A 111,901-nucleotide genomic window follows, 5' to 3' on the forward strand; every position below is an offset into this window, starting at 1 on the left:
CATGCGCCGGAACGTGAACATGCCCGACGAGTTCATCCGGTTCGAGGTCAATCGCTACCTGGGATGGCCCGGTCAGGCGCCGTCCTACAAGGTCGGCCAGCGACTGTGGGAGCAGGTGCGGGACGAGTACCGCCGCGTGCGGGGCGCCGAGTTCTCGATGAAGGAGTTCCACAAGCGGGCGCTCGACCTCGGCGGCGTCGGCCTCGACACGCTGCGCACGGCGCTCGTCGGCTGACGGGAATACGCCGCACCCCCTCCGGTTACATGCGAGTGAATAGAGAGCGGGGAGCCTCATGGACATCGAACTCGGCCTGGACACCTTCGGCGACGTCACGCGCGGGACGGATGGCGAGCGCCTCAGCGACGCGGAGACCATCCGGAACATCGTCGCGCAGGCGAAGCTCGCCGACGAGGTGGGTCTGAAGTTCTTCGGCATCGGCGAGCACCATCGGCACGAGTTCGCCGTGTCGAGCCCGGAGATCGTGCTCGCGGCGATCGCCTCGGTCACGAAGGACATCCGCCTGGGTACGGCCGTGACGGTGCTCTCCAGCGACGACCCCGTGCGGGTCTATGAGCGGTTCGCGACTCTCGACGCGGTGTCGAATGGCCGCGCGGAGGTCATCCTGGGCCGCGGCTCGTTCATCGAGTCGTTCCCGCTCTTCGGCTACGACCTGCGCGACTACGAGGCGCTGTTCGAGGAGAAGCTCGATCTGTTCGTGCGCCTGATGACCGAGCAGCCGGTCACCTGGCAGGGCGCGATGCGGCCGCCCCTGCAGGAGGCGGACGTCTTCCCGAAGACGGCGAACGGCCTCACCGCCTGGGTCGGGGTCGGAGGATCGCCCGAATCGGTCGTGCGCACCGCGCGTCACGGGCTGGGCCTCATGCTCGCCATCATCGGCGGCGCTCCCGCACGGTTCCGCCCGTACGTCGACCTGTTCCACCGCTCCCTCGCGTCATACGAGAAGCCCGCCGCTCCGGTCGGGGTGCACTCGCCGGGCCACGTCGCCGACACGGACGAGGAGGCCTGGGACGAGCTGTACCCCGAGATGGCGGCCATGCGCGAGAAGATCGGGCGCGAGCGCGGCTGGGCCGGCGGTTACAACCGCGTCCAGTTCCAGAACGAGATCGGCATGGGCGGCGCCGTATACGCGGGCTCGCCCGAGCGCGTCGCGCAGAAGATCGCCGAGACCGTGCGCACGCTCGGCCTGACGAGGTTCGACCTGAAGTTCGCGAACGGCGGTCTCGAGCACGACAAGCTCATGAAGAGCATCGAGCTGTACGGCACGAAGGTCGCGCCGCGCGTGCGCGAGCTGCTGGCGGAGGAGCCGGCCTCCCGCTGAATGGTCGCTTCGACCATTAGGCTGGCGCCATGACGTCACCGTCCGCGCGCCTCGACTCGCTGCCGTTCACCCGCAAGCACCTGCGGCTGCTCACCGGATCCGGCATCGGGTGGGCCCTCGACGCCATGGACGTCGGCCTGATCTCGTTCATCCTCGCGGCGCTCGTGGCGGAGTGGCAGCTGACGCCGGCCGAGACCTCCTGGATCGCGTCGGTCGGCTTCATCGGCATGGCGGTCGGCGCCAGCGTCGGCGGCCTCCTCGCCGACCGCCTCGGCCGCCGGCAGGTGTTCGCGCTGACGCTGCTCGTCTACGGGCTCGCGACCGGAGCGAGCGCCCTGGTCGGGGGAGTGGCCGCGCTGCTCGTGCTGCGCTTCTTCGTGGGCCTGGGCCTCGGCTCCGAGCTGCCGGTCGCATCCACCTACGTCGCCGAGTTCGCGCCCGCGCGCATCCGCGGCCGGCTCGTCGTGATCCTCGAGGCGTTCTGGGCCGTCGGATGGACGGCGGCCGCGCTGATCGGGTACTTCGTCGTGCCGCTCGAGAACGGCTGGCGCTGGGCATTCGCGCTCGGCGCGATCCCCGCCGTGTACGCGCTGGTGGTGCGCTGGGCTCTGCCCGAATCGCCGCGCTTCCTCGAGAGCCGCGGGCGCGTTTCGGAGGCCGATGCGATCGTGCGGGACTTCGAGGCCTCCGCCGGCCGCGCGGTCACGCGCAGCGAGTCGCCCGTTGCACCGCCGGCCGGCGCGGGCGAGGCGGCTCCGCGCGGTCTCGCCGCTGTCGCCGCGCTGTGGTCGCCGGCGCTCCGGATGCGCACCGCCGCCATCTGGCTGGTCTGGTTCTGCGTGAACTTCTCGTACTACGGGGCGTTCATCTGGATCCCGACCATCCTCTTCAACCAGGGCTTCGACCTCGTGCGGTCGTTCGGGTTCACGCTGATCATCACGCTCGCGCAGCTGCCGGGCTATGCCGTCGCGGCCTGGCTGATCGAGGTGTGGGGCCGTCGCGCGACGCTCGCGACGTTCCTGGTCGGCTCCGCGGTCGCCGCCGTGCTGTTCGGGTCCTCGACGGAGCCCTGGCAGATCATCGCGAGCGGCATGGCGCTGTCGTTCTTCAACCTGGGTGCCTGGGGCGCCCTGTACGCCGTGACGCCGGAGCTGTACCCGACGACACTGCGCGCGACCGGCGCCGGCTGGGCCGCCGCGGTCGGCCGCATCGCGTCGATCGCGGCGCCGCTGTTCGTGCCGTGGGCGATGGAGCTCGGCGGGGCCCCGCTGCTGTTCGTGGTGTTCTCGATCTTCTTCGCGATCGCCGCGGTCGGTGTGATCCCGCTCGCCGACCGCCGCGGCCAGGCCCTCGACGAGCGCCTCACGGTCGCCTGATCCGGCCGCCGCCCCCTGAGCGGGCGGCATAGACTTGCGCCGTGACTGACGTGCGCTACGTCGCGATCGGCGACTCCTTCACCGAGGGCGTCGGCGACGAGCTCCCGGACGGCACGCCCCGCGGCTGGGCCGACCTGGTCGCCCAGGGCTGGGCCGACGCGACAGGCGCGCCGATCCGGTACGCCAACCTCGCCATCCGCGGACGGCTGGCATGGCCCATCGTCGAGGAGCAGCTCGAGGCGGCGCTGGCGCTCAAGCCGACGCACCTGTCGTTCAACGGCGGGGGCAACGACATGCTGCGGCCGCGCACCACGATCGCGCACATCGCCGACGCCTTCAGCCAGGTGCTGCGGCGCTGCGACGAGGAGGGCGTGCGGCTCATCCTGCTGTCGGGTGCCGACCCGACCCGCGGTCTGCCGCTCGGCGGACTGGTGCGCCGCCGAGGGGATCAGCTCTCGGCGGCCGTGATGGCGCGCGTCGCGGGACGGGACGACGTCATCCGCGCCCTCAACTGGCCCGACAAGGTGCTGGCGACCGGACCCTTCTGGTCGGAGGACCGCCTGCACATGAACACCCGCGGTCACCACCGGGTGGCGGCGCGCGTCCTCACCGCCCTGGGCTTCGAACCCGATCCGACCTGGTGGGACCTCCCGGTGGAGGACTCGGGCGTGCGGCTCCGCGGCGCGCACTACTACCGCACGCATGTGGGCCCGTGGCTGAAGCGCCGTCTCACGCGCACGTCCTCCGGCGACGGCCGGATCGCCAAGTTCGGCGAGTGGCAGACGATCCAGCCTTCATTCAGTGGAATGGAATCGGCCGGCGAGGGGTTGGCGTCATCGTGAAGAAGATCGGATTCCTCTCGTTCGGCCACTGGACGCCGCATCCGGAGTCGGGCACCCGCAGCGCGGGCGACATGCTCCTGCAGGCGATCGACCTCGCGCAGGCCGTCGAGGACATCGGCGCCGACGGCGCGTACTTCCGCGTGCACCACTTCGCGCGGCAGATGAGCTCGCCGTTCCCGCTGCTGGCGGCGATCGGCGCGCGGACGTCCCGCATCGAGCTCGGCACCGGCGTGATCGACATGCGGTACGAGAACCCGATGTACATGGTCGAGGACGCCGGCTCGGCGGACCTGATCTCGGGCGGGCGCCTGCAGCTCGGCGTTTCGCGTGGCTCACCCGAGCAGGTCATCGACGGCTGGAAGTACTTCGGGTACTCGGGCGCCGAGGACGACCCGGACGGCGCCGAGCTGGCGCGGCGCAAGACCGAGATCTTCCTGCAGCTGCTCGAGGGTCAGGGCTTCGCCGAGCCGAACCCGCGCCCGATGTTCCCGAACCCGCCGGGACTGCTCCGGCTCGAGCCCCACTCCGACGGTCTCCGCGAGCGGATCTGGTGGGGCGCCGGCTCCAATGCGACCGCGCGCTGGGCCGCCGAGAAGGGCATGAACCTCATGAGCTCGACCCTGAAGTGGGATGAGACCGGCGCGCCCTTCCACGTGCAGCAGGCCGAGCAGATCCGCGAGTTCCGCGACGAGTGGACCAAGCACGACTGGGGCTTCGAGCCGCGCGTGTCCGTGTCGCGCTCGATCGTCGCGATCACGAACGACATGGACCGCCGCTACTTCCTCGGGGGCGGCGACCGCGAGGACCAGGTCGGCTACATCGAGCCCGGCACGCGCGCGATCTTCGGCCGCTCCTACACCGCTGAGCCGGACGAGCTGATCGAGGAGCTCCGCCGCGACGAGGCGATCGCCGAGGCCGACACGCTGCTGATCACGATCCCGAGCCAGCTCGGCGTCGACTACAACACCCATCTGATCGAGTCGATCCTCACGCACGTGGCACCCGCGCTCGGCTGGCGCTGAGCGACGCGTCCGCTACCGGGGGCGGCCCCGCGCGGTGCGATACTGACGCGGATGAGATCACACGACGTCGTGATGCGCTGGTTCACCGACGAGCTGACCAGCGGGCGCCTGCACGTGGGCGACCAGCTGCCGGGGGAGCGCGCGCTGGCCGAGCAGCTCGGTCTGTCGCGCGGCACGCTGCGGGAGGCCCTGCGGGTGCTCGAGGTGCTCGGCGCGATCGAGTCCGGCACGGGTTCGGGCCCGCGGGCCGGGACGTTCGTGACGGCATCCCACGGGCCGGCGATCAGCACGGTGTTCCGGCTGCAGATGGCCACCCGGCAGGTGTCGCCCGAGGACGTGTTCCGGGTGCGGCTCGCGCTCGAGACGCAGGCCGCCTCCCAGTCGCGGCCCGAGCAGGGGGACTGGGGCGCGGCAGCCGCCCTGCTCGGACGGATGGACGATCCCGAGCTGCCCATGGCGGAGTTCCTTCGGCTCGACGCGGAGTTCCACGTGCTGTGCTCGCGCACCGCCGGGAACACGCTGCTCAGCGTGCTCATGGACGCGCTGCGGCTCGTGATCTCGGACCACACGCTCGAGCGCGCGGCCGCTCTGAGCGACTGGCGCGGCACCGTGGACCGGCTCCAGCGCGAGCATCGGGCGATCCTCGACGCCCTGCGCTCGGGCCGCGGAGACCTCGCGGCAGAGCACCTCGAGCGCCACATCACCGGGTACTACGGGCTGACCGCGGCAGCAGCGCGCTAGGGCGGCACCCGAATCCGCTTTGACGTGGAGCGGCGTCGAGCGCTATGGTTCATGTGGTCCAACCACATAGCCCGTGGTCGGACGAAGTGCGGATCTCGAAGAGGAGCTGTCCCCGTGACCATCACAGACAAGGCCCGAGCCACGGGCACGCCGCCCGCCGAGCGGCTCAACTACAAGGTGCTGCTCGGGAGCCTCTCCGGCAGCGTGATCGAGTGGTTCGACTTCCTCGTCTACGGGACGGTCGCCGCACTGGTCTTCAGCAAGACCTATTTCGTGACCGACAGCGAGTTCGTCTCGATGATGTTCTCGATGGCGTCCTTCGCCCTCACGTTCTTCTTCCGTCCCGTGGGCGGCGTGATCTTCGCGCACATCGGCGACCGCATCGGCCGCAAGAAGACGCTGTTCATCACGCTGATGCTGATGGGTGGCGGAACGGTCCTGATCGGACTTCTGCCCGACTACGGCACGATCGGCATCGCGGCGCCCATCCTGCTGATCCTGATGCGCATCCTGCAGGGCATCGGCATCGGCGGCGAGTGGGGCGGCGCGCTGCTGCTCGCGTACGAGTACGCGCCGCGCAACCGCCGCGGCCTCTACGGCGCCGTGCCGCAGATGGGCATCAGCATCGGTCTGGCGCTCGCATCCGGGGTCGTGGCGCTGCTCACGCTGATGCCCCCGGACCAGTTCCTGTCCTGGGGCTGGCGCATCCCGTTCGTGGGCAGCGTCGTGCTGCTGGCGATCGGCGTCTGGATCCGCTCGAGCCTCGACGAGACCCCCGAGTTCAAGCGGGTGCAGCAGTCGGGCGCGGTCGTGAAGCTCCCGATCGCCGAGGTCTTCCGCAAGCACTGGCGGGCCGTCCTGGTCTCGATCGGCGCGAAGGCGACCGAGACCGGCCCGTTCTACATCTTCGGCACGTACGTGATCGCCTATGCGGCCGGCCTGGGCGTCGAGAACAACATCGTGCTCACGGCCGTCACGGCGGCCGCCGTGGTCGCGACCGTGTGGATGCCGCTGTTCGGCCGGATCTCCGACTCGATTCCCCGCGCCCTGCTGTACCGCGTGGTCGCGATCGCGACGATCGTGTACGCGTTCCCGTACTACTGGATCCTCAACGTGGGGGAGACGTGGGCGGTGTTCCTCGCCACGATGATCGGCTTCGGCCTGCTGTGGGGCAGCGTGAACGCGATCCTCGGCACCCTGATCGCCGAGAACTTCAGCCCGGAGATCCGCTACTCGGGCGCGACGCTCGGCTACCAGGTGGGCGCCGCGATCTTCGGCGGCACCGCGCCGCTCATCGCGACCGCGCTCAAGGAGGCGACCGGGGGCGCGTGGTGGCCCATCTCGATCTACGTGATCGTGTGCGCGCTGCTCGGTCTCGTCGCGTCGTTCTTCGTCAAGCACGTCGCGCACCGCGAGATCTGATCCCGCTCAAGAGGCCCCGCGCGCATCGCGCCCGGGGCCTCTTGCGTGCCGCGACGGCTCAGCCGGCGTCCGCGCCCCGGTACCCGACGAACCAGGTCGGCTCGATCCGGTACATCCGGATGTCGTCGCCCCACGTGGTGGGATCAGACCCGTAGTGCGCGGCCCAGTGCGCGATCGTCTCGTCCCAGGCGGGATCCGCCGGCGTCAGCTCGACCGCGGTGCCGTGGCAGAAGACGCCGATCCGCTCGCCGTCGACGTGCGCCGCGCTGACCGCCGGGCGTGCGGCCAGGTGACGCGCCTTGGCTGCACGTCCGTCGGTGCCGAAGGTCCAGCGGCCGTGCAGGAAGTGCCCGTCCACCGCGCTCACGCGCGGCTCGCCCTTCGCGGTCACGGTCGCGAGGCTCAGCACCTTCATGCCGGTGAGCGCGTCGACGATCTGCGGCGCGGTCATCACGTGGTTGCCGGAGATGATCGCGCGCAGGTGGGGCGTGGCGCCGGCGCGCGAGGAGTCGATCAGCCGCTGCAGCGACTCCACTTCTTCGGGGGTCTCGTACATGGCGCCGACGCTAGTCGCGGGTGCCGACATCCGCACCGGCATCGCCTGCGGGCAGCGGGGTGCCCTGATGGTGCAGCAGGCGCCACGCACCGTCCCCGCGTCGCCAGATCGAGGTGCGGCGGGCGCGGCGCCCTCCGCGCGTGCTGATCCATTCGGCGAGCACGAGCCCGGGGGCGATCATCCGCCCCTGGAGGTCATCGACGCGGATCGGGCCGTCGCCGTCCGTCTGGCTCGCCAGCAGCTCCAGGATCTCGTCGCGCCCCCACCGGCGTCGGATGCGCCGATCTCGGCGAAGTCGGCGGACAGAAGACCCTGGACGCGGGTGGCGTCGCGGCGCACCTCCGGGGACTGCAGCTCGCGCTCGAGCCCCAGCACCTCGTCGACCGCCCCGTTCTCGAAGCCCTCGCGTCGTCGGCGCTCCTCGAGCGTCTCCAGCTCCTGGAACAGGGTGAGCTGGAGCCCGTCCGGCGCCCGGAGGCGTGAGTTGAGCGAGCGCCAGGGCGTCTCGCGGGGCGAGGCCTCGACCGCCGCGCCGCCCTGCTCGAGGCGCCGGGTCATGCCGTCGGCGTCGTCGACCTCGAACGCGATGCGGAGCGGGTCGCTGACGCCGCCGTCGGTCTCCACGCGGTCGATCAGGGCGACCTGCGCGCGATTCGAGATCTCGAGCGTCGCCTCGCCGGCGAGCAGGATCGCGACGCGGGCGTCGCCCTCGCCGTTGAACGCGGCCTGCTCGGTCATGCCGCCGACGTCGCGATAGAAGCCGACGGCCTGATCGAAATCGTCCACGGCCACGACGAGGCGCATCTGGCGGACGGGGGACGGTGCGTCTTCGCTCATGGCGTCCACGCTAGGAGCCGCCGAGGGGGAGTGGGCCCGGATCAGCGACATCGGCCGCACCTCGGTCGACACGGGGGAGGATGGACGGATGCAGGACATCGAGCTGGCGCGGATCCCGTCGGGCACGGTGATGCTTTACGACGCGCGCCGGAAACTGAGGCGGATGGTGAGTCTCGAGCCGTTCGAGATCGGGGTGTTCGCGGTCACGCAGGAGCAGATATCCGAGCTGCTCGGCGAGGGGGAGGAGCACCCGCACCCCCGTCGCCCGGCGGTCGATGTCAGCTGGCAGCGTGCCATCCGGTTCTGCAACGCGGCCTCGGAGTGGGAGGGGCTCGACCCCGCGTACACGTTCGACGGCGAGGACGTCACCTGGCACGTGGACTCGGACGGCTATCGCCTGCCCACCGAGGCGGAGTGGGAGTACGCCTGCCGCGCAGGGTCCACGGGGCCCCACTACGGCCTGTTGCGCGACGTCGCGTGGACGGCGGCGGATGGGGCCTCCTCGCCCCGGGACGTCGGCGGCAAGATGCCGAACCTGTTCGGCCTGTTCGACACGCTCGGCAACGTGTGGGAGTGGTGCTGGGACCTGCTCGATCCGGCGCGCTACGGCGACTACCGGGTGTTCCGTGGCGGAGGGTTCGCCGACGAGTCGTACAACGTGCGCGCCTCGGTGCGCCGCGGCGGCGGACCCCGCATGCACCACGACGACCTCGGCTTCCGGGTCGCGCGAGGCGGCTTCGACGCGCGCGACGAGGCCCAGGGCTGGTCGGCGGCAGCCGACCGCGAGCGCGCACTGCAGGACGGGCCGCTCCCGACCGGGTGGACGCCGCTGCGCTGATCTGCGTGGGCCCTGCCGTCGGCGGCGGCGGTTCAGAACGGCGCGGTCTCTTCGATCTCGACCGGGGGCGGATCGGGGTCTGTCGCATCGAGTTCGGCCATGAAGCGCACCGCCGGCGCGGGGCGGTCGGTGATGCGGCGTCCGGTGGGGCTCGTCCAGATCATGACTCCGCCGCGTCCGTGCTCGAGACCCCATGCGCCGTGGTGCTTGAGCATGTGGTGCGCACGACAGAGCGCCGAGAGGTTGCACACCGCGGTCTGGCCGCCCTCGCTGTGAGCATGGGAGTGGTCGAGGTCGCACCGGTGGATCGGCTGCCGGCAACCCGGGAACCTGCAGTGCTCGTCGCGCGCGGCGAGGAAGCGGCGCTGGGCGGCGGTCGGCGTGTATGCGTCGACTGTGCGGAGGCACCCGGTGTCGGGATCCATGAACAGTCGCGCCCAGGTGGGGGTGTCAGCGGCGAGGCGGCGGGCGATGTCGGGGGAGACGGGCCCGTGCCCGGCCAGGAACGCGGCGTCGTCGCCGAGGCCTGTGAGCGTCTCGGCGGGGATCGTGATCTGCACGGAGCCGCGGATCGCCGCCAGCGCGTTGCCGCCGGTCGCATCGGACACCTGCGCGGTGGGGTGCCCGGTGAGCGCGAGGTCGGCGAACACGTCGGCCCTGATCTGCGCGAGCGTGCGCTCATCGACCGGGTCGCCGTCCTCGACGGCGAGGTCGTCGACGACGGGCCCGTACGCGCGACGCGCCTCGTCGCGTGCGGCGCGCCGGATCGTGAGCCCCATCTGGGTGAGCCGGTCCTGGATCGCGTGCGCCCGCACCGACTCGACGACCGCGTGGAACTCGCTCATCCCATCGCCGAGGTCGTCCACCCAGGTGCACCGCCGCGCGCGGGCGGTCTCGTGCCGCTCGACGACCGACGTGGGCTCCACCCGCTCGGCAACGGCGTGCGCGACCGGTCGCAGCCGGCCCGGCGTCAGCGACTCGGCGCGATCGAGCACGACCTGCTCGTACCGGGCCCGCGCGCGCTCATCGTCGAGCCGCAGCCCGGCATCCACGATCACGTCGGCGTGCGCGCGGGAGATCCGCCCCTCCGACAGGGCGGCGTACGTCGCGGGGAAGTCGGTCGTGAGGATCGCGGCACCGTTCATCCGGCTGCGGATCGTGCCGTCGGCCGCGTTGGTCGCGGTGGCGATGTCGGCCGCGATCGCCCGCAGCGGCAGCGCATACGACGACGACGGATCGAGCTCGGCCATGATCTCCACCGCGATCGCCTGCCCCGCCGCAAGGAAGTGCGCCTTCATCGCCTCGAGCTGCGCGATCATCCGATCCGCGGTCGCCACCCCCGTGATGACCGCCTGCAGCGCCTCACGCCGGGCGGGATCCAGGTCCCATCGCTCCGCGAAACTCTGCTTGACCATGGACCCAGTCTCCCACGAGGGTCGGACATCCGTTCGAATGTCCCCGCATTGTGGAGAACTCGACGGGATCCGGTTGAGGCGTTCGGCTTCCGCGTCCGGGCCGCCGGCACGGTCCGATACGATCGCGAGCAGGCCTCCGATCGCTGACCCGCTCGCGGCCTCGGTGGCGCGCGCTCAGTTCGCCGGGATGTCTGCGAGCACTCGATCGATCCATGCGTGGCGGCGGAGGTCGCGCACCTCAGCGAACGTGAACCAGCGCGTCTCGATCAGTTCCTGCTCTTCAAGCACGATGGCGGTCGTGTCGAGGCGGCATTCGTACGCGGTCGTCACGTAGGCGACCTCATCGCCGTTCGGATAGACGTTGGTGAGCTCCGGACCGCCGTAGGCGCCGATCACCCGCACGATGGACGGAGCCACACCGAGCTCTTCGCGGACTTCGCGCTCCAGCGCTGCTCGGGGATCCTCTCCAGGCTCGACTCCTCCACCGACGAAGCTCCACAACCCGGAGTCGCGGTGGCGCGCCAGCAGCAGCTGATCCCCGTGTCGGATGACCGCGGTGACTGCGGGAAGAAGAAGCAGGTCCCGTCCGATCCGATCGCGGATCGCGCGGACGTAGGGCGACATCGGCATTCATCGACCATATGCGCCGCAGGGCGCCCGACGACCACGCCTGGATCGGGACGCGCCGAGGTCCTAGCGTGGCGGCATGCTCATCGTGGGGTCGATCGTCATCCGGGTGAGGGACATCGCCGTGCAGACGGAGTTCTGGACCCGGGTCCTCGACTACGAGGTGTGCGACCCATCCGACGACGACTTCGTCGTGCTCATCCCTCGCCGCGGTGCGGGGCCCAACGTCTCGCTCGACGCCGCGCCGTCGGAGCGGGTGCTTGCGCCGCGCACGCATCTGGATCTCTATGCCGAGGACCAGTCGGCCGAGGTGCGCCGGCTGATCGGCCTCGGCGCGTCGGAGGTGCGATGGTCGAAGCGCCCCGCCGACGCCGACTACGTCATCCTCGAGGCCCCCGAGGGCAATCGCTTCTGCGTGATCGACGCCGCGGGCTGGCACGGCTGGGCCGCCCACCGCGAGCGGTGAGCAGAGCGCAGGTGACAACCGGCGCGGGAGCCGCGACACTCGACTCATGGGTGCCAGCGCGTGGGTGCTGCATGTCGACATGGACCAGTTCATCGCCGCCGTCGAGGTGCTGCGTCACCCGGAGCTCGCGGGCCGGCCCGTGATCGTCGGCGGGCGCGGCGATCCGACCGAGCGAGCCGTCGTGTCGACGGCGTCGTACGAAGCACGCGCATACGGCATCGGCTCCGGGATGCCGCTGAAGATCGCGGCGCGCAAGGCGCCGCCGGACGCCGTGTTCCTCCCGGTCGATCACGAAGCCTACGAACGCGCGTCGACCGAGGTGATGGACACGCTGCGCGCGCTGCCCGGCGTCGTGCTCGAGGTGCTCGGATGGGACGAGTGCTTCCTCGGCGTGACGACCGCCGATCCCGAGTCCGTCGCGCATGACGCGCAGCGGGTCGTGCTCGCGGCGACGCGGCTGCACTGCTCCGTGGGCATCGGCGACAACAAGGTCCGCGCGAAGATCGCGACGGGCTTCGGCAAGCCGAGAGGGATGTTCCGCCTCACCGAGGAGAACTGGTTCGACGTGATGGGCGAACGGCCCACGCGCGAGCTCTGGGGAGTCGGCGCCAAGGTGCACAAGCGCCTCGCGGCTCACGGCATCGACACCGTGCGGCAGCTCGCGGACGCCGACCCCGCCGTGCTCGTCGCGGAGTTCGGCCCGCGGATGGGCGTCTGGTACCGCGAGCTCGGCCACGGAATCGGACCGCGCGTGGTGGACGACTCGCCGTGGATCGCGCGCAGCCACAGCCGGGAGACGACCTACCAGCAGAATCTCACGGGGCCGGATGCGGTGCACACGGCGGTCGCCGAGCTGGCCCATCAGGTCTGGGATGACTGCGCGACGGACGGACGAGCGGTGGTGCGCGTGCACCTGAAGGTCCGGTACGCGCCGTTCGAGACGAAGACCATCGGGCGAAAGCTCGCGGAGCCCGCGCGCAGCGAGCACGTCCTGGTGGACGCCGCGCTCGCGCTCGCGCAACGGATCGACTCCGAGCGCGAGATCCGCCTGCTCGGAGTGCGCGCGGAGATGGCGATGCCGGCGGGTGACCAGATCGAGCGCACACCGGTGCGCGGGCGGATCTGACCCCGCGGCAGGTCAGGGCGCGGCGTGCCCGTGCGCGTGCTCGGCCATCGCAGCGACCTCGCCGATCACCCTCGGATGGGCCAGCACGCGGAAATGCCCGCCGGTCTCCAGGCGCACGTTCTTCGCGCCTGCGAGCTCGCTTCCCCCGGGGATGTGCGGGTCGAAGGCCGCGTACACCGATGTGATGCGGGCGTTGATCGCGGTCTCCCTCGCGAGCGCGAGGATCGTGGCGTTGCGAGGGGAGAAGCTGCGCAGAGTGGCCGACACCATGAGCGCCGCGTATCGCGAGCCGCCGAACGGAGAGGCCACCGCGACCATTCCCCGCACGCGAGCCGCTCCGGCGCCGAACGCCATGAGGTGCTTGCCGATCAGTCCGCCCTTGCTGTGCGCCACGAGGATGACGTCATACAGCTCGTGCGCGACCAGGTGCTGCTCGACGAGGCGCGCCGCACGGTCCACCGGGATGCGGTTGTTCTGAAGCGGATCGACCACATGCACCGGATGTCCGCGCTCGTGCAGCGCGACGATGAGCGGCTGCAGGAACTTCCACGTCTCATAGACGCCCGGGATCACGACGATCGGCACGCCGCCGCCCGTCCAGAAGGCCGACGGCCGCGTGCGGTTCAGGAACGCCCGCGCCTGCCAGGCTCCCGCGTACGCGTAGTCGAGCGTCCACCAGACCCACCGCCGGAGGAGGCTCATCACGGCTCGCCGACCCCCAGGAACCAGTCCAGCGCCGACGCGACCGCGCGGGGCGCGGTGTGCTGCACCAGGTGCGGATGGCCCGGGACCGTGACCGAGCGGGACCGCTGTGCGCGGCGCGTCAGCTTCGCGCACCAGTCCGCACCGGCGATCGGATCGCGGCCGCCGCGCAGCACGAGCAGCGGCTGCGTGAGATCCCCGACGCGCTCCTCCATCGGGTATTCCAGCATGTGCGGCAGCTGACAGAGGTACCACCGGGGGCCGCAGCGCAGATACTCGGTGAGCACTCGGGCGTTGGCGGACGGGGTCTCGCGGGTGCTGTCCACGCCGAGCGCGAGGGCCTGCGCGAACGCGGTGCGGTGTCGGTCGTCGACCACCGGGCCGATCGTGGCCACGTGCGAGACGAGATCGGGGCGCTGCGCGCCGAGCTCGACCACCCACTGCGTCCCCATCGAGTCACCTACCGCGACCGCCGCCTCCTCGCCGAGGTCGCCGACCACCTCGCCCAGCATCTCGGCCATGCGGGCGACGTCCGGCGACGAGGCCGGCTTGGGCAGCCCTCCGAAGCCGGGCAGGTCGACCGTGTGCACGGAGTGGTGCCGCGCCAGGACGCCGTGCAGGCGCGAGAACAGGCGGTGCGAGATCCCGATCCCGTGCACCAGGAGGAACGCGCGTCCGCTGCCCGGCCGTTCGGTCGAGAACACCCGGAAGACGTGCCCATCCAGGTCGACGACGCGCGTGATCGGCATGCCCCCATTGTGCTTGACCGCTCCGTCGCGCACCCGGGGCTTGACGTTGCCGGGGCGATAGCGTGACGGGATGGGCTTCTCGATACGAACGGTCCGCGCCTCCGACTGGCAGGCGTTCCGCGACCTGCGTCTGCGGATGCTGCGCGACACCCCCATCGCGTACAACGAGACCTATGCGCACGCCGCCGCGCTGCCCGAGTCGGAGTGGCGCGAGCGTGCAGGCCGCGGCCAGGAGCCCGGCAACATCTCCCTCGTCGCCGTCGCCGACGACGGCACCTGGATCGGCATCATGCGGGGGTTGGTCTCGGCCCGCCGCGGTGCGATGCTCGTGGGCGTGTACGTCGACCCGGCATGGCGGGGCGGTGAGGGCGGGGTCGCGGATGCCCTGCTCGAGGGGATCGTCGACTGGGCCCGCACGCGCGGCGACGCGCTCGTCCTCGAGGTGCACGAGGACAACCCGCGCGCGATCGCGTTCTACCGGCGCCACGGCTTCGAGCCCACCGGGAACGTGACGCCCTACAACCTCGAGCCGTATGGCGACGAGATCGAGATGCGACTCGATCTGACGCGCTGAGGGAGGGGATCGTGGATCGCAGACGCTCACGGGTCGGCGCGGTCCTCGTGTCGCTCCTGGCCTGCGGCGCTCTCCCGGCGTGCGCGGCATCGGCCATCGAGGTCGGCGGGATCGAGGTCGAGGTGAGCCAGTCCCGTACCCAGTACGCCGACCGCGTCGTCTCGCTGGTCGTGCGCGCGGCGGGGGAGGCCCTCACGGTCGCGCTCGACCCTGCGACGCGCACGTGCTGGCCGAGGACAATCGCGGCATGTTCGTCCCGGTGCACGCGAGCGTCGACGGCGTCCGCCAGGCGCCGATGTACGTCCCGGTGCCGGATGCCGCACGCCGCGCGCTGATCGAGTTCATCACGCGGACGTGCGGGCTGGGGGAGTGACGGCTCAGCCGCGCTCGACCGGCGGCCAGCGGTCGCAGGTCGCCGTGGAGCGGTCCTCGTCGCGCTCGATCACCGCGACGATCGAGGGCCCCGGACGCAGACGCCACGGATTGGAGGGGAACCACTCCGTGGCCGTGGCCGCCCAGGTGTCCTGCAGCGCCTCGGGGTGTGCGCCGGTCGTGCGGAAGACCGCCCACGCGCCGGCGGGGACCTCGATGCACTCGAGGTCGTGGGGCACCGCGGTGGCCTCATCGACCGCCACGCCGTGGAGATAGGTGAGCTCGCTGCCCTCCGCGTCGTCCGGGTCGAGGTCGGCGCTCACCTGGAGAAGGCCGGCGGGTTCGGTGTCGCTCAGCTCCTTCAGGCGAGCGTGCTCGGCGATCGGCAACGCCCGGCCGAACGCCTCGGTGGACCCGTAGCCGTATCGAACGGCGACACCGAGCAGATCGCGGCCCGCGATGACGTCGGCTGCCGCCATGGTCATCCGGCGGCGACGAACGTATTCCGACAGCGGCATGCCCGCGAGCGACGAGAACATCCGCCGCAGGTGGTACTCGGTGGTGCCGAGGCGCGCGGCGAACAGCTCCAGATCCATGTCCTGCGTCAGGTGACGCTCGACATGGTCGACCAGCTGGTTGAGTGCACCGATCACGAGGATCTCCCTTCCTCGATGAGCCTCCCGGAAAGCGGGTCGCATGGCCGATGATCCCGGACCGATTCAATCGGATGAGCGCAGCGCGAGCACCGGACGCCTATGACCTCGCTGGCAGGTCCCTGAGTGCACTGTTACCTTTTCGTGATCTTGACGTAGCGTGGCACGTCGACCGTGGAGGACCGCCGTCGAACCCGCCCGAGTCCTCCGCACCCGAAACGAGACGACCTTCCGGTCGGCGGGCGAGTGCGCGGCCATGGCCGCGCACAGAGACGGGGCCGTGGAGCTCCTTGTGATCCTGAACACGCATTCCCGACAGAACACCGAAGCGCGCCGACCTGGACGGTTCGCGCGAGGGGGACTGGTCGCCGCCGGTCTCGTCGCGGCGGCAGCCGGGGCGCTCGTGCCCACGGCGGCGAACGCGGCCGACGACGCCACCTGGGACGCACTGGCCCAGTGCGAGTCGGGCGGCAACTGGGCGATCGACACCGGCAACGGCTACTACGGAGGCCTGCAGTTCTCGCAGTCCACGTGGGAGGCCAACGGCGGCACCGGCAACCCGGCGGACGCCTCGCGCGAGGAGCAGATCCGCGTGGCGGAGAACGTCCTCGCGACGCAGGGCTGGGGCGCCTGGCCGACGTGCTCGGCGAAGATCGGCGCGTCGGGATCGGCCGAGCCGCGCGCGGCCGCACCGGTCGAGTCTCCGTCCGCGCCGGCGGCGGGGGAGTCCACTCAGGCGCCCGCCGCCGCACCGGCTCCCGCACCGGCGCCGGTCGAGGAGACGTATCAGCTTCCGGATGTGGAGCCGTCGGACGAGACCTACACGGTCGAGTCGGGTGACACGCTCTTCGACATCGCCACGAAGCTCGAGGTCGAGACCGGCTGGCTCGGCATCTTCGCGGTGAACCAGGAGACGATCTCCGACCCCGACCTCATCGAGGTCGGCGACGAGCTGATCCTGCCCGCGGAGTAACCGCGAGCGACCCTGTGGGCGGGGTGCCGGCGACGGCCCCCGCCCACGAGGTCAGCCGGCCAGTCCCTCCACGGAGTAGCGCCGCTCGATCCCGGCCGTGCGGCGACCCCATTCGCTCGCCGCGACGCGCGCCTGGTGCGCGCGGAAGGCGTGCTCGTCGGCGAATCGCTCGGCCACCGTCCAGACCAGGGGATCGGCAGTCGGTGCCACCTCGAACGAGAGGCAGCCGGGCTCGGCGCGAGTCAGCGCGACGTGGGTCGGCAGGTGCTCCGCGACCAGTCGCGCCTCGTCAGCATCCGCACACCGCAGTTCACCCGTCAATCGCACCTCGACCATGAACCTCACAGTAGAACGCGTCGGGCTGCCGGGCGGCAGGCGGTCGATACCCGGCGCAATGGGGGACGGCGACGAAGGGCGCGCCTCAGCGAACTGACATAATGTGCATTATCGGCGTGTGGTCGATCCGGCGAGACAGCCCCTCTCAGGGGCCGAACGACGCGGACACCAGGAAGCGCTCCACGTCGATCCGCAGCGCGACGCGCTCCGGATTCGGCCTCGGCGTCCGGTAGCGCGCCGCGTACTGCTCCTCAGCGCGTCGCACGGACTCGGCGTCGCTCAGCACGTGCGCCGTTCCCTCGAGCGTCGACCAGTGACGTCCGTCGACCTGGCAGGCCGCGACGCGCGGGTCCGCCGCCGCGAGACGCGCCTTCAGGGACGATCCGGAGGTGATCACCCACGCGCAGCGCTGCTCCAGGTCCAGCGCGACGCCGACCGGCGTGACGTGCGGCCGTCCGTCTCGACGCAGCGTCGTGAGCGTGCACAGGTGCCGCTCGGTCCAGAACTCGAGAAGATCCGGCGGGAACTCGGTCCAGCCCGGGCGCCAGGATGCCATTCGGTCATCCTCGCACCGTGCGCGGCGTGACGCGGCCTGATTCTCCCCCGAGGACCAATATATCGTTACGCGCGGCCCACGCGCCCACGTACTGCGCCAGGTGCTCGCCCGTCAGGGTCGTACGGGCGGCGACCAGATCCGCGGGTGTGCCCTCGAACACGATCCGCCCGCCGTCGTGGCCGGCGCCAGGGCCGAGGTCGATGATCCAGTCCGCGTGGGCCATGACGGCCTGGTGGTGCTCGATCACGATCACCGTCTTGCCCGAGTCGACGAGGCGGTCGAGCAGTCCGAGGAGGTTCTCGACATCGGCGAGGTGGAGCCCGGTCGTGGGCTCGTCCAGCACGTAGACGTCGCCCTTCTCCCCCATCTGGTTCGCGAGCTTGATCCGCTGCCGCTCGCCGCCCGACAGGGTCGACAGCGGCTGGCCCAGGGTGAGGTAACCGAGACCGACGTCCTCGAGACGACCCAGGATGGCGGCGGCCGCCGGGATCTTCGCCTCGCCCTCGGAGAAGAACGGCCGGGCCTCGGCGACGGGAAGGTCGAGGACCTCGGTGATGTCCCTGCCGCCGAGCTTGTACTCGAGCACCCCGGCCTGGAAGCGCTTGCCGCCGCAGTCCTCGCACGGCGTCTCGACCGTGTCCATGAAGCCCAGCTCCGTGATGATGACGCCGGCGCCCTTGCAGGTCGGGCAGGCACCCTCCGAGTTCGCGCTGAAGATCGCCGGCTTGACGCCGTTCGCCTTCGCGAACGCCTTGCGGATGGGCTCCAGCAGCCCCGTGTAGGTCGCCGGATTGCTGCGGCGCGAGCCCTTGATGGCGCCCTGGTCGATCGCCACCACATCCGGGCGGCGCGACACCGAGCCGTGGATCAGCGAGCTCTTGCCCGAGCCGGCGACGCCGGTCACGACCGTGAGCACGCCGAGCGGGATGTCCACATCCACGTCCTGCAGGTTGTTGTCCGCGGCGCCGCGGATCTCGATCGCGCCCGCGGCGGCCCGCACCTCGGGCTTCAGCTGAGCGCGGTAGTCGAGGTGCCGCCCGGTGAGCGTGCCGCTGGCCTTCAGGCCCTCGACGGTGCCCTCGAAGCAGATCGTGCCGCCTTCGCTGCCGGCCTTCGGCCCGAGGTCGACGACGTGATCGGCGATCGCGATCGCCTCGGGCTTGTGCTCGACGACCAGAACGGTGTTGCCCTTGTCGCGCAGCTGCAGCAGCAGCTCGTTCATCCGCTGGATGTCGTGCGGGTGCAGACCGATGGTCGGCTCGTCGAACACGTAGGTGACGTCGGTGAGCGACGACCCCAGGTGGCGCAGCATCTTGATCCGCTGCGCCTCTCCCCCGCTCAGCGTGCTGGACGGCCGGTTCAGGCTGAGGTACCCGAGTCCGAGGGTCACGAACGCCTCGAGGTTCGCCCGGAGGGCGTTCAGCAGCGGCCCCGCTCCCGGCTTGTCGAGCGCGCGCACCCAGTCGGCGAGATCCGTGACCTGCATCGCGCACGCGTCCGCGATGCTGATCCCGTCGATCTTCGACGAGCGCGCCGCCTCGGTGAGCCGCGTGCCTTCGCACTCCGGGCACGTCGCGAAGGTCGCGATCCGCTCCACGAAGGCCCGGATGTGCGGCTGCAGCGATTCGATGTCCTTCGAGAGCATCGACTTCGTGATCTTCGGGATCAGGCCCTCGTACGTCATGTTCATGTCGAACGCGCGCACCTTCGTGGGCTCCTTGTAGAGGAAGTCCTTGCGCTGTCGCTCGGTGAACGTCGAGATCGGCTTGTCGGCGGGGAAGAACCCGGATCCGGCGAAGCCCTTCACCATCCATCCGTCGGGCGTGTATCCCGGCACCAGGATCGCCCCCTCGAGCAGGGACTTCGACTCGTCGATCACCTGCGACAGGTCGATGTCCGACACCGAGCCGCGGCCCTCGCACCGCGGGCACATGCCACCCAGGTAGACGACGTCCTTGACGATCTTCTTCTCGCCGCTGGCCGACGTCGTCACGCCGCTGGCCTTCTGCGTCGGGATGTTGAACGAGAAGGCCGTGGGACCACCGATGTAGGGCTCCCCCAGCTTGCTGAACAGGATGCGCAGCATCACGTTCGCGTCCGTGACGGTGCCGACCGTGGAGCGCGGGTTGGCGCCCAGCCGCTCCTGGTCGACGATGATCGCGGTCGTGAGGCCCTCGAGCACGTCCACGTCGGGACGCGGCACGGAGGGCATGAACCCCTGCACGAACGCGCTGTAGGTCTCGTCGATCAGCCTCCGCGACTCGGCCGCGATCGTGTCGAACACCAGTGAGCTCTTGCCCGATCCCGAGACGCCCGTGAACACCGAGAGCCGTCGCTTGGGGATGTCCACGCTGACGTCCTTGAGGTTGTTCTCGCGCGCGCCCTGCACGCGGATCAGGACATGGGTGTCGGCGGGATGCACCGGCGCTCCTTCGATTCGGGGATGTGGCGGGTCTGAGATGCGGGACGGATGAGAGCGCTCAGCGCTGCTGGACGCGGATGGCGTTCCCGGCGGGATCGCGGAGGGCGAAGTCGCGCACGCCGTAGTCCTGGTCGATCGGCTCCTGGATGATGTCGACGTCCGGGGCGGCCTGCACCCTCTCGAACAGTGCGTCCACGTCGGGCGTGGCGAGCACGATCCCGGCGTACGTGCCCTTCGCCATCATCTCGGCGATGGTCTGGCGCTCGGTGTCGGTCAGGCCGGGATCGATCGCGGGCGGCGTGAGCACGATCGACGTGTCGGGCTGCCCGGCGGGGCCGACGGTGATCCAGCGCATGGCGCCCTGGCCCACGTCGAGGCGCACCTCGAAGCCGAGCACATCGCGGTAGAACGCGAGCGACGCCTCGGGGTCGGTGTGCGGCAGGAAGCTGGCGTTGATGGTGAGCCGGTTGTCCATGTCCGTCACGCTATCCGCGCACCCGCACGGGTCGCTTCTCGATTCCTGACCGGTCTGGTGACGGTCTTCACCACCAGCGACGGCAGTCCCTCCAGCCCGCTCCGCGCGGCCCGGCGGTAGACGCTCGGGGGCATGCCGACCAGCTCGGTGAACCGGCTACTGAACGTGCCGAGCGACGCGCAGCCGACCGCGAAGCAGACCTCCGTGACCGACAGGTCGCCGCGGCGCAGCAGGGTCATCGCCAGCTCGATGCGCCGCGTCATCAGGTACTGGTAAGGCGACTCGCCGTACGCCGCCTTGAACTGGCGGCTGAGGTGCCCGGCCAACAGGTGCACGCCACGCGCGAGCGCCTCGACGTCGAGCGGCTTGGCGTACTCGCGGTCCATCCGGTCGCGCACGCGGCGCAGCAGCGCGAGCTCGCGCAGCCGCGCGTCCTGCGCGGTCGAGTCGACGGAGGGGCCGGTCACAGGGGATATCGTGCCACGCCCTCCCGACGATCTCAGCCCTCGACGCCGGTGTCGCTCACCCACTTCGGCGCGGGCGGCTCCCACTCCTCCAGACCGCGGATGAGGTCGCGCGGGGTCGAGGCGACCAGGAGCGACTCGCGGAACGCGGATGCGACGAATCCCTCCTCGACCATCCGGTCGACCATGGTCAGCATCGGGCGCCAGAACCCCCGCACGTCGTACACCGCGACCGGCTTGCGGTGGATCCCGAGCTGCAGCCACGTCCACACCTCGAAGAACTCCTCGAGCGTGCCGATGCCGCCGGGCAGGGCCACGAACGCGTCGCCGAGCTCCGCCATCCGGAGCTTGCGCGCGTGCATGTCGGGCACGACCTCGAACGTGGTGAGGTCCGGGTGCGCGATCTCCTTGTCGACCAGCGCCTGCGGCATGACGCCGTGCACCGGCGCCCCCGCCTCGCGCGCCGCGGTCGACACCGCTCCCATGAGACCGACGTTCCCGCCGCCGTAGACCACGCCGATCCCCCGGGCGGCGAACGCCTGCCCGATGTCCACCGCAGCGCGGAGGTAGGCGGGGTCGTGACCGGGCGAGGAACCCGTGAAGACGGTGACGCGGCGGATGTGCGCCGGCCCGTCGCTCGGAGGCGTTGCGTGCATGCCTCCACCCTACGGACGTGGCTAGGTTGAAGAGGTGAGCTCGACAGAGGACGCCTATCTGCGCTACCCCCACCTCCACGGCGAGCTCGTGACGTTCACGGCGGCGGACGACGTCTGGGTCGCTCCGGTCACCGGCGGGCGCGCATGGCGCGTGACGAGCGACATCGCTCCGGTGCGCCAGCCCCGCTTCTCTCCGGACGGCAGCGTGATCGCCTACGTGTCGCACCGGGACGGGCATCCCGAGGTCATGGTGGCGGAGGTCTCCGGCGGCGGGGTGCGCCGGCTCACATACTGGGGCGCGCAGAGCACGATCCTGCTCGGCTGGACGCAGGACGGCCGCATCCTCGTCGCGTCGAGCGGCGGCGAGTCCAACACACGCCACACGGTCGTGAAGGCCGTCGCCCTGGACGGCTCGTGGGAGCGCCTGGACCTCGGGATGGCCTCGGGCGTCGCGCTGCACGCGGACGGGCGCGTCGCCCTGGCGACGCCCGGCAGCCGCCCGCCCGCTCATTGGAAGCGCTACCGCGGCGGCACCGCTCCTCGCCTGTGGCTGCGCGAGGCCGGCGGCGACTGGAGCCGGCTGCTGCCGGACGAGACCGCCGGGATCACCGACCCGCTCTGGGTCGGCGACGCGCTGGTGTTCGCGTCCGACCGGGCGGCCGCGTTCCCCGACCGTGCCGACGAGCAGGCGAACCTGTGGATCTGGGACGTCCCGGGCGAGGGAGAGCCGCGCCGGCTCACACATCAGGGTCCCGACGAGGGCTATGTCCGCGACCCGAGCACCGACGGGTCGCGGATCGTGTGGCACAGCCGGGGTCGGCTGCGGATCCTCGATGCGCTGGACGCCCGGCCCCGCACGATCGAGGTCACTCTGCCCGGCACGGCGCCGGAGCCCCTGGTCCTGGGCGGGAACCGCCGCCTCGACGCCTTCGCGCCCGACCACGACGCCTCGGGCAGCCTGGTCGCGTGGCGCGGCAAGGCCTTCTGGGTCGCACACCGCGAGGGCCCGGCCCGCGCGCTGCTCGCCGACTCCGGCATCCGCGCGCGTGAGCCGATCGTGCTGGGCCGCACCGGCCTCGGCGCGGTCGTGAGCGACGCGACCGGTGAGGATGGCATCGACGTGCTCGCGCTCGACGGATCGGAGCCGCCGCGGCGCATCCTGTCCGGGGAGCTCGGCCGGGTGCTGCACCTCGCGGCCTCGCCCGCGGGTGACAGGATCGCGGCCATCTCGCACGACGGCGCGATCCGCGTGATCGACCCCGTGGCAGGCACGGCCCGGCAGATCGGCCGGTCCGGACGCGGCGAGGCGCTCACGCCCCGCTTCTCCCCCGACGGCCGGTACCTGGCGTGGTCGCAGCCGGTCGACGCGGGCGGCGACCTGCACGCGATCTGGATCGCCGAGGCCGATGGATCGGCGCCCGCGGTGCGCCTGACCACCGGTCAGTACAACGACCGCTCCCCCGACTTCACGCACGACGGCAGGCACCTCGTGTTCCTGTCCGACCGCACGTTCGATCCGCACTACAACAAGCACGCGTTCGACCTCGCGTTCATCGGCGCGACCCGGCCCTGGCTGATCCCCCTGTCCGCGACCGAGCCGGCCCCGTTCGGCCCGAGCGTCGACGGCTGGCCGCTCTCCGCGCCGAGGAAGGCGGAGGACGGCGCCGTGGCGTGTCCCGACCTGGACGCCGAGGCCGCCGAGGAGCGGATCGTGCCGTTCCCGGTGCCGTCCGCGGAGTACCGCGACCTCACGTGCGCCGATGGCGGCGTGCTGTGGGTCGCCGTGCACCCCGAGCAGGGTGTGCTCGGCTCGCGGCGCGCGGGCGTGCGGGACGAGGCCACGCCCGACAGCCTCGAGCGCTGGTCCTTCGCCGATCGCAAGGTCGAGACCCTGGTCGACGCCGTCGACGCATACGCGGTCTCGGGCGACGGAGAGCGCGTCGTGGTGCGCCACCGCGACGCGGTCACGGTCGTCCCCGCCACCCGGCCCGCCAAGGACGACGCGGTGCGCGTGGACCTGTCCCGGCTGCGTTTCAGCGTCGACCCGCGCGCCGAATGGCGCCAGATGTTCGACGAGAACGCGCGCATCATGCGCGATCACTTCTGGCGCGCCGACATGGACGGCGTCGACTGGGCCGCCGTGACCGACCGCTGGCGCCCCGTCCTCGAGCGCGCCCTCACGCACGACGACGTCGTGGACATCCTGTGGGAGACGGTGGGCGAGCTGAACACCTCGCACGCGTACGTGACTCCCCCGTCGCCGCTCGGGAACCAGGGCCGGCGTCTGGGCTTCCTGGGCGCGGACCTCTCCCCCGCAGCGGACGGCTGGCGCATCGACCGGATCCTGCCGGGCGAGTCCAGCGACCCGCACGCCCGCTCCCCGCTGCGGCAGGCGGGCGTCGGGGCGCGTGCGGGCGACGTGATCGTCGCGGTCGACGGGGCCCCGGTGGACCCGGTGGCGGGCCCGTCGGCGCTGCTGATCGGGGCGGCCGAGCGCCCGGTCGAGCTCACGCTCCGCCGTGATGGCGAGGACCGCCGGGTGGTGGTGGTCCCGCTGGCGGACGAGGAGGTGCTGCGGTACCAGGACTGGGTGCGCTCCCGCCGTGCATACGTCGCCGAGCGCAGCGGCGGACGCCTGGGCTACGTCCACGTCCCCGACATGCAGAGCTACGGATGGGCGCAGCTGCACCGCGACCTGCGCATCGCGACGGACGCCGAGGGCGTCATCGCGGATGTGCGCTATAACCGCGGCGGCCACACGAGCCAGCTCGTCGTGGAGCGGCTCGCGTCCCGCGTGATCGCGTGGACGGCCGCGCGGCAGTTCGACGACATGATGCCGGATCCGGATCGCGCCCCGCGCGGCCCCGTCGTGCTGGTCGCCAACGAGTTCTCCGGTTCCGACGGCGACATCGTCAACGCGCGCGCCCAGGCGCTCGGCGTGGGACCTGTCGTCGGCGTGCGGACGTGGGGCGGCGTGGTGGGCATCGACAGCCGCTTCGCCCTCGTCGACGGCACGAAGATCACCCAGCCCCGGTACGCCTACTGGCTGCAGGGCAAGGGCTGGGGCGTCGAGAACCACGGCGTCGACCCCGACATCGAGGTCGTGCACAGCCCGGCGCAGATCCTCCGCGCGGACGATCCGCAGCTCGACCGCGCGATCGACGAGGCGCTCGCCCGGCTGGCCGCGACCCCCGCCGCCGCACCGCCCGAGCTCCCGGCGCCCAGGGTGCGCCCGCGCCGGTGATCGGGGTCCTGACCGGCTTCGCGGTCGTCGGCCTCGCCATCGTCACCGGTTACATCGTCGCGCGCATCGACCTGCTGGGCGAGCACGCGCGGTACGTCCTGAGCCGGCTGACGTTCTTCGTCCTCAACCCGTTCCTGCTGTTCGCGGTGCTGTCGGACGCCGACCTCACGCTGCTCTTCTCCGCGCTGCTGCCGGTGTCCATGCTCGCCGCGTTCGCGATCTTCCTCGTGTACGCGCTCGTCGCGCGCCTGGTCTGGAGGCGCTCGACGGGCGAGATCGTGCTCGGCGCGCTCGGCGCGGGCTACGTCAACGCGAACAACATCGGGATCCCGATCTCCACCTACCTGCTCGGCAACGGCGCGTACTCCGCGCCGATCATCCTGGTGCAGCTGCTGGTCATCACGCCGATCGTGCTCGCGATCCTCGACGCGGTGTCGTCGGGCGGCGTCGCGGGGCCCCGCGAGCTCGGGCGCGTGATGCGCCGCACGCTGCGCAACCCCATGATCATCGGCGCGGCACTCGGGGTTCTCGTGGCGGTCACGGGTGTCGACCTCCCGCCGCTCGTCATGGAGCCCGTGGGCCTGCTCGCCGGCGCCGCGGTCCCGGTCCTGCTGCTCAGCTTCGGGATGTCCCTGCACGGCCAGCGCGTGCTGACCACCCGAGCGTCGCGCCCCGACGTGCTGCTCGCCACCGCCATGAAGCTGCTGGTGATGCCCGTGGTCGCGTGGGCGTTCGGGCTGCTGTTCCAGCTCGACGGCCACGCCATGCTGGTCGTGGTGGTGCTGGCCGCCCTGCCCAGCGCGCAGAACGTGTTCAACTACGCGCAGCGCTACGGCGTGGGCGAGGTGCTCGCGCGCGACGTCGTCTTCCTCACCACGTTCTGCTGCGTCCCCGTCGTCTTCGCCGCCGCGATGATCTTCGGCACCTGACCTCGGCGGGTCACACGCGCAGGGCGCGCAGGAGGCGTTCCGCCTTCCAGCGGGACTCGGCGTACTCGTCGTCGGCGTCCGACTGCACGGTGATCCCGCCGCCGGTTCCGAGCACGTACTCGCCGCCGCCGTCGGTCAGGAGCGTCCGGATGATCACGCCGAGGTCCGCGCGCCCGTCGGCGGCGATCCAGCCCATGGCGCCGGCGTACGCACCCCGCGGGGTGGGCTCGACCTCGTCGATGATCTGCATCGTGCGGAGCTTGGGCGCGCCGGTCATGGACCCGGCCGGGAACAGCGCCCGCAGCGCGTCGACCGTCCCGACGTCACCGCGGAGCGTGCCGCGCACCGTCGAGACCAGCTGGTGCACCGACGCGTACGACTCGACCGCCATCAGGGAGGGCACCTCGACCGTGCCGACCTCGCACACCTGCGACAGGTCGTGCCGCAGCAGGTCGACGATCATGAGGTTCTCCGATCGGAACTTCGGATCCGTGGCGAGGCGCCGGGCTGCCGCCGCGTCGTCGGCCGGCGTCGCGGCGCGCGGCGTGGTCCCCTTGATGGGCTTCGCCTCGATCGTGCGCGCTCCCCCGTCCGCATCGATCCGCGCGTAGCGCTCGGGCGAGGATCCCAGGACGAACGCCCGCGCGCCCGGGACGTCGTGCTGCAGATACGCCGCGTAGGGCGCGGGGTTGAGGGCGCGCAGGCGCTCGAACGCCTCGGCGGGCGCGAGCACGCTCCGCACGCTCGCCCGGTGGGTGAGGTTCACCTCGTAGGAGTTGCCGGCGTGGAGGTGCTCCTGCACGGCGTCGAACGCGTCCCGGTACCAGCCGGGGGTCCGCTCGGGCGGGAGCGAGCCGAGCACGTCCGCGGCGGGAGCGGCGGGAAACTCGAGCGGCTCGACGCGCGAGGGCCGCATCCACACGGCATCCGGAAGCCGTGTGTCGGAGCGCGCGGGCAGGTCGGGGCGCGACGCGTAGCCGAAGTAGCCGTACCAGCGGTCATCCGCCGCGCCCTCGGCCAGCTCCGCTGCGAGCACCGCGAACACGTCGTCGCCGACGACCTCGGCGCGCCCGTCGACGTGGCGGGTGACCTCGCGGCGGGCCGCGGAGTACGTCAGGGAGACGTCGGACGGCTCCAGCCACGCCAGCTGCGGCCCGCCGTCGCCCGCCTGCAGCCACACGCACCGGGCGGCCGTCGTCGCGGCCGGGAACCCGCCCATCACGCGGCGCCGAGGAAGTTGCGCACGATGTCCTCGCCGTGCTCGGTCAGGATGGACTCCGGATGGAACTGCACGCCTGCGATCGGCAGCGTGCGGTGCGCAACGCCCATCACGAGGCCCGTGCGCGCGTCCGTCGCGGTCACCCGCACGTCGTCCGGCAGCTCGAGCGCCGCGAGCGAGTGGTAGCGGATGGCGCGGAAGCCGTCGGGAAGTCCCGCGAACAGTCCTGATCCGTCGTGCCGCACGGTTGCGTCGACGCCGTGACCGGGGTCGACCCGCTCCACCACTCCCCCGAAGGCCGTGACGATGCCCTGCATGCCCAGGCACACCCCGAGCACCGGCCGCTCCCCCGCGCGCAGGATCTCCCGCCCGACCGCGAAGTCGTGCGGATCCGCCGGATGTCCCGGCCCCGGCGAGAGCACCACGAAGTCGTGGCTCAGCACATCCGCCGCGGTGCATTCGTCGTGCTCGACGACGCGCGGCAGCCCACCGGTGACCCGTGCGATCAGATGCACGAGGTTCCCGGTGTAGCTGTCGTGGTGGTCCACGACCACGACGTCATGCGAGGGCATGGATCTATTGTGCGGGCCGCGGACCTCGCCGCGGCCGCGACCGCCGCCCGTTACTCGCCCGCGAAGGCGCTCACGTCGCCGACGAGGCGCGTGTTGTCGGCGGGCACGGGGTCCACGGCCGCGCGGGCCACCTCGGCCGCGAACTCCGACACGTTGTACAGCTTGCCGGCCGACTCGCGGCGCTGGGCGATCGCGCCGGGGTTGGCGCGCTCGAGCAGGGTCGCCGTGATGGTGCCCTCGATCATGTCGCCCGAGACCACGGTGAAGCCGATGCCCTTCTCCTCGAGCGACGGGATGAGCTCGCGCAGCGCGTCCTCGCCGGCCCGCTTGGAGAGCGCGACCGGCTCGTACTCCGGCATGGTCGGCGTGGTGCGGATGAAGTGCGCCTGGTGGCTCGTGACGAAGACCACGCGCGAACCCTCGCGCAGCAGCGGCAGCGCCGCCTGCAGCGCGCCCACCTGCGCGTCGCGGTTGAGCTTCAGGGCGTAGTCCTCCTCCATGCCGGACTCCATGCCGCCCGAGGCGTTCAGCACGAGGATGTCGAGGCCGCCGAACTCCTCCTGGACCGCCTCGAACATCGCCTGCACGGTGGACGTGTCCGTGAGGTCGGCGCCGACCACGAGCGCCTTCACGCCCAGCTCGCGCACCTCGTTCGCCAGCTTCTCGGCGCGAGGGGCCTTGTTGCGGTAGTTGATGACGACGTCCGCACCGGCCTGGGCGAAGTAGCGCACGGTGTCGGCGCCGATGCCGCGGGACGAGCCGGTCACGAGCGCGACCTTGCCGGTCAGGGTGCCGGGGGCGATGGGCTGCGACGGGGCGTCGGTCACGGGGACTCCTGGGGGTTCGAGCGGGATCCGGATGGGCGCGGCGATGCGCGCCCGGGTCTGTTCGACAGTACCAACGCGGTCGCGCGCGCCTGTGTGCCGAGCCTCCAATGTCGTGGGCGCGCCGTTGTCCATGCCCGCGTCGCACGGCGCTGGTATGGTGCGGAAAAGGAGGGCCGCATGGAGTTCATCGAGCAGTGGGCCTGGGTCGGCTGGGTGGCGCTGATCGCCCTGTTCCTGGCGATCGAGATCATGTCGGGCGAGCTGACGTTCCTCATGCTGGGCCTCGGATCCACGGCCGGCATGATCGCGGCGTTCGCCGATGCTCCGCTGTGGCTGCAGGTGATCATCGCGGCCGTAGCCGCGGTCGCCTTCCTCCTCCTGCTGCGGCCCCCGCTCCTGCGCCGCCTGCGCAAGGGCTCCGACCCGCAGAAGTTCAACGTCGACGCGCTGGTCGGTCGCCGCGGCGTGGTGACCGAGACCGTCACGGCGCTCTCCGGCCGCGTGAAGCTCGTCAACGGCGACTCGTGGTCGGCGCGGGTGCGCGACGGAGCCGACCTGCCGCCGCAGACCCCGATCGTCGTCGAGTCGATCCAGGGCGCCACCGCGATCGTCGCGCCCGCGCCCACCCCCGCACAGGAGGCCTGAATCATGGAGCTCATCGGAACGGTCCTGCTGTGGATCCTTGCCGCCGCGGTGGTGGTCGTCGTGATCACGATCCTCGTGCAGGCGATCCGCATCGTGCCGCAGAGCGAGGCGTTCATCATCGAGCGGCTCGGCCGCTACCACCGGACGCTGTTCGGCGGCCCTCACCTGCTCTTCCCGATCATCGACCGGCCGCGGGCCCGGGTCGACCTGCGCGAGCAGGTCGTGTCGTTCCCGCCGCAGCAGGTCATCACCGAGGACAACCTGTCGGTCGCGGTCGACGTGGTCGTGTACTTCCGCGTCACGGATCCGCGCGCCGCGACCTACGAGATCGCCAACTACCTGGGGGCGGTCGAGCAGCTCTCGATCACGACGCTGCGCAACGTGGTCGGCGGCCTGAACCTCGAGGAGGCGCTGGTCAGCCGCGACGTCATCAACGCCAAGCTCAGCGCGACGCTCGACGAGGCGACCGGGCAGTGGGGCATCAAGGTCGGCCGCGTGGAGCTCAAGGCGATCGATCCGCCCGCGACGCTCCAGGATGCGATGGAGAAGCAGATGCGCGCCGAGCGCGACCGCCGCGCCGCGATCCTGACCGCCGAGGGGCACAAGCAGTCGCAGATCCTCGTCGCCGAGGGCGCCCGGCAGGCGGAGATCCTCAAGGCCGAGGGCGACAAGCAGGCCCAGGTCCTGCGCGCCGAGGGCGAGTCGCAGGCGATCCAGACCGTGTTCCACGCCATCCACGCCGGAGCGCCGGACGACAAGCTGCTCGCCTACCAGTACCTGCAGGCGCTGCCGAAGATCGCCGAGGGCGAGGCGAGCAAGCTGTGGCTCATCCCCAGCGAGCTCACCGAGGCGCTCAAGGGCATCGCGGGCGGCTTCGCGCGCCCCGCCGACAGGGCGTGACGCACCCGTACCTGGTGGGCACGGCCCACCCGCGCGTCCTCGCCCATCGGGGCCTGGTCCACCGCGGACCGCTGCACGACGACGAGTTCGTGGTCGAGAACTCCTTCGCGGCGATCGCCGCCGCGCACGCCGCAGGGGCCGACTACGTCGAGTCCGACTGCCACCTCACGGCCGACGGCCATGTCGTGCTCTTCCACGACGACACGCTCGAACGCGTGACCGGCGACCCGCGGCCGCTCGCGGCCGTGACGCTGCGCGAGCTCGAGCTGCTGATGGCCGACCGAGGCGGGCTCGCGACCCTCGCGCAGACGCTCGAGGCGTTCCCGACGACGCGCTTCAACCTCGACGTGAAGGCGCCGGCGGCGGCCGTGCCGCTCGGACGGATGATCGCCGAGCACGCCGACCGGGTGCTCGTCACGAGCTTCTCGGATGCGCGCCGCCGTGCGGCCCTCGCCGCGGCGGCGCCCGCGCTGCCCGCCACCTCCCCCGGCACGGGCACGGTCGCCCTCCTTGTGGCGGCGGTCGCCCTGCACCTCAAGCCCCTCGCGACCCGGCTGCTGCGCGGGCTCGACGCCCTGCAGATCCCGGAGCGCCGCGGCGCGGTCCGCGTCCTGTCGCCGCGCCTGCTCGCCTGGGCGCACGAGAGCGGCGTGGAGGTCCACGTGTGGACCGTGAACGACGCCGAGCGCATGCGCGAGCTGGTCGCGATGGGCGTGGACGGGATCGTCACGGACGTCGCCGACGTGGCCCTCGAGACGCTCGCGCGCTGATCGCGCCATCCCGCTGGGATTCCGCTGGGAAAGGCGGATGGCGGCGTCCGCTTCGGATGATGTGCACAGGCGGGGACGTTATACCTGTCACCGACGAGAGGACCACACAATGGCAGATCGCAGCCTTCGCGGAATCCGACTCGGCGCCCAGAGCCTCCAGAGCGAAGAGGGCGTCGTTTTCATGGAGCGGACCCAGTACACGTACCACTGTGCTGCCTGCGACCGCGACACCACCCTGACGTTCGCGGCCGACGCCGAGGCCCCCGAGACGTGGGAGTGCCGCGGCTGCGGCGGCGAGGCGCTTCTGAAGGTCGACGGCAGCACGGTCGAGGTCGACCACAGCGGCGACAAGGCGCCGCGCACGCACTGGGACATGCTCCTGGAGCGCCGCACCATCCCGGAGCTCGAGGAGATCCTGGCGGAGCGTCTGGAGTTCATCCGCGCGCGCCGCGGCGCGGGCGAGGACCCTACGCGCGCCAAGTCGGCCTGACCGACTCCCCCACGACGACGCCGGCCCGCGTGGCCGGCGTCTTTCGTGTGCCCGCCGCCGGGCGACGTCATGCGTCATCGGCGTGCCCGCCGCTCCAATAGGCTGGGCGCATGGCGAACAGCGTGGATCGAGCCGTCGGCATCGACATCGGCGGCACCGGCATGAAGGCCGGCATCGTGGACCTCGGCAAGGGCGAGCTTGTCAGCGACCGGGTCCGCATCCCCACTCCCAAGGGCGCGAAGCCCAAGGACGTCCTGGCGACCGTCACGGAGCTCATCGAGCTGCTCGGTCCCGACGCCGAGGAGCTGCCGGTGGGCATCTGCTTCCCGACGATCGTGAAGCACGGCCGCACCATGTCGGCGTCGAACGTGTCGAAGAAGTGGATCGACTTCGAGGCCGAGAAGTTCTTCGAGGAGGGTCTCGGCCGCAGCATCCACTTCGTGAACGACGCGGACGCGGCCGGCCTCGCCGAGCTGCGCTTCGGCGGCGCCAAGGACCAGCCCGGCCTCACGATCCTGACGACGCTCGGCACCGGGATCGGCTCGGCGTTCCTGTTCGAGGGCGCCCTCGTGCCGAACACCGAGCTCGGGCACCTGCAGTGGAACGGCGAGAAGATCGAGGCCTACGCGGCGCCGACCGCGCGCGAGCGCGAGGACCTCTCCTGGGAGGACTGGGCCGGTCGCCTGCAGGAGTTCTACGACCACGTCGAGTTCCTGTTCTCGCCCGACCTGATCCTCGTCGGCGGCGGCGTGTCGAAGAACCCCGAGAAGTTCATGCCGCTGCTGAAGACGCGCGCCCCCATGCGCACGGCCACGCACCTGAACAACGCCGGCATCATCGGCGCCGCCTCCCTGGCCCTCTGACCTGAGACAGCAAGCGCCCGGATCCTTCACGGATCCGGGCACTTCTGCATGGGACGAATGGGCCGGCCTGTACGCCGGGTTCTGTTCAGGGGCTCGCGCCCCCTTGACGGCCATCTCTCTCGGCGACACGTTGCCGTGACGCTCCAGCGACCTACCCGAGGACTCGGCGGGCCGCGTCAACATCCTCTGTCTGGTCTTGCTCCGGGCGAGGTTTACCGAGCGGATCGCGTCACCGCGACCCCTGGTGGTCTCTTACACCGCCGTTTCACCCTTACCAGGACGAGGTCCTGGCGGTCTGCTTTCTGTGGCACTGTCTCGCGGATCACTCCGGGTGGGTGTTACCCACCGCCCTGCCCTGTGGAGCCCGGACGTTCCTCGGCGCGCGGCGGCGGACCGCCCGCGACGCGGCCGTCCGGCCGACCCATTCGCACGTTCCAGTGTAGGCGTCGCGCCTGTGAGCGCGGCGTCAGCTCCTGGGCGCGTGCGCCTGGAGGAACGCGTACACCTCGGTGGTGTCGACCCCCGGGAACGAGCCCGTCGGGAGGGTGGCGAGGAGGGTGCGGGGCGTGGCCGCGTTGGGCCAGGCCCCGTCGCGCCAGGCTGCCTCGAGCTCCGCCGGCGGGCGTCGGCAGCACGTCTCCACCGCGTGCCTCGACACGCCGCGATGGGGCGTGTCGCGCCCCACGAACCACTTCGTGTCGTCGAAGCGCACGCCCACGCTGACCGAGTGGGCCCCCTGACTCGAGTGCTCGACGCGCGCGGTGCACCAGTAGGTGCCGTTTCCCGTGTCGGTGTACTGGTAGTAGGGGTTGAACCGGTCGTCGATGTCGAACACGACCCGGCTCGTCCACCGGCGGCAGCACAGCTGGCCTTCGATCGATCCCAGCCGATCCGTCGGGAAGTTCACGTCGTCGTTCTCGTAGGCCTTCGTGATCGTCCCCGACTCGTGCACCTTGAGGAAGTGCACGGCGATGTCCAGGTGGCGCGTCGCGAGGTTGGTGAACCGGTGCGCGGCGCTCTCGTACGAGACGGCGTACGCGTCTCGCAGATCCTCGATCGAGATCGCTCGCCGCGCCTTCGCCTCGCGCAGGAACGGAACCGCGTGATCCTCCGGGATCAGCAGAGCCCCCGCGAGGTAGTTCTGCTCCACCCTCTGACGCAGGAACTCCGTGTAGTCGGCGGGCTCCGCATGCCCCAGCACACGGCTGGCGAGCGCCTGCAGGACGGCGGTGCGCGGATCGCCGCTCACCCGCTCCGGCAGGTAGATCCTCCGGTGGCGCAGGTCCGCGACGCTTCGCGTGGTCTGCGGGAGGTCCGGTGCGTAGTGCAGCGTGAATCCCAGATGGGCCGCGATGTCGCTCGCGGCACGCTGAGTCAGCGGCCCACCGGGGTGGCCGACCGCCGCGAGCAGGTCGCGCGCGTGCTGCTCGAGCTCGGCGAAGTAGTTGTGCTGGCGGCGCATGAGCCTGCGCAGCTCGAGGTTCGCCCGCCGCGCCTGCTCCGGTGTCGCGGCGCGCTCGTCGTGGAGCCGGTCGACCTCGGCCGCGAGCGACAGGATCGCCTGGAGCGCGTGATCCGGCACGGACTTGGAGATCCGGAACGGCTCCAGCCCCAGCGACTGCAGCCGGGGAGAGCGCAGCGCGCGCTCGACCGCCAGCTCCAGGCCCGCGCGCTCGTCGAGCGCCTCGGTCTCGAGCAGGGCGTCCAGCCCGGTGCCCAGCGCCTTCGCGATCGCCCGCAGCATCGACAGGCGCGGCTCCCGGCGCCCGTTCTCGAGCATCGACAGCTGGCTCGGCGCACGCCCGACCGCCGCGGCGAGGGCATCCAGGGTCATGCCGCGCTCGGCGCGGAGCTGCCGGATGCGGCGCCCCACCGCGAGAGCATCGGGACCGTCTTCGTCGAAAAGTTCCGCCGTGGTCATGCCGGGATCATGCCACAGAAGGTCCGCAGAACAGAAGATCTGGCGATCTTCTCCCGGCGAACTTGGTCTACGCGCGCTTCTCTTCACAGATCGTGGACCTCAAGAAGTCCCCCGAGACGAGGAGCACGACGATGAGCACTCTCGATCAGCACCCCATGCCCGCCCGCCCGGGCGACCAGACGCAGACCGCGGACGACCTGCGCCTGGAGTGGAGCGCCGACCCGCGCTGGAGCGGGATCGCGCGCGACTACACGGCCGAGGACGTCATCCGGCTGCGCGGAACGGTCCGCGAGGACGCGACGCTCGCCCGGCGGGGCGCGCAGACCCTCTGGCAGCGCCTGGCCGACGCCGAGCCGGTGCGCGCCCTCGGCGCGATGACCGGGAACCAGGCGGTCCAGCAGGTCCGCGCCGGTCTGAAGGCCATCTATCTCTCCGGCTGGCAGGTCGCGGCCGACGCCAACCTGTCGGGCCAGACCTACCCCGACCAGTCGCTGTACCCGGCCAACTCCGTTCCGGCTGTGGTGCGCCGCATCAACAATGCGCTGCTGCGCCAGGATCAGCTCGAGCACGCCGAGGGCGGCACGACGCGCGACTGGATGGCACCGATCGTCGCGGACGCGGAGGCCGGGTTCGGCGGTCCGCTCAACGCCTATGAGCTGGCGCACGCGATGATCCAGGCCGGCGCCGCCGGCATCCACTGGGAGGACCAGCTCGCGAGCGAGAAGAAGTGCGGCCACCTCGGCGGCAAGGTGCTCGTGCCGACGCAGCAGCACATCCGCACCCTCAACGCCGCGCGCCTCGCTGCCGACGTCGCGGGCGTCCCGACCATCCAGATCGCCCGCACCGACGCCCTGGCGGCCGATCTGCTGACCAGCGACGTCGACGAGCGCGACCGCCCGTTCCTGACCGGCGGGCGCACGAGCGAGGGGTTCTACCGCGTGCGGAACGGCATCGAGCCGGTCATCTCCCGCGGGCTGGCGTACGCGCCGTACGCCGACCTGCTGTGGGTGGAGACCGGCACGCCCGACGTGGAGCTCGCCCGAGAGTTCGCCGCAGCGATCCACGCGGAGCACCCGGGCAAGATGCTCGCCTACAACTGCTCGCCCAGCTTCAACTGGCGGCGGGCGCTCTCGGACGCCGAGATCGCCTCGTTCCAGGACGAGCTCGCCGCGCTGGGCTACCGGTTCCAGTTCATCACCCTCGCGGGGTTCCACGCTCTGAACCACTCGATGTTCCAGCTCGCGCGCGGCTACGCCGAGAACGCCATGACGGCGTACGTCGACCTGCAGGAGGCGGAGTTCGCCGCCGAGAAGGACGGGTACACCGCGACGAAGCATCAGCGCGAGGTGGGCACCGGCTACTTCGACCACGTCTCCACGGCGCTCAACCCCGACAGCGCCACCCTCGCCCTCGTGGGCTCCACCGAGTCCGAGCAGTTCCATTGAGCGCCCACCCCGCGCGCCACCGCATTCACTCCAGCGCAAGGAGAGCAGCATGACCATCATCGACACCGCCCCGACGAGGACGGACTTCCCCACGCCCGAACCCACCGCTCCTTCCATCGAGGTGGTGGGCGCCATCCACCCCCGGTTCGAGGAGATCCTCACGCCGGAAGCGCTCGCGTTCCTGGCGCAGCTCCACGAGCTGTTCGCCGCCGCGCGGTACGCCCGGCTCGCCGATCGTCTGCGTCGTGGCTACGAGATCGGCACCGGCCGGGATCTGCGGTTCCGCGACGACACCGCGCGCATCCGGGACGACGACGGCTGGCGCGTCGCCGGGCCCGGCCCCGGACTGGAGAACCGGCGCGTCGAGATCACGGGTCCGACCGATCCCCGGATGACCGTCAACGCGCTCAACTCCGGCGCCGACGTGTGGCTCGCCGACCAGGAGGACGCCACCAGCCCCACCTGGCGGAACGTGATCGGCGGACAGCTGTCGCTGCACGACGCCATCCGCGGGCGGCTCACCCACACGACCCCGGAGGGCAAGCGCTACGAGGTCACGGCGGCGCGCACGCCCACCATCGTGATGCGCCCCCGCGGCTGGCACCTCGAGGAGCACCACCTGCGGTTCACCGACCGCCACGGCCGCAACCGCCCGGCATCCGGCTCGCTCGTGGACTTCGGGCTCTACTTCTTCCACAACGCCCAGGAACTCATCGCCCGCGGCGCGGGGCCCTACTTCTACCTGCCGAAACTGGAGTCGGCCGAGGAGGCCCGCCTCTGGGACGACGTCTTCAGCTTCGCGGAGCAGTACGTCGGCATCCCCCGCGGCACCATCCGCGCGACGGTGCTGATCGAGACGCTCCCCGCGGCGTTCGAGATGGAGGAGATCCTGTACGAGCTGCGCCACCACGCGGCGGGCCTGAACGCCGGGCGATGGGACTACATCTTCTCGGCGATCAAGACCTACCGGGGCCGTGGCGCACGGTTCGTGCTGCCGGACCGCAACGAGGTCACGATGACCGTGGGGTTCATGCGCGCCTACACCGAGCTGCTGGTCAAGACGGCGCATCGGCGCGGCGCGTACGCCATCGGCGGCATGAGCGCGTTCATCCCGAGCCGGCACGACGCCGAGATGAACGCGCGCGCCCTCGAGAAGGTGGCCGCCGACAAGCGCCGGGAGGCCGGCGACGGCTTCGACGGCACGTGGGTCGCGCATCCCGACCTCATCCCTGTCGCCCGCGCCGAGTTCGACGCCGTGCTCGGCGACCGGCCGAACCAGCTGGAGCGCACGCGCGACGACGTCACCGTGTTCCCCCGCCAGCTGCTCGATCTGTGGATCGGTCGTCCCATCACGGACGAGGGCGTGCGCGGCAACGTCTCGGTGGCGATCCGGTACATCGAGGCGTGGCTGCGCGGCATCGGGGCCGTCGCGATCGACGGGCTCATGGAGGACGCGGCGACGGCCGAGATCTCGCGGTCGCAGGTCTGGCAGTGGATCCGGCAGGAGCGCAGCACCGAAGAGGGCACGCCCATCACGCGCGAGCACGTGTCACGCCTGGTCGACGAGGTGCTCGCCGCCTCGCCGCGCCACGACGGCGACCGCTTCGACGAGGCCGCCGCGGTGTTCCGCGACGTCGCACTGAGCGAGACGTTCCCGGCCTTCCTCACCGTGAAGGCGTACGCCGAGCACCTGGTCGAGCTCGACCGCTGAACCGGCAACCGGGGCCGCCCGTCTCGCTCGGGCGGCCCCGGTGGCGTCAGTCCTTCGCGGCGCTGTCGGAGATCCGCAGGTCCAGCCGGAAGTCCACGGGGAAGGTCCCGAACAGGAGGCGGCCGGCCGAGGCGGCCGAGGCGCGCATGGCCTCGGCCGCCTCCTCCGCCTGCTCGGCCGGCGCGTGCACGAGGACCTCGTCGTGGAGGAAGAAGGCGATGTGCGCGCGCCGGGCGAACGCCGGCCCGGACCGCGGCGCCGCCCGATCGGCCGCGACCGGGGGCAGCTGCGCGAGGCGCAGGCGCAGGTCGGCGAGCCACGCGAGCGCCCACTCCGCCGCGGTCCCCTGCACCACGAAGTTCCGCGTGAACCGGCCGCGGTCGCGCCCGATGCGACGGGCGCGGCTCTCGTCGGCGGCGGATGCGGCGGGCCCGGACGCCCGCTCCTGGGCCGCGCGCCACGCCGCCTCGGGCGGTCGCGAGGTGCGGCCGAGCCAGGTGGCGACCACGCCGCCCTCCTCCCCCATGCGCGCGGCGGCGTCGACCAGCCCCATCGCCTGCGGGAAGACCTTGCGCAGCCGAGGCACGAGGCGACCGGAGTCGCCGGTCGTCGCGCCGTACATCGCGCCCAGCACCGCGATCTTCGCCTCGGCGCGCGTCGCGACCGCCCCGCTCGCGACGATGCCCTCGTAGAGGTCGCGGCCTCGTGCGGCGTCGGCCATCCGCTCGTCTCGCGCCATGGCGGCGAGCACGCGCGGCTCGAGCTGCGCGACGTCCGCCCCGACGATGCGCCAGCCCGGATCCGCCCGCAGCGCCCCGCGCAGCTGGCGCGGGAGCTGCAGCGCGCCGCCGCCGGACGACGCCCAGCGCCCGGTGACGACGCCGCCGGGCACGTAGACGGGGCGGAAGCGCCCGTCGTGCACCCACTCGTCGAGCCACGCCCACCCGTTCGCCGTGAGCAGGCGCGCGAGGCGCTTGTACTCGAGCAGGGGCGGGATGGCGGGGTGATCGATCTGGCCGAGCTCCCACTTGCTCGTGGACTCCACGAGGATCCCCGCGTCGTGCAGCGACTTCAGCAGGCGCGGCGGGGAATCGATCGAGACCGTCGGGTCGTCCAGGGCCTCCCGCACCTCCGCCGCGACACGCGCCATCCGCTCGGGGACGCCGCCCACCCGGCGGGGGCCCAGCACGTCGGCGAGGATGGCGGCGTGGTGCTCCGCGTCCCAGGGAACGCCGGCCACGCGCATCTCGCAGGCGACCAGAGCACCGGCCGACTCCGCGGCCAGCAGGAGGCGCATCCGCCCGGGATCCGCGGCGCGCGCCGCGGCGTCATCCTGGCGCGCGAGCTCCGCCACGATCTCGCGCAGGTCGTCCCGAGGCGGCGCCGAGGGCCCCGCCTCGAGGTCGAAGAGGGCCTCCGCGCGGTCCGCCGTCGCGTCGTCGGGTGCATCCCAGGCCGTCGCGGCCCGCAGCTCCGCCGCGCCGGGGACCGCGTCGCGGAGGATCGCGTGACACAGGCGCAGGTCGTGGCAGCGCCCGACGCGCACGCCGGCCGCGAGCAGTGCGGGGTACCACGCGGCGGTGCTTGACCAGACCCAGCGCACCCCTCGCCCCGAGGCAGCCGCCTCCGACTCGCGCTCGGCGACCCAGGCGGGCAGCTCCGCGGTGGTCAGCGGCCGTCGGCCGCGCTCGCGGTCCCGGTCCAGCGCGATCGCGACGACTCCCCCGCCGGGCGTGCGTCCCAGCGCGATCCGGTCGGCATCCGCCCACGGCGACATGTCCGCGCCCATGGACGCGGTCGCGACCGGATCAGAAGAGGACGTCACCGCCGACCGCGTCCGGCGCCGGCGCCGACGAGTGCGCGTCGAGGTCGCGGCGGAAGCTCGCGCGCGCGTCCATCGACTCGTTGGCCGCCGCGTCGGCGAGCTTGTTCGCGTTGCGCGGCACCCACTCGAACGTGACGGTGCGCCCGCCGATCAGCTCGTGCGCGCGGCGCGCCAGCACCTGCATGTCGGGGTGCTTGATCTTCCAGCGGCCGGTCATCTGCTCGACCACCAGCTTGGAGTCCATGCGCACGTGGATCGCCTTCGGGTCGCGCTCGAGCGCCGCCTGGATGCCCGCGATCATGCCGTTGTACTCGGCGACGTTGTTGGTGGCCACGCCCACGTAGACCCCGAGTTCGCTGATGACCTCGCCCGTCGCGGGGTCGATCACGACCGCGCCGCCCGCCGCGACGCCGGGGTTGCCGCGGGATCCGCCGTCGGCCTCGACGATGAGCGCCCCCGCGCTCACTCGGCGCCCTCCGTGAACCGCACGCCGCCCGGGGTGAGGCCGGACTCCGCCGTCCGCACCGCGATCGTGCCGCACTCGGGGCAGTGCGCGACCTCGTCGGCGGGGGTGTCGCGCAGCTTCTGCAGATCGCTCGGCGGCAGCACCATGTTGCACGCGCCGCACATGCCGCGCGTGAACAGGGCCGCGCCGACGCCGCGGGCCGCGATCCGCTCGTACAGCCCGAGCAGGTCCGACGGCAGGCGCCCGGCGACGGCCGCGCGGTCGCGCGTGAGCGACTCGATGTCGCTCGTCGCCTTCGCCACGAGCGCCTTGGCCTCGGCGCTGAGCCGCTGGCCCTCCGACGTCGTCTGGTCCATGAGCGCCTGCTGCTCGGCCAGCGCGGCCTCGGCCTGCTCGAGCTTCTCCATGAGCTCCAGCTCGGCGTCCTCGAGATCGCTGCGGCGGCGGTCGAGGCTCGCGATCTCGTGCTCGAGGCCCTGCGCGTCCTTCGCGCTGGAGGTCGAGGCGAGCCGCTCGGCGTCGCGCGCCCGGCGCGCCGACACGACCTCGACGTCGGCCTCGATGCGCTTGAGCTCGGTCCGCAGGTCGTCGCGAGCGCCGGCGCGCGCGGCCAGCTCGCGGCCGAGCGTCGTGCGCTGCGCGATCAGCTCCTGCACGCGGGCCGCCTGCGGTGGGTTCTTCCGCGCGTGCTCGGCCTGCGCCAGGCGGCGGTCGATGTCGGCGACGTCGAGCAGGAGCAGCTGGTCGGAGGGGTTGGCTTTCATGTGGGCCCTGCCGGGATCGAACCGACGACACCCTGGGTGTAAACCAGGTGCTCTACCAGCTGAGCTAAAGGCCCGTTCCTCGAGTCTACGGGGCGGCCGTGCGCCATCCGCGACGAGGAGAGTCAGCCGAGCCGGACGGGATCCCCGACGCGGATCTCGCCCCCGGCGCCCTCGGGCAGCAGCAGGATGCCGAGCGTCGGCTCGGCCTGCGCGAACTCGCGGGTGAGGATCCGGAGGAGCCCCGCGTCCCGCTCCCCGGTGTCGGGGTTGGCGTGGATGGCGAGGCAGCGTCCGATCGGCCCCTGCACGCGGAAGGCGACCGCGCCGATCGTGACGCGGCCGGCCCAGGACAGCTCCGCCCAGGCATCGGTCCCGCCGATCACGATGTTGGATCGGAACCGCGACCCGCAGGCGCCCCGGCTCCTCGTCGTACGTCACGTGCAGGCGCGCGAGCGAGGGGAAGTCCATGAGCGCGAGGCCGCGGCTCTTGGGCCAGTGGTCCAGGCCGTCACGGTCCTCCGGCGTCGCGGCGTCGGCGAACCGGAACGCGAGCACGCGGTCCCCCACCACCCGGCCGTCCGGCCCGACGACCAGCGATTCGCGGCGCTCGGGCGTGAACCCCTTGACAGGATGGCGATACAGGGACTGCACGAATTGCACGCTTCCATCCTGCCTCTCCGCGTGGGGCTAGGCTGATGGGCGATCACGCGTGCGCACCCGACCCGTCGGCGCACGCGCAGGCACGTTTTCGCGAGGCACGACCTGCCCCGCTCGACGAAAGGGCATCCGGTGGCTGTTCACGACCAGGATCCGTACTCGCAGGGACCCCTCGACAGCGATCCCGAAGAGACCAGCGAGTGGCAGCAGTCACTGGATGAGCTCGTCGACGCGAAGGGGCACCAGCGCGGTCGCGAGATCATGCTGAGCCTCCTCAAGCGCTCGAAGGACCTGCACCTCGGCGTCCCGATGGTGCCGACCACGGACTACGTCAACACCATCGCGCCCGAGGACGAGCCCGAGTTCCCCGGCGACGAGGAGCTCGAGCGCCGCTACCGCTCGTGGATCCGCTGGAACGCGGCCCTCACCGTGCACCGCGCGCAGCGCCCCGGCATCGGCGTCGGCGGCCACATCTCGACCTACGCGTCGTCGGCGTCGCTGTACGAGGTCGGCTTCAACCACTTCTTCCGCGGCCAGGACCACCCCTCCGGCGGCGACCAGATCTTCATCCAGGGTCACGCCTCCCCCGGCACCTACGCCCGCGCGTTCCTCGAGGGCCGCCTGTCCGAGGGCCAGCTCGACGGCTTCCGCCAGGAGAAGTCGGCCGGCGCGAACGGCCTGTCGTCGTACCCGCACCCGCGCCTCATGCCGGAGTTCTGGCAGTTCCCCACGGTGTCGATGGGCCTCGGCCCGATCAACGCGATCTACCAGGCGCTCACCAACAAGTACCTCACCAACCGCGGCATCAAGGACGTCTCCGACAGCCGCGTGTGGGCGTTCCTCGGCGACGGCGAGATGGACGAGGTCGAGAGCCGCGGCCAGCTGCAGGTCGCCGCGAACGAGGGCCTCGACAACCTGACGTTCGTGGTCAACTGCAACCTGCAGCGCCTCGACGGCCCCGTGCGCGGCAACGGCAAGATCGTGCAGGAGCTCGAGAGCTTCTTCCGCGGCGCCGGCTGGAACGTCATCAAGGTCATCTGGGGCCGCGAGTGGGACGACCTGCTCGCCCGCGACACCGAGGGCGCGCTGCTCAACCTGATGAACAGCACGCCGGACGGCGACTTCCAGACCTACAAGGCCGAGTCGGGCGCCTACGTGCGCGAGAACTTCTTCGGCCGCGACCCGCGCGCGCTCGAGCTCGTCAAGGACTACACGGACGAGCAGATCTGGGGCCTGCGCCGCGGCGGTCACGACTACCGCAAGGTGTACGCGGCGTTCAAGGCCGCCATGGAGCACAAGGGCCAGCCGACCGTCATCCTCGCCCACACCATCAAGGGCTACGGCCTCGGGCCGCACTTCGAGGGCCGCAACGCGACCCACCAGATGAAGAAGATGACGCTGGACGACCTCAAGCTGTTCCGCGACACCATGCACATCCCCGTGACCGACAAGCAGCTGGAGGAGAACCCCTACCAGCCGCCGTACTACCACCCGGGTGAGAACGACGAGACGATCCAGTACATGCTGGAGCGCCGTCGTCAGCTGGGCGGCTTCCTGCCCGAGCGCCGCAGCAAGTACACGCAGATCCCGCTCCCGCAGGACAAGGACTACGCGCTGCTGAAGAAGGGCTCCGGCACGCAGGAGGTCGCCACCACGATGACGTTCGTGCGTCTCGTGAAGGACCTGCTCAAGGTCGACGGCTTCGGCAACCGCATCGTCCCGGTCATCCCGGATGAGGCGCGCACGTTCGGCATGGACTCGTACTTCCCGACGGCGAAGATCTACAACCCGCACGGCCAGAACTACACGTCGGTCGACCGCGAGCTGCTCCTGGCCTACAAGGAGAGCCCGCAGGGCCAGATCATCCACGTCGGCATCAACGAGGCCGGCGCCCTCGCGGCCTTCACCGGCACCGGCACGTCGTACGCGACGCACGGCGAGCCCCTGATCCCGATCTACATCTTCTATTCGATGTTCGGCTTCCAGCGCACGGGCGACGCCCAGTGGGCGGCCGGCGACCAGATGGCGCGCGGCTTCATCATCGGCGCGACGGCCGGCCGCACCACCCTGACGGGCGAGGGCCTGCAGCACGCCGACGGCCACTCGCACCTGCTCGCGGCCACCAACCCCGCGACGGTCTCGTACGACCCCGCCTACGGCTACGAGATCGCGCACATCGTGCGCTCGGGCATCGAGCGGATGTACGGCGGCCAGCACGAGGACCCGGACGTGATGTACTACATCACCGTCTACAACGAGCCGATCGTGATGCCGGCCGAGCCGGAGAACGTGGACGTCGACGGCATCCTCCGCGGCATCCACCGCATCTCGGAGGGCCAGGGCGACGGACCCCGCGTGCAGCTGCTCGCGTCGGGCGTCGGCGTGCCGTGGGCGCTCGAGGCGCAGGAGCTGCTCAAGAACGACTGGGGCGTGATCGCCGACGTGTGGTCGGTCACCAGCTGGACCGAGCTGCGCCGTGACGGCCTCGCGGTCGACGAGCACAACTTCCTGCACCCGGAGGCCGAGCCGAAGACCGCGTACATCACGGAGAAGCTGCGCGGCGCCGAGGGCCCCGTGATCGCGGTCAGCGACTTCATGCACGCCGTGCAGGATCAGATCCGCCCGTGGGTTCCGCAGCGCTACCTGACGCTCGGCGCCGACGGCTTCGGCTTCTCGGACACCCGCGCCGCGGCCCGTCGCTTCTTCAAGATCGACGGCCCGTCGATGGCGGTCCGCGCGCTGCAGGGTCTCGCCGACGAGGGCAAGGTCGACCGCTCGGTCATCGGCCAGGCCATCGAGAAGTACCGCCTCCACGACGTCAACGCCGGCACGTCCGGCAACGCCGGCGGGGAGAGCTGAGCGCGGTCGTGGCGAACGCTCAGGACGCCACGCCCCCGCTCGACAAGACCGCGACGCTGGCATGGCTGCGCCGGATCTCCGGGGATCTGGCGACGGCCACCACGACGCGGCTCGAGCAGTCGCTGTCGTGGTACTCCGACATGCCGCCTGCGCGACGATCGGCCGTCGGCCTCGTCGCGCAGGCGGGCATCACGTCGTTCATCCAGTGGTACGACGACCCGACGTCCACCCCGTGGATCGCGGCGGACATCTTCGCGGCCGCGCCGCGTGAGCTGCTGCGCAGCGTCAGCCTCCAGCAGACGCTGCAGCTGATCCGGATCACGGTGGAGGTCGTCGAGGAGCGGGTCGCGTCCAAGAGCGATGACCTGCGCGAGGCGATCCTGCTGTACTCGCGCGAGGTCGCGTTCACCGCGGCGGACGTGTACGCGCGCGCCGCCGAGTCCCGCGGGCTGTGGGACGCGCGCCTCGAGGCTCTGGTCGTCGACTCGATCCTGACCGGCGAGGCCGATGAGGAGCTGCCGAGCCGCATCGCGGCGCTCGGGTGGCACGGCCACGGCGAGGTCTGCGTGCTCGTGGGCACGGCCCCGCAGCTCTTCGACGTGGACCAGGTGCGCCGCACGGCGCGCAAGCTCGGCGTGGACGTGCTGGTGGGCGTGCAGGGATCCCGGCTCGTCGTCGTGATCGGCCGGGCGCAGCCCGCCGGCGAGGAGCCCGACGCGGACTGCATGCCGTTCGGCGAGATCGCCACGCACCTGGAGCCGTCGTTCGGCGAGGGCTACCTCGTGCTGGGTCCGACCGTGCCCGCGCTGGTCGACGCGAGCCAGAGCGCCCGGGCGGCGCTCGCGGGCTTCGCCGTCGCGCGCGGCTGGCGTCATGCGCCCCGACCCGTCGAGGCGGACGACCTGCTGCCCGAGCGCGCCCTCGCGGGCGACCCGGTCGCGAAGCAGACGCTCGTCGACCGGATCTACCGCCCGCTCGCGGCGCACTCCACGGACCTCGTCACGACGCTGTGGAGCTACCTCGACAACGGACGGTCGCTCGAGGCAACGGCGCGCGAGCTCTTCGTCCACCCGAACACCGTGCGCTACCGCCTCAAGCGCGTCAGCGACGTGATCGGATGGGACGCCACGGGTCCGCGTGAGGCGCTCATCCTGCAGACCGCGCTGATCCTGGGCTCGATCGGCTCCGCGGACGCCGGACGGCGCCGCGCCGCCGTCCGCCGCCCGCGCTGATCGTTACACGACACATACAACTGTTCGCGGGAATCTTGTGAGGCCCCCGCCAGCGGTCGCCCGTGAAGGTTGGCAGACTGGTCGGGTGATCGTCGTCGTCTGCCCTGGACAGGGCTCGCAGACCCCTGGCTTCCTCTCCCCCTGGCTCGAGCTGGACGGCGCCCGCGAGCGCCTCGCCGCGTTCTCCGAGGCCGCCGGCGTGGACCTCGTCGCGCACGGCACGGAATCGGACGCGGACACCATCCGCGACACCCGCATCGCGCAGCCGCTCATCGTCGCGGCCAGCGTGCTGGCGTGGGAGCAGCTGACCGCGAGCGGCGCCCGCCCGGACGGCGTCGCCGGACACTCGGTCGGCGAGGTCGCCGCGCTCGTGGCCGCCGGTGTGATCGATGCCGAGTCCGGCATGCGACTGGTGGGCGTGCGCGGCCGCGCGATGGCCGACGCCGCGGCGCAGGTCGAGACCGGCATGAGCGCGGTCGTCGGCGGCGACGAGGCCGAGGTCCTCCAGGCGATCGCCGACAACGGCCTCACCCCCGCGAACTACAACGGCGCCGGCCAGATCGTCGCGGCGGGCGAGCTGCCCGGCCTCGCGGCGCTCGCGGAGAACGCCCCTCGCGGCAGCCGCGTCATCCCGCTCCAGGTCGCCGGCGCGTTCCACACGCGCTTCATGGCACCGGCCAAGGATGCCCTGCAGGCGGCGGTCGACGCGATCGAGGACATCGCCGACCCCGCCCTGCGCCTGTGGACCAACAGCGACGGCGGCACGGTGGGCTTCGGCCCGCGCGCGCTCGAGCTGATCGTGCACCAGGTCGCGGCGCCCGTGCGCTGGGACCTCTGCATGGCGTCGTTCGCGGACCGGGGCATCACGGGCCTGATCGAGCTCGCGCCCGCCGGCGCGCTCACGGGGCTCGCCAAGCGCGGCCTGCGTGGCGTGCCCACGGTGGCCGTGAAGACGCCGGACGACCTCGCGGCAGCCCTCGAGCTGCTCGCGGCCTGAAGAAGAACGGATAACGCAGGATGACCGTCACGCTCAAGGAGGCCGTCGGGGCCCCGCACTCCCGCATCTACGCACTTGGAGCCGCACGCGGCGAGAACGCCGTGCCCAACGCGGACCTGATCGGGCCGATCGACTCGAGCGACGAGTGGATCCGCCAGCGCACGGGCATCGTGACCCGCGTCCGCGCCACGGCCGAGACCGACGCGATCGACCTCGCCAGCGCTGCCGCGCAGCAGGCGATCGAGCGCGCGGGCGTAGACCCCGCCGAGGTCGACCTCGTGATCGTCGCGACCATCAGCAACCCGAAGCAGACGCCGTCGGTGTCGGCGATCGTGGCGGACCGCGTGGGCGCCAATCCCGCCGCGGCGTACGACGTCAACGCCGCGTGCGCCGGCTACTGCTACAGCATCGCGCAGGCCGACGCGCTCATCCGCGCCGGCGCCGCCCGCTACGCGCTGGTCGTCGGCGCCGAGAAGCTCAGCGACATCGTCGACCCGGCCGACCGCAGCATCTCGTTCCTGCTGGGCGACGGCGCGGGCGCGGCGCTGCTCGGCCCGAGCGACACCCCCGGCGTGTCGGCCTCGATCTGGGGCTCGGACGGCTCGAAGGCGGGCGCCGTGGGCATGAACCACACGCTCACGGAGTTCCGCGACGGCGTGTCCGAGTGGCCCACGCTGCGTCAGGAGGGCCAGACCGTCTTCCGCTGGGCCGTCTGGGAGATGGCCAAGGTCGCCAAGCAGGCGCTCGAGGCCGCCGGCGTGCAGCCGGAGGACCTGGCCGCGTTCATCCCCCACCAGGCGAACATGCGGATCATCGACGAGTTCGCGAAGCAGCTGGGCCTGCCCGACACCGTCAAGATCGCGCGCGACATCGAGACGACGGGCAACACGTCGGCCGCATCGATCCCCCTCGCCACCCACCGGCTGCTCGAGGAGAACCCCGAGCTCAGCGGCGGGCTCGCCCTGCAGATCGGCTTCGGCGCCGGCCTCGTCTTCGCGGCGCAGGTCGTCGTCCTCCCGTGACGGCGCGCGCCGCGACCCTAGACTGAACCACGGTTCCGTCGTCCGATAACCCGAGAAACCCTAGGAGAAACCCCATGGCATACACCAGCGACGAGGTCCTCGCCGGCCTGGCCGAGCTGATCACCGACGAGACGGGCATCGCCGCCGAGGAGGTCGCGCTCGAGAAGTCGTTCACCGACGACCTCGACATCGACTCCATCTCGATGATGACGATCGTCGTGAACGCCGAGGAGAAGTTCGGCGTCACGATCCCCGACGACGAGGTCAAGAACCTCAAGACGGTGAAAGACGCCGTCGACTTCATCACGTCGAACCAGTGAGTCGCGGGGTGCCGCATCGCCGCTCGGCGGTGCGGCACCCGCGTCCGCATCACCTAACGGAGTACGAGGAACCAGCATGACCAAGAGCATCGTGGTCACCGGCATCGGAGCGACCTCCGCCCTGGGCGGCACCGCCCCCGAGAACTGGCGCAACCTGCTCGACGGCGTCTCGGGCGCGCGCGCCCTCGAGCACGAGTGGGTCAAGACCTACGACCTGCCCGTGACGTTCGCCGCCGAGGCGTCCGTCCGGCCGGAGGAGGTGCTCGAGCGCCCCGTCGCGAAGCGCCTGGACAAGTCCGCGCAGTTCGCGCTGATCGCGGCCATGGAGGCGTGGGCCGACGCCGGCTCCCCCGAGGTCGAGCCCGAGCGGCTCGGCGTCGACTTCGCGACCGGCATCGGCGGCGTCTGGACGCTGCTGGACGCGTGGGACACGCTGCGCGAGAAGGGCCCGCGCCGCGTCATGCCGATGACCGTGCCGATGCTCATGCCGAACGCGGCGGCCGGAAACCTCTCCCTGCACTTCAACGCACGTGCCTTCGCCCGCACCGTCGCGTCGGCCTGCGCCTCGAGCGTCGAGTCGATCGCGAGCGCGTACGAGCACCTGCAGCTCGGCCTCGCCGACGTGGTGATCGCCGGTGGTGCCGAGTCGGCGATCCACCCCATCACGATCGCGTCGTTCGCGTCGATGCAGGCGCTGTCGCGCCGGAACGACTCCCCCGAGACCGCCTCGCGCCCGTTCTCCGTGGACCGCGACGGCTTCGTCATGGGCGAGGGCGCGGCCGCGCTGATCCTCGAGACCGAGGAGCACGCGCTCGCCCGCGGCGCGAAGATCTACGCGCGCCTGGTGGGATCGGCCGTCACGGCCGACGCGCACCACATCACCGCCAACGACCCGAGCGGCGCCGGCGCGGCCCGTGCCGTGCGCCAGGCGCTCGAGCAGGCGGGACGCTCCGCCGACGATGTCACCCACATCAACGCGCACGCGACGTCGACCCCGGTCGGCGACCCGTCCGAGTACAAGGCCCTGCAGTCCGTCTTCGGCGACCGCGTGCACGACATCCCCGTGTCTGCCACCAAGGCGTCGACCGGCCACCTGCTCGGCGGCACGGGCGCGATCGAGTCGGTGTTCACGATCCTCGCGCTGCGCGATCGCGTCGCACCCCCGACGATCAACCTCGTCGATCAGGACCCGGAGATCCCGCTCAAGGCGTCGAGCAGCCCGCAGCCGCTCGGCGACGGCCCGCAGCTGGCGATCTGCAACTCGTTCGGCTTCGGCGGCCACAACGCCGTCGCGGCGTTCGCGTCGTACGACGACTGAGGCTTCGCGCCCCGCGGGGCGCACACGAAAGAGGCCCCTGGTTCTCCAGGGGCCTCTTTCCTGTCTCCGGAGTGACGCCTTCTCACCCGCCGGGAATGCTCACCGACAGCCGGTACCGACGCCGCTCCGTGGTCTCAAGGGCGGATCATCCCACCTTGTGCAGCCACACGACGGGCGCGTCGTCGCTCGCGTGGCGGAAGGGCTCGAGCTCCTCGTCCCATGCGGAGCCGAGCGCGATGTCGAGCTCGCGCTGCAGCTCGATCGGGTCGCCCGCGGCGAGCTCCATCGCGTAGCGGATCCGGTCCTCGGGCACGACGACATTGCCGGAGGTGTCCATCTGCGCGTAGTGGATGCCGAGGTCGGGAGTGTGCATCCAGCGGCCGCCGTCGCTGCGGGGCGTGGGGTCCTCGGTCACCTCGAAGCGCAGGTGCTCCCACCCGCGGATGCCCGTGGCCAGGGCCGCGCCGGTGCCGGCAGGGCCCTCCCAGTAGAACTCCGCGCGCCGTGATCCGGACAGCACAGGCTGATCCGCCCACTCGAAGTTCACGGCCCGGCCGAGCGAACGACCGACCGCCCACTCCAGGTGGGGGCACAACGCACGTGGCGCTGAGTGGATGTACACCACTCCGCGCGCCATTGGTGTCGCCATGATCTCTCCGTTTCGTCAGGTGCGTCTTCCCCTACGACCTGACCGGCGGATCCGGCTGACATCTCTTCAGTTCTCCCAGCATTATGACCGGCGCGCCCTCGAATCACAAGCGTGTCATTCGCTCCTCTTCTCCGGCGGTGTCATCCGCCCGGGGTGTAGATCCACACGGCGTCGCTGCGCGTGCCGTCCATGCCGTGCTCGCCGCCCCAGTCCGTGCCGCCGAGCAGCACGAGCCGGTCGCCCGCCCACACGGCGTCGCCGGGCGTGGTCGGGCGGCCGTCGGGCTGCGGCAGCGCCGTCCACGTGCCCTGGCGGTCGTCGAACACGTATCCGTCGGCGACCGCGTACCGTCCGCCCTCGACTCGGTGCAGCCATCCCGAGAACGCCTCGGCGTCGGGCGGGTCCGGAAGGAGGGACCAGACGCCGCCGGGGAGGTCGACGACGACGCCGTACGGCAGCACCTCGCCGAAGCCGTCCGCCTCTCCCCCGTCGGAGCCGCCGAGCGCGGGATCCACCAGCCGCTCGCCGGTCCAGACCCAGCCCTCGGGATGGATGGACCCGGTCGTCGGCAGCTCGCGCCAGGCCTCGGCACCGGGCTCGAGGAGCGCGAGACGCTCGAAGCCTGGCGCGCTCTCGGCGACGTCCGAGATCGGGACGCCCGAGAGCACGACGCCGAAGGGCGTGGAGACCGCGTGCCGCAAGAACGACGACGGGAACGGGTCGTCCGGCAGGGCCGACCAGCTTCGGGCATCGAGGTCGTACGCCTGGTCAGGGCGCTCACCGTGCTCATCGTCGGGCGAGACGAACAGCACCCGTTCGCCGTCGGAGACCGGCATCATGCTGCGCAGGTCGGGAACGTCGCGCAGCTCGGTCCAAGCGTCCTCGGCGAGGTCGTAGACCAGCACGGCGGAGCCCTCGGATGTGCCGACGTTGACGAAGACCTGCCCCGCCGCGAAGGCCGCGTCGGGCACGCGGAGCTCCATCGGTGCCGGCGCGAGCGTTCGCCACGTCCCGCTGTCGGGGTTCAGCGCGGCCCCGTCGGCCGCCCAGCCCTCCATCACGCAGTCCGCGGTCGGCGGGCACGGCGGGCCGACGTAGCCGCCGAGCACGAGCAGCTCCTCCCCCGTCCAGGCTGTGACCGCGTGCTCGCGCGGTTCCAGCGGGAAGTCGTCGGCCTGCGTCCATCCGGCGGCGACGGCCGGGACCTGGAAGATCGCCTCGCGTTCCAGAGCGGACAGCACGGACTCCCACATCGCGCCCTCGGCTCCCACGCCGCACTCCTCCGGGGCATCGGGGATCGGCACCCAACCCCCGCCGCCGAGGATCAGATCGCCGATGCGCACGGTGCCGTGCCCCGGCACGTCCACGCTCTCGCCATCGTCGGCGAGGATCGAGCCGAACGGGAACTGCAGCGGCGTCTCGCGCTCGCCGACTGTCAGGCCCAGGCACCCCCCGTCAAGACGGGTCAGGGTGCCGGTGATGATCGCATCCATCCCCATCGCCGGCTTCGACGGAGCCGCCATCATGATCGACGCGCCCGCGCGCTGGACACCGGATCCGGGGCCGCTCGCGCATCCGGAGACGAGCGCGACGGCCAGCACGCAGGCGGCGGCCGCCAGGAACCGCGATGTCCTCATGACCGAGAGTGTCGCGCGCGGCGCGATCGTCTCAACCGCGCGATTCGCCGATCGTCGCCGCGGCCGCCGCCGCGATCACCGCGTCGATGGATCCCGTCTCCTGGTGCACCGCCCGCAGCCGGTCCGAGCCCGTGCCTCGTCGCAGGATGTCCGCGACGCCGCGCTCCACGAAATCCTCGTCGCCGTTGCGCCGCAGCTCGAGGCGCACGGTGTCGATCATCCGCGCGATCACGTCTCGTGCCGCGCACGGACGCCCGGTCGTGGGATCGACGAGCCGGTCGGTCACGCCGTGCCGGGCGGCCTGCCACGACGCGAGCCGGATCACCGGGGTCGGCACGTCCGGCGGCGGCACGCCGCGCCGCCACTCGTCCGCCGCGTGGTCGACCAGCGCGCGGATGAGGCAGGCCAGCGTGGCGCCGTCCTCGGCCGTGAGGCACACGTCGGCGATGCGCGTCTCGACCGTGTCGTGGCTGTGCGACAGGCGCGCGTCGAAGTAGAGCATCCCCGTGTCGAGGATCGCGCCCGTGTCGACCAGAGCCTGCTCCAGCGCGCGGTACGCCTCGACCGATCCGAACACGTCGTTGGGGCCCGCGGTCGGCCAGTGATGCCACACCACGAACCGGAAGCTCGCGTAGCCCGTGTCCTCGCCCTCGCGGAACGCGGAACTCGCGGAGAGCGCCAGCACGAGGGGCAGCCACACGCGGATGCGATCGAGCACCGCCACGCCCTCGTATGGGCTGTCTATGCCGGTGTGGACATGGAAGCCGCACTCGAGCGTCGCGCGGGCCATGCCGGCATAGCCATCCTCGATGGCCTTGTACCGCTCCTTCACTGTGACGTGCGGGCGCACGCTCAGCGGCGAGGCAGCCAGGGCGATCGCCCGTCCTCCCTGTTCGCGGGCGAGCGCGTCGGCCGTGCGCCGACCATCCCGCATGCAGTGCAGGAGGTCGTCGCGCTCGGTGCAGGGCCGCGAGATGACCTCGATCATCTCCTGCTGCATCTCGGCCTCGAGCGTGAAGCCGCGGGCCGCCGTGTCGCCGGCCGACTCCAGGATCACCGGGGCCAGCGCACGCGGCACCCCGCTGCGCTCATCCACGAGCAGCAGCTCCTCCTCGACGCCGAACGTGCGCATACTCCACCATGCGCACGCCGCGGGCACCGACGAAAGGCTCTTCCGCACGGAGGCGCGCTCCGCTATAGACGCCACGGCCCGCTGACCGGGATCCGCCGAACCAAGAACCTGCCGGTTAACAGCCGACCTTGGTGGGGCGGGTGGGACTCGAACCCACGCATCGTCGGGTTATGAGCCCGCTGCCTTGACCATCTTGGCCACCGCCCCGTGTGGTTACGAGCCTAACGCGGAGCGGCGCGACCGCCTGCGCGCCGAGGGGTGTCAGCGGCGACGCCCGCGCCCGATCGACCTCGTGAACCAGCCCTCGGTGGCGATCGCCTGTTCGACCGTGCCGCCGGCCATGTATCCCGCTGCGAGTCCAGAGAAGCTCGCGAAGCAGTCGTCGCAGAGGGTCCTGGTGGCCGTCTTCCTTCCCGGTCCGGGGAAGCGCTTGCGGCATTGATCGCACGTGGCCATGCGGTCACTCTCGCAGACGCGCCGGGAGGCGCACAACGGCCGCGCCGCCAGGGAACAGCCGCCGGATGTGGCTCTAGCGCGATGCGTCGTCGGACTCGTCGTCCGGCGGCATGCGCCGGGTCAGGAGGTCGTCCGGATCCCGCATCGCGCGCAGCTCGTCGAGCGCCGTCGCGCCCCGCTGCTCCCCTGTCTCGCGCGCGGCGCGGTCGATGCCCTCGTCGCGGCCGCGGGCGATCCCGAGCTCCTGGCTCTCGCTGACGACCTGCGGGTGGTGCCGTGCGAGCAGGAACACGCCGTAGGAGGCGATCGCGCCCGCGATCACGAACACGACCAGCGCCCACACGGGCGCGTGCGAGGCCTCGCCGAGCACGATGGCGCCGATGAGGACCGCGACGATCGGATCGATCACGGTCAGGCCTGCGATCACGAGGTCCGGCGGCCCGGAGGAGTAGGCCGTCTGCACGAAATACCCGCCTGCTGCGGCCGCGGCGAGCAGCGCCACCAGGCACACGATCGTGATCCATTCGAAGTCGCCGGACTTGATCCGGACGATCACGACCTTCGCGAGCGTGGCGACGAAGCCGTAGAGCACGCCAGCGGCGGAGATGTAGAACAGGGCGCTCATCCTGTGGCGCAGCATGACCCACGTGGTGATGAGCAGGATCGTCACGATCAGCAGGATCGCCAGCACCGTGAGCAGCTCGAAGTCGCTCAGCGGCCGCTCGGTCGCGTACAGGGCGGCGACGATCACGAACAGGAAGATGCCGCCCACGCACAGACCGATGGACCCGAGCGATGCGCGCGTGGGGATGTGGCCGGTCATCTGCGCGTTCAGGAGCGTGGTGATCACGAGCGAGACCGCGCCGAGCGGCTGCACGACGATCAGCGGCGCGACAGACAGCGCGCTGAGCTGGCAGATGATGGCCACGGCCAGCAGGATCGTGCCGATCACCCAGGACGGGCGCGTGAGCAATCGCCAGAGGTGCGAGATTCCGAGACCCGTCTCGCCCGTCTCGCCCGAGATGCGCTCGACCTTGCGGACGCCTCGGCTCTGATACTGCGCGCCGAGCGACATGAACACCGCGCCCGCGAGCGCGAGCGGGATGCCGAGCAGCAGCCCGGGGTTCTGGAACGCTCCGACGAGCACCTCGCCGACGCCGTCCACTCCGGCCAGAGTCCCCCACTGCACGGTCCCACGGTACCCGCCGACCCCCGCATTACGCTGGAGGCATGGCCGTGCTCCCGATCCGCATCATGGGCGATCCCGTCCTCCACGCTCCCGCATCCCCCGTCGAGGCGATCACGGACGAGATCCGCGCACTGGTCGCGGACATGTTCGAGACCATGGATGCCGCCCCCGGGGTCGGGCTGGCCGCGCCGCAGGTCGGCGTCCCGCTGCGGATCTTCACGTACTCGTACGAGGACGATGAGGGCGCGCCGTGGCGCGGGGTCATCCTGAACCCCGAACTCTGGATGACGCCGCTCGTCCCGGGCGAGCCGGACGAGGACGAGGAGTCGGAGGGGTGCCTGTCGTTCCCCGGGGAGCGGTTCGCGCTGCGCCGCTCGGAGCGGGTCGTCGTGACGGGAACGGATCTGGACGGCGAGTCGGTGCGGATCGAGGTCGACGGCTGGCGCGCGCGCATCATGCAGCACGAGTTCGACCACCTGGACGGCGTGCTGTACATCGACCGGCTCACCGGATCGGACGCGAAGCTGGTGGCGAAGATCGCGCGCAAGCGCGGATGGGGACGCCCGGGCGCCAGCTGGATGCCGGGCATCGACGACCTCGAGGGCTGATCGGGGCCCGCTGGGCGGGGCGCACGCTGGCCCCGCCGCCGCGCACCGGTCTACTGTGAGCCGCAGAGGCGGCGGCACGCCTGCCCCGGACCCGATCGGAGGCGGACCATGGTCCAGACGCACCGGGCGCGAACGATCGCGGCGGCGGGCATCCTGACGACGACGCTCGCGATCGGCGGCTGTGCGACGATCGGACAGCTGTTCGGCGGCGGAGCGCCGCAGCGTGACGACGAGACCAACCAGGTGACCGAGTCGGCGGACGTCGACGTGTTCCAGCTCCAGGTGCGCGATTGCCTGAGCCTCGGTGACGACAGCCAGTTGTCGTCGGCGTCGGTGGTCCCGTGCTCCGAGCCGCACACCGACGAGATCTACCACGAGTTCGAGCTGCCCGACGGCGACTGGCCCGGCGAGGAGGCGGTCCAGCAGGCCGCGGACGAGGGCTGCTACAATGCGTTCGAGCCGTTCGTCGGCAAGGCCTACGAGGAGTCCGTTCTCGAGTACATCTACCTCACGCCGACCGAGGCCGGATGGACCGACACCGGCCTGCAGGACCGGCTCATCCAGTGCGTCGTCTATGAGCCGGGCGATGGCGCCCCGGTCGAGATCGAAGGGTCCCTCGAGGGATCCGCCCGCTGAAGCCGCAACGACAGGAGGGATCCGCCGCCATGACCATCGAGGACAACGGCCCACGTCCGAACGCGTTCGACATCGAGACCGCCACCATCGAGAACGACACCTACCGGACGGTCGCGTGGACCGGCCGCTACCTGCAGGTCACCCTCATGTCGATCCCGGTCGGAGAGTCCATCGGACTCGAGGCGCATCCCGAGACCGACCAGTTCCTGCGCATCGACGCCGGACGTGGCCGCTGCGTCATGGGGCCGGCCGAGGACCGGCTCGATTTCGAGCAGGAGGTCTCGGACGGCTGGTCCATCCAGGTCCCCGCCGGCACCTGGCACGACGTCATCAACACGGGTGACGAGCCGCTGCGGCTCTACACCGTCTACGCGCCGGTGCACCACGCCAGCGGCATCGTGCAGGAGACGAGCGAGGACGCCGAGCGCGACGAGTCCTCGGGCGCCGACGAGCCGCCCGCCTGGACCGTGCAGCCCTCCGAGGACGCGCCGGATCAGCACGCCTGACGCGGGTTCACCCTCCGCCCCGGTCGTTGAGCTGAGGCGCGCCAGCGCCGGAGTCGAAACGTCGCCGAGCCTCCCGCCGGTTTGACCTCCCTCCCGGTCGTTCGGCGGGTTGCCCCCCCGGTCGTTGAGCGGAGGCGCGCCAGCGCCGGAGTCGAAACGTCACCGAGCCTCCCCTCCGCGCCGCGCCCCTTCGTCCACAGGATGCGCGTTCGCCGGGTTGTTCACAGATTTGGTGGTTTCGGCGTGTGACCGGGGGGGTTCCGGGGTCTGGATGTCGGTGGCCCGGAGGATGATCGGGGTATGACCTTCCTCGACGACTTCCAGGCGCAGGTGGACGCGATCGCCTCGCTCGTGCCCTCGGACGTCGCGCAGGTCGCAGCGATGTCGGATGACGATGCGCTGCGGTTCATGGACCTGTCGGCCGCGTTGCGCAAACACGGCGACCGGTTCAGTGTGATCGCGGCCGGGGTGGTCGCTTCGCGGTCCTCGCGGGATGCCGGCCATGGCGGGCTGGCGCAGGGGCGCGGGCACCGGAACGCGGTCGCGCTGGTGCAGGAGGTGGCCGGGACCTCGCGCGGCGAAGCAGCGCGGCAGGTGCGGCTGGGGCAGTCGCTGCTCGAGACCGCACAGACGGAGGGGCCGGATGTCGCCGACGCACCGGATGTGCCCGTCGCCGTGCCGTGGCATGCGCCGCTGGACCGCGCGCTCCTCGACGGCGCGCTGACCTCGGCTCAGATGGATGCCATCACCCGCGGGCTGGGCGCCCCGCCGGAAGGAGCCGAGGAGGCGTGGCGGCTCGCCGCCGAACAGCTGGTCACGGCGGTGTCGGAATACACGGTCGAGGACCTCGCAGCCACGGCACGGGCAGTGCGGGACCGGCTGGACCCCGAGGGGGCGGAAGAGAGGTTCCTGGCCCGGTACGAGGCACGCGGGTTCCGGATGTGGACCGACGCCCACGGCGGCAAACACGCCCGCTTGGACTTCGACGACGAAGGCGCCGCGTGGGTGCAGTCCCTCATCGCCGCCGGGCTCCGACCCCGACTCGGCGGACCCCGCTTCGTCGACAGCGAGGAGGCCGCGAAGGCGCAGTCGCTGGTGGAGGACCCGCGCTCGAACGAGCAGCTCGAGTACGACCTGCTCATGGATGTGCTCCGGGCCGGCGCGCTCGCCGATGCCGAGCAGGTGTTCGGCGCGCGGCAGCCCGGGGTGCGGCTCGTGTCGGTGCTCGAGGACAGCAAGCCCGGGCCCGGGCACACCGAGGACGGCGGGCACTCCCTGCCCGCCCCCGCGATCGAGCAGGCCATCTGCAACACCGGGTACACCCCCGTGACCGTCGACGCGTGCGGGAACCCGCTCGACGTCGGCCGGGAACAGCGGCTGTTCACCCCGAAACAGCGCATCGCCCTGGCGGTCCGCGACGGCGGATGCATGTGGCACGGCTGCGGCATGCCCGCCTCCTACTGCGAAGCCCACCACATCGACGAATGGTCCGCCCACGAGGGGCGCACCGACATCGACCGGGGAATCCTGCTCTGCCGGTTCCATCACATGAACCTGCACCACCACGGGCACCGCATCACCCGAGAGCGGGGCGGGCCGTTCGTCCTGCACCCACCCGGCGGGGAACCGGTTCCGCTCCATTCCAGATCACCGCTGCGATGGATGTGGGACCCACCACCGAGGGCAGTTCAGTCGCCAGGCCTGTCGGCCGCGATCGCCGCGACAGCCTCGATCTCGACGAGCTGGTCCTCGTAGCCCAGCACGGTCACGCCCACCAGTGCGCTCGGCACGTCGTGATCGCCGAACGCGTCCTGGCCACGTCCGTGATCGTCGCCTCCGCGGCGCGCACCGCTCAGGCCCAGGCCCCGCAGACATCGCGGCGAGACGCCCAGCGGCCGCGGGCCGCGGCATCCGTCATCGCAGGAAGTCGGCGGGGTCGAACTCCTCGATGGGGATGACGCGCACGCGCGGCAGCGGAGCGTCGAATGCACGGGCGTCGTACTCGAGGTCGAACAGCTCGAGTCCCGGGATGCCGGAGAACTCAGCGCTGCGGAACTCATGGAAAGCGAGCACGCCGACGCGCCGATCGCCGACGAGCCGCGCGACGTCGTCGACGAAGTCGCGGTCGTGGCTGACGAGGACCACGTCACCCTCGCGGTCGGCGAGCGCGCGCAGGGTGCGCTGGATGCCGATGTCCACGACCTTCGCGTCAGCCGCGCCGGACAGCGGAACCGGCTGGTAACCGAGAGCGAGCAGCGCCTGAACGAAGGGCATGGGCAGATTCGTGCTGGCGTTCAGGAAGAAGAGTCCGTTGGCTGGGTTGCCCCACCGTTCCGCGACGAATGTGAGCAGGCGGTCCCACCGCGGTCGCTCGTCGGGCTGCGGCCGACGCCCCAGAATCGAGCCGCCGAGGGTTGCGTCGATGTTCTCGCCGTCGACCAGGACCCAGGTCCTGCGTTCCGCCACTGGCCATCCCCCGTTCGTCCGACGGCCGGAGGCCGCTGACCCCGACCGTAGCAGGGTGCCACGGGCCGCGGCATGAGCACAGACGACGAAAGCCCCGTCGCGAGGACGGGGCTTTCGGAGTGGCTCCCCGGCTTGGACTCGAACCAAGAACCTGCCGGTTAACAGCCGGCTGCTCTGCCAATTGAGCTACCGAGGATCACTGTCGCCCGCATCGGGGCAACCAGACGATATTAGCAAACGCCGGAGCGTGCTCACGACACGGGCGTGCGCCCTGGCGTGTCGGGCGTCCACAGCACCTGTCCCCCGGCCGTCTGGGCGACGACATGCCCCGCGTGCAGGCGCAGCTGAGCTGCGCCGAGCTCCCGGATGAACGCCTCGTCGTTGGTCGCGATCACCGCCGCCATGCCCCATTCGCGGCGCCGGCGCACGATCGCGTCGTAGACGACGTGACGCACCTCGAGGTCGATGTTGGCGAGCGGCTCGTCGGCGACCAGCACGCGCGGATCCAGCACGAGCGCCCGAGCAATGCCGACGCGTTGACGCATGCCGGCGCTCAGCTCGAACGGGAACTTCTCGGCCGCGCCAAGGGGCAGGTGCATCTCGTCCAGCAGCGCCGCGACGCGCACGGCGACCGCCCGGGCGTTGACGCGCCGGTCGCGCGACGTGATCGGCTCGGCGATCGTCTCGCCGACCGTGAGCCGTGCGGGCAGGATGGCCGCGGCCCCCTGCGGCACGTGCCCCACGCGGTAGGTCAGCACCCGCCGGTCCCTGCCCTTGCGGCGCACGTCGATGCCGGTGACCTTCGCGCGCCCGCCCGACACCACGAGTGAGTCGTCCGTCACACCGGCCAGCACCGACAGCAGGCTGGACTTGCCCGATCCGGTGGGGCCCGACACGCACAGCGTCTCGCCCGCCGGGAGGGTGAACGTCACCCCGTCCACCGCCCGGGTCTCGGGACCGCGGCCGCGGCGGCTCACGCTCAGGTCGCTGCAGACGACGGCGTTGGCGGGGTCATCCGGGACGCGGAACATCATCCCATCCTGCCCGCCGGAGGGCGGCCGGGCCAGCACCAGTCCCGCTGGTCAGTCGACCTCGATGAGCGCGCGGCGCTCGGCATCGATGTCGCGGAGCCGCACCCGCAGCGCTCGGCCCTCGTCCGACGTGGGCGACGTGCGCTGCACGGCGCCGAGCAGCTCGGTCTTCTCCTGATCCAGCGCGCGCAGCACCAGGCGGCGGCAGATATCGGTGACCGATGCGACCGCATGGTCGTCGTCGCGCGCCGGGAAGTCCCGCGCCAGCAGCTGGCCCGCGAGCAGACGGTAGGGCTCGCGCACGGCCTCGATCGCCGCCATGGCCCAGCCCGGGCGCGTGCGGTCCGCGGCTGCGGCCACGCTCGCGCGGACGGCCTCAAGGGCGGTGGTGCGGAACGGGATCGCGAGCGCGCGAGCGAGGATGCCCGGATCGATCCGGTGGCCGTACAGCAGGACGCCCGTGAGCGCATCCCTCTCGAGCGCCACGTCGGTGGTGCGCGGCAGCGTCTCGAGGGTGACCCGCTGCATCGGCTGCTCGGTCGCAGGAGCGGGCTCCGAGCCGGGCATGGGCCGGGGCCCGTCGCCGCGCGGTGCCCGGCTGTCGCCGCGACCGCCGGCACGATCGCCGGAGCCGCCGGCCCGGTCGCCGCCTGCGCGCCGCGCAGCGCTCTCGACCTCGCCGTGCACGTCGCGGGGCTCCATGCCGAGCTTGCGGGCGAGCACGCGCTCGTAGCCGGCGCGCACCATCCGGTCCCGGATGGCCGCCACGATCGGTGCGGCGGACCGCAGCGCGCCGATCCGTCCCTCCACGCTCCCGAGGTCGAAGCCCGCGATGCGCCGATCGATCACGAACTCGAACATCGGCACGCGGTGGTCAAGGAGGCCGCGCACGGCGCCATCCCCGCGCTGCAGACGAAGGTCGCACGGGTCGAGCCCGTCGGGCGCGACCGCCACGTAGGTCTGCGCATTGAAGCGGCCGTCCTCGGCGAACGCCCGGATCGCCGCCTTCTGGCCCGCCTCGTCGCCGTCGAACGTGAACACGACCTCGCCCGACGCCGACTCGTCGCCCATGATGCGTCGCAGGACCGTCACATGCTCCGAGCCGAAGGCCGTGCCGCACGTCGCGATCGCGGTGGTCACGCCCGCGAGGTGACAGGCCATGACGTCGGTGTAGCCCTCGACGACCACGACGCGTTTCGGGTCGCCGCGCGAGATGTCGCGCTTGGCGAGGTCGAGCCCGTACAGCACCTGCGCCTTCTTGTAGATCGGCGTCTCGGGGGTGTTCAGGTACTTCGGTCCCTGGTCGTCGTCGTAGAGCTTGCGCGCGCCGAACCCGACGGTCTGGCCGGTGACGTCGCGGATGGGCCACACGAGCCGGCCGCGGAAGCGGTCGTACACGCCGCCGCGCTGATTGGTCGACACGAGGCCTGCTGTGGTGAGCTCCTCGCGCGTGAAGCCCTGCGCCGACAACGCCTTGAGCATGCTGTCCCAGCCCTTAGGCGCGTACCCCACGGCGAAGTGCGCCGCGGCGCCCGCGTCGAAGCCCCGCTCCCCCAGGAACCGTCTCGCCGCCTCCGCCTCCGGCGACATCAGCTGCGCGCGGAAGAACTCCGCTGCCGCCGCGTTGGCGGCGAACAGGCGCGAGCGGCCGCTCGTCTCGGGCGCGGGCCCGCCGTCCTCGTAGTGCAGCGTGTATCCGATCCGGGCCGCCAGGCGTTCGACGGCCTCGGTGAACGTGACGTGGTCCATCTCGCGCAGGAACGTGTACACGTCGCCCGACTCGCCGCATCCGAAGCAGTGGTAGTAGCCGACCTGGGGCCGAACGTGGAAGCTCGGGCTCTTCTCGTCGTGGAACGGGCAGAGGCCCTTCAACGACCCGACTCCCGCCGAGCGCAGGGCGACCCGCTCCCCCACGATGTCGGCGATGTTCGTGCGCGCCTTGACCTCTTCGACGTCGGCCTGGCGGATGCGCGGCATCAGCGGGCCCCGGCGTCCACGGGCTCCGGAGCGCCCGGCCGGGTGCGGGTGCCGTGCGAGCGGTCGACGGGACGCGCGTGGCGCGGCGTCCAGATGCCCACCTCGGCGGGGTCGATCTCGCCGACCAGACGGTTGTGCCAGTCGACCGCGGTCTGGTCGGTCAGGCTCGCGACCTGGTCGACCACGACGCGCGCGCGCTCGGCGTCGGTCTCGGCGGCCAGGAAGTCGGCCGCGAAGGCGGGCTCCAGCACGTCGGCGCCCGCCGACCACAGCGCGTCGGTGGACCACAGCGCGTCCGCGAGGCGCTTGAGCACGCGGCGCTGCTCCTTGTAGACGCCCTTGCGCGCGTCGATCGTGACGATCGCCGAGCCCATGATGCCCTTGAGCACCGCGATCTCGACGTCGATCACGCGGGGCACGATCACGTGCGCGCCGTAGCGGGCCAGGGACGGCCCGGCGTAGGCCTCGCGCGTGGCCGCGACGGCCGCGCGGGCGAAGCGGCCGATCAGGTCGCTCGTGAGGTTCTTCAGGCGCGCGAGATCCTGCCGCGACCGGTCGAACGTCTTCAGCCACATCGGCTGCTGCGTCAGCCGGTACAGGCCGTCGGCGAGTTCCTCGCGCGAGTAGTCGTAGCCGACCCACTGCTGGATCCGGCCGATCAGCGGGTGATGCTCGACCGGGTCCGACAGGATCTGCAGGTCGACGTAGCCGTTCACGACCGCGTCCTCGAAGTCGTGCACCGAGTACGCGATGTCATCCGAGAGGTCCATGACCTCCGCCTCGATGCAGCGCAGCCGGCCTGGCGCGCCCTCGCGCATCCAGTGGAAGACCGCCTCGTCCTCGGGGTAGACGCCGAACTTCAGCCGTCCCCCCGGGTCCGGGATGGGGTTGTCGACCGTCCACGGGTACTTGCACGTGGCGTCGAGGCTGGCGCGGGTCAGGTTGAGCCCCACGGAGTGGTCGCGGTCGTCGAGCACCTTGGCCTCGAGGCGCGTCAGGATGCGCAGCGACTGCGCGTTGCCCTCGAAGCCGCCGATGTGCTCGGCCCACTCGTTCAGCGCGCGCTCGCCGTTGTGTCCGAACGGCGGGTGACCCAGGTCGTGGCTGAGGCACGCCGTGTCGACCACGTCGGCCGACAGACCGAGCGCGATCGCCAGCTCCCGGCCGACCTGCGCCACCTCGAGCGAGTGCGTGAGCCGATTGCGTGCGAAGTCCGCCGTGCTCGCCGGGCTGAGCACCTGCGTCTTCGCGGCCAGGCGGCGCAGACCCGCGGAGTGGAGCACGCGGGCGCGGTCGCGGGCGAAGTCGTCGCGCTCGGAGCGGTGCTTCTCGGCGAAGAAGCGCTCGGCGTCGGCCTCGCCGTACCCGCCCGGGCGCGTCCCGTCAGCCGCCACTGGTGTCCAGCTCCGCGTCCTGGAGCTCGCAGCTCGCATCCTCGCCGATCTCGCGCGAGTCGAGCCATCCCTGCGGCAGGACCGGGCGCTTGGGCGTGCCGGCGCGCCCGCGCTGGCCCTCGGCCGCGGCGCCGGGGTATGGGGCGCTGTGGTCGAGCTGGGCCAGGAGGTCGTCGATCTCGGCGAGGCTCGAGGCGGTCGCGAGGCTGGCGCGCAGGTCGCCGCCGACCGGGTAGCCCTTGAAGTACCAGGCGACGTGCTTGCGGATGTCGCGGCAGCCGCGGTCCTCGTCCTCGAAGAACTCGGTCAGGAGCTCGGCGTGACGGCGGAACGCCGTGGCGACGAAGCCGAGCGTGGCGTCCACGACGGGCGCGTCGGCGCCGAACGCCGAGGCGAGCTCGCCGAACAGCCACGGCCGGCCGAGGCAGCCGCGCCCGACCACGACGCCGTCGCAGCCGGTCTCGTCCATCATCCGGACCGCGTCCGCCGCGCTCCAGATGTCGCCGTTGCCGAGCACCGGGATGCTCGTGACGGCCTCCTTGAGCTTGCCGATCGCCGACCAGTCGGCGGTGCCCGAGTAGAACTCCGCCGCCGTGCGCGCGTGCAGCGCGACCGCGGCCGCGCCCGCGTCCTCGGCGATCTTCCCCGCGTCGAGGTACGTGATGTGGTCGGCGTCGATGCCCTTGCGCATCTTGACCGTGACCGGGACGTCGCCGGCGGCCTTGACCGCGCCCTCGACGATGTCGCGGAACAGGCCGAGCTTCCACGGCAGCGCCGATCCGCCGCCCTTGCGCGTCACCTTGGGGACGGGGCAGCCGAAGTTCAGGTCGATGTGGTCGGCCCGGTCCTCCTCCGCGATGATCCGTGCGGCCTCGGCCGTGACGACGGGGTCGACGCCGTAGAGCTGGATCGATCGCGGCGTCTCCGACTCGTGGTGCCGGATGAGGCGCATGGTCGCCTCGTTGCGCTCGACCAGCGCGCGCGTGGTGATCATCTCGCTGACGTAGAGGCCCGCGCCGTACTCGCGGCACAGGCGGCGGAACGCGGTGTTGGTGATCCCCGCCATCGGGGCGAGCACGACGGGCACGTCGAGGTCGATCGGACCGATGCTCAGCGTGCGCCGCTCGCCCGTGGCGACGGAAGCGGCAGGAGCGAGTACGGAGGTCACGGCTCCATTCTCACAGACTCGCCTTGGGTGATCGCCGAGCGGCCTAACCTGGGGATATGAGCGACCCCGTCCCCTCGCTGCGCGACATCCCCTTCACCGACGCGAACGGCGCCGAGCGCACGCTCGCCGAGTTCGACGGCCCCGTCCTCGTGGTCAATGTGGCGTCGAAGTGCGGCCTGACGCCGCAGTACGAGCAGCTCGAGCAGCTTCAGCGCACGTACGGCGACCGCGGCTTCACCGTGCTCGGGTTCCCCTGCAACCAGTTCATGGGCCAGGAGCCCGGCTCGATCGAGGAGATCCTCGACTACTGCGCCATGACGTGGGGCGTCTCGTTCCCCGTCAACGACAAGATCAAGGTGAACGGGCCGAACGCGCACCCGCTCTACAAGGCGCTCAAGAAGACCGCGGACCACGGCGGCAAAGCGGGGCGGGTCGCGTGGAACTTCGAGAAGTTCCTGGTGCTCCCGGACGGCACCGTCCAGCGCTTCCGCCCGCCGCAGAAGCCGGACGACCCCGAGATCGTCGCCGCGATCGAGAAGGCGCTGAGCTAGCTCGCGGGCTGCTCGCCGCGGTGCTCGCCCCAGACCTGGCGGGCGACCTGGGCGAAGGCCTCGGGCGGCTGGGCGCCGCTGACGCCGTACTTGCCGTCGATCACGAAGAACGGCACGCCGTTGATGCCGAACGCGCGGGCCTGGGCCTGGTCCTGACGGACGGCGGGCAGGTAGTGGTCGCTCTCGAGCGCGTCGCGTGCGGCGTCGGCGTCGAGGCCCACCTCGCCCGCGAGCTCGACCAGCTCGTCGACGCGGCCCACGTGCCGGCCCTCGACGAAGTACGCCGACATCAGCCGCTCGGTCATCTCGACCTGGCGGCCGTGCTCCTTCGCGAAGTGGATGAGCTCGTGCGCCTTGACCGTGTTGGTGTGCTGCTGCAGGTCGAAGCGGTAGTGCAGGCCCGCCTGCTGCTCGGCGATCTTCGCCACGCGGTCGTTCATCTGCTTGGCCTGCTCGCGCGTGATGCCCTTGTGCTGCGCCAGGAAGTCCTCGCTCGAGCCGTGGAAGTCGACCGGCGTGTCGGGCGACAGCTCGAACGAGTGATACGTGATCTCCACCTGCGGCGCGTCCGCGTCGCCCGCCAGCGAGGCCAGCCCGTTCTCGAGGTTGCGCTTGCCGATGTAGCACCAGGGGCAGGCGATGTCGCTCCAGATGTCGATCCGGATGGGCGCGGGGGTCGAGGCGTCGGTCACGGCGTCCTCAACGCGTCGCGCCGGCGGCGTATTCCGCGCGGGTCATGAACCGGCGGCCGCGTCGGGCGCGTCGGGCGCATCCACCGCTCCGCCGAACCGTCGCTCGCGGCCGAGGTAGAGGTCGATCGCGCGCCAGAGGTCCGCGCGGCTGAAGTCGGGCCACAGCGTGTCGAGGAACACCATCTCGGCGTACGCCGCCTGCCACAGCAGGAAGTTGGAGGTGCGCTGCTCGCCGCTCGAGCGGACGAACAGGTCGACGTCGGGCATGTCCGGCACGTAGAAGTGCCGCCGCAGCGTCTTCTCGGTGATGCCCGAGGGCTTCAGCCGTCCCGCGGCGACGTCCTCCGCGACCGCGCGCACGGCGTCGAGGATCTCGTTGCGGCCGCCGTAGTTGATGCACATCGTGAGCGTCAGCACGTCGTTCCCGGCCGTCAGCCGCTCCGCGTACCGGAGCTCCTTGATCACCGAGCCCCACAGGCGCGGCGTGCGGCCCGCCCACCGGATGCGCACGCCCCATTCGTTCAGCTGGTCGCGTCGGCGGTGCAGGACGTCGCGGTTGTAGCCCATCAGGAAGCGCACCTCGTCGGGCGAGCGCCGCCAGTTCTCGGTCGAGAAGGCATACACCGACAGGTGCTTCACGCCGGCCTGGATGGCCCCCGCGACCACGTCGAGGAGCACCTCCTCCCCCGCCTTGTGCCCCTCGATCCGGGACAGCCCACGGCGGTTCGCCCAGCGGCCGTTGCCGTCCATCACGATCGCGACGTGCCCGGGCGCGTCCCTGCCGTAGTCCGGCGCCTGCAGGCCCGTCCAGTCGATCGGTCGGTACGGCACCGCGTCGCGATGCGTGTAGGGCTTCGGGGTCATCGCCGTCCTCTGTCGGGCAGACCGCGGGTCTGCGAGAGAGCGCGGATGCCGCGCTCCATGGTCCACTGCACGTACGCCGACACGAGGCCGGACGCCTGATCCGCGTCGCGCGGCGAGGCCGCCTCCACGACCTGCCAGTCGCCCGCCAGGAGCGCCCGCAGCAGCGCGAGCACCGACGCGCTGACGCGCGGCGTGCCGGCCGGGGCGCAGCGCGCGCAGACCGTGCCGCCCAGCTGCGCGAGGAACGTCTCGTGAGGTCCGCGCGCGCCGCAGCGCCCGCAGTCCTCGAGCGCCGGCGCCCATCCCGCGAGCGACAGCGCGCGCAGGAGGTACGAGTCGAGCGTGCCGCGCGGCGCGTGCTCGCCGCGGGACAGGGAGCGCAGCGCGCCGACGAGCAGGTAGTACTGGTTCGGCGCCGCCTCGTCGTGCGTGAGCCGGTCGGCCGCCTCGACCATCGCGCTGGCCGCCGTGTAGCGGTCGTAGTCGGCAGCGATGTCGGCACCGTAGGTGCCGAGCGACTCGGCCTGCTGCACGATGTCGAGCGAGCGCCCCTCATACAGCTGCACGTCCGCCACCATGAACGGCTCGAGCCGCGCGCCGAACTTCGACGACGTGCGGCGCACGCCCTTCGCGACCGCGCGGACCTTGCCGTGGCCGCGGCTCAGCATCGTGACGATCCGGTCGGCCTCGCCCAGCTTGTGGGTGCGCAGCACGACGGCTTCGTCTCGATAGGTGGGCACCATCCAAGTATCCGCCGCGCGACCTCCGAATCGGCTCAGGCGCGGCTCCTCTCCCCGACCGCCGGCGCCGGATGCCACGATGGGAGGCGTGACCGCCCCGACCTTCGTCCTGCCCCTGTGGGCCGACCTCGTGGCCGTCGGCGTCGGCGGGGTGCAGGGCGCGGTCTTCGCGTCGGGCTTCCAGGGCCAGCGGCGCCTCGACCTGCTCGGCGTCGCGCTGATCGGGATCATCGTGGGGCTGGGCGGCGGCCTGATCCGCGACATCCTGCTGGGGGTCACCCCCGCCGCGATGCAGTCGAACTGGTACCTGCCGACCGCCGTCCTCGCCTCGCTGGCCGGGATGCTGCTGGCCGGCCTGTTCCAGCGGCTCAACAGGCTCATCGTGGCGCTCGACGCCGTGCTGATCGGGCTGTACGGCGCGTTCGGCACGAGCAAGGCCCTCGCCGCCGGCCTGCCGATCGTGCCGTCGATCTTCATCGGAGCGCTCGCCGCGGTCGGCGGCGGCGTCGCGCGCGACATCGCGATGGGCCTGCCCATCGCGATCATGCACGTGGGCTCGCTGTACGCCGTCGCCGCCGCCGCGGGATGCACCGTGCTGGGCGTGAGCTACGGGCTCGGGCTCCCCATCGTGCCCGCCGCCGTGGCGGGCATCGTCGTCACCACGGTCATCCGCCTGCTCGCCGTGATCTTCGACGTCTCCCTGCCGGAGCAGCGCAGGATCCACCGCCGCCGCGTGCTGCTGGAGACCTCGGCCATCCCGGTCATCTCATCCGAGATGCTCGCGCAGGCCGAGGCCGCCGCTGAGCGCGCGGAGGAGGCCGCCGAGCAGGCTCAAGCCGCGGCGGAGCAGGCCGGGGAGGCCGCCGGCGACGACGACCTCCCCGATCGCTGAGCATCCGGCCGGGAGGGCTCAGACCGCGGCGAGCTCAGGCTTGCGGGCCCGGATCGAGCGGTTGACGCCCGACACGATCGCCTTCAGCGACGCTGTCGAGATGTCGCCGTCGATGCCGACGCCCCACAGGCGCTCGCCGTCGACCTGCAGCTCCACGTAGGCGGCCGCCTCCGCGTCGCCGGACGCGCTCAGGGTGTGCTCCACGTAGTCGTACAGCGTCACGTCGATGCCCTGCTCGCGCAGCACTCCGAGGAACGCCGCGATCGGGCCGTTGCCGTGCCCGGACAGCTCGATGCGCTCGTCGCCGTCGCGCAGCACGACCTCGAGCGCCACGTTCCCGTCCAGGTGGCTGCGCGTGCTCGTGCCGAGGATCTCGAAGCGGCCCCAGCGGGCCTCCTCGTGCTTCGACGGCAGGTACTCGTCCTGGAAGATCTCCCAGATCTGGTCGCTCGTGACCTCGCCGCCCTCGGCGTCGGTCTTGGCCTGCACGACGCCCGAGAACTCGATCTGCAGCTTGCGCGGCAGGTCCAGTGCGTGGTCGGTCTTCAGCAGGTAGGCGACGCCGCCCTTGCCCGACTGCGAGTTGACGCGGATGACCGCCTCGTACGAGCGCCCCAGGTCCTTCGGGTCGATCGGCAGGTACGGCACGGCCCACTCGATGTCGTCGACCGTGACGCCCTCGGCGGCGGCCGTCGCGGCCATCGCCTCGAAGCCCTTCTTGATCGCGTCCTGGTGCGAGCCGCTGAACGCGGTGAACACCAGGTCGCCGGCCCACGGGCTGCGCTCGGGCACCGGCAGCTGGTTGCAGTACTCGACCGTGCGCTTGACGTGGTCGATGTCGCTGAAGTCGATCTCGGGGTCGATGCCCTGCGTGAACAGGTTGACGCCCAGCGCCACCAGGTCGACGTTGCCCGTGCGCTCGCCGTTGCCGAACAGGCAGCCCTCGATGCGATCGGCCCCGGCCATGTAGCCCAGCTCCGCCGCGGCCACCGCCGTGCCGCGGTCGTTGTGCGGGTGCAGCGAGATGATCACGTTCTCGCGGTGGTTCAGGTGGCGGCCCATCCACTCGATCGAGTCGGCGTAGACGTTGGGCGTGGCCATCTCGACGGTCGCGGGCAGGTTGATGATCACCTTCCGCTCCGGCGTCGGCTCGAACACCTCCAGGACCTGGTTGCAGACGTCGACCGCGAACTCCAGCTCGGTGCCGGTGTAGCTCTCGGGCGAGTACTCGTAGTAGACCGCGGTCTCGGGCACGGTCTGCTCGTACTTGCGGCACAGCCGCGCGCCCTCGAGCGCGATGTCGACGATGCCCTGCTTGTCGGTGCGGAACACGACGTCGCGCTGCAGCACGCTCGTCGAGTTGTACAGGTGCACGATCGCCTGCTTGGCGCCCTTGATCGCCTCGTACGTGCGGGCGATCAGGTGCTCGCGCGCCTGCGTCAGGACCTGGATCGTGACGTCGTCGGGGATCAGGTCCTCGTCGATCAGCTGGCGCACGAAGTCGAAGTCGGTCTGGCTGGCCGACGGGAAGCCGACCTCGATCTCCTTGTAGCCCATCTTCACGAGCAGCTCGAACATGATCCGCTTGCGCTCGGGGCTCATCGGGTCGATCAGCGCCTGGTTGCCGTCGCGCAGATCGACCGCGCACCAGCGCGGGGCCTTCTCGATGCGCTTCGCCGGCCAGGTGCGGTCGGGCAGATCGACGCGGATCTGCTCGTGGTACGGGCGGTACTTGTGCACCGGCATGCCGCTGGGCTTCTGGGTGTTCTCCATGGGGTGTCGCTCTTCCGGTTCGTCGTTGTGTGTCGGGCCACGACGATCTCCGCGACGAGGAGGCCCTAGATCGAGGTCTCGTCGCGGCGGCTAAGGAGAAGGAGCCCACCGAGGCGCATGGAACGAGGGTAGCACGCAGATTGCGTCATCAGGAGTCCGCCGGGTCGACCCCACAGGCCCGGCGACCGTGCAGGATGCTCAGTGTGAGACGATCCCGCGCCGGGCGACACTCCTGGGTATGAGCACCGTCCTGCGCCGCGCGACCGCCTCCGCGGCGGCCATCGCCGCCCTCGCCGCCCTCGCCCTCCTCGCCTCGTGCGCCACGCCGCGCGACGACGCGCCGGCGCCCGGCGCCGAGCCGCCCCGCTTCGGCGACGTCGAGCCCGGGCCTCCCGAGCGCGACGTGCTCGCGACCGGCACCGTGATGGACAAGCCGCTCGACGCGGGAGGCCGGTCCGTCGAGCTGTGCCTGGGCGCCGTCGCCGAGTCCTACCCGCCCCAGTGCGGCGGCATCCCGATCGTCGGGTGGGACTGGGACGCGGTCGAGGGCGAGGAGACCGCCTCCGACCACACCTGGGGCGCGTACGCCGTGACCGGCCGCTACGACGGGGAGACGTTCACGCCCACGGCCGATCCCGTGCTGCTGGCGCTGTTCGATCCGATGGCGCCCGAGGACCCCACCGGCGGACGCCCCGGGACCACGCCCGAGGACGAGCTCGCCGAGATCCAGCAGACCGTCATGGACCGCCTCGCGGACCACGAGACGATGCTCGGCTCCTACACGCAGGACGGCTACGTCTGGGTCGAGGTGATGTGGGACGACGGCACGTACCAGGAGGCCGCGGACGCCGAGTTCGGCGACGGCGTCGTGATCGTCCAGTCGGTGCTGAAGCCCGCGCCCTAGAACCCCAGGCGGCCCAGCTGCTTGGGGTCGCGCTGCCACTCCTTGGCGACGCGCACGTGGAGCTTCAGGAAGACCCGGGTCCCCACGAGCGGCTCGATCTGCGCGCGGGCGCGCGCGCCGACGTCGCGGAGGCGCGAACCCTTGTGCCCGATGATGATCGCCTTCTGGCTGTCGCGCTCGACCACGACGCTCGCGTGCACGTCGGTCAGGTCGCCGTCCTCGCGCCGCGAGATCTCGTCGACGGTCACCGCGATCGAGTGCGGCAGCTCGTCGCGCACGCCCTCGAGCGCCGCCTCGCGGATGATCTCCGCCACGCGGTCCTCGGTCGACTCGTCGGTCACGACGCCCTCGGGATACAGCGGCGGGCCCTCGGGCATGAGCTGCAGCAGCTCGTCGGTCAGGACGTCGAGCTGGTCGCCCGTGAGCGAGGACAGCGGGATGACGGCGGCCCAGTCCTCGCGCAGCGCGTCCACCTCGATGAGGCGCTCCATGATGTCATCGCGCGAGGCGGCATCCGTCTTCGTCACGATCGCGACCTTCTTGGCGCGCGGGTACCCGTCGAGCGACTCGGCGATGCGGCGGTCGCCCGGTCCCACCTTCTCGGTCGCAGGCGCGCAGAACGCGATCACGTCGACGTCGCCCAGCACCTGCTCCACCAGGTCGTTCAGGCGCTGGCCGAGCAGCGTGCGCGGCTTGTGGATGCCCGGCGTGTCCACGACGACCAGCTGGCCGGTCGGGCGGTTCAGGATGCCGCGGATCGCGCGCCGCGTGGTCTGCGGCTTCTCGCTCGTGATCGCGACCTTCTCGCCGACCAGGGCGTTCATCAGCGTCGACTTGCCGACGTTCGGCCGTCCCACGAACGTCACGAATCCGGACCGGGTCGCGTCAGCCATCGTTGTCTCTCTCCCTGTACTCCTCCATGGCCCGCAGCGCCTCGCCGCGTTCCACGAAGACCGTGTTGATGCCGCGGCCGCGCCCCCGCGACGTGCCGCCCGTGAGCACGATGCCCGCGACCTCGGCGACGTCGCCGGGCTGCGGCACGCGTCCGAGCGCCTTGCCGAGCAGGCCGCCGATCGAGTCCACTTCCTCGTCCTCGAGCTCGACGTCGAACAGGTCGCCGACCTCGTCGAGCGACAGCCGCGAGCTGACGCGGTAGCGACCGGGCGCCACCTCGACGACCTCCTTCGACGGGGCGTCGTACTCGTCTGCGATCTCGCCCACGAGCTCCTCGATGAGGTCCTCGAGCGTGACGAGCCCCGCGATGCCGCCGTACTCGTCCACGACGAGGCACACGTGCACGGCGTCCCGCTTCATCTGCTGCAGCAGGGTCTCGGCGCGCATCTGCTCGGGCACGAACACGGCCGGGCGGGCGATCGCCCGGATGCCGGACTCGCGCCACGCGCCCGAGTCGGGCAGGCCCGCGGCGTCGCGGAAGCCGAACTGCACGACGTCCTTCAGGTACAGCACGCCGATGACGTCGTCGACCTCGCCGTCGACGACCGGCATGCGCGAGATGCCGCGATCGAGGAAGATCCGCATGGCGTCGCGGATCGTGGCGTCCGCCTCGACCGTGACCATCTCGGTGCGCGGCACCATGACGGCGCGCACGACCTGGTCCGTGAAGTCGAACACCGAGTGGATGAGCGCGCGGTCGTCGGCCTCGATGACGTCCTGCGACGCGGCCTCGTCGACGATGCTGAGGAGCTGCTCCTCGGACTCGAAGCTGCGGCGCCCGCCGCCGGGCGTGACGCGGCTGCCGAACGCCGCGAGGGCGGTCGAGATCGGGCCCAGCACGATCATGGCCCCGCGGACGAGGGGCGCCAGGAGCGGGAGCAGCGTGGACGCGTACCGGCGCCCGAACGACGCGGGGCTCGAGGACACCGCGACGTAGGAGACCCCCGTCATGATGAGCGCCGCGACCAGCAGCGCCCACCAGATGCTGTCGAGGAGCAGTGCGAAGGCGGCGGTGACGAGCACCGCGGCGGCCGTCTCGGCGAACACCCGCACGAACACGACGACGCCGGCGTGGCGATCCGGATCCGCCGCGATGCGCCCGAGGGCCCGGGCGTTCCGTCCCTCCGCCGCGAGGTCGACGAGGTCGCCGCGGGACGTCACCCCGAGCGCCGCGTCGACGGCCGACATCACACCCGCCAGCAGGATGAGCAGGAACGCGGCGCCGATCAGCAGCGCGGCGAGCAGGCCGACGAGATCGGGACTGAGTGCGTCGGTCATTCGGGCGCGTCGGTCACTTCGCGCCGCGGCGGCGCTCGGAGGCGGCGAACGCCGCGATGAGCTCGCGCTGCAGGCCGAACATCTCGCGCTCCTCGTCCGGCTCGGCATGGTCGTAGCCGAGCAGGTGGAGCAGGCCGTGCGTGGTGAGCAGGATCAGCTCGTCCATCGTCGAGTGGCCGGCGGTCTCGGCCTGCGCCTCCGCGACCTGCGGGCACAGCACGATGTCGCCGAGCAGCCCGGGCGGCGTGGGCTGGTCCTCGGTGCCCGGCCGCAGCTCGTCCATCGGGAAGCTCAGCACGTCGGTCGGGCCCGGCTCGTCCATCCACTGCAGGTGCAGCTGCTCCATGGCGCCCTCGTCCACCAGGACGATCGCCACGTCCGCGTCGGGCGACACGTGCAGCGCGGCCAGGTTCTCCTGCGTGAGGCGCAGCAGCACCGACTCGTCGATCTCGACGGCGGACTCGTTGTTGATGTCGATCACGATCGTCCTCGCTTGGGCGTGCGGTCTCGGGGGCCGGTCGCCCGCGAGGCCTTCGGGAAGTTCGCGGCGCGTCGCTCGGCCCGGTTGGCGAACTCGGCGGCCTCGTCGCGCTCGTGACGCGCGGCGAGGCGGCGCTCGTCGTACTCGCTGTACGCGTCCACGATGCGGCCCACCAGCGAGTGCCGCACCACGTCGTCGCTCGTCAGGCGCGCGAAGTGGATGTCGTCGATCCCCTCCAGCACGCGCGTCACGAGGCGCAGGCCCGACGCGCCCTGCGGCAGGTCGACCTGGGTGATGTCGCCGGTGACGACCATCTTGGTGCCGAAGCCGAGACGCGTCAGGAACATCTTCATCTGCTCGGGCGTGGTGTTCTGCGCCTCGTCGAGCACGACGAACGAGTTGTTGAGCGTGCGGCCGCGCATGTACGCGAGCGGCGCGACCTCGATCGTGCCCGTCGCCATGAGCTTGGGCACGAGTTCGGGGTCCATCATCTCGTTCAGAGCGTCGTACAGCGGGCGCAGGTACGGGTCGATCTTGTCGGTGAGGGTGCCGGGCAGGAAGCCGAGCCGCTCGCCCGCCTCGACCGCCGGGCGGGTCAGGATGATCCGGTCGACCTCGCGCCGCTGCAGCGCCTGCACGGCCTTCGCCATCGCCAGGTAGGTCTTGCCCGTTCCGGCGGGGCCGATCCCGAACACGATCGTGTTCTGATCGATCGCGTCGATGTAGTCCTTCTGACCCACGGTCTTGGGTCGGATGGTCTTGCCGCGGCTCGACAGGATCGCCTCGCCCATGACCTCGCTCGGCCGCGGGCCGGACTCGTCGCGCATCATGCGCGCCGAGCTCGCCACGTCGGCCTCGCCGAGCGCATGCCCGGCCTTGGTCATCTGGAGCAGCTCGTCGACCAGCGCGCGCGCCGCGCGCACGTCGGCCTCCGCCCCGCGCAGCGTGATCTCGTTGCCGCGCACGTGGACGTCGACATCCGGGTGCGCGCTCTCGACCATCCGGAGCAGGCGGTCCTGCGGGCCGAGCAGCTGCACCATCGCGACTCCGTCGGCGGTCACGGTCTCCGTGTGAAGGTCACTCACCGACGAGGCTTCTCTCTCCCAGGCCGCCCGCGAGCACGTGCGCATGAACGTGGAACACGGTCTGGCCCGCGCCCGACCCGGAGTTGAACAGCAGGCGGAAGTCGCCGTCGGCGTGCTCGGATGCGAGGCCCTTCGCCACGGACACCATCTCGGCCAGCAGCTCGGGGTCCCCCGCGGCGAGCTCCGCGACGTCGCGGTACTCCTGCGTCTTCGGGATCACCAGCAGGTGCAGCGGCGCCTGCGGCGCGATGTCCTTGATGGCGAAGACCCGCTCGGTCTCGGCCACGATCTCGCCGGGGATGTCGCCCTGCAGGATGCGGGTGAAGATCGAGGGATCGCTCATGGACCTCAGTCTATGCGCGCGCCCCTCACCCGACCCGGGGGCTTGACCCGCGTCGCGGGTCACCAGCGGCCCAGGCGCGCGTTCACGAGTGCGAGCGCCGCGGGCCCGGCGGTGGACGTGCGCAGCACCGTGTCGCCGAGCCGGACACGCACGGCGCCGGCGGCCTCCAGCCGGTCCAGCTCCTCCGGGGAGATGCCGCCCTCGGGACCGACCACGAGCACGATGGATGCGGCGTCTCCGAGATCCACTGCCGTCAGACGGGTCTCGGCGGTGGGCTCGAGGACCAGGACGCGCTCGCCGGCCGCGCGCGCCGCGAGGGCCCCGGTCGTCGCGACCGGCACGACCTCCGGCAGCCACGCGCGGTGGGCCTGCTTGGCCGCCTCGCGCACGATGGCGGCCCAGCGGACGCGCCCCTTCTCGGCCTTGGGCCCCTCCCAGCGCGACACGCTGCGGGCCGCCTGCCACGGCACGATCTCGTCGGCGCCGAGCTCGGTCGCGGCCTGGACCGCGAGCTCGTCGCGGTCGCCCTTCGCCAGGGCCTGCGCGAGCACCAGGCGCGGCCGCGGCGCGTCCTCGTCGCGGCGGGTGGCGATCCGGACGACGACCTCGCGCGGCTCGACGCTCTCGGCCTCGCCCTCGAGCCACGCGCCCCGGCCGTCCGTCACGGTGACCGCCTCGCCGACGCGCACGCGGCGCACGGCGGCGGCGTGATGCGCCTCGGCGCCCGTCAGTGTGACCGCGTCGCCGACGCGGGCGGCCCCGGCCGTCTCGTCGATGAAGTGCAGGGCCACGCGTCAGCCCCGGAACCGGTCGCGCAGCTTGGAGAACAGGCCCTGCTGGAACTCCGCCAGGCGCGGCTTCGGCGCCTTGGTGCGCTTCGCGAGCTCCTCCACCAGCGCCCGCTCCTTGGCGTCCAGTCGCGTCGGCGTGACGACGTGTATCCCGACCCGCAGGTCGCCGCGCTGCGAGGACCGGAGCCCCGTGATGCCGCGGTTCTTGACCGTCAGCACCTCCCCGGCCTGGATGCCGGGCCGCAGCTCGAGCTCGACCGGGCCGTCCAGCGCCTCGATGGTCGTGGTGGCGCCCAGGATGGCGTCGGTCATCGACACCTCGAGCGTCGCGAGCAGGTCGTCGCCGTCGCGGCTGAAGACCGGGTGCGGCGACACCTGGACCTCGATGTAGAGGTCGCCGTTGGGGCCGCCCGCCGGGCCGACCTCGCCCGAGCCGGGCAGCTGCAGGCGCAGGCCGGTCTCGACGCCGGCCGGGATGTCGACCGACACGGTGCGGCGCGAGCGCACCCGGCCCTGGCCGTGGCAGGTCGTGCACGGGTCGGGGATGGTCGCGCCGTAGCCCTGGCACGCGCCGCACGGCTGCTGCGTCACGACGTTGCCGAGGAGGCTGCGCACCTGGCGCTGGATGAAGCCCGAGCCGCCGCAGATCTCGCAACGCGCCGGACCCGTGCCCGGCTGGCAGCACGAGCCCTGGCACGTCTCGCACAGCACGGCCGTGTCGACCTCGAGGTCCCGGTGCACGCCGAAGACGACGTCGCCGAGCTCGAGCGTGACGCGCACGAGCGCGTCCTGGCCGCGCTCGCGGCGCGAACGGGGACGTCCCGCGCGGCCGCCGCCGGCGCCCGCGCCGAAGAACGTCTCGAAGATGTCGCTGAAGCCGCCGAACCCGCCCGCGCCTCCGAACGGGCTCTCGTCGCCGCCCTTGTCGTAGCGGCGGCGCTTCTCGTCGTCGCTCAGCACCTCGTACGCGTGCGTCACCAGCTTGAAGCGCTCCGCGGCGTCCTCGCTGGGGTTGACGTCGGGATGCAGCTGGCGCGCCAGCTTGCGATACGCCTTCTTGATGTCGTCGGACGTCGCCTCGCGCGACACCCCGAGAACCTCGTAGTGGTCAGCCACACTCGCCTTTCATGGTCGCGCGTCGTCTGCCGCGCGCTCCCGCGTGATGAATCGGCGCCGCCTAGCGGCGGCCCTCGTCCTCGTCCAGCAGCCGCGACAGGTACCGCGCCACCGCGCGGGCCGCCGACAGGTTGCTGGGGTAGTCCATGCGCGTCGGGCCCATGAGCCCCACGCGCGCGCGGCCCACGCCCGCGTCGTAGTCGCTCGCGATGATCGACGCCTCGGCCAGCCCGAACTCGTCGTTCTCGCGGCCGATGCTCGCCGACAGGCCGTGCTCGTCCGCCACCATCTCAGACATCAGCCGCAGCAGTGTGACCTGCTCCTCGATGGCCTCGAGCAGCGGGTGGATGCTGCCGCGGAAGTCCTGCTCCCGCTTCGCCAGGGTCGCCGCCCCGGCCATCACGAGGCGGTTCTCGCGGAACTCGTCGAGCTCCTCCCCCACGACGGCTGCGAGCGTCAGCAGCGCGTCGTCGCGGCGGCCGCGCTCCGCCGGCGCCTGCGCCCGCAGCGCCTCGATCCGCTCGGAGCCGTCGCCCACCGAGCGCCCCGTGACGAGCGACGCGAGCTGCGCGCGCAGCACCGCGACGTCGTCCTCGTGCACGCCGCTCGGCGTCGCCGTGAGGCGCTGCGAGACCCGGCCCGTGTCGGTCACGATGATCACAAGCATCCGGATGTCGTCGAGCCGCACCAGCTCCACGTGGGTGACGTTCGCGGACGCGAAGGACGGGTACTGCACGAGCGCGACCTGCCCCGTCAGCTGCGTGAGCACGCGCACGGTGCGCGAGAGCAGGTCGTCCAGGTCCGAGGGGTCGGCCAGGAACGTCGAGATGGCCGAGCGCTGCGCCTGGGACAGGGGCCGCAGCTCGGCCAGGTGGTCGACGAAGACGCGGTAGCCCTTGTCGGTCGGCACGCGGCCCGAAGACGTGTGCGGGGCGGTGATCAGCTCCTCGTCCTCGAGCAGCGCCATGTCGTTGCGGATGGTGGCCGCGGAGACGCCGAACGCGTGGCGCTCGACGATCGACTTGCTGCCCACCGGCTCGTGCGTGTCGACGTAGTCCTGCACGATGGCGCGGAGCACCTTCAGCCCACGTTCCGTGACCATGCCGCACCTCCCGACGTCGCCTGGCACTCGCTCGTTCTGAGTGCCAATTCTAGCGAGCACGACGCCGGATCGGCTGAGCACCGCTCGCAGGACCCGCTCGCGCCGATAGTGCGCCGCCGTGACGCGCGGAGAAATCCACCGCGGAGGCCGCTGTCCCGCTCATCCGTCCGAGATCGTGGATATCTCCTCGAGGTGAGGATGAGGGGCGTTGCTTCGCGCCCAGCGGGCAAGGGCTTGCAGAAGTGCGTCCAACCGGTCCAGCCACGGCTCGGCGAAGGTCTCCTGCTGGCGGCGCCGAAAGATTTCGTCGAAGGAGACCCACTCCGCTGCGGCAACCTCCGCCGGGTCCAGGACGACGGGCACATCCACGCCCAGCGACACCGCATAGAGATCCACGAAGGCGGAGATCTCCCGGTGCCGACCGATGAAAGTCAGCTGGGACGGAGGCGCCAGGATGCCTGTCTCCTCGTGCAGTTCTCGCGAGGCAGCCTGGGCGCTCGACTCCCCGGCCAGGGCGCTCCCGCCCGGGAACTCCCATGTCAAGGGGTGCTCGGCTTTGGACGCAGCCCGGCGCGTGAGAAGCACCCGTCCATCGGCGCGCAGCACACACGTCGCGGCGACGAGATGAGTCGTTCCCTCGGGAAGCACGTCTCCCCGGCGCACCCGCGCTCCCGTCGGGCGGCCGTCCCCGTCCCTCAGATCCCACATCTCGGGGGCATTCATCCAGTCAGCATGTCATCCCGTATCAGGGACGCGCGGCGCGGGCTCCTCAGAGCATGAACACCACGCTGTCCGGCATCACCGGCAATCCCACCGTCAAGCTCGTGCTCACGATCGCGGGCTACATCCTGGGCGTCGCGGCCGGCGTCACCGCCGTCGTCGTCGGGATCATGCGCTCCGAGGCCGGCTTCATCGTCATCGGCGTCGCCTTCCTCGCCGCCGTCGCGGTCGCCTTCATCGCGGGCGCCACCGCGACGCCGCACGCGTCGCTCCAGCCCTCGTACGGCGGAAAGTTCGTGCCGCCCGACTGGGCCTGGTACGTCGCGGCGGGCATCCTCGTCGTCGGCCTCGTGGCCGGCGGCATCCTGCTGGCACTCTGAGAGATCGCGCGGCGCCCCGTGGACGGCCTGCGCAGGTGGGCGCTGTGGGTCGCCGTCGCGGCGATCCTGCTGGCGGTGCTCGCCTGCGTCGGCGCGGGGGTCGTCGTGTCGCCGCCACCCCTGGGCGAGCGCATCGCGGCGCTCGCCCAGCCGGGCGCGTCGCTGCCCGAGGGGGTGGACGCGGGCGACGTCGCGGCCATCGCCGAGGACGGCGCGTTCGGCGCGGAGGCCGAGGACCCGCCGGGCCTCGGCATCCCGTTCCTGGCGCTGCCGCTCGGGCTGACGCTGCTGATGGTGGGGCTCATGGCCCTGCCGCTGCTGATCGGGCACCGCGCGGGCGCGCTCGTGAACGGCATCGCGAGCCTCGTGGGCGGCCTCGGCGCCGCGGTCGCCGGCGTGCTGCTGGCCCTGCTCGCCTTCGCCGCCCTCACCACGATGGTGGCGCTGTTCCTGGCGGCCCCCTTCGGCACGCTCGCCTACCTCGCGGTGTTCGGGTTCTTCGATGTCGGCGCGTCGGCGGCGATCCTGGGGGCGGTCCTGGTGCTGCAGCTCGCCGCCGTCGCATTCCTCATCGTGGCGCAGCCGCGCATGCTCGGCAGCAAGCGGATGGTGTTCTTCCTGCTGCTGGCCCTTCTCCTCACGCTCCTGACGATGGTGCTGCACTCGGTCGTCCCGGGGATCGTGGTGAGCATCGCCGACGCGCTCGCCGCGCTCATCACCGCGGTGGTGGGCGCCGTGTGGGGGCTCCTCGTGCTCATCGGCGGCGTCGTCGCCGTCCTGAAGCAGCTGAGCCTCGGCCGCCAGGGCGGCGGGGCCCTGCGCGAGCGCGACGCGGGGACCGCCACGGTCCCCGCCGCCGGCGGGTGATGCAGAGCGCGGTCACCCGGCATCCTCGGGCGGGAGCACCCGCACCACGCATTCGCCCGCCACGGCGGTGCACACGAGCATGAGCGTGCTCTCGTCGTCGTACACGGGGACGGCGACCGGCCTCGCGCACGACAGGTCGGCGGCGTCGACCTCCTGCTCCGGGTAGTCGGCGCCGCTCGTGCTCACGAGCACGTCGCCGGGCGTCTCGGTGCAGAGCAGGATCCGCGCCGGGTCGGGCACCGCGGCACTGCAGCCGCCGGCCGCCGGCACGACGAGCGCCTCCAGATCCGCGCGGGCGCACGGCGCGTCCGCGACGTCCTCGAACGACAGGGGCCGGCTCAGGTCGAGCCAGCCGAGCGATCCGTCCACGCCGCCGCGCGCGTCGTCGGGCGACGCCGGCGGTCTCTGCGCGCCGTAGAACAGCACGAGCCCGGCCGCCACGACCAGGGCGACCAGCACCACGACGAGCGCCTTCACGTTCATCCCGGCGGCTCCCCCGCCGCGGGCGGCTCGGCGCCGGGGAGCAAGGGCTCCGGCGACGAGGGCGGCGCGCCCACGGGCAGCGTCGGCGGCGCATCGGATGCCGCGGGCTCGTCACCCGGCTCCGGATGGGCATCGGCAGAGCCCGGACCGGGGTCCGCGAACACGAGCTCGACCGTGACGTGCGCCGGCTTCTCCTGCGCCACGATCCGCCGCGCGAGCGCCAGGTGCGGGGCCGCCTCGCGCGGCAGGACGACCCGCGCGTGGAACAGCCGGGGCGCACCGGCCTCGTCGGCCGCGGCCTCGTCCACGCGGACGCCCGAGACGCCGAGCGCCCACTCGAGCGCCTCCCGCAGCCCCTCCGCGGTCCCGCGCCGTCGCGACAGGCGCGGCGCCGCGGCGATCACCTGCCGGAGGCGCCCGACGCCCGTGTCGAACTCGCCCGAGGCGTCGTCGATCCAGCGCGCGAGGTCGACCCAGTGCGCCAGGAACGGCACGAACTGGTCGGGTGCGCGCTGCGGGTCGAAGTGCGACGGCAGGTCGGCGAGCAAGTCCTCGACGGGCGCGTGCAGCTCGGCCATCACGTCGACGAGGGCCGCGATCGGCGTGCCCGGCACGATCGTGCGCCGGTGGACCTCGGGAAGGAGCCGCCCGATCCTCTCAGCCCGCATCGCCGTACCCCACGTCGATCTCGTGCGCGCCGGGGGCGAACAGCCAGTTCGGCGGCAGGGCGACCTCGTCGGACAGCTCGGCCGGCGCGGCCGGTCGCCAGGTGCGGCCGTCGGAGCTTCGGAACAGGCCTGCGGGGCCGCCCGTCAGCACGAGCGGCGGCACCGCGTCCCCTGCGGCCACGCTGCGCAGCGCCTGGAACGCGCCGGTCTCGCGGAGCGGCAGGCCGCAGTCGCGCGTCGGGGCCCTCCAGACGCCGTTCGCCTGCCGCGGGTTCGCGACCGTCACGCCGGCGCGCTCGGTGGCGGCCAGGACGGTGTCGCCGATGAACGCGACGTCCCGGCAGCTGCCGCCCGTCCAGTTCGCCCCCACGGGGCCCCAGCCCTGCGCGTCGAGCTCGGTGCCGTGCAGCTCGACGCGGAACACGCCTGCGCCCTCCTCGTCGCCGGTCGCGTACGCGCCGGCCACGAGCACGCGCCGGTTGGAGAGCTCCAGCGTGCGCAGCACGCGGATGTCCTGCCCCGTCAGACCGGTCTGCGTGAACGTCCCCGGACGCCCCTCGTCGAACGACAGGTACACGCCCTTGAGCTCCTGCGCGGCCGCCGCGACCCGCAGCTCGCCGGAGGGATCGACGACGGTCGTCACCGCGTAGAAGCCCAGGCCCGCGTCCTCCCCGACGACGAGCAGGCGGTCGCCCACCGCGCCCTCGCGCAGCGGCTGCCGGAACAGGCCGGCGTCCGTCGCGAGGAACGCATGCGGCGCGCCGTCGATCAGCGCGAGCGCGACGTCCTCCACATGGAACTCGAACTGGGCGATCCGGCTCCAGGTCTCGCCGTAGTCGGCCGAGGCGTGGACCACGCTGGACTCGGTGTCCCCGACCCGCGTGCAGGCCACGACCCACCCGGGTGCCTCGCGCAGCACGCCGATCCGCTCGACGACCTCTCCCTCGATGCGCGCCACGGCGACCCAGCCGCGCGCGTCGTCCACCGTGCGGAACACGCGCGCGCCGCCGCCCGCGTACCAGGTGCGGGGATGATTCGGATCGCGCACGGTCGCCGACACGGCGTCGGGCACCTCGTCGACGACCAGCCGGACGTCGGACACGTAGCGCACGCCCCGCTCGCCCTGCAGCGCGTCGTAGACCCGCGCGACCCGCAGGTGCTCGCCGAAGGGCCATCCCCCCGCACCGTCGATCGGCACGGGCGAGAGCATCCGGTCGAGCCGGTCGCGGAGCCGGCGCTCGACCGCGACGCGGTCCTCGGCGCGGTGCACCACCACGGAGGCCCGCACCCGGATGGGCATCAGACCCGCCCATCGCACGCGCACGCGCGTGCCGATCGGCTGACGGGCGTGCAGCGCCTCCTCCAGCCGCTCCAGCACCTGCGCGCTCATCCGCGCCTCCAGCACGTCGGGGGCGAAGGAGCCGCCCTCGACGCCCGGCACCACGTACACCTGGACCTCGCCGGGCGGGGCGCCCGTCCACGCCTCGGCGCGCGTCACGGCGCGAGCGCGCGACACGCCGCCGTGCGCGGCCACGGCGAACTGCTCGTAGTCGCGCCCCGTCACGACGCGGTCCAGCGTGTGCAGCGACTGGGGTCCGCGGATCATCGCGTTCTCGAGCGTCTCGCTGTCCCGTCCGCCGGTGGCGCCTCTGGGGTTGGTGACCGACACCCCCGGCACCGCGTCCTTGAGGACGGTCAGGGTGCCGGCGGCGACATTGCCGTTCGCGCCCCCGCCGCGGCGGTACCAGGCGACGATGCGGCGGCCGGCGGCGGGCACCGCCGCCAGGGCCACGGGCTGCGCGGCGAGGCCGCCGCCGGGATCGGCGAGCTGCGCCGCGGGCGCGAACGCGATCACGCCCTCGGCGCGGTCGACCACGTAGAGGTGGGGCTCGTCGTCCGGTCCCGGGGGCGCGCCGAAGTGCTCGGTCTCGCTCCAGATCCGATAGGTGACGCCGCCGGATTCGCGGGCCGGCTCCCGGTTGCCGAGCTCGTCCGGCTCGGCCTCGACCCCCACGACCAGGTCGAGCACGTCGCCGGTGGCGAGCGAGATCGGCGGGCGCGCCACCCGCGCCGACTGCCCAGGGAGGCCGTTCCCCACGCCGAGCGGCTCGGCCTCGACGATCTCGCCGGCGTGCGCGCGCACGATTGCCGTCCGCGACCCGGCCGCGATGCGCGCGTCCTCGGCGGTCGCGAAGACCGGCGAGTCCGCGCCGGAACGCGCGGTCATCACGCGGCTGCCGCGCGGGATCACGACGTCCGTCGCCGCGGCGGCCGCGAGCGAGAACTCCAGGTCCACGCTCGCCGCGGCCGGCGGCATGACCTTGACGCCGATGAGGTCGAGGAACTGAACGAAGGCCTTCTCCGGGAGGCGGTTGACGCGATAGATCAGCGTGTCGGTGAGATAGGCGAACACCTCGAGCAGGGTGACGCCCGGATCGCCGGGCGACAGATCCGTCCACTCGGGGCTGCGCGCCGCGATCAGCGCCTTGGCGTCGGCGAGGAGCCGGGCGAAGTCCCGGTCGTCCAGGTTCGGAATGGGAAGCGCCATGTCACTCAGCCCCCTGCAGCGGGATCGAGGCGACCAGCCGGTCGGCCGGGCCGCCGAGCCTCGGGTGGTAGTCGAGCACGACCTGCAGGCGGTCGGGTGCGTCCGGCGCCGCGCCGGCGTCGAGACCGAGCACGACGACGCGGGGCTCGAAGCGCTCGACCGCGCGCCGCACGTAGTGGATCGCCAGGCCCGCCGTGGTGTCGTCGTTCGGCCAGAACACGAGCCGCGCCAGCTCGCACCCGTAGTCCGGGCGCATGACGCGCTCGCCGGGGACGGTGGAGAGCAGCAGGATGAGCGACTGCCGGACGGCGTCCGCGCCCCGCACGAGCTCCACCCTGCCGGTGTCGGCGATCGTCAGCCCGCCGGGACCGCGACCGGCGTCGGGATGGGCGAAGCGCCATCCGGTCGTGACGGGCGGCGTCCGCCTGACGGGGCCCCGGGTGCTCATGGCGTCTCCGTCACCAGGAGCTGCCCGGGATGCTCGACCCGGTACCGCACGCCGCCCTGCGGGGTGCCGTCGGTTGTGCCCGCGAGATCCGCCCGGATGACCGGCCGCCCCGCGATGGTCACGAACCCGGACCGGCCGGTCTGCACGTCGAACGTCGTGGTGCACGGCTTGATGCCGACGTTCACGTTCGGGCATCCGCCGATCGGCCGCCGCAACGGCTCGTCCCCCGTCACCACGGGCCGGGCCCCGACGAACACGAAGTCCTCGCCGGCGATCATCGCCACACGGCCGAGCTTGTGGTCGCACCTCACATCGGCATCCGCCGTCACCCAGAACCACATGTCATCCCCCGCTCACGCCCGCTCCAGCTCGATCCGTCCGGCGCGCAGTCGCAGCAGCCGGCCGGGCGCCTCCAGGACGAGGTCGCCGGCGGCATGGACGACCACGCCCGTGTCGGTGAGGGCGACGCGGCTGCCTGCGGCGTTCGCGAGCGCGAGCGCGTCCCCGTCCGCGCTCAGGCGCAGCGACTGGCCGGACGGCAGCCGCATCCCGTACACGCCGACGGCTCCGCCGACGACGCCGACGCCCGGCTCGCCGCCGTCGCTCGTGCGCAGCCCTCCGAGGACGACGCCCCTGCCCGGGTCGCCCGCCTCGTGCGCGACGAGCACGCTGTCGCCCACGTCCGGCTGCAGCGCCAGGCCCTTCCCCTCGCCCGCGCCCAGTGCGAGCACCGGCAGCCATTCGGATTCGAGGCCGTCGAACGCCGGCAGCGTCACCCGCACGCGGCCCCGCGCCTCGGGATCGTCGACGCGCAGCACCTGAGCCGCGGTCAGCGTCATGGCGCCGCGCGGCGGCCGCCCGCCGGCGGGTCCGAGGGCCCGCAGGTGCGCGGGCGGCTCCGACGTGACCGTGCACATGTACCCGCCCGACGCGTCGATCACGTGGTCCGCGGCCAGCAGCACGAAGTCCCCGGTAGCGCCGGGCGTGAGTCCCGCGAGGCGCAGCACGCTGCCCGGGCCGAGCTCCGGATGACCCTCGACGACCGCACGCACGACGCGCGCCGATGCGCCGTCCTCGGCGGCGAGTCCCCGGGCGAGCGCCTCGAGCTCGTCGGCCCCGAATGCCACGGCGCCGCCCCGCACGGCGTCGCGAGCGTCGGGGTCGTCGACGCCCGAGTCGGCCGAGCCGTCCGACACCTCCCCCGTTACCGGATCCCACCCCACCACGCGCCAGCCGGAGCGATGCGCGAGCGCGCTGTCGGTGACCACCGCCTCGATCAGCCCGTCGCCGTACGCGGCGCGCGCCTCGTGCCCGATCCCGGATCCGTCGAACAGGCGCAGGGTGCCGCCCGCGGCGTCCACCTGCCACCACAGCCCCGCCTCGCGCGTCAGTCTGGTGAGCAGGTCCAGCGCGGACCGGCCGTCGCGAAGCAGCCGCGGCAGTCGAGGGCCCTCGTCGCCCGCGGCGACGGACAGGCCCGCCGGCTCGGCGAGCTCGCGCACGAGCTCGGCGAGGGACACGTCGACGTGCGCGCGCAGCTGCGAGTCGCGGCGCAGCCGGTGGGCGGCGTCCTGGCAGCGGGCGGTCATCGCCACGCTGCCGTCCGCGCGGAACGCGCGCTCCAGCACGACCACGTCGCCGGTGAACAGCAGGACGGCGTGCCCCTCGACCGCCACGTCGAGGCCGGCACCAGGCGTCAGAGCCGATTCGAGCGCGGCGGGGTCCACCGGGTCCTCGAACACCAGCGCGCACGCGGCCGGCGCGCTCGCCTCGCGCCGGACGCGCACCGAGGTCAGCCGGGCGACGCGGTCGACGTCGAGCTCCGCGCCGTCCACGCGCACGCGCACGCCCGGGATGACCGCCGGGGCGGGCGCGACGAGGTCGATCGTGTCGGTCATGGCCGCTCCCCCGTCGAGACCTGCTCCGGCGCGGGCGGGACGATGAGCTCCCTGCCCGGCTCAGGCCACACCACGTCGTCGAGGCCGTTCACGTCGGCGATCCAGCGCCACAGCGCGGCCCGGCCTCCGAACCAGCGCGCCGCCAGCTCGGCGAGCGTCTCGCCGCCGCTCGGGGCGCCGTCGTCGCCCGGCCCGGCTCCGATGACCGTGTGGACCGCGGCGGGCGCGGCGGCCGCGACAGCAGCGGCCGCCGCATCGGGGATGTCCGCGGCGGGAGGCGTGTCGGGAGCCGGCGGATTCGGATCCGGCACGCGCACGAGCCGCAGGCTCATCCACGAGCGTCCCGGCGTGCCGTTGCGGTCGAACCTCTCGAACCGCTCGGCCACGGCCTCGACGACGGCGAGGACGTTCCAGCTCTTGCCGAGCACCATGCGCACGTGCGGCACGCCGCGCCCAGAGGGATCGCTGTTCTCCGCGAGCTGCCAGAGCGCGCGGGTGTAGTCCCGCACGTCCGCGCGCACGGCGGCCGGTGGCGGCGCACCGCCGTCCGCCCCGGAGGCGGCGGGAGCCGGCGGCGCGAGCGGAGGGGGCACCAGGTCGACGTCGAACAGCAGCTGCAGGTCGAGCTCGGTCCGCCCGCCGCCGGTGTGCAGCAGCGGGGAGTCGCTGAGGGCGGCACCGGACACGACCCCCGAGCCGCCGCGCCGCGGGGCGAGGCCGGCGACGCGCCGCTGCACGACGTGCTCCGGGTTGAGCATGCACGTCACGCGTGCGCCGGTCTGCTCGTCGATGAACGCCACGCGCTCCATCACGTTCTCCGCTGCTCGGCCACGAGCGGGTCGGCGGACGCATCGCCTGCCCAGCCCCATTGCGCCGCCCACCCGGCGGCGTGGTCGACGAGGGCGCCGTCCCGCGGCGACCGGTCGGCGGGGCGCGGCGGCAGCTCCGGCCACGGCGCGGCGCCCACGCCCGCGTATGCCCCGTGCCCGCGCGCCCCCGCCTCGGGGCCGGAGTCAGGCCGGTCCGCCCGCCGCGGGAGCGCGCGGGGCGCGGACGACGCGCCGGGTGCGGCATCGCGCACCGGGAACGGGTGCCGCTCCGACGCCGGCGACGGAGACGTCGCCGGCTCCCCCGGGCGCTGCCCGCGCGACCGCGTCTCCAGCGGCGTCGGCCGGGGGCTCGCGGGCGTCATCCTGTCGTCGCTCGCGCGCTGCGGGGTCTCCGGCCCATCCTGCGGCACGGCGGGAAGAGGCGCGGGGCCGCTGAGGACGCGGTTCGTCGCACCCGGCTCGGGGAACGGCACGGTGCTCGGCTCCCGGCGTACGCGCTGCTCCACGCGGACCCCCGCCGGCCGCGCGGCCGCCGGCGAGGAGGGGGCGTGCTCGGGTGCCGAGGGCGGGGGTGCCGCGGTCGGCGCCGCGGCGCGGAACGCCACGTGAGGCGCGCCGGCGGGTTCCGCGGGGGACTCCCCGGCCGCCGACGCCGTCGCGGGCGCGGGAGCCGCCGGGGCGCCGGGTGCCCTCGGCCGCGCGGGCGGATCGACGTGCGTCACAGCGACCCTTCCGTGAGCCTCCGTGCGCTCCGTCTCGCCGCGCACGCGGGCGCCGGGGCCGGGGCCGGCAGCGGGTTCCGCCGCCGCCGGATCCCCGGCCTCGAACGCGAACCACTCGGGATCGCGCGCCGCGACGTACGCGGCGATGTCGGGATCCGCCCCCGCGAGGTGCGGGTCGTCCGGCGGCGCGCCCCGAGGGGCGGCCGACCGCGGACCGGCGCCCAGTCGGGCGGGCGGGTCGCGGCGGACGAGCGCGCGCCACACGCCGGCGAGCGCCTGCCGCACCCGCCGCAGCACGCCCGCGGCGCCCCGACGCGCGGGGCCGTGCCGGTCAGCCATCGCGCGAGCCCACCCTCTCGATCGACTCGTACTTCAGCCCGAACTCCTGGATGTAGACCTCGCGGGCGGTCGCCCGGAGGTCGGCGCCCAGAAACCGCACGGGCAGGGCCTGGTCCAGGTCCAGCTGCATGACCGGCGTCGTGCCCCGAGAGTCGAGGAGGATGATCGACACCGGCAGGCGCCGGATCTCCCCCGCGACCGTCGCCATGAACCAGTCCCACAGCTCGGTCGACCGGGTGAGGCCCTGGCGCAGCGTGATCTCGCCGTACGTCGTGATGGTCGGGATGTGGTGCACGACCTGCGCCTGCCCCGCCTCCCGGTACTCGACCGTGTCGATGGTCACCTGAGGCCCGGAGCACTCGGTGAAGTGCCCGACCGCCATCCCGCTGATCATGAGCTTGAAGTTGTAGGCGCCGAACGGGTCGGTCCACTGGGTCTTCGCGGACGCCGAGGGCGCCGCCGTCGCATCGCTCACTGTGCTTCCTCTCCTCCGGCGGCCGCGTACTGGCTCACCTTGAACACGATGAATTCGGCCGGTTTGACCGGCGCCATCCCGATGAGGGCGGTGACGATGCCGGCGTCGATGTTCTCCTGCGGGTTGGTCTCGGCGTCGCACTTGACGAAGAACGCCTCGCGCTCGGTCGCGCCCAGCAGCGCGCCGTCGCGCCACAGCCGGCGCAGGAAGGCCCGGATGTCACGCCGGATCGCGTTCCACAGGACCTGGTCGTTGGGCTCGAACACCACCCATCCGGTGCCCTGCTGGATCGACTCCTCGGCGAAGGCGAACAGCCGGCGCACCGGCAGGTACCGCCACTCGCTCGAGCCGCCGGCGAGGGTGCGCGCGCCCCAGATCCGGATGCTCCCCAGGATGCTGCGGATCGCGTTGACGCCCGCGCTGTTGAGCAGCCCCTGCTCGCTCGGGGTGAGCGCCCGCGTCAGGTCGAGCGCGCCGCGCACGGTCTCGTTCGCGGGCGCCTTGTGCACCCCACGGCTGCCGTCGGTGCGCGCCCACACGCCGGCCACGTGCCCGGACGGCGGGGCGTCGACGAGCGCGCCCGTGAGCGGATCCAGGACGCGGATCCACGGGAAGTAGACGGCACCCCACTCGGACTGGCGCGGCGCGGTCCCGTCGCCCGACGCCCGAGGCTTCGGCGGCGACGCGGCCTCGCCCGAGTCGGCGTCACCCGCCTCCGCGTCCGACGCCGAGCCGCCCGACGCGGAGGCACCGGGCGAGCGCGGCTTCGCCGGACGGGTCAGCGCGTTCAGGTCGGCGACGTCCGCCGGGGCGTCCAGCACCGCCACGCGGTCGCGCATGAGCTCGCAGTGACTGAGGACCGCGTCGTACGACCCGGCGTCCGTCATCCCCGGAGCCGCCACGATCGCGATCTCGTCGATGTGCTCCAGCGCCGAGATCCCGGGGCTGTCGGCGGTGCCGCCCACGGTGCCGTCGGGCCCGACGTTGAGCACGTAGCAGCGGTCCCCGCCGTTCAGGAAGAACCCGTGGACCGCGAGCGTGAGCGCGCTGCTGGGCCCGTCCCCGCCGAACACGCTGGTGTACTGGGTCCAGTTGTTCACGGCGGTGGGGACGCCCACCGGCGCATCCGGGTCCGTGACGAACCCGACGAAGGCGGCCACCTGGGTGCCCACCCCCTCGATGGGGCGTGCACCGCCCATGATCTCCTCGACGTAGACGCCCGGAGTGAGGTACTGGGGCATGACGGTCCTTTCTCGGCACTATCCGACGGGCGCCGTGCCCGAGCGGAGTGGGGCCTCCCGGCCCCGGGGATCAGCCGGCATCGGCACGAGGTCGGCATGCAGCGGCTCGCGCACGGGCGGCGCGGCGGCGCGTTCGATCAGGCGTCGCACGGGCACCTGCAGGATGAAGGCCGGCTGCGGCGGGCGCCCGAGGGCCCGCCACAGACCCGGGTCGACCGGACCGGGCTCGAGCCGCCACGGGACGTCGGTCTGGGCCGCGAGGGCGAGGGCGACGGCGGCTCGCGCGGAGTCGTAGGCGTTCCGGCCGACGACGGTGACGAGCACGTCGAGAGTCACCTCGGCGCTCGAGATGTGCCGGAGCACCGGCCCGGTCGCGGGTGCGAGCGCGATCGAGAGCGGACGCAGCAGCACGGCTCCGCCCGCCGCGGCGTCGCCCTCGTCGAACACCACCGGCAGGCCGGTCGCCTCCGCCGCCCAGCGCTCGACCGGTTCGAGCGCGGCGACCAGGTCCGCGCCGAGCTGCTCGCTCGCGCTCATGCCCGCCCCCTTCGGCACCGCACGGCGGGTCGCCGCGCACCCTGAAGGAGGCGCACCCGCCGACGGAGATACCGTCCTGCGGGAGAAACGCCTACTCGCCGCGGGCCCACACGGTGGCCGCGATCACGTGCACGCCGCTGCCCGCCTCGGTCGGGCGGACCTCCAGGAGCGCGCGGCGCTGCTGATCCGTCAGGTCGACGCAGACGTAGGTGGTCTCGTCCGCCGGGATGGGCAGCGGCTGGCCCTGGGTGTAGTCCGTGGCCGCCTCGCAGGCCTCGAAGGTCGGGTCGGGCACGACGGCCAGCCGGGCGGAGAAGTACCCCACCGCGTTCAGGAAGCCCGAGCTGTGGAACTCACCGGAGAACGACAGATCGGCACCGGTCACGTCCACGGCCGCGTCCACGCTCCGTCCGGCGTCCAGATCGTACGAGAGACCTCCGTACGCCTCGAACTCATACGCGGCGAACACCTCGTGCTCGATCACGGGAGGGCCCGTGGTCTCCGCGGGCGTCGGCTCCGGCGCGGGCTCCTCGCGCGTGAGCCACCAGATCAGCACCGCGCCCGCCGCGAGCAGCGCCGCCGCCACGACGACGATCCACCACGGGAACCGGCGGCGGGCTCGCTCGGGCACGGTGAAAGCCACGGTGGGGCCGGACACCACCTGATCCGGCGACTCCTCCAGGGCCGCGCCGATCGCGAAGGTCCCGGGCCCGGCAGGCGCGTCATCCGGGACGGCCACGGTCACGTCGACCGTCGTGGTCCCTGCGGTCGGCAGCGCCCGCTCGGCCTCCCCGACGATCGAGAACCAGCGCTCCTCCGTGCCGGCCCCGGCGCGCACGATCAGACGCGCCTTCACGGGGCGCCCCGTGACGTTCGACACGGTGAAGGATCCCGTTCCGCGCCGGGCGGCGTCGATCGCCACCTGCGTCGGACCCGCGACCGAGAACGGCGGCGCGGATGACGGCGCGGGCCCGTCGGGGCCGAAGTCTCCCGGTCCCGGAGTCGGAGCATCGGACATTCCGCTCCTCACTCCCACACCGTGACCGCGATCTCGCGCGGCTCGCCGGCGCCCGTCGGTCCCACCTCGAGCACGGCGGCGTGGCCGCCGGTCGTGAACGTGCACACGTAGCTGGTCGGCCAGCCGTCCTGGATCTCGACGGAGTCCCGGAGCATCACGTCGCGGCACAGGTCGAATCGCGGCTCCCCGATGAACTCGACGCCGCGCATCAGCCCGTAGACGAACGTGGGGTGAGAGAAGGCGAGGAACGAGAAGTCGTTGTCGGTGAGCAGGATGTCCGGCTCGCCGTCCTCGTCGAGGTCGGCGTACACCGGCGTGGTGTCCTGCACCACGGTCGTCTGGAGGATCACGGCCGGCCCGGTCGGCACGGGCGTCGGGGTCGGGGTCTCGGTCGGGCTCGGGCTCGGCGAGGGGCCGGGACCGACGGCCTCCGGGCGCGTCAGCATCCAGATCAGGATGCCGCCGCCCGCGAGCACGACGAGCGCCACCGCCGCGACGATCACGATCCACCAGGGGAAGCGCCGCCTGCCTGCCGGTGCGACGGCGAGCGCGACCGTGGGCCCCGGCACCACCTGATCGGGCGACTCCTCGAGCGCGGCGCCGAGCGTGAACGCGCGGGCGCCCTCGGGGGCGTCCGCCGGCACGGCCACGTCGACGTCGACCGTGGTGGTGCCGGCCAGCGGCAGGGAGCGCTCCGCGTCGCCCGCGATCGTGAACCAGCCCGCGGCCGCGTCGGGCCCGGGCGTCACGATCAGGCGGGCCCGGACGGGACGTCCCGACACGTTCGAGACCGTGAACGAGGCCCTGCCGCGGCGTCCGCCGTCGAGGGCCAGCTGCGTGGGACCCGTCACGACGAACGGGGGCGTCGCGCCGGCCGCGGGGGCGGTGGGGCCGAAGCCGTCGTCGGGCGTCATGGTGTCCCCCTTCGCGGCGGCATGGCCGCCGCCGCCTCTGCAGAAGGGAGCCGCGGCCGCACCGCGTGATACACCCGGGCGCTTCAGGCGGTCAGCGCGCGCACGACGGCGTCCGCCAGGAGGCGCCCCTGGAGCGTCAGGACGACACGCCCCCCCACGGCCGCCGCTCCGTCGACCAGGCCGTCGGCTACCAGGCCGGCGACGGCCCGCCGCGCGTCGTCTCCGAGCGCCGCGATCGGGAGCCCCTCGCGGATGCGGCTCTCGAGCAGCACGCGCTCGAGCGCGCGGGCGTCGGCATCCGGCGTCTCGCGTCCCGCCGCGGGCGACTCGCCGAGCGCGAGGCGCTGCGCGTAGGCGGCGGGGTGCTTCACGTTCCACCACCGCAGGCCGCCGACATGGCTGTGGGCGCCGGGACCGAAGCCCCACCAGTCGGTGCCACGCCAGTAGGCGAGGTTGTGACGGGAGCGGTGCTCCTCGCCGCGCGACCAGTTGCTGATCTCGTACCACTCGAAGCCGGCGGCGGCGAGCCGCGCATCCGCCAGCTCGTACATGTCGGCCTGCAGGTCGTCGTCGGGCGCCGGGACCTCGCCGCGCCGGATCTGGCGCGCCAGCTTGGTGCCGTCCTCGATGATCAGGGCGTACGCCGAGAGGTGATCGGACTCGAGGGCGAGCGCCGCGTCGAGCGAGGCCTCCCAGTCGGCGAGCGACTCGCCGGGCGCGCCGTAGATCAGGTCGACGCTCACGTCGAGGCCGGCCTCGCGTGCCGCGTCCACCGCCGTGCGGACGTTGGAGGGCGTGTGGGTGCGATCGAGCGCCGCGAGCACGTGCGGGACGGCGGACTGCATGCCGACGGACATCCGGGTCACGCCTGCGTCGGCGAGCTCCCGGGCGACGTCCGGCGTGACCGTGTCGGGATTCGCCTCGACCGTCACCTCCGCGTCCTCCGCGATCCCGAACGCGGCGCGCACGCCGTCGAGCATCCGGGCGAGGTCGCCGGCGGGAAGCAGCGTGGGCGTGCCGCCGCCGAAGAACACCGTGCGCGCCGGGCGGAGGCCTCCCGCCTCGCCCAGCACCTCGCGGCTCAGCGCGACCTCGCGCAGCAGCGTGTCGGCGTACTCGTCCTGGCGGGCGCCGCGCAGCTCGCCCGACGTGTAGGTGTTGAAGTCGCAGTAGCCGCACCGCACGCGGCAGAACGGCACGTGCAGGTAGACACCGAAGTCGGTCTGCGGATCGACCCGGATGCCCTCGGGAAGGCGCCCGTCGGCGGGAGCCGGGTCGCCGACCGGCAGCGGACCGGCCATCAGGATCGGCCCATCAGGAGCCGGGCGTGGCGAACAGCGGCGAGATGGCGCGGAGGTACCCCGCGAACAGCACGCGGCGGCGGCGGCGCACGAAGCCGCGGAACATCCGGTACAGAAGCGCCACGGGGCGGTCGAACGCCTTGACCGTGAACCACACCTCGTCGTTGTCGCGCCACTCGATCATGAACGACTCCTCGCCGCTGACCATCGAGCCGCCGACCGTGCCGAGCGCGAACCCGATGCGGCGGGGCTCCTCGATCACGAAGATGACCCGCAGCTCGGCGTCGGCGCGCATGCCCTCGACCCGTCCGTGCACGCGCAGCGTGGTGCCCGGTCCGGCCCACGGCGTGCCCTCGGCGTCGTAGCGCTGGTCGGCCTCGAGCTTCGAGGGCGTCACGGGGTTGCCCTCGCCGTCGAAGCTGACGCCGGAGTACGCGGGGCCGGGCGCCGGGCGGACGTCCGTGACCTTCAGGCCCGCCCCCTTGAGCGCGCCCCACGACAGCAGCGCCTCGCCGGCGGTGCGGAAGCGGTCCTCGCCGCTGCCGATGCGCCACGAATCGGCCGCCGGGATGCTGTGCTCCGGCGGGTACTGCAGCAGGTCCTGCGCCTGCGTGGCGCCGACCGCCGCATAGTCGACCGTCTCGTCGTCCTGGAACGTTCCGCGACGCATGCGGGTCAGCCTACTTCCTTCGCCTGGGTCCCCCTGGGGAACCGGTGCCCTTCGGCTTACTTGGCCTTTGTCTCGACGTCGCCCGAGAGCGCCGCGATGAAGGCCTCCTGGGGGACCTCCACGCGTCCGACCATCTTCATGCGCTTCTTGCCCTCCTTCTGCTTCTCGAGGAGCTTGCGCTTGCGGCTGATGTCGCCGCCGTAGCACTTGGCGAGCACGTCCTTGCGCATGGCGCGGATGTTCTCGCGGGCGATCACGCGCGCGCCGATGGCGGCCTGGATGGGGACCTCGAACTGCTGACGCGGGATGAGCTTGCGCAGCCGCTCCGTCATGGTCGTGCCGTAGGAGTAGGCCTTCTCGCGGTGCACGATCGCGCTGAACGCGTCGACGCGGTCGCCCTGCAGGAGGATGTCGACCTTCACGAGGTCCGCCTCCTGGCGGCCGGCGGGCTCGTAGTCGAAGCTCGCGTAGCCCTGCGTGCGCGACTTCAGCTGATCGAAGAAGTCGAAGACGATCTCGCCCAGCGGCATCGTGTACTTCAGCTCGACGCGCTCCTCGGACAGGTAGTCCATGCCGAGCATGGTGCCGCGGCGCGACTGGCAGAGATCCATGACCGTGCCGACGTAGTCCTTCGGTGTCAGGATCGACGCGCGCACGATCGGCTCCGACACCGAACCGATCTTGCCGTCGGGATACTCGCTCGGGTTGGTCACGACGATCGTCTCGCCGGTCTCGGTCGTGACCTCGTAGATCACGCTGGGCGCGGTCGTGATGAGGTCGAGCCCGAACTCGCGCGACAGGCGCTCCGTGACGATCTCGAGGTGCAGCAGGCCCAGGAAGCCGCAGCGGAAGCCGAAGCCCAGCGCGACCGACGTCTCGGGCTCGTACGCGAGCGAGGCGTCCGACAGCTTCAGCTTGTCGAGCGCGTCGCGCAGGTCGGGGTAGTCGCTCGCGTCGATCGGGTACAGGCCCGAGTAGACCATCGGCTTGGGGTCCACGTAGCCGGCCAGCGCCTGGGTCGCGGGGTTCCGCGCCGTGGTCACGGTGTCGCCGACCTTGGACTGGCGCACGTCCTTCACGCCCGTGATCAGGTAGCCCACCTCGCCGACGCCGAGGCCCTTGGACGGGACCGGCTCCGGCGCGGACACGCCGATCTCCAGGAGCTCGTGCGTCGCCCTGGTCGACATCATCTGGATGCGCTCACGCGGCCTGAGCGTGCCGTCGATCATTCGGACGTAGGTGACGACGCCCCGGTAGGCGTCGTAGACCGAGTCGAAGATCATCGCGCGGGCCGGCGCGTCGGCGTCGCCCTTCGGCGCGGGGATCTCGGCGACCAGGCGGTCCAGCAGCTCCTCCACGCCCTGTCCCGTCTTGCCCGACACGCGCAGCACGTCCTCGGGACGGCCGCCGATCAGGTCGGCCAGCTCCTTCGCGAAGCGCTCCGGGTCGGCCGCCGGGAGGTCGATCTTGTTGAGCACGGGGATGATCGTGAGGTCGTTCTCGAGCGCCAGATACAGGTTCGCGAGCGTCTGGGCCTCGATGCCCTGCGCGGCGTCGACCAGCAGGATCGCGCCCTCGCACGCGGCGAGCGAGCGCGACACCTCGTACGTGAAGTCCACGTGCCCGGGGGTGTCGATCATGTTCAGCGCGAACGTCTGACCGTCCTGCTCCCACGGCATGCGCACGGCCTGCGACTTGATCGTGATGCCGCGCTCGCGCTCGATGTCCATCCGGTCGAGGTACTGCGCGCGCATGTCGCGGTCGGCGACCACGCCGGTGATCTGCAGCATGCGGTCGGCCAGCGTGGACTTGCCGTGGTCGATGTGGGCGATGATGCAGAAATTGCGGATGCGCTCGGGGGGCGTCGCGGCAGGCTCGAGCGGCGTAGAGGCACGGGGTGACATGTCCGTTCGATTCTACGGTGCGCGGCCCGCTCCGCCCGCCGCGCGCGGGAGCGCTCACATCGTGCGGCTTGCTTCCGTGCGCTCGCGCGTGCACTATGCAGGTTGCGCGGTCGTCACCCGCACGTTGCGCGCTTTTCACGACGAGAGCACAGATCGGTAACGCTTTTCACCCATCCGCGTCTCGTCATGGTGATATTGCGGGCCGAGGGTAGAGTCGCCGACAACGTCGTCAGAAAGAGTTCCACGCCTTGATCCGATTCCTGCTGCGCCGGCATCCTGCCGCTGTACATGGGTCCGTGGATCTCGATGGCGACCGAGGGTCTCGCGAACCTCACGCCCGAGACCTACACGGGTCTGGACCTCTTCGGCCTGCAGCCGGTCGAGAACGTCGGCTGGGAGAAGTCGGAGTGATCCGTCGCTGATCTGACGATCCGCACGTCGGGGTCGGTGGTTCGTCCACCGGCCCCGACGTCGTCCCCGGGCCCGTCACCGGGCCTAGGGTGAGGGGCATGCCGGTGCAGGTCGTGCTCGTCCACGGGATCCGGACGTCCGCGACCATGTGGCGCGCGCAGGTCGCCCACCTCGAGCGGCGCGGCGTCGCGGCCCACACGATCGACCTGCCCGGCCACGGCACGCGGATGGCCGAGACGTTCACGCTCGAGGGCGCATTCTCGGCGATCGACGCCGCGGTGCGCTCGGCCGCCGCCGCCGGGCCCGTGCTGCTCGTGGGCCACTCGATGGGCGGTCTCCTCGCCACCGAGTACGTCGGGGCCGAGGATCCGCCGCCGGTGGCGGGACTGGTCGCGGTATCGAGCACGTCCATCCCCCGCGGCCTCGGGCTGCGCGCGTACCGCACGCTCATGGGCGGCTTCAACGCGCTGCCGGGTCGCGGCGTGGTCTTCACGAAGGCGATGCTGCGCGCCACCCTGCCGGACGAGACCCGCCGCGACTTCGGCGCCGGCGGGTACGCCTTCGGGGCGCAGGACGCGGCCCTCCGCAGCCTCTCGGTTTTGGACCTGATGGCCGCGCTGCGACGCATCCGGGTGCCCGTGTGGTTCGTGAACGGGCAGTGGGATCAGCTGCGGCTGCACGAGAGGCGGTTCGCGGCCGCGGTGCCCGGGGCGGAGCTGATCGTCGTGCCGCGCACGACCCACCTCGTCACGGCCATGCGACCGGACGTGTTCAACGCCGTGCTCGACCTGGCGATCGCCGTGATCGAGAGCCGCGAACGCCGGGAGGATGCGCGCTGACCTGGTAGAGTAGGTCCTTGGCTTGCGTGTGGGTCCCACCCCGCACCCGTCGTGCGACGCCCCTCTACCGTCAAGCGACATCGTCCGAACAACCTCTGAACGAAAGTCCTCTGACACGTGGCAAACATCAAGTCGCAGATCAAGCGCAACAAGACCAACGAGAAGGCCCGCGAGCGCAACAAGGCCGTGAAGAGCGAGCTGAAGTCGGTCGTCCGCCGCACCCGCGAGGCCATCGCCGCCGGCGACAAGGCCGCCGCCGAGGCCGCCCTGCTCAAGGCCGCCAAGAAGCTCGACAAGGCCGCCAGCAAGGGCGTCATCCACAAGAACCAGGCCGCCAACCGCAAGTCGGCGATCGCCAAGAAGGTCGCCGCTCTCTGAGCCGCCCCTTCTGAAGAGAGCCCGTCCCCGTCGGGGGCGGGCTCTTCTCTTACTCTCCGAAGGGGCGGCGGGTCGCGATGACCGCGACCATGCGCTCGAGCGCGAACACCGGGTCGCGCGAGGCGCCCTTGACCTCGGCGTCCGCACGCGCGGCGGCCTGGATCGCGAGGCCGAGCGTCGACTGCGTCCAGCCGGCCTGCAGGTCGCGCCGCGCGCGATCCACCTGCCAGTCCTTCATCCCCAGCCGCGCGGCCAGCGCACGGGCGGGCTCGCGGGATCCCGCGACCTTCGCCATGGTGCGCAGCTTCATCGCGAACGCGGCCACGATCGGCACGGGGTCGGCGCCCGACGCCAGCGCGTGGCGCAGGCCGATGAGCGCCTCGCCGTAGCGGCCCGCGATCGCCGTGTCGGCCACCGCGAACGCGTTGGTCTCGACGCGGCCGCCGTAATAGCGGGTGACGACGTCCTCGCCGATGTCGCCGTCGACGTCCGAGATCAGCTGCTGGCACGCGGCCGCGAGCTCCGTCAGGTCGTCGCTGAAGGCGGACAGCAGCGCCTGCAGCGCGCGCGGCGCGATGCGGCGCCCTGCGGCCTTGAACTCGCCGGCCGCGAAGTCGTGACGCTCGGCGTCGCGCTTGATCGCGGGGCACGGCACCTCGACTCCCCCGCCGGCGCCCGCACGGATCGCGTCGAGCAGCTTCTTGCCGCGCACGCTCGCACCGGTGTGGCGCAGCACGACGGTCGCGCCCTCCTGGGGCTGCTCGATGTAGGCCAGCGCCTCGGTCAGGAACGCGTCGGAGCACTTCTCCACGCCCGACACGCGCACGAGGCGCGGCTCGCCGAACAGCGACGGCGCGGACACGGCCAGCAGCGTGCCGGCCGTGTAGTCGTCGGCTCGGATGTCGCTGATCTCGACGGCCGGATCCTCGGCCTTCAGGTAGTCGCGCACGCCCGCGATCGCGCGCTCGGCGCAGACCTCCTCGGGGCCCGACACCAGGACGATCGGAGCCGGGCGCGGAGCACGCCACGACAGCTGCGGGATCGAGGTCTTCGCACCGCGCGCCGGAGACTTCGAAGCGGGTGCGGGTGCCATGACCTCAGCCTACCGGCGGGCGCAGACACCGCCCGCGCTCACGGCGGCCGCTCGCGCCAGACGGTCACGCCGTCCGGCGAGGGCGAGACGAGCAGGAGGCCGGACCGGTCCGTGCGCGCGACGGAGGCTCCGAGCGCCGCGAGCGTGGTGAGGATCTCCTCGCGCGGGTGGCCGTAGTCGTTGTCCGCGCCGACCGTGACGAGGGCGACCGACGGGCCGATCTCGCCGTAGAGCTCGGGCAGCTGGTCGGCGCTGCCGTGGTGGGCGACCTTCACCACGGGGTACGGTCCCGCGAGCAGTCCGGTCCCGAGGAGCGCCGCCTGCGCGGAGGCGGACAGGTCGCCGAGGAGGATCGACCGCGGCACGTCGGGCCCCGCGATCTCGATCACCACGCTCGCGTCGTTGCCCGCGGGGAACGCCGCGGACGCGGCCCGCGGCCACAGCACGCGCCATCGTGCGGAGCCGAGCATCCCCGTCGCGCCCGCCGCGACCTGGATCCGCTGCGGCGCGCCCAGCTCGTCGAGCGCGCGCGCATCCGCCGCTTCTCCGAGCGGGCCGTGCAGCACCGTGCCGACCCGGTCGCGCAGCGCCGCCGCACCACCGGCGTGATCGACGTCGAAGTGCGTGAGCACGAGCAGGTCGACGCGGGCGACCCCGAGCCTGGCGAGGCAGGAGCTCAGCGACTCGGGCTCGGGACCCGTGTCGATCACGGCGACGGATCCCGCGGAGCGCACCACGAGCGCATCCCCCTGGCCGACGTCACAGGCGGCGATCGCCCAGTCGCGCGGAGCGGCGAGCGGCCCGGCGACGCCCGTCAGGGCGGTCGCGCCGACCGCAGCCCCCGTGCCGAGCGCCAATCCCGCCGCCCCGACGCGACGGGCCCACACGTCCCACGCGCCGATGCGCCCTGCGCGCGCGATCAGGACGCCCGCGGCCGCTCCGGCCAGCGCGAGGAGGACGGCGCCGCCCAGCCCGGGCGGCCACAGCACGCGCGCTCCGGGCAGGGCCGACACCGTCTGCGCGGTCGCGGCGATCCACGCGGACGGCACCCACGCCACGGCGGCGAGGCCGTCCGCGAGCACCGGCAGCGGCGCGGCCAGGCACGCCGCGAGCCCGACGATCGTCACGAGCGGCGCCGCCGGCGCGGCCAGGAGGTTCGCGACGACGCCGTACGCGGGAACCTCCGGCGCCAGCAGGACGAGCACGGGCCCGCACGCGAGCTGGGCCGCGAGCGGCACGCTGAGCGCAAGCGCGAGCGGCGAGGGCATCCAGCGGGAGAGCCCCGCCGCAAGCGGCCGGGCGAGGAGGAGGAGCGAGCCCGTCGCGACCACCGACAGCACGAATCCGTACGACGCCGACAGCCACGGATCGGCGATCACCAGCACGGTCGTCGCCAGGGCGAGAACCGAGACCCCCGCGCCCACCCGTCCCAGCACGAGCGCGAGCAGCGCGATCGACGCCATGGTGGCCGCGCGGACGACGCTGGGCTCCGGCGTCACGAGCACCACGAACCCCGCCAGCGCCGCCAGCGCGACGGCCACGCGCACGCCGCGCGCGGCGCCGAGCAGCGCGGCGGCGCCGAAGGCGATCCCGACGACGAGCGCGCAGTTGGCCCCCGACACGGCGGTGAGGTGGCTCAGCGACGCCGCCTTCATCGCCGCATCCAGGTCTTCGGACACCGCGCGCGTGTCCCCCACCGCGAGGCCAGGCAGCAGCATCGCGCCCGGCGCAGGAAGGGCGGAGGCCCGCTCCACCAGTCCGTCCCGCAGCTCCGCGGCGAGATCGAGCCCGGCCGGCGGGGTCGAGGTCACCTGCACCTCGCGGGCGAACACGACCAGCGCCGCGCGCTCCCCCGCGTCACCCGGCTGCGCGCTGCCCCGCGCCACCGCCGTCGAACCGAGATCCAGCCCGGCACCGCTCACGGCGTCCTGCGGGACGCTGACGGTCACCGGCACCGCGCCGAGCAGAGAGTCCGCGCCCCGCCGCACCGCCGCGGCCTCGGCGTCGAACCACAGCGCATCGCCGTGGCGCTCCACCTTCGAGGCGACCACGACCTCGAACTCGATGGCGCGGCCGCCGCCGGTCGCGAAAGCGACGGCCGCCTCGCGCGCCGGATGGGCAAGCGCCACGTGCCCCGATACGGCACCCGCGGCGGCACACGCCAGAACGGCCACCGCGCACGCGGTGCGCGCCCCGACCCACCGCCACGCGAGCACGCCGCCCAGGGCGAGAAGCCACGCGGCGATCGACACCGCACCGGCCGAGGCCGGGACCGCGACCGCCCACAGGGCCACCGCCCACGCGGCGATCGCGACCGGCACCATCCGCATGTCGCGCGCGCCCACTCGGTCGACGGCATGGACGACGCGGCGCGACCGCGGCTCGATCCGCTCGACGGGATGCCCCTCGATGACCGACACGGGCCCACGCTAGGGAGGCAGAGCGTCGCGCCGGAGCGACGCCTGCCCTCTCGTGGAGCACCCGCGGCACCGCACCGCCTGGGGACGAACGACCGGCTCGCGGCGGTCAGCTCATGGCGCGCTGCGCGACCTCCGGCAGGTCGCCGTCGATCCCGTGCAGTTCGCGCACGACGCGCTCCGCGGCATCCGCGTCGCCCTCCGCGATCGCCCGGCGCAGTCGGTCGAGCATCGGGCGCACGACGTGCATGATCCCATCGAACGACACGTTCCTCGTCACATAGTCCACGGTGTAGACCAGGTCGCTGACGAGCAGGAAGCTGCGGTTGCCGCACGACGCGAGAATGTGCCGGTTGTACGCGCGTCCCGCCTGGAAGTACGCGTCTCTGTCGGTGCCCTCCGCGATGATGGCGTCGAGCAGCGCGAGCGCCTCGGTGCGCTGCGCGTCGTCCATGCGTCGCGTCGCCATGCGGGTCGCCGCGCCGTACAGGTACCCGGCGTGCTCGACGATCTCGAGCGTGCGCTCCGGCGTGATCTCGATCACCCGGGTGTACCGGCTGGCCGACGTCTCGACCAGTCCGGCGCGCTCCAGCCGCAGCAGCGCCTCGCGCACCGGCATCCGCGAGACCCCCAGCCGCTCGGCGAGGCCCTGATCACGCAGGCTCTCTCCCGGGAGGATCTGTCCGTGGACGATCGCTTCGGCGAGGCGATCGAACACCATGTCCGACAGTCGAGGAGCCTGCGGAGGGCGCAACGGCGCGCCGAAGTCGAGGGGCATGCACGATCCAATCCGACCGGGGGTCGTCAGATAAGGGGTCGGGTGAACGCCCCTTCGGCTCAGGATTGTGCATTCCCCGTATTTTGTCGAGTCCCCATGACGCAATTCCGGAGCCGTTGCCGGCGCCTCACCCGACCCGCACATGCGGTCGCAGGGTCTCGAGCATGCGGTCGCCGATGCCCGGGACCGCGAGCAGGTCCTCGACGCTCGTGAAGCGGCCGTTGGCGTCGCGCCACTCGATGATCCGCTGCGCCAGCGCGGGACCGATGCGCGGCAGCTCCTCCAGCGCGGCCGCGTCGGCCGCATTGAGGTCGATCAGCGCGTCGCCCTCCGGCGCGGCCCCGCCCGCAGCCGCGACCGGCGCCTCGCCCACGGCCGGCACGACCAGCTGCTCGCCGTCGCTCACGACGCGCGCAAGGTTCACGGCCCCTCGGTCGGCGCGGTCGCCGAACCCGCCCGCGGCGGCGAGGGCGTCGACGACCCGCGCGCCGGCGGGAAGCACGTACAGCCCGGGTGCGCGCACCTCGCCCGCCACGTGCACGTAGATCCGCCCCGCGGCGACCGTCGCGCCGGCCGACGGCATGGGGCCCGTCACATGCTCGACGGGAGCGGTCGCGCCGCGCCACATCCCGATGCCGATCGTCACGGCGAGGGCGGCAAGCGCCAGGACGATCACCGCGCCGAGCCCGAGTCTCACGCGCCGCGGCGGCGGCGCGATCTGCTCGATGGGACTCCCCTCGATGCCCGGCACCCGCCCACGCTAGGTCGGGCGCGAACGCCGGCGGGCGGGCATCCGGCGCTCCGTGGAGAGCCCGCGACGCCCGCCCGCCTGGGGACGAGAGCCCTCAGCGCGTCGAGAAGCTGACGACCTTCGGGGCGCGCACGATCGCGCGCACGATCTCCTTGCCGCCGAGCGCGCGGATGACGCGCTCGTCGCGGCGGGCCATGTTCTCCAGCGTGTCGGGGTCGACCTTGGCCGCGACCTCGAGCGTCGCGCGCACCTTGCCGTCGATCTGCACGACCGCGGTGACCGACTCCTCGACCAGCAGGGCAGGATCGGCGCTGCGCCACGACACGAGCCCGATCGAGCCCTCGTAGCCCAGCAGCTGCCACATCTCCTCGGCGGTGTGCGGCGCGAACAGGTCCAGGATCATCGCGGTCGCCTCAACCGCCTCGCGCACGGCGGGGTCGGCCGGGCCCGCGGCGCCGTCGACGGCCTTGCGGATCGCGTTGACCAGCTCCATCAGGCGCGCGACGACCACGTTGAACTTCGTCTGCTCGATCAGCACGGGCGCGTCGGCCAGCAGGCGGTGCGTCACGCGGCGCAGGCCGGCGTCGCCCTCGGCCCACACGACGTCGGGCTCGCTCGCGACCTCCTGCGCCAGGCGCAGCGCGCGCGCCAGGAACTTCTGGGCGCCCGTGGTCGAGACGTCCTTCCAGTCCTTGTCGTCCTCCACGGGGCCCGCGAAGGCGAGCGCGACGCGCAGCGCGTCCGCGCCGTGACGCTCGAGCTCCTCCTTGAACAGCACCAGGTTGCCCTTGGACTTGGACATCTTGGCGCCGTCCAGGATCACCATGCCCTGGTTGATCAGGCTCGAGAACGGCTCGGTGAAGTCCACCAGGCCCATGTCGAAGAGGACCTTCGTGATGAAGCGCGCGTACAGCAGGTGCAGGATGGCGTGCTCCACGCCTCCGATGTACGCGTCCACGGGCGCCCAGCGGTCGGCGTCCTTCGGGTCGAAGGCGGCCTGGTCATTGCCCGGCGACAGGAAGCGCAGGAAGTACCAGGAGCTGTCGACGAACGTGTCCATCGTGTCGGGGTCGCGCAGCGCGGGCTCGCCCGTGCGGGGATCCGTCGTCTCGACCCAGCCGGCGGCGGCGCCGAGCGGCGACTGGCCCTTCGGCTTCAGGTCCAGGCCGGCGGCCTCCGGCAGGCGCACCGGCAGCTGGTCGGCCGGGACCGGCACGATCTCGCCGTCCTGCGTGTGGATCATCGGGATCGGCGTCCCCCAGAACCGCTGGCGCGAGATCAGCCAGTCGCGCAGGCGGTACTGCTTGGCGGCGCGGCCGAGGCCCTTCTCCTCCAGCTCTTCGATCACGCGCGCGATCGCGTTGCGCTTGGACAGCCCGTCGAGGCTGCCCGAGTTGATCATCCGGCCCTCGCCGGTCAGCGCCTCGCCCGTGTGACGCGGGTCGAGCTCGCTCAGCTGCGGGTCGATCGGAACGCCGTCCTCATCGACCTCGATCACGGGGATGGCGCCCGTGATCGGCGCCGTGGTGTCGACCACGACCCGGACGGGCAGGTCGAAGGCGCGCGCGAAGTCCAGGTCGCGCTGGTCGTGCGCGGGCACGGCCATGACCGCGCCGTGACCGTAGTCGGCCAGCACGTAGTCCGCGGCCCAGATCGGCAGGCGCTCGCCGTTGATGGGGTTGATCGCGTAGCGCTCCAGGAACACGCCCGTCTTGGGACGGTCCGTGGCCTGGCGCTCGATCTCGGTCTCCTTCTGCGTCTGCTCCAGGTACTCCTGGAAGCGGGCGCGCGCCTCGGGCGACGCGGTGGAGACGAGCTCGGCGGCCAGGTCGCTGTCGGGCGCGACGACCATGAACGTCGCGCCATGCAGGGTGTCGGGGCGGGTCGAGAAGACCGTGATCTTCTCGGCGCGGCCCTCGATCTCGAAGTCGATGTCGGCGCCGACCGAGCGGCCGATCCAGTTGCGCTGCATCTGCAGCACCTTCTGGGGCCAGAAGCCCTCCAGCTGGTTCAGGTCGTCCAGCAGGCGGTCGGCGTAGTCGGTGATCTTGAAGTACCACTGGGTCAGCTTCTTCTTGACCACGGTGGCGCCGCAGCGCTCGCACGCGCCGTCGACGACCTGCTCGTTCGCGAGCACGGTCTGGTCGTTCGGGCACCAGTTGACCGGGCTCTCCTTGCGGTAGGCCAGGCCGCGCTCGTGCAGCTGCTGGAACAGCCACTGGTTCCAGCGGTAGTAGTCGTCGTCGCTCGTGTGCAGCACGCGGCTCCAGTCGAACGAGACGCCGTACGCCTTCAGGCTCTCGCGCTGCTGCGCGATGTTCGCGTACGTCCACTCGCGCGGGTCCGCGCCGCGCTGGATGGCGGCGTTCTCCGCGGGCAGGCCGAACGAGTCCCACCCGATCGGGTTGAGCACGTTGTAGCCGCGGTGGCGCCAGAAGCGGGCGACGATGTCGCTGTAGAGGTAGTTCTCGGCGTGACCCATGTGCAGGTCGCCCGACGGGTACGGGAACATCGCCAGCACGTACTTGCGGGGCCGGGTGTCCTCCTCGCCGCCCGCGAGGAACGTCTCGTTCTGCTCCCAGTACGCCTGCCACTTGGCCTGCAGGGCGTGGACGTCGAACGCGCCGTCGACGGGCGCGGTGGTGGGTGCGGGAGGAGTCTGCGACACGGGAGTGATGAGCCAATCGGTTCGTGAGCACGCCGAAACAGCGCGTTGATGCGAGATTCCAGGTTAGCGCCCGGTGAGCGCCCATATGCTCGTGGCGTGAACGAGGCGCTCAACTGGCTGCTCGGCGCGGTCCAGTCCGTGGATCCCGTGCTGCGGACGGTCATCGCGGGCCTGGCGATCATGCTGGAGACGAGCGTGCTGATCGGCCTCGTGGTGCCCGGTGACACGGTCCTGATCGTCGCGGCCACGGGCGTCGGCAGCCTGACCGAGGGGCTCGTGCTCGGTGCCGTGGTCGTCGTGGGGGCGCTGGTCGGCGAGTCCATCGGCTTCGCGCTCGGGCGCTGGCTCGGGCCGCACATCCGCGCGTCCTGGGTCGGGCGCAGGATCGGCGAGCACAACTGGGAGCGGTCGGAGCGCTACCTGCGGCGGCGCGGCGGGATCGCGATCTTCCTGTCCCGCTTCCTTCCCGTGCTGCACTCCCTGGTCCCGCTGACGGTCGGGATGAGCGGCTACTCGTACCGCCGCTTCCTCGCGTGGACGCTGCCCGCGTGCCTGCTCTGGACCACGCTGTACGTCTCGATCGCGGCCGGCGCCGCCCACGGGTACCGCGAGGCGTCCGGCACCGCGCACTACGCGGGGTACCTGTTCGTGGGCGCGATCGTGCTGTTCATCCTGATCGTGTTCGCGGTGAAGAAGATCATCGCCCGCATCGAGCACCGTCACATGCACGACTGATCGGGTCCTTCGGGCGTGTGCCGGGCGCACGGCGCATGAAAGACTGTGCGGGATGTCCTCTGCCACGCCCCGCGACAGGATCCACTGGATCGCCCGGCTCGAGCGCCGCATCCACGCGTGGCGCGAGCGACGCGCCCGACGGCGCGGACGCAAGCCGACCGTGCTCGTGTTCCCCGGCTACGGCGGCGACGGGTGGGTGCGCGTCCTCGGCCGCGTGCTGATCGTGCCGCCGACCAAGCGGGACGCGAACGGGCAGCTCGCGCGCGTTCGCGGCTGGCGGAGCTTCCTCGGGATCCCGGTCGGCTATGCGACCGTCCGGATCACGATCGGCGACGAGGTGCACGAGGTCGTGGCCGACCGCGGCGGCGTGATCGACGCGCGGATCGAGGCCCACCTCGAGCCCGGCTGGCAGATCGTGCGGATGTCGGTCGAGAACGGCGAGCCCGGCGAGTCGCCCGTTCAGATCGTCGGGCCCGACGTCCGCATGGGCGTCGTGTGCGACATCGACGACACCGTGATGGTCACCGCCCTGCCGCGCCCGCTGCTGGCGGCCTGGAACTCGTTCGTGGTCGCCGAGCACGCGCGCCAGCCCGTGCCAGGCATGGCCGTGCTGCTCGGCCGCCTCACGCGACAGGAGCCGGGCATGCCCATGATCTACCTGTCGACGGGAGCCTGGAACGTCGCGCCGACGCTCACCCGCTTCCTGCAGCGGCACCTCTACCCGCCCGGATCGCTGCTGCTGACGGACTGGGGCCCCACGCACGACCGCTGGTTCCGCAGCGGCTCGGAGCACAAGGCGACCAACCTGCGCCGGCTCGCCGAGGAGTTCCCGGATGTGCGCTGGCTGCTGATCGGCGACGACGGTCAGCACGACGACGAGATCTACACCCGCTTCACGAGCGAGTACCCGTCGTCGGTCGCGGGCGTGGCGATCCGCCGCCTGTCCCCCGCCGAGGCCGTGCTCGCGGGTGGCCGCACGGCCGTCAACGACCACTCGGCCGCGGCCGTGCCGTGGGTCACCGCCGATGACGGCGCCGGCCTCGCCGAGCGCCTCGAGGCCGTCGGCCTGCTCGCGCACGACAGGTAGCACCCGCTTGCACCCATCCGGTCTTCGGGACGGGTGCCGGCGGCCCGGCATAGTCTGACGGCATGTGCGGACGGTTCGTGGTGGCGAAGGCGGGGAACGAGCTCGTGGGCGAGCTGCGCGTGGACCTGGTGGCCGACGAGCTGCCGCCGCCGTCGTACAACGTCGCGCCGACGGATCCGGTCGCGATCGTGCTCGACTCGGCCAAGACCGAGCCGCCCACGCGCCGCCTCGAGGTGGCGCGCTGGGGCCTGATCCCCTCGTGGGCGAAAGACGTCAAGATCGGCGCCCGCGCCTTCAACGCGCGCTCGGAGGAGCTCGAGGAGAAGCGGATGTTCCAGAACGCGCTGCAGAAGCGGCGCGCGATCATCCCCTCCAGCGGCTACTACGAGTGGAAGCTCATCGGCGGCGAGAAGGTGCCCCACTTCATCCACCCGGAGGACGGCTCGCCCCTGCTGTTCGCGGGCCTGTACGAGTGGTGGAAGGACCCGGCGAAGGCGGACGATGACCCGGACCGGTGGGTGCTGAGCTTCACGATCCTGACCCGAGACGCGATCGGCGCTCTCGGCTCGATCCACGACCGGATGCCCGTGTTCCTCGACGCGGACCACGCCGACGCCTGGCTCGACCCGACGGTCGACTACCCGCGCGACGTGCTCGACGCGGCCGTCGACGCGGCGCCGTACGTCGCCGAGACCCTCGTCTACCACCCGGTGGCCAAGGAGGTCGGCAACGTCCGCAACAACGGCCCGGAGCTCATCGAGCCGCGCCCGGCGGCCTGACCCCGGGCGCCCGGGCCGTCACGGCCCCGGGCGATAATGGGACGATGATCGCCGACCGAGTTCCCGCAGATGCCCGTGACCACATCGAGGACCTCGCCGCGTTCGTGACGGCGTCGCCGTCGTCCTATCACGCCGCCGCCGAGGCGGCATCGCGCGCCGAGGCCGCGGGCTACGAGCGACTCGACGAGGCCGACGCCTGGTCGATCGAGCCCGGCGGCCGCTACGTCGTGGTCCGCGACGGCTCGGTCATCGCCTTCGCGCTGCCCGAGGACGCCGGCGCCATCACGCCGTTCACCATCATCGGCGCGCACACCGACTCCCCCGGCTTCAAGCTCAAGCCGAAGCCGACCATGCAGGGCGCGGGCGGCTGGTGGCAGCTGGGCCTGGAGGTGTACGGCGGACCGCTGCTGAACTCGTGGCTCGACCGCGAGCTCGAGCTCGCGGGCCGGATCGTCACGCTCGACGGCACGGAGCACCTCGTGCGCACCGGCTCGCTGCTGCGCATCCCGCAGCTCGCCGTGCACCTCGACCGCGGCGTGAACACGGAGGGCCTCAAGCTCGACAAGCAGCGCCACACCCAGCCCGTCTGGGGCCTCGGCGACGCCGAGAGCGCCGACATCCTGCAGGCGCTCGCGGCGCGCGCCGGGGTCGACGCGACCGAGATCGGCGGCTACGACATCGTCGCGGCCGACACGCAGGAGCCGCGCACATTCGGCCACGCGCAGGAGCTGTTCGCCTCGGCGCGCCTCGACAACCTCCTGTCCGCGCACGCCGCGCTCGTCGCGCAGCTCGCGACCTCGCCGCAGGGCTCCATCGCGATGTACGCCGCGTTCGACCACGAGGAGATCGGCAGCGCGTCGCGCTCGGGAGCCGCGGGCCCGTTCCTCGAGGACGTGCTCGCGCGCATCTCGGCCGCGCTGGACGCCGGGCCCGAGGAGCGGGCTCAGGCGTTCGCCGCGTCGCTGCACATCTCGAGCGACGTGGGCCACGCCGTGCACCCGAACTACCCCGAGAAGCACGATCCCGCGAACCGCCCCGAGGCGGGCGGCGGCCCCATCCTGAAGATCAACGCGAACCAGCGCTACGCCACCGATGCGCACGGCGCGGCGGCGTGGAACGCCGCGTGCGAGTCGGCCGGCGTGCCGACCCAGGAGTTCGTGTCGAACAACGCGGTGCCGTGCGGATCGACCATCGGCCCGATCGCCGCGACGCGCCTGGGCATCCGCACGGTCGACGTCGGCGTGCCGATCCTGTCGATGCACTCCGCGCGCGAGCTGACCGCGGTCGTCGACCCCTGGTACCTGTCCCGCGCGATGGCGGCGGTGCTCGCCCGCTGAGCATGTCGGCCGCCCTCGACACCCCCACCGTCACGCGCCTCGCGCGCGACGAGTGGCGTGCGCGCGAGGCGGCGCACGAGGCGCGGGCCGACGCGCTCACGGCGGATCACCGCGAGCGCGCCGCGCGCGGCGAGAAGCACCCCGTGTGGGACTTCCTGTTCACGTACTACTCGTACAAGCCCGCCGTCCTGCGGCGCTGGCATCCGGGTGCGGGCGTCGAGCTCGCGGACGCCGCGGGCGAGCCGCGGGCCGGATGGCGCTGGTACGTCCCCGGGTCCGCTCCGGGATCCCTCACGGTCGACCGCGCCGGCTTCGCGGCCGAGAAGGGCTCGCTCGCGCGGCTGATCGAGATCATGCTGCGCCGCACGGCCGAGCGGCCCGGCCAGTTCGGGTGCTTCGGCCTGCACGAATGGGCCATGGTCTACCGCCGGCGCGAGCACCGCCATCCGGTGCCGCTCCGGCTCGGCCAGGAGGGCACGGACGCCGTGGTGGACGCGCACGAGCTGCGCTGCACGCACTACGACGCGTTCCGGTTCTTCACCCCCGACGCCGCACCGCTCAACCGCCACGCCCCCACGCGCGACGCCCAGCCGCTGCTGGACCAGCCCGGCTGCCTGCACGCGGGCATGGACATCTACAAGTGGGCCGTCAAGCTCGGCCCGCTCGTGCCGGGCGAGCTGCTGCTGGACGCGTTCGAGCTCGCGCGCGACATCCGCCGTCTCGACATGGAGGCGGCCCCGTACGACCTCTCCGAGTGGGGATTCGCGCCCGTGCGCATCGAGACGCCCGAGGGCAAGGCCGAGTACGTGCGGCGTCAGCGCGGGTTCGCGGAGCGCGGCGACGACCTGCGCCGCCGCATCCTCGCGGCGTGGCAGCCGGCCGCCGCCTGAGCGCGACCCGCCATCCGACGCGGTGCAGCACTTCGCCCGCCGAGATTGCAACTGTGTAAACACATCGCCCTTCCCGGAGGGTGGGAGTCGTCAGATCGCTGGGTGTGTGCGAGGATCGCGGAATCACGCGCCTCCCCAGGCGCACCGCCGCGCCCCCGGACGCGGATGCACCAAGACACAGTCGTCAAGCAGAAAGTGGCATCGAATGGCACTCCCCACCCAGGCGCGCTCACGCGCCGTCGCCGTCGCCCTTCCCACCGTCGCCGTGCTGGCCCTCGCGGGCTGCGCGGCCGGCGGCTCGAACGGGGGCGGCGGCGAAGCTCCCGCCGGCGACAACGTGATCCTCGTCGGCACGACCGACACCGTCACGCACCTCGACCCGGCCGGCAGCTACGACAACGGATCGCTCACGCTCCAGACCCAGGTGTTCCCGTACCTCGTGAACACCGCGCCCGGCAGCACCGAGGTCGTCCCGGACCTCGCCGAGTCGGCCGAGTTCACCGGCCCGACCGAGTACACCGTCACGCTTCCCGAGGGCCTCACCTGGGCCAACGGCAACGACCTCACCTCGAGCGACGTGAAGTTCACGTTCGACCGCCAGCTGGCGATCGCGGACCCGAACGGCCCGTCGTCGCTGCTGTACAACCTCGAGTCGGTCGAGGCTCCCGACGACACCACGGTCGTCTTCCACCTCAAGAGCGAGAACGACCAGGTGTTCCCGTTCATCCTGACGAGCTTCCCCGGCGCGATCGTCGACGAGGACGTCTTCTCGGCCGACGCGGTCACCCCCGACGAGGACATCGTCGAAGGCAACGCGTTCGGCGGCCCGTACGCCATCACCGACTACACGTTCAACGAGCTGGTCGAGCTGACCCCGAACGAGAGCTACCAGGGTCTGATCGAGCCCGCCGCGAACGACGGCGTCATCATCAACTACTACGCCGAGTCGTCGAACCTGAAGCTCGCCGTGCAGGAGGGCGAGGTCGACGTCGCGTACCGCAGCCTGTCGGCCAGCGACGTGGCCGACCTGTCGACCGACGAGAACCTCGCGGTGCACGACGGCCCCGGCGGCGAGATCCGCTACATCGTGTTCAACTTCAACACGCAGCCGTACGGCGCCACGACCGAGGAGGCCGACGAGGCCAAGGCCCTCGCCGTGCGTCAGGCGGTGGCGTCGCTGATCGACCGCGAGCAGCTCAGCCAGGACGTCTACGACGGCACCTACACGCCGCTGTACTCGTACGTGCCGGAGGGCTTCGCCGGCGCGATCGAGCCGCTCAAGGAGATGTACGGCGACGGTCAGGGCGGCCCCTCGGCCGAGAAGGCCGCGGAGCTCCTGGAGGCCGCGGGCGTCGAGACGCCGGTCGAGCTCTCGCTGCAGTACAGCCCCGACCACTACGGCCCCAGCTCGGCCGACGAGTACGCCATGATCGAGCAGCAGCTCGAGGCGGACGGCCTGTTCGACGTGACCCTCGCGGGCACGGAGTGGGTGCAGTACTCGGATGACCGCGTCAACGACGTCTACCCGGCGTACCAGCTCGGCTGGTTCCCGGACTACTCGGACGCCGACAACTACCTGACGCCGTTCTTCCTGACGGAGAACTTCCTGGTCAACCACTACTCCGACCCGGAGGTGGACGAGCTGATCCTGCAGCAGGCGTCGACGCCGGACCCGGCCGAGCGCCAGGCGCTGATCGAGGAGATCCAGCGCAAGGTGGCCGAGGACCTGTCGACCGTGCCGTACCTGCAGGGCGCCCAGGTCGCCGTCGGCGCGGCCGACGTCGAGGGCATCGTCCTCGACGCGTCGTTCAAGCTGCGCATGGCCTCGATCACCCGCTGATCGACGCTCACGTGAGGGGGCGGTCCCGGCTCCGGCCGGGCCGCCCCCTCCCCTCGCCCTCAAGGACCCCACCCGTGGCAGACACCGCAACGGCACCGCCCGCAGCCCTCCCCGCCGCCGCCCGCAAGGGCGCGCGCGGCGGGACCACGCTGTGGCGCTACGTGCTCATCCGCTTCCTCCTGATCTTCCCGACGATCTTCATCCTCGTCACGACCGTCTTCCTGATGATGCGCGTGACGGGAGACCCGATCACGGCCGCGCTCGGCGGCCAGCTCTCCCCCGCGCAGCTCGCGGAGCGCATCGAGGCCGCCGGCTACAACCGGCCGCTCATCGTGCAGTACCTCGAGTACCTCGGCGCGATCGCGCGCGGCGACTTCGGCACCACGATCGACGGCCAGCCCGTCACCGGCGTGCTCCTGCGCTACGGCGGCGCGACGCTGGAGCTCGCCTTCTACGCGCTGATCGTCGCCTTCCTGGTCGGCATCCCGCTCGGCATGCTCGCCGCCGCGGTCCGCGACCGCTGGGGCGACGCCGTCCTGCGCGTGTTCGCGATCCTCTGCTACGCGACGCCCGTGTTCTTCGCCGGCCTGCTCCTCAAGCTCGTCTTCTCGGTGTGGCTCGGCGTGCTGCCGAGCTCGGGCCGCGCCTCGCCGCGCGTCGAGCTCATGATCGGCCGCGTCGATAACCCCACCGGGATCTACACGATCGACGCGATCCGCACCGGCAACCCCGCCTATCTGGTGGACGTGCTCGAGCACGCGATCATGCCGGGCGTCGCGCTCGGCCTGCTCACCGCGGGCGTGTTCCTGCGCCTCGTGCGGACGAACGTGATCGGCACGCTCGCGATGCCGTACATCGACGCCGCGCGCTCGCGGGGCATCAGCGAGTTCCGACTCGTCCGCACCCACGCGTACAAGCCCGCGCTCATCCCGATCATCACCGTGATCGGCCTGCAGATCGCGCTGCTGCTCGGCGGCGCGGTCC

The 111,901-nt window shown here is 72.2% G+C and carries 111 protein-coding genes, 3 tRNA genes, 1 other RNA gene and 1 pseudogene (2 of these 116 running past the window's edge); 46 read left to right on the forward strand and 70 right to left on the reverse strand.

What is annotated here, in order from left to right; all coding sequences use genetic code 11:
* From ACYVGN_RS02615 to ACYVGN_RS02645, 7 genes are all read left to right on the forward strand, one after another.
* Positions 1-235: the end of a DUF885 domain-containing protein gene (locus tag ACYVGN_RS02615; protein ID WP_460788589.1), read on the forward strand. 1,433 nt of this gene lie to the left of the window's left edge; the window shows 235 of its 1,668 coding nt (coding positions 1,434-1,668); its start codon lies beyond the left edge, outside the window; its stop codon occupies positions 233-235.
* 58 nt (positions 236-293) lie between these two features.
* Positions 294-1,340: an LLM class flavin-dependent oxidoreductase gene (locus ACYVGN_RS02620; RefSeq protein WP_134745096.1), complete on the forward strand. Its 1,047-nt coding sequence runs from the start codon at positions 294-296 to the stop codon at positions 1,338-1,340.
* A gap of 29 nt (positions 1,341-1,369) precedes the next feature.
* Positions 1,370-2,716 carry an MFS transporter gene (locus tag ACYVGN_RS02625; RefSeq protein ID WP_460788592.1) on the forward strand — a complete coding sequence of 449 codons (1,347 nt, stop codon included), beginning with the start codon at positions 1,370-1,372 and terminating at the stop codon, positions 2,714-2,716.
* A gap of 41 nt (positions 2,717-2,757) precedes the next feature.
* The gene (locus ACYVGN_RS02630; RefSeq protein WP_460788593.1) at positions 2,758-3,558 is read left to right on the forward strand and encodes an SGNH/GDSL hydrolase family protein; all 801 of its coding nucleotides are present in this window, start codon (positions 2,758-2,760) and stop codon (positions 3,556-3,558) included.
* Positions 3,555-4,580 (forward strand): LLM class flavin-dependent oxidoreductase, encoded by a 1,026-nt coding sequence (locus ACYVGN_RS02635; RefSeq protein ID WP_460788595.1) that lies wholly within the window; start codon positions 3,555-3,557, stop codon positions 4,578-4,580. Before ACYVGN_RS02630 ends, ACYVGN_RS02635 begins: the two co-directional genes overlap by 4 nt.
* 51 nt (positions 4,581-4,631) lie before the next feature.
* Positions 4,632-5,321, forward strand: coding sequence for a FadR/GntR family transcriptional regulator (locus ACYVGN_RS02640; protein ID WP_055988253.1), 690 nt, complete (start codon positions 4,632-4,634; stop codon positions 5,319-5,321).
* Positions 5,322-5,435: 114 nt separating this feature from the next.
* The gene (locus tag ACYVGN_RS02645) at positions 5,436-6,743 is read left to right on the forward strand and encodes an MFS transporter (RefSeq protein WP_460788598.1); all 1,308 of its coding nucleotides are present in this window, start codon (positions 5,436-5,438) and stop codon (positions 6,741-6,743) included.
* Between the two features lie 58 nt (positions 6,744-6,801).
* Here ACYVGN_RS02645 and ACYVGN_RS02650 read toward each other — a convergent pair whose 3' ends face one another.
* The 3 genes from ACYVGN_RS02650 to ACYVGN_RS02660 are packed head-to-tail and all read right to left on the reverse strand — an operon-like array spanning position 6,802 to position 8,136.
* A complete protein-coding gene (locus ACYVGN_RS02650; protein ID WP_460788599.1) occupies positions 6,802-7,299 on the reverse strand; it encodes a pyridoxamine 5'-phosphate oxidase family protein in 498 nt (165 codons plus the stop codon).
* 10 nt (positions 7,300-7,309) lie between these two features.
* Positions 7,310-7,480, reverse strand: coding sequence for a hypothetical protein (locus ACYVGN_RS02655; protein ID WP_460788601.1), 171 nt, complete (start codon positions 7,478-7,480; stop codon positions 7,310-7,312).
* Positions 7,477-8,136: a VOC family protein gene (locus tag ACYVGN_RS02660; RefSeq protein WP_460788603.1), complete on the reverse strand. Its 660-nt coding sequence runs from the start codon at positions 8,134-8,136 to the stop codon at positions 7,477-7,479. The genes ACYVGN_RS02655 and ACYVGN_RS02660 overlap by 4 nt, the downstream gene beginning before the upstream one ends.
* A gap of 88 nt (positions 8,137-8,224) precedes the next feature.
* Between ACYVGN_RS02660 and ACYVGN_RS02665 the strand changes: the two genes are divergently transcribed.
* Positions 8,225-8,974, forward strand: a complete 750-nt coding sequence (locus ACYVGN_RS02665; RefSeq protein ID WP_460789209.1) for a formylglycine-generating enzyme family protein — start codon at positions 8,225-8,227, stop codon at positions 8,972-8,974.
* A gap of 32 nt (positions 8,975-9,006) precedes the next feature.
* Here the strand turns inward: ACYVGN_RS02665 and ACYVGN_RS02670 are convergent, their stop codons facing one another.
* The gene (locus ACYVGN_RS02670) at positions 9,007-10,389 is read right to left on the reverse strand and encodes an HNH endonuclease signature motif containing protein (protein ID WP_460788604.1); all 1,383 of its coding nucleotides are present in this window, start codon (positions 10,387-10,389) and stop codon (positions 9,007-9,009) included.
* A gap of 174 nt (positions 10,390-10,563) precedes the next feature.
* Positions 10,564-11,019, reverse strand: a complete 456-nt coding sequence (locus tag ACYVGN_RS02675) for an NUDIX domain-containing protein (protein WP_055988690.1) — start codon at positions 11,017-11,019, stop codon at positions 10,564-10,566.
* Between the two features lie 76 nt (positions 11,020-11,095).
* On the opposite strand from ACYVGN_RS02675, the gene ACYVGN_RS02680 reads away from it, so the two are divergent.
* Positions 11,096-11,482 carry a VOC family protein gene (locus ACYVGN_RS02680; protein ID WP_460788606.1) on the forward strand — a complete coding sequence of 129 codons (387 nt, stop codon included), beginning with the start codon at positions 11,096-11,098 and terminating at the stop codon, positions 11,480-11,482.
* Between the two features lie 46 nt (positions 11,483-11,528).
* The gene (locus ACYVGN_RS02685; protein WP_460788607.1) at positions 11,529-12,608 is read left to right on the forward strand and encodes a DNA polymerase IV; all 1,080 of its coding nucleotides are present in this window, start codon (positions 11,529-11,531) and stop codon (positions 12,606-12,608) included.
* A 12-nt stretch (positions 12,609-12,620) separates the two neighbouring features.
* On the opposite strand, the gene ACYVGN_RS02690 is transcribed toward ACYVGN_RS02685, so the two are convergent.
* Both ACYVGN_RS02690 and ACYVGN_RS02695 read right to left on the reverse strand, forming a co-directional pair.
* Complete coding sequence (locus tag ACYVGN_RS02690) at positions 12,621-13,310, reverse strand: esterase/lipase family protein (RefSeq protein WP_460788609.1); 690 nt, start codon at positions 13,308-13,310, stop codon at positions 12,621-12,623.
* A complete protein-coding gene (locus ACYVGN_RS02695) occupies positions 13,310-14,059 on the reverse strand; it encodes an alpha/beta fold hydrolase (RefSeq protein WP_460788611.1) in 750 nt (249 codons plus the stop codon). The genes ACYVGN_RS02690 and ACYVGN_RS02695 overlap by 1 nt, the downstream gene beginning before the upstream one ends.
* A gap of 70 nt (positions 14,060-14,129) precedes the next feature.
* Here ACYVGN_RS02695 and ACYVGN_RS02700 point away from each other — a divergent pair, with 70 nt between their 5' ends.
* Together ACYVGN_RS02700 and ACYVGN_RS02705 are read left to right on the forward strand one after the other, a co-directional pair.
* A complete protein-coding gene (locus ACYVGN_RS02700; protein WP_460788613.1) occupies positions 14,130-14,633 on the forward strand; it encodes a GNAT family N-acetyltransferase in 504 nt (167 codons plus the stop codon).
* Between the two features lie 247 nt (positions 14,634-14,880).
* The gene (locus ACYVGN_RS02705) at positions 14,881-15,006 is read left to right on the forward strand and encodes a hypothetical protein (RefSeq protein ID WP_460788615.1); all 126 of its coding nucleotides are present in this window, start codon (positions 14,881-14,883) and stop codon (positions 15,004-15,006) included.
* Between the two features lie 4 nt (positions 15,007-15,010).
* Here the strand turns inward: ACYVGN_RS02705 and ACYVGN_RS02710 are convergent, their stop codons facing one another.
* Positions 15,011-15,658: an AraC family transcriptional regulator gene (locus ACYVGN_RS02710; protein ID WP_460788617.1), complete on the reverse strand. Its 648-nt coding sequence runs from the start codon at positions 15,656-15,658 to the stop codon at positions 15,011-15,013.
* 280 nt (positions 15,659-15,938) lie between these two features.
* Here ACYVGN_RS02710 and ACYVGN_RS02715 point away from each other — a divergent pair, with 280 nt between their 5' ends.
* A complete protein-coding gene (locus ACYVGN_RS02715; protein ID WP_235562955.1) occupies positions 15,939-16,631 on the forward strand; it encodes a transglycosylase family protein in 693 nt (230 codons plus the stop codon).
* A 51-nt stretch (positions 16,632-16,682) separates the two neighbouring features.
* Here the strand turns inward: ACYVGN_RS02715 and ACYVGN_RS02720 are convergent, their stop codons facing one another.
* From ACYVGN_RS02720 to ACYVGN_RS02745, 6 genes are all read right to left on the reverse strand, one after another.
* Positions 16,683-16,967, reverse strand: coding sequence for a putative quinol monooxygenase (locus tag ACYVGN_RS02720; protein WP_460788619.1), 285 nt, complete (start codon positions 16,965-16,967; stop codon positions 16,683-16,685).
* Positions 16,968-17,112: 145 nt separating this feature from the next.
* Complete coding sequence (locus tag ACYVGN_RS02725) at positions 17,113-17,523, reverse strand: pyridoxamine 5'-phosphate oxidase family protein (protein WP_460788621.1); 411 nt, start codon at positions 17,521-17,523, stop codon at positions 17,113-17,115.
* A 4-nt stretch (positions 17,524-17,527) separates the two neighbouring features.
* On the reverse strand, positions 17,528-19,945 hold the full coding sequence (locus ACYVGN_RS02730) for an ATP-binding cassette domain-containing protein (protein ID WP_460788623.1): 2,418 nt from the start codon (positions 19,943-19,945) through the stop codon (positions 17,528-17,530).
* Positions 19,946-20,003: 58 nt separating this feature from the next.
* On the reverse strand, positions 20,004-20,429 hold the full coding sequence (locus tag ACYVGN_RS02735; RefSeq protein ID WP_460788625.1) for a VOC family protein: 426 nt from the start codon (positions 20,427-20,429) through the stop codon (positions 20,004-20,006).
* A complete protein-coding gene (locus ACYVGN_RS02740) occupies positions 20,426-20,806 on the reverse strand; it encodes a helix-turn-helix transcriptional regulator (RefSeq protein WP_460789211.1) in 381 nt (126 codons plus the stop codon). The genes ACYVGN_RS02735 and ACYVGN_RS02740 overlap by 4 nt, the downstream gene beginning before the upstream one ends.
* A gap of 113 nt (positions 20,807-20,919) precedes the next feature.
* A complete protein-coding gene (locus ACYVGN_RS02745) occupies positions 20,920-21,540 on the reverse strand; it encodes an LOG family protein (protein ID WP_055988701.1) in 621 nt (206 codons plus the stop codon).
* Positions 21,541-21,574: 34 nt separating this feature from the next.
* On the opposite strand from ACYVGN_RS02745, the gene ACYVGN_RS02750 reads away from it, so the two are divergent.
* Positions 21,575-24,784: a S41 family peptidase gene (locus tag ACYVGN_RS02750; RefSeq protein ID WP_460788627.1), complete on the forward strand. Its 3,210-nt coding sequence runs from the start codon at positions 21,575-21,577 to the stop codon at positions 24,782-24,784.
* Positions 24,781-25,713: an AEC family transporter gene (locus ACYVGN_RS02755; protein WP_134745119.1), complete on the forward strand. Its 933-nt coding sequence runs from the start codon at positions 24,781-24,783 to the stop codon at positions 25,711-25,713. The genes ACYVGN_RS02750 and ACYVGN_RS02755 overlap by 4 nt, the downstream gene beginning before the upstream one ends.
* A 10-nt stretch (positions 25,714-25,723) precedes the next feature.
* On the opposite strand, the gene ACYVGN_RS02760 is transcribed toward ACYVGN_RS02755, so the two are convergent.
* Genes ACYVGN_RS02760 through ACYVGN_RS02770 form a run of 3 tightly spaced genes read right to left on the reverse strand, consistent with a single transcriptional unit; the run spans position 25,724 to position 28,331 of the window.
* A complete protein-coding gene (locus tag ACYVGN_RS02760) occupies positions 25,724-26,932 on the reverse strand; it encodes an anthranilate synthase component I family protein (protein ID WP_460788629.1) in 1,209 nt (402 codons plus the stop codon).
* Entirely contained in the window at positions 26,932-27,504 is a 573-nt protein-coding gene (locus tag ACYVGN_RS02765) for an anthranilate synthase component II (protein ID WP_460788631.1), read from the reverse strand. Before ACYVGN_RS02765 ends, ACYVGN_RS02760 begins: the two co-directional genes overlap by 1 nt.
* A 50-nt stretch (positions 27,505-27,554) precedes the next feature.
* A complete protein-coding gene (locus ACYVGN_RS02770) occupies positions 27,555-28,331 on the reverse strand; it encodes an SDR family oxidoreductase (RefSeq protein ID WP_055988706.1) in 777 nt (258 codons plus the stop codon).
* Between the two features lie 177 nt (positions 28,332-28,508).
* Between ACYVGN_RS02770 and ACYVGN_RS02775 the strand changes: the two genes are divergently transcribed.
* The 5 genes from ACYVGN_RS02775 (at position 28,509) to ppgK (ending at position 31,999) form a co-directional block, all read left to right on the forward strand.
* A complete protein-coding gene (locus ACYVGN_RS02775) occupies positions 28,509-28,976 on the forward strand; it encodes an NfeD family protein (RefSeq protein WP_460788632.1) in 468 nt (155 codons plus the stop codon).
* A 3-nt stretch (positions 28,977-28,979) separates the two neighbouring features.
* Positions 28,980-29,876, forward strand: a complete 897-nt coding sequence (locus tag ACYVGN_RS02780; protein ID WP_055988708.1) for an SPFH domain-containing protein — start codon at positions 28,980-28,982, stop codon at positions 29,874-29,876.
* A complete protein-coding gene (locus ACYVGN_RS02785; protein WP_460788634.1) occupies positions 29,873-30,646 on the forward strand; it encodes a glycerophosphodiester phosphodiesterase family protein in 774 nt (257 codons plus the stop codon). Before ACYVGN_RS02780 ends, ACYVGN_RS02785 begins: the two co-directional genes overlap by 4 nt.
* Positions 30,647-30,755: 109 nt before the next feature.
* The gene (locus ACYVGN_RS02790; protein WP_055988710.1) at positions 30,756-31,136 is read left to right on the forward strand and encodes an RNA polymerase-binding protein RbpA; all 381 of its coding nucleotides are present in this window, start codon (positions 30,756-30,758) and stop codon (positions 31,134-31,136) included.
* Between the two features lie 110 nt (positions 31,137-31,246).
* Entirely contained in the window at positions 31,247-31,999 is a 753-nt protein-coding gene (gene ppgK, locus ACYVGN_RS02795) for a polyphosphate--glucose phosphotransferase (protein WP_055988711.1), read from the forward strand.
* Positions 32,000-32,053: 54 nt separating this feature from the next.
* Here the strand turns inward: ppgK and rnpB are convergent.
* Both rnpB and ACYVGN_RS02805 read right to left on the reverse strand, forming a co-directional pair.
* Positions 32,054-32,423, reverse strand: an RNA gene (gene rnpB, locus ACYVGN_RS02800) — RNase P RNA component class A.
* Between the two features lie 42 nt (positions 32,424-32,465).
* Positions 32,466-33,920 carry a helix-turn-helix domain-containing protein gene (locus ACYVGN_RS02805; protein ID WP_460788637.1) on the reverse strand — a complete coding sequence of 485 codons (1,455 nt, stop codon included), beginning with the start codon at positions 33,918-33,920 and terminating at the stop codon, positions 32,466-32,468.
* A gap of 131 nt (positions 33,921-34,051) precedes the next feature.
* Between ACYVGN_RS02805 and aceA the strand changes: the two genes are divergently transcribed.
* Both aceA and aceB read left to right on the forward strand, forming a co-directional pair.
* The gene (gene aceA / locus ACYVGN_RS02810; protein WP_055988713.1) at positions 34,052-35,365 is read left to right on the forward strand and encodes an isocitrate lyase; all 1,314 of its coding nucleotides are present in this window, start codon (positions 34,052-34,054) and stop codon (positions 35,363-35,365) included.
* Positions 35,366-35,414: 49 nt separating this feature from the next.
* Entirely contained in the window at positions 35,415-37,076 is a 1,662-nt protein-coding gene (aceB, locus tag ACYVGN_RS02815; RefSeq protein ID WP_460788639.1) for a malate synthase A, read from the forward strand.
* 46 nt (positions 37,077-37,122) lie between these two features.
* On the opposite strand, the gene ACYVGN_RS02820 is transcribed toward aceB, so the two are convergent.
* The 5 genes from ACYVGN_RS02820 to ACYVGN_RS02840 form a co-directional block, all read right to left on the reverse strand.
* Positions 37,123-38,865, reverse strand: a complete 1,743-nt coding sequence (locus tag ACYVGN_RS02820; RefSeq protein ID WP_460789213.1) for a bifunctional 3'-5' exonuclease/DNA polymerase — start codon at positions 38,863-38,865, stop codon at positions 37,123-37,125.
* Positions 38,866-38,884: 19 nt separating this feature from the next.
* Complete coding sequence (locus ACYVGN_RS02825) at positions 38,885-39,367, reverse strand: reverse transcriptase-like protein (RefSeq protein WP_082542937.1); 483 nt, start codon at positions 39,365-39,367, stop codon at positions 38,885-38,887.
* Positions 39,364-40,131 (reverse strand): zinc ribbon domain-containing protein, encoded by a 768-nt coding sequence (locus tag ACYVGN_RS02830; RefSeq protein WP_134745125.1) that lies wholly within the window; start codon positions 40,129-40,131, stop codon positions 39,364-39,366. Before ACYVGN_RS02830 ends, ACYVGN_RS02825 begins: the two co-directional genes overlap by 4 nt.
* A gap of 1 nt (position 40,132) precedes the next feature.
* Positions 40,133-40,205 (reverse strand) — tRNA-Val (locus tag ACYVGN_RS02835).
* A 48-nt stretch (positions 40,206-40,253) separates the two neighbouring features.
* Positions 40,254-40,514: an MOSC domain-containing protein gene (locus ACYVGN_RS02840; protein ID WP_230667460.1), complete on the reverse strand. Its 261-nt coding sequence runs from the start codon at positions 40,512-40,514 to the stop codon at positions 40,254-40,256.
* Positions 40,515-40,920: 406 nt separating this feature from the next.
* Between ACYVGN_RS02840 and aceE the strand changes: the two genes are divergently transcribed.
* From aceE to ACYVGN_RS02870, 6 genes are all read left to right on the forward strand, one after another.
* A complete protein-coding gene (gene aceE, locus ACYVGN_RS02845) occupies positions 40,921-43,647 on the forward strand; it encodes a pyruvate dehydrogenase (acetyl-transferring), homodimeric type (RefSeq protein ID WP_460788642.1) in 2,727 nt (908 codons plus the stop codon).
* An 8-nt stretch (positions 43,648-43,655) separates the two neighbouring features.
* On the forward strand, positions 43,656-44,879 hold the full coding sequence (locus ACYVGN_RS02850) for a PucR family transcriptional regulator (RefSeq protein ID WP_055988718.1): 1,224 nt from the start codon (positions 43,656-43,658) through the stop codon (positions 44,877-44,879).
* An 85-nt stretch (positions 44,880-44,964) separates the two neighbouring features.
* Positions 44,965-45,876, forward strand: a complete 912-nt coding sequence (locus ACYVGN_RS02855; protein ID WP_055988719.1) for an ACP S-malonyltransferase — start codon at positions 44,965-44,967, stop codon at positions 45,874-45,876.
* A 20-nt stretch (positions 45,877-45,896) separates the two neighbouring features.
* Positions 45,897-46,898 carry a beta-ketoacyl-ACP synthase III gene (locus ACYVGN_RS02860; RefSeq protein WP_460788643.1) on the forward strand — a complete coding sequence of 334 codons (1,002 nt, stop codon included), beginning with the start codon at positions 45,897-45,899 and terminating at the stop codon, positions 46,896-46,898.
* 74 nt (positions 46,899-46,972) lie between these two features.
* The gene (locus tag ACYVGN_RS02865; RefSeq protein WP_055988721.1) at positions 46,973-47,218 is read left to right on the forward strand and encodes an acyl carrier protein; all 246 of its coding nucleotides are present in this window, start codon (positions 46,973-46,975) and stop codon (positions 47,216-47,218) included.
* Between the two features lie 76 nt (positions 47,219-47,294).
* The gene (locus tag ACYVGN_RS02870; protein WP_460788645.1) at positions 47,295-48,536 is read left to right on the forward strand and encodes a beta-ketoacyl-[acyl-carrier-protein] synthase family protein; all 1,242 of its coding nucleotides are present in this window, start codon (positions 47,295-47,297) and stop codon (positions 48,534-48,536) included.
* A gap of 145 nt (positions 48,537-48,681) precedes the next feature.
* Here the strand turns inward: ACYVGN_RS02870 and ACYVGN_RS02875 are convergent, their stop codons facing one another.
* From ACYVGN_RS02875 to ACYVGN_RS02895, 5 genes are all read right to left on the reverse strand, one after another.
* Positions 48,682-49,185, reverse strand: a complete 504-nt coding sequence (locus ACYVGN_RS02875; protein ID WP_055988723.1) for a DUF3145 domain-containing protein — start codon at positions 49,183-49,185, stop codon at positions 48,682-48,684.
* A 140-nt stretch (positions 49,186-49,325) separates the two neighbouring features.
* Positions 49,326-50,822, reverse strand: a complete 1,497-nt coding sequence (locus ACYVGN_RS02880) for a Kelch repeat-containing protein (protein WP_460788647.1) — start codon at positions 50,820-50,822, stop codon at positions 49,326-49,328.
* Positions 50,823-50,853: 31 nt separating this feature from the next.
* The gene (locus tag ACYVGN_RS02885; RefSeq protein WP_460788649.1) at positions 50,854-51,954 is read right to left on the reverse strand and encodes a carboxylate-amine ligase; all 1,101 of its coding nucleotides are present in this window, start codon (positions 51,952-51,954) and stop codon (positions 50,854-50,856) included.
* A 129-nt stretch (positions 51,955-52,083) separates the two neighbouring features.
* A tRNA-Ile gene (locus tag ACYVGN_RS02890) sits at positions 52,084-52,161 on the reverse strand.
* Positions 52,162-52,483: 322 nt separating this feature from the next.
* A complete protein-coding gene (locus tag ACYVGN_RS02895; RefSeq protein WP_460788651.1) occupies positions 52,484-53,599 on the reverse strand; it encodes a DMT family transporter in 1,116 nt (371 codons plus the stop codon).
* Between the two features lie 41 nt (positions 53,600-53,640).
* Between ACYVGN_RS02895 and def the strand changes: the two genes are divergently transcribed.
* The 4 genes from def (at position 53,641) to ACYVGN_RS02915 (ending at position 57,104) form a co-directional block, all read left to right on the forward strand.
* Positions 53,641-54,207 (forward strand): peptide deformylase, encoded by a 567-nt coding sequence (def, locus tag ACYVGN_RS02900; RefSeq protein ID WP_460788653.1) that lies wholly within the window; start codon positions 53,641-53,643, stop codon positions 54,205-54,207.
* 108 nt (positions 54,208-54,315) lie between these two features.
* Positions 54,316-54,843 carry a septum formation family protein gene (locus ACYVGN_RS02905; RefSeq protein ID WP_460788655.1) on the forward strand — a complete coding sequence of 176 codons (528 nt, stop codon included), beginning with the start codon at positions 54,316-54,318 and terminating at the stop codon, positions 54,841-54,843.
* 29 nt (positions 54,844-54,872) lie between these two features.
* Complete coding sequence (locus tag ACYVGN_RS02910) at positions 54,873-55,349, forward strand: cupin domain-containing protein (protein ID WP_134747259.1); 477 nt, start codon at positions 54,873-54,875, stop codon at positions 55,347-55,349.
* Positions 55,350-55,649: 300 nt separating this feature from the next.
* Positions 55,650-57,104, forward strand: a complete 1,455-nt coding sequence (locus ACYVGN_RS02915; protein ID WP_460788657.1) for an HNH endonuclease signature motif containing protein — start codon at positions 55,650-55,652, stop codon at positions 57,102-57,104.
* Here the strand turns inward: ACYVGN_RS02915 and ACYVGN_RS02920 are convergent.
* The 7 genes and pseudogenes from ACYVGN_RS02920 to dusB all read right to left on the reverse strand — a co-directional run.
* Positions 57,062-57,163, reverse strand: a pseudogene (locus ACYVGN_RS02920) (RidA family protein); the annotation flags it as partial. The gene ACYVGN_RS02915 and the pseudogene ACYVGN_RS02920 overlap by 43 nt on opposite strands.
* Positions 57,164-57,263: 100 nt before the next feature.
* Positions 57,264-57,815, reverse strand: coding sequence for an NYN domain-containing protein (locus tag ACYVGN_RS02925; protein ID WP_055988731.1), 552 nt, complete (start codon positions 57,813-57,815; stop codon positions 57,264-57,266).
* A gap of 120 nt (positions 57,816-57,935) precedes the next feature.
* Positions 57,936-58,011 (reverse strand) — tRNA-Asn (locus ACYVGN_RS02930).
* Positions 58,012-58,066: 55 nt separating this feature from the next.
* Positions 58,067-58,846 carry an ATP-binding cassette domain-containing protein gene (locus ACYVGN_RS02935; RefSeq protein ID WP_460788659.1) on the reverse strand — a complete coding sequence of 260 codons (780 nt, stop codon included), beginning with the start codon at positions 58,844-58,846 and terminating at the stop codon, positions 58,067-58,069.
* Between the two features lie 51 nt (positions 58,847-58,897).
* Positions 58,898-60,823 carry a DNA primase gene (gene dnaG / locus ACYVGN_RS02940; protein ID WP_460788661.1) on the reverse strand — a complete coding sequence of 642 codons (1,926 nt, stop codon included), beginning with the start codon at positions 60,821-60,823 and terminating at the stop codon, positions 58,898-58,900.
* On the reverse strand, positions 60,823-62,256 hold the full coding sequence (locus ACYVGN_RS02945; protein WP_460788663.1) for a deoxyguanosinetriphosphate triphosphohydrolase: 1,434 nt from the start codon (positions 62,254-62,256) through the stop codon (positions 60,823-60,825). The genes dnaG and ACYVGN_RS02945 overlap by 1 nt, the downstream gene beginning before the upstream one ends.
* Positions 62,207-63,385, reverse strand: a complete 1,179-nt coding sequence (dusB, locus tag ACYVGN_RS02950) for a tRNA dihydrouridine synthase DusB (RefSeq protein WP_460788665.1) — start codon at positions 63,383-63,385, stop codon at positions 62,207-62,209. The genes ACYVGN_RS02945 and dusB overlap by 50 nt, the downstream gene beginning before the upstream one ends.
* Positions 63,386-63,441: 56 nt before the next feature.
* Between dusB and ACYVGN_RS02955 the strand changes: the two genes are divergently transcribed.
* Positions 63,442-63,936, forward strand: coding sequence for a glutathione peroxidase (locus ACYVGN_RS02955; RefSeq protein WP_460788667.1), 495 nt, complete (start codon positions 63,442-63,444; stop codon positions 63,934-63,936).
* Here the strand turns inward: ACYVGN_RS02955 and ACYVGN_RS02960 are convergent.
* The 3 genes from ACYVGN_RS02960 to recO are packed head-to-tail and all read right to left on the reverse strand — an operon-like array spanning position 63,933 to position 66,232.
* Complete coding sequence (locus ACYVGN_RS02960) at positions 63,933-64,628, reverse strand: DsbA family oxidoreductase (protein ID WP_460788668.1); 696 nt, start codon at positions 64,626-64,628, stop codon at positions 63,933-63,935. The two genes, ACYVGN_RS02955 and ACYVGN_RS02960, sit on opposite strands and share 4 nt — an antisense overlap.
* A 42-nt stretch (positions 64,629-64,670) precedes the next feature.
* Complete coding sequence (locus ACYVGN_RS02965) at positions 64,671-65,492, reverse strand: isoprenyl transferase (protein WP_055988738.1); 822 nt, start codon at positions 65,490-65,492, stop codon at positions 64,671-64,673.
* Positions 65,489-66,232, reverse strand: coding sequence for a DNA repair protein RecO (gene recO, locus ACYVGN_RS02970; protein ID WP_055988745.1), 744 nt, complete (start codon positions 66,230-66,232; stop codon positions 65,489-65,491). Before recO ends, ACYVGN_RS02965 begins: the two co-directional genes overlap by 4 nt.
* 88 nt (positions 66,233-66,320) lie before the next feature.
* Here recO and ACYVGN_RS02975 point away from each other — a divergent pair, with 88 nt between their 5' ends.
* Positions 66,321-67,124 (forward strand): trimeric intracellular cation channel family protein, encoded by an 804-nt coding sequence (locus ACYVGN_RS02975; protein WP_460788670.1) that lies wholly within the window; start codon positions 66,321-66,323, stop codon positions 67,122-67,124.
* A gap of 18 nt (positions 67,125-67,142) precedes the next feature.
* On the opposite strand, the gene leuA is transcribed toward ACYVGN_RS02975, so the two are convergent.
* Positions 67,143-68,897, reverse strand: a complete 1,755-nt coding sequence (leuA, locus tag ACYVGN_RS02980) for a 2-isopropylmalate synthase (protein ID WP_460788672.1) — start codon at positions 68,895-68,897, stop codon at positions 67,143-67,145.
* A 238-nt stretch (positions 68,898-69,135) separates the two neighbouring features.
* On the opposite strand from leuA, the gene ACYVGN_RS02985 reads away from it, so the two are divergent.
* On the forward strand, positions 69,136-69,801 hold the full coding sequence (locus ACYVGN_RS02985; protein WP_460788674.1) for a hypothetical protein: 666 nt from the start codon (positions 69,136-69,138) through the stop codon (positions 69,799-69,801).
* Here the strand turns inward: ACYVGN_RS02985 and era are convergent.
* The 9 genes from era to ACYVGN_RS03030 form a co-directional block, all read right to left on the reverse strand.
* Entirely contained in the window at positions 69,798-70,694 is an 897-nt protein-coding gene (gene era / locus ACYVGN_RS02990) for a GTPase Era (protein WP_055988803.1), read from the reverse strand. The genes ACYVGN_RS02985 and era overlap by 4 nt on opposite strands.
* On the reverse strand, positions 70,687-72,000 hold the full coding sequence (locus ACYVGN_RS02995) for a hemolysin family protein (protein WP_460789215.1): 1,314 nt from the start codon (positions 71,998-72,000) through the stop codon (positions 70,687-70,689). The genes era and ACYVGN_RS02995 overlap by 8 nt, the downstream gene beginning before the upstream one ends.
* A gap of 46 nt (positions 72,001-72,046) precedes the next feature.
* Positions 72,047-72,517: an rRNA maturation RNase YbeY gene (ybeY, locus tag ACYVGN_RS03000; RefSeq protein WP_055988804.1), complete on the reverse strand. Its 471-nt coding sequence runs from the start codon at positions 72,515-72,517 to the stop codon at positions 72,047-72,049.
* Positions 72,511-73,554, reverse strand: a complete 1,044-nt coding sequence (locus ACYVGN_RS03005) for a PhoH family protein (protein WP_460789217.1) — start codon at positions 73,552-73,554, stop codon at positions 72,511-72,513. Before ACYVGN_RS03005 ends, ybeY begins: the two co-directional genes overlap by 7 nt.
* Positions 73,555-73,591: 37 nt before the next feature.
* The gene (locus ACYVGN_RS03010) at positions 73,592-73,942 is read right to left on the reverse strand and encodes an HIT domain-containing protein (protein ID WP_055988806.1); all 351 of its coding nucleotides are present in this window, start codon (positions 73,940-73,942) and stop codon (positions 73,592-73,594) included.
* Between the two features lie 59 nt (positions 73,943-74,001).
* A complete protein-coding gene (locus tag ACYVGN_RS03015) occupies positions 74,002-74,733 on the reverse strand; it encodes a 16S rRNA (uracil(1498)-N(3))-methyltransferase (RefSeq protein WP_460788676.1) in 732 nt (243 codons plus the stop codon).
* 3 nt (positions 74,734-74,736) lie between these two features.
* Positions 74,737-75,849, reverse strand: a complete 1,113-nt coding sequence (gene dnaJ / locus ACYVGN_RS03020; RefSeq protein WP_460788678.1) for a molecular chaperone DnaJ — start codon at positions 75,847-75,849, stop codon at positions 74,737-74,739.
* Positions 75,850-75,910: 61 nt separating this feature from the next.
* A complete protein-coding gene (gene hrcA, locus ACYVGN_RS03025; protein WP_460788680.1) occupies positions 75,911-76,951 on the reverse strand; it encodes a heat-inducible transcriptional repressor HrcA in 1,041 nt (346 codons plus the stop codon).
* Positions 76,952-77,110: 159 nt separating this feature from the next.
* Complete coding sequence (locus ACYVGN_RS03030) at positions 77,111-77,674, reverse strand: NUDIX hydrolase (protein ID WP_460788681.1); 564 nt, start codon at positions 77,672-77,674, stop codon at positions 77,111-77,113.
* 53 nt (positions 77,675-77,727) lie between these two features.
* On the opposite strand from ACYVGN_RS03030, the gene ACYVGN_RS03035 reads away from it, so the two are divergent.
* Together ACYVGN_RS03035 and ACYVGN_RS03040 are read left to right on the forward strand one after the other, a co-directional pair.
* Complete coding sequence (locus tag ACYVGN_RS03035) at positions 77,728-78,051, forward strand: hypothetical protein (protein WP_460788683.1); 324 nt, start codon at positions 77,728-77,730, stop codon at positions 78,049-78,051.
* 18 nt (positions 78,052-78,069) lie between these two features.
* Positions 78,070-78,918 (forward strand): hypothetical protein, encoded by an 849-nt coding sequence (locus tag ACYVGN_RS03040; RefSeq protein ID WP_460788685.1) that lies wholly within the window; start codon positions 78,070-78,072, stop codon positions 78,916-78,918.
* Between the two features lie 12 nt (positions 78,919-78,930).
* On the opposite strand, the gene ACYVGN_RS03045 is transcribed toward ACYVGN_RS03040, so the two are convergent.
* From ACYVGN_RS03045 to lepA, 16 genes are all read right to left on the reverse strand, one after another.
* Complete coding sequence (locus ACYVGN_RS03045) at positions 78,931-79,401, reverse strand: hypothetical protein (protein WP_460788687.1); 471 nt, start codon at positions 79,399-79,401, stop codon at positions 78,931-78,933.
* Entirely contained in the window at positions 79,398-80,069 is a 672-nt protein-coding gene (locus ACYVGN_RS03050) for a phage tail protein (RefSeq protein WP_460788689.1), read from the reverse strand. The genes ACYVGN_RS03045 and ACYVGN_RS03050 overlap by 4 nt, the downstream gene beginning before the upstream one ends.
* Positions 80,059-82,617, reverse strand: coding sequence for a baseplate J/gp47 family protein (locus tag ACYVGN_RS03055; protein WP_460788691.1), 2,559 nt, complete (start codon positions 82,615-82,617; stop codon positions 80,059-80,061). The genes ACYVGN_RS03050 and ACYVGN_RS03055 overlap by 11 nt, the downstream gene beginning before the upstream one ends.
* Position 82,618: 1 nt before the next feature.
* Positions 82,619-83,065 carry a GPW/gp25 family protein gene (locus ACYVGN_RS03060; RefSeq protein ID WP_460788693.1) on the reverse strand — a complete coding sequence of 149 codons (447 nt, stop codon included), beginning with the start codon at positions 83,063-83,065 and terminating at the stop codon, positions 82,619-82,621.
* The gene (locus tag ACYVGN_RS03065; protein WP_460788695.1) at positions 83,062-83,349 is read right to left on the reverse strand and encodes a hypothetical protein; all 288 of its coding nucleotides are present in this window, start codon (positions 83,347-83,349) and stop codon (positions 83,062-83,064) included. Before ACYVGN_RS03065 ends, ACYVGN_RS03060 begins: the two co-directional genes overlap by 4 nt.
* Positions 83,350-83,418: 69 nt before the next feature.
* On the reverse strand, positions 83,419-84,963 hold the full coding sequence (locus ACYVGN_RS03070) for a phage baseplate assembly protein V (protein WP_460788697.1): 1,545 nt from the start codon (positions 84,961-84,963) through the stop codon (positions 83,419-83,421).
* Positions 84,960-85,772, reverse strand: a complete 813-nt coding sequence (locus ACYVGN_RS03075; protein WP_460789219.1) for a CIS tube protein — start codon at positions 85,770-85,772, stop codon at positions 84,960-84,962. The genes ACYVGN_RS03070 and ACYVGN_RS03075 overlap by 4 nt, the downstream gene beginning before the upstream one ends.
* Positions 85,772-86,854 (reverse strand): hypothetical protein, encoded by a 1,083-nt coding sequence (locus ACYVGN_RS03080; protein WP_460788699.1) that lies wholly within the window; start codon positions 86,852-86,854, stop codon positions 85,772-85,774. Before ACYVGN_RS03080 ends, ACYVGN_RS03075 begins: the two co-directional genes overlap by 1 nt.
* The gene (locus tag ACYVGN_RS03085) at positions 86,847-87,329 is read right to left on the reverse strand and encodes a phage tail protein (RefSeq protein WP_055988820.1); all 483 of its coding nucleotides are present in this window, start codon (positions 87,327-87,329) and stop codon (positions 86,847-86,849) included. Before ACYVGN_RS03085 ends, ACYVGN_RS03080 begins: the two co-directional genes overlap by 8 nt.
* Positions 87,326-88,570: a phage tail sheath family protein gene (locus tag ACYVGN_RS03090; RefSeq protein ID WP_460788701.1), complete on the reverse strand. Its 1,245-nt coding sequence runs from the start codon at positions 88,568-88,570 to the stop codon at positions 87,326-87,328. The genes ACYVGN_RS03085 and ACYVGN_RS03090 overlap by 4 nt, the downstream gene beginning before the upstream one ends.
* 18 nt (positions 88,571-88,588) lie before the next feature.
* Complete coding sequence (locus ACYVGN_RS03095; RefSeq protein ID WP_055988822.1) at positions 88,589-89,107, reverse strand: hypothetical protein; 519 nt, start codon at positions 89,105-89,107, stop codon at positions 88,589-88,591.
* A 91-nt stretch (positions 89,108-89,198) separates the two neighbouring features.
* Positions 89,199-90,125 carry a hypothetical protein gene (locus tag ACYVGN_RS03100; protein WP_460788703.1) on the reverse strand — a complete coding sequence of 309 codons (927 nt, stop codon included), beginning with the start codon at positions 90,123-90,125 and terminating at the stop codon, positions 89,199-89,201.
* Positions 90,126-90,133: 8 nt separating this feature from the next.
* On the reverse strand, positions 90,134-91,039 hold the full coding sequence (locus ACYVGN_RS03105) for a hypothetical protein (RefSeq protein WP_460788705.1): 906 nt from the start codon (positions 91,037-91,039) through the stop codon (positions 90,134-90,136).
* Positions 91,040-91,122: 83 nt separating this feature from the next.
* Positions 91,123-92,340 carry a radical SAM family heme chaperone HemW gene (hemW, locus tag ACYVGN_RS03110; protein ID WP_460788707.1) on the reverse strand — a complete coding sequence of 406 codons (1,218 nt, stop codon included), beginning with the start codon at positions 92,338-92,340 and terminating at the stop codon, positions 91,123-91,125.
* A 13-nt stretch (positions 92,341-92,353) separates the two neighbouring features.
* Positions 92,354-93,010 carry a DUF1990 family protein gene (locus tag ACYVGN_RS03115; protein WP_460788708.1) on the reverse strand — a complete coding sequence of 219 codons (657 nt, stop codon included), beginning with the start codon at positions 93,008-93,010 and terminating at the stop codon, positions 92,354-92,356.
* A gap of 56 nt (positions 93,011-93,066) precedes the next feature.
* Entirely contained in the window at positions 93,067-94,914 is a 1,848-nt protein-coding gene (gene lepA / locus ACYVGN_RS03120) for a translation elongation factor 4 (RefSeq protein WP_460788710.1), read from the reverse strand.
* Between the two features lie 509 nt (positions 94,915-95,423).
* On the opposite strand from lepA, the gene ACYVGN_RS03125 reads away from it, so the two are divergent.
* A complete protein-coding gene (locus ACYVGN_RS03125) occupies positions 95,424-96,164 on the forward strand; it encodes an alpha/beta fold hydrolase (RefSeq protein WP_055988832.1) in 741 nt (246 codons plus the stop codon).
* 117 nt (positions 96,165-96,281) lie between these two features.
* A complete protein-coding gene (rpsT, locus tag ACYVGN_RS03130) occupies positions 96,282-96,542 on the forward strand; it encodes a 30S ribosomal protein S20 (protein WP_055988833.1) in 261 nt (86 codons plus the stop codon).
* 49 nt (positions 96,543-96,591) lie between these two features.
* Here rpsT and holA read toward each other — a convergent pair whose 3' ends face one another.
* The 5 genes from holA to leuS form a co-directional block, all read right to left on the reverse strand.
* Positions 96,592-97,635, reverse strand: coding sequence for a DNA polymerase III subunit delta (gene holA, locus ACYVGN_RS03135; protein ID WP_460788711.1), 1,044 nt, complete (start codon positions 97,633-97,635; stop codon positions 96,592-96,594).
* 38 nt (positions 97,636-97,673) lie between these two features.
* A complete protein-coding gene (locus ACYVGN_RS03140) occupies positions 97,674-100,055 on the reverse strand; it encodes a ComEC/Rec2 family competence protein (protein WP_460788712.1) in 2,382 nt (793 codons plus the stop codon).
* Positions 100,056-100,161: 106 nt separating this feature from the next.
* Positions 100,162-100,773, reverse strand: a complete 612-nt coding sequence (locus ACYVGN_RS03145; RefSeq protein WP_460788713.1) for a GntR family transcriptional regulator — start codon at positions 100,771-100,773, stop codon at positions 100,162-100,164.
* A gap of 184 nt (positions 100,774-100,957) precedes the next feature.
* Positions 100,958-101,581 (reverse strand): helix-hairpin-helix domain-containing protein, encoded by a 624-nt coding sequence (locus tag ACYVGN_RS03150; RefSeq protein WP_460788715.1) that lies wholly within the window; start codon positions 101,579-101,581, stop codon positions 100,958-100,960.
* A 94-nt stretch (positions 101,582-101,675) separates the two neighbouring features.
* Positions 101,676-104,249 carry a leucine--tRNA ligase gene (gene leuS, locus ACYVGN_RS03155; RefSeq protein ID WP_055988836.1) on the reverse strand — a complete coding sequence of 858 codons (2,574 nt, stop codon included), beginning with the start codon at positions 104,247-104,249 and terminating at the stop codon, positions 101,676-101,678.
* A gap of 96 nt (positions 104,250-104,345) precedes the next feature.
* On the opposite strand from leuS, the gene ACYVGN_RS03160 reads away from it, so the two are divergent.
* The 7 genes from ACYVGN_RS03160 to ACYVGN_RS03190 all read left to right on the forward strand — a co-directional run.
* Complete coding sequence (locus ACYVGN_RS03160; protein ID WP_134746231.1) at positions 104,346-104,984, forward strand: DedA family protein; 639 nt, start codon at positions 104,346-104,348, stop codon at positions 104,982-104,984.
* A 52-nt stretch (positions 104,985-105,036) separates the two neighbouring features.
* Entirely contained in the window at positions 105,037-106,071 is a 1,035-nt protein-coding gene (locus ACYVGN_RS03165; protein ID WP_460788717.1) for an App1 family protein, read from the forward strand.
* A gap of 62 nt (positions 106,072-106,133) precedes the next feature.
* Entirely contained in the window at positions 106,134-106,850 is a 717-nt protein-coding gene (locus ACYVGN_RS03170; protein ID WP_134746229.1) for an SOS response-associated peptidase, read from the forward strand.
* A 44-nt stretch (positions 106,851-106,894) separates the two neighbouring features.
* Positions 106,895-108,187 carry a M18 family aminopeptidase gene (locus ACYVGN_RS03175; protein WP_460788720.1) on the forward strand — a complete coding sequence of 431 codons (1,293 nt, stop codon included), beginning with the start codon at positions 106,895-106,897 and terminating at the stop codon, positions 108,185-108,187.
* Between the two features lie 2 nt (positions 108,188-108,189).
* On the forward strand, positions 108,190-109,077 hold the full coding sequence (locus ACYVGN_RS03180) for a 3-methyladenine DNA glycosylase (protein ID WP_460788722.1): 888 nt from the start codon (positions 108,190-108,192) through the stop codon (positions 109,075-109,077).
* A 205-nt stretch (positions 109,078-109,282) separates the two neighbouring features.
* A complete protein-coding gene (locus ACYVGN_RS03185) occupies positions 109,283-110,917 on the forward strand; it encodes an ABC transporter substrate-binding protein (RefSeq protein ID WP_460788724.1) in 1,635 nt (544 codons plus the stop codon).
* A 74-nt stretch (positions 110,918-110,991) separates the two neighbouring features.
* Positions 110,992-111,901, forward strand: partial view of an ABC transporter permease gene (locus tag ACYVGN_RS03190; RefSeq protein WP_460788726.1) — the 5' portion only. The gene runs 176 nt beyond the window's last position; 910 of the gene's 1,086 nt are visible here — the first part of the coding sequence; its start codon is at positions 110,992-110,994; its stop codon lies beyond the right edge, outside the window.

The sequence above is a fragment of the Microbacterium lacusdiani genome, from assembly GCF_054779895.1.

What these genes read in the sequence shown, in the direction of transcription:
- ACYVGN_RS02620 (WP_134745096.1), top strand. Translation starts at nt 294, where the DNA reads ATGGACATCGAACTCGGCCTGGACACCTTCGGCGACGTCACGCGCGGG.
- ACYVGN_RS02625 (WP_460788592.1), top strand. Translation starts at nt 1,370, where the DNA reads ATGACGTCACCGTCCGCGCGCCTCGACTCGCTGCCGTTCACCCGCAAG.
- ACYVGN_RS02640 (WP_055988253.1), top strand. Translation starts at nt 4,632, where the DNA reads ATGAGATCACACGACGTCGTGATGCGCTGGTTCACCGACGAGCTGACC.
- ACYVGN_RS02650 (WP_460788599.1), bottom strand. Translation starts at nt 7,299, where the DNA reads ATGTACGAGACCCCCGAAGAAGTGGAGTCGCTGCAGCGGCTGATCGAC.
- ACYVGN_RS02655 (WP_460788601.1), bottom strand. Translation starts at nt 7,480, where the DNA reads ATGATCGCCCCCGGGCTCGTGCTCGCCGAATGGATCAGCACGCGCGGA.
- ACYVGN_RS02660 (WP_460788603.1), bottom strand. Translation starts at nt 8,136, where the DNA reads ATGAGCGAAGACGCACCGTCCCCCGTCCGCCAGATGCGCCTCGTCGTG.
- ACYVGN_RS02665 (WP_460789209.1), top strand. Translation starts at nt 8,225, where the DNA reads ATGCAGGACATCGAGCTGGCGCGGATCCCGTCGGGCACGGTGATGCTT.
- ACYVGN_RS02670 (WP_460788604.1), bottom strand. Translation starts at nt 10,389, where the DNA reads ATGGTCAAGCAGAGTTTCGCGGAGCGATGGGACCTGGATCCCGCCCGG.
- ACYVGN_RS02675 (WP_055988690.1), bottom strand. Translation starts at nt 11,019, where the DNA reads ATGCCGATGTCGCCCTACGTCCGCGCGATCCGCGATCGGATCGGACGG.
- ACYVGN_RS02680 (WP_460788606.1), top strand. Translation starts at nt 11,096, where the DNA reads ATGCTCATCGTGGGGTCGATCGTCATCCGGGTGAGGGACATCGCCGTG.
- ACYVGN_RS02685 (WP_460788607.1), top strand. Translation starts at nt 11,529, where the DNA reads ATGGGTGCCAGCGCGTGGGTGCTGCATGTCGACATGGACCAGTTCATC.
- ACYVGN_RS02690 (WP_460788609.1), bottom strand. Translation starts at nt 13,310, where the DNA reads ATGAGCCTCCTCCGGCGGTGGGTCTGGTGGACGCTCGACTACGCGTAC.
- ACYVGN_RS02695 (WP_460788611.1), bottom strand. Translation starts at nt 14,059, where the DNA reads ATGCCGATCACGCGCGTCGTCGACCTGGATGGGCACGTCTTCCGGGTG.
- ACYVGN_RS02700 (WP_460788613.1), top strand. Translation starts at nt 14,130, where the DNA reads ATGGGCTTCTCGATACGAACGGTCCGCGCCTCCGACTGGCAGGCGTTC.
- ACYVGN_RS02705 (WP_460788615.1), top strand. Translation starts at nt 14,881, where the DNA reads ATGTTCGTCCCGGTGCACGCGAGCGTCGACGGCGTCCGCCAGGCGCCG.
- ACYVGN_RS02720 (WP_460788619.1), bottom strand. Translation starts at nt 16,967, where the DNA reads ATGGTCGAGGTGCGATTGACGGGTGAACTGCGGTGTGCGGATGCTGAC.
- ACYVGN_RS02725 (WP_460788621.1), bottom strand. Translation starts at nt 17,523, where the DNA reads ATGGCATCCTGGCGCCCGGGCTGGACCGAGTTCCCGCCGGATCTTCTC.
- ACYVGN_RS02740 (WP_460789211.1), bottom strand. Translation starts at nt 20,806, where the DNA reads ATGGACCGCGAGTACGCCAAGCCGCTCGACGTCGAGGCGCTCGCGCGT.
- ACYVGN_RS02745 (WP_055988701.1), bottom strand. Translation starts at nt 21,540, where the DNA reads ATGCACGCAACGCCTCCGAGCGACGGGCCGGCGCACATCCGCCGCGTC.
- ACYVGN_RS02760 (WP_460788629.1), bottom strand. Translation starts at nt 26,932, where the DNA reads ATGGGCGGGTTCCCGGCCGCGACGACGGCCGCCCGGTGCGTGTGGCTG.
- ACYVGN_RS02765 (WP_460788631.1), bottom strand. Translation starts at nt 27,504, where the DNA reads ATGCCCTCGCATGACGTCGTGGTCGTGGACCACCACGACAGCTACACC.
- ACYVGN_RS02775 (WP_460788632.1), top strand. Translation starts at nt 28,509, where the DNA reads ATGGAGTTCATCGAGCAGTGGGCCTGGGTCGGCTGGGTGGCGCTGATC.
- ACYVGN_RS02780 (WP_055988708.1), top strand. Translation starts at nt 28,980, where the DNA reads ATGGAGCTCATCGGAACGGTCCTGCTGTGGATCCTTGCCGCCGCGGTG.
- ACYVGN_RS02790 (WP_055988710.1), top strand. Translation starts at nt 30,756, where the DNA reads ATGGCAGATCGCAGCCTTCGCGGAATCCGACTCGGCGCCCAGAGCCTC.
- ppgK (WP_055988711.1), top strand. Translation starts at nt 31,247, where the DNA reads ATGGCGAACAGCGTGGATCGAGCCGTCGGCATCGACATCGGCGGCACC.
- ACYVGN_RS02805 (WP_460788637.1), bottom strand. Translation starts at nt 33,920, where the DNA reads ATGACCACGGCGGAACTTTTCGACGAAGACGGTCCCGATGCTCTCGCG.
- aceA (WP_055988713.1), top strand. Translation starts at nt 34,052, where the DNA reads ATGAGCACTCTCGATCAGCACCCCATGCCCGCCCGCCCGGGCGACCAG.
- aceB (WP_460788639.1), top strand. Translation starts at nt 35,415, where the DNA reads ATGACCATCATCGACACCGCCCCGACGAGGACGGACTTCCCCACGCCC.
- ACYVGN_RS02820 (WP_460789213.1), bottom strand. Translation starts at nt 38,865, where the DNA reads ATGGGCGCGGACATGTCGCCGTGGGCGGATGCCGACCGGATCGCGCTG.
- ACYVGN_RS02830 (WP_134745125.1), bottom strand. Translation starts at nt 40,131, where the DNA reads ATGAAAGCCAACCCCTCCGACCAGCTGCTCCTGCTCGACGTCGCCGAC.
- ACYVGN_RS02860 (WP_460788643.1), top strand. Translation starts at nt 45,897, where the DNA reads ATGACCGTCACGCTCAAGGAGGCCGTCGGGGCCCCGCACTCCCGCATC.
- ACYVGN_RS02865 (WP_055988721.1), top strand. Translation starts at nt 46,973, where the DNA reads ATGGCATACACCAGCGACGAGGTCCTCGCCGGCCTGGCCGAGCTGATC.
- ACYVGN_RS02870 (WP_460788645.1), top strand. Translation starts at nt 47,295, where the DNA reads ATGACCAAGAGCATCGTGGTCACCGGCATCGGAGCGACCTCCGCCCTG.
- ACYVGN_RS02875 (WP_055988723.1), bottom strand. Translation starts at nt 49,185, where the DNA reads ATGGCGACACCAATGGCGCGCGGAGTGGTGTACATCCACTCAGCGCCA.
- ACYVGN_RS02880 (WP_460788647.1), bottom strand. Translation starts at nt 50,822, where the DNA reads ATGAGGACATCGCGGTTCCTGGCGGCCGCCGCCTGCGTGCTGGCCGTC.
- ACYVGN_RS02885 (WP_460788649.1), bottom strand. Translation starts at nt 51,954, where the DNA reads ATGCGCACGTTCGGCGTCGAGGAGGAGCTGCTGCTCGTGGATGAGCGC.
- def (WP_460788653.1), top strand. Translation starts at nt 53,641, where the DNA reads ATGGCCGTGCTCCCGATCCGCATCATGGGCGATCCCGTCCTCCACGCT.
- ACYVGN_RS02905 (WP_460788655.1), top strand. Translation starts at nt 54,316, where the DNA reads ATGGTCCAGACGCACCGGGCGCGAACGATCGCGGCGGCGGGCATCCTG.
- ACYVGN_RS02910 (WP_134747259.1), top strand. Translation starts at nt 54,873, where the DNA reads ATGACCATCGAGGACAACGGCCCACGTCCGAACGCGTTCGACATCGAG.
- ACYVGN_RS02915 (WP_460788657.1), top strand. Translation starts at nt 55,650, where the DNA reads ATGACCTTCCTCGACGACTTCCAGGCGCAGGTGGACGCGATCGCCTCG.
- ACYVGN_RS02935 (WP_460788659.1), bottom strand. Translation starts at nt 58,846, where the DNA reads ATGTTCCGCGTCCCGGATGACCCCGCCAACGCCGTCGTCTGCAGCGAC.
- dnaG (WP_460788661.1), bottom strand. Translation starts at nt 60,823, where the DNA reads ATGCCGCGCATCCGCCAGGCCGACGTCGAAGAGGTCAAGGCGCGCACG.
- ACYVGN_RS02945 (WP_460788663.1), bottom strand. Translation starts at nt 62,256, where the DNA reads ATGCGAGCTGCGAGCTCCAGGACGCGGAGCTGGACACCAGTGGCGGCT.
- ACYVGN_RS02955 (WP_460788667.1), top strand. Translation starts at nt 63,442, where the DNA reads ATGAGCGACCCCGTCCCCTCGCTGCGCGACATCCCCTTCACCGACGCG.
- ACYVGN_RS02965 (WP_055988738.1), bottom strand. Translation starts at nt 65,492, where the DNA reads ATGACCCCGAAGCCCTACACGCATCGCGACGCGGTGCCGTACCGACCG.
- leuA (WP_460788672.1), bottom strand. Translation starts at nt 68,897, where the DNA reads ATGGAGAACACCCAGAAGCCCAGCGGCATGCCGGTGCACAAGTACCGC.
- ACYVGN_RS02985 (WP_460788674.1), top strand. Translation starts at nt 69,136, where the DNA reads ATGAGCACCGTCCTGCGCCGCGCGACCGCCTCCGCGGCGGCCATCGCC.
- era (WP_055988803.1), bottom strand. Translation starts at nt 70,694, where the DNA reads ATGGCTGACGCGACCCGGTCCGGATTCGTGACGTTCGTGGGACGGCCG.
- ACYVGN_RS03005 (WP_460789217.1), bottom strand. Translation starts at nt 73,554, where the DNA reads ATGGTGCAGCTGCTCGGCCCGCAGGACCGCCTGCTCCGGATGGTCGAG.
- ACYVGN_RS03010 (WP_055988806.1), bottom strand. Translation starts at nt 73,942, where the DNA reads ATGAGCGATCCCTCGATCTTCACCCGCATCCTGCAGGGCGACATCCCC.
- hrcA (WP_460788680.1), bottom strand. Translation starts at nt 76,951, where the DNA reads ATGGTCACGGAACGTGGGCTGAAGGTGCTCCGCGCCATCGTGCAGGAC.
- ACYVGN_RS03030 (WP_460788681.1), bottom strand. Translation starts at nt 77,674, where the DNA reads ATGAATGCCCCCGAGATGTGGGATCTGAGGGACGGGGACGGCCGCCCG.
- ACYVGN_RS03035 (WP_460788683.1), top strand. Translation starts at nt 77,728, where the DNA reads ATGAACACCACGCTGTCCGGCATCACCGGCAATCCCACCGTCAAGCTC.
- ACYVGN_RS03045 (WP_460788687.1), bottom strand. Translation starts at nt 79,401, where the DNA reads ATGAACGTGAAGGCGCTCGTCGTGGTGCTGGTCGCCCTGGTCGTGGCG.
- ACYVGN_RS03050 (WP_460788689.1), bottom strand. Translation starts at nt 80,069, where the DNA reads ATGCGGGCTGAGAGGATCGGGCGGCTCCTTCCCGAGGTCCACCGGCGC.
- ACYVGN_RS03055 (WP_460788691.1), bottom strand. Translation starts at nt 82,617, where the DNA reads ATGGCGCTTCCCATTCCGAACCTGGACGACCGGGACTTCGCCCGGCTC.
- ACYVGN_RS03060 (WP_460788693.1), bottom strand. Translation starts at nt 83,065, where the DNA reads ATGAGCACCCGGGGCCCCGTCAGGCGGACGCCGCCCGTCACGACCGGA.
- ACYVGN_RS03070 (WP_460788697.1), bottom strand. Translation starts at nt 84,963, where the DNA reads ATGACCGACACGATCGACCTCGTCGCGCCCGCCCCGGCGGTCATCCCG.
- ACYVGN_RS03075 (WP_460789219.1), bottom strand. Translation starts at nt 85,772, where the DNA reads ATGGAGCGCGTGGCGTTCATCGACGAGCAGACCGGCGCACGCGTGACG.
- ACYVGN_RS03080 (WP_460788699.1), bottom strand. Translation starts at nt 86,854, where the DNA reads ATGGCTGACCGGCACGGCCCCGCGCGTCGGGGCGCCGCGGGCGTGCTG.
- ACYVGN_RS03090 (WP_460788701.1), bottom strand. Translation starts at nt 88,570, where the DNA reads ATGCCCCAGTACCTCACTCCGGGCGTCTACGTCGAGGAGATCATGGGC.
- ACYVGN_RS03095 (WP_055988822.1), bottom strand. Translation starts at nt 89,107, where the DNA reads ATGAGCGCGAGCGAGCAGCTCGGCGCGGACCTGGTCGCCGCGCTCGAA.
- ACYVGN_RS03100 (WP_460788703.1), bottom strand. Translation starts at nt 90,125, where the DNA reads ATGTCCGATGCTCCGACTCCGGGACCGGGAGACTTCGGCCCCGACGGG.
- ACYVGN_RS03105 (WP_460788705.1), bottom strand. Translation starts at nt 91,039, where the DNA reads ATGACGCCCGACGACGGCTTCGGCCCCACCGCCCCCGCGGCCGGCGCG.
- hemW (WP_460788707.1), bottom strand. Translation starts at nt 92,340, where the DNA reads ATGGCCGGTCCGCTGCCGGTCGGCGACCCGGCTCCCGCCGACGGGCGC.
- ACYVGN_RS03115 (WP_460788708.1), bottom strand. Translation starts at nt 93,010, where the DNA reads ATGCGTCGCGGAACGTTCCAGGACGACGAGACGGTCGACTATGCGGCG.
- lepA (WP_460788710.1), bottom strand. Translation starts at nt 94,914, where the DNA reads ATGTCACCCCGTGCCTCTACGCCGCTCGAGCCTGCCGCGACGCCCCCC.
- ACYVGN_RS03125 (WP_055988832.1), top strand. Translation starts at nt 95,424, where the DNA reads ATGCCGGTGCAGGTCGTGCTCGTCCACGGGATCCGGACGTCCGCGACC.
- holA (WP_460788711.1), bottom strand. Translation starts at nt 97,635, where the DNA reads ATGGCACCCGCACCCGCTTCGAAGTCTCCGGCGCGCGGTGCGAAGACC.
- ACYVGN_RS03145 (WP_460788713.1), bottom strand. Translation starts at nt 100,773, where the DNA reads ATGGTGTTCGATCGCCTCGCCGAAGCGATCGTCCACGGACAGATCCTC.
- ACYVGN_RS03165 (WP_460788717.1), top strand. Translation starts at nt 105,037, where the DNA reads ATGTCCTCTGCCACGCCCCGCGACAGGATCCACTGGATCGCCCGGCTC.
- ACYVGN_RS03170 (WP_134746229.1), top strand. Translation starts at nt 106,134, where the DNA reads ATGTGCGGACGGTTCGTGGTGGCGAAGGCGGGGAACGAGCTCGTGGGC.
- ACYVGN_RS03175 (WP_460788720.1), top strand. Translation starts at nt 106,895, where the DNA reads ATGATCGCCGACCGAGTTCCCGCAGATGCCCGTGACCACATCGAGGAC.
- ACYVGN_RS03180 (WP_460788722.1), top strand. Translation starts at nt 108,190, where the DNA reads ATGTCGGCCGCCCTCGACACCCCCACCGTCACGCGCCTCGCGCGCGAC.
- ACYVGN_RS03185 (WP_460788724.1), top strand. Translation starts at nt 109,283, where the DNA reads ATGGCACTCCCCACCCAGGCGCGCTCACGCGCCGTCGCCGTCGCCCTT.